This window comes from Sphingobium sp. CR2-8 (assembly GCF_035818615.1).
In the GTDB taxonomy this organism is placed as follows: Bacteria; Pseudomonadota; Alphaproteobacteria; order Sphingomonadales; family Sphingomonadaceae; genus Sphingobium.
In genome coordinates this window covers 3,180,068-3,289,537 of the sequence record NZ_JAYKZY010000002.1, presented here as the reverse complement: position 1 = coordinate 3,289,537, position 109,470 = coordinate 3,180,068, and the positions used below count along the sequence as shown (strand labels likewise).

The 109,470-nt window shown below is 64.1% G+C and carries 114 protein-coding genes, 1 tRNA gene and 9 pseudogenes (2 of these 124 only partly in view); 60 read left to right on the top strand and 64 right to left on the bottom strand.

The features are described from left to right. The 4 genes from pheS to rpmI all read right to left on the bottom strand — a co-directional run. A protein-coding gene (pheS, locus tag U5A82_RS20145) for a phenylalanine--tRNA ligase subunit alpha (protein WP_326292627.1) crosses the window boundary here: on the bottom strand, positions 1-300 show its start. Its footprint begins 795 nt before the window's first position; 300 of the gene's 1,095 nt are visible here — the first part of the coding sequence; its start codon is at positions 298-300; its stop codon lies off the left edge, out of view. Between the two features lie 81 nt (positions 301-381). Beyond that, positions 382-999, bottom strand: coding sequence for a LysE family translocator (locus tag U5A82_RS20140; RefSeq protein ID WP_326292626.1), 618 nt, complete (start codon positions 997-999; stop codon positions 382-384). Positions 1,000-1,161: 162 nt separating this feature from the next. Then, complete coding sequence (gene rplT, locus U5A82_RS20135) at positions 1,162-1,524, bottom strand: 50S ribosomal protein L20 (RefSeq protein WP_326292625.1); 363 nt, start codon at positions 1,522-1,524, stop codon at positions 1,162-1,164. Positions 1,525-1,537: 13 nt separating this feature from the next. After that, the gene (gene rpmI / locus U5A82_RS20130) at positions 1,538-1,741 is read right to left on the bottom strand and encodes a 50S ribosomal protein L35 (RefSeq protein ID WP_007711873.1); all 204 of its coding nucleotides are present in this window, start codon (positions 1,739-1,741) and stop codon (positions 1,538-1,540) included. A gap of 159 nt (positions 1,742-1,900) precedes the next feature. Between rpmI and U5A82_RS20125 the strand changes: the two genes are divergently transcribed. Further along, entirely contained in the window at positions 1,901-4,051 is a 2,151-nt protein-coding gene (locus U5A82_RS20125) for an AsmA family protein (protein WP_326292623.1), read from the top strand. A 42-nt stretch (positions 4,052-4,093) separates the two neighbouring features. Here U5A82_RS20125 and hisN read toward each other — a convergent pair. Then, a pseudogene (gene hisN / locus U5A82_RS20120) lies at positions 4,094-4,914 on the bottom strand (histidinol-phosphatase). A 68-nt stretch (positions 4,915-4,982) separates the two neighbouring features. On the opposite strand from hisN, the gene U5A82_RS20115 reads away from it, so the two are divergent. Both U5A82_RS20115 and U5A82_RS20110 read left to right on the top strand, forming a co-directional pair. Beyond that, positions 4,983-5,402 (top strand): VOC family protein, encoded by a 420-nt coding sequence (locus tag U5A82_RS20115; protein ID WP_326292622.1) that lies wholly within the window; start codon positions 4,983-4,985, stop codon positions 5,400-5,402. 66 nt (positions 5,403-5,468) lie between these two features. Next, a complete protein-coding gene (locus tag U5A82_RS20110) occupies positions 5,469-5,705 on the top strand; it encodes a hypothetical protein (protein ID WP_326292621.1) in 237 nt (78 codons plus the stop codon). A 6-nt stretch (positions 5,706-5,711) separates the two neighbouring features. Here U5A82_RS20110 and U5A82_RS20105 read toward each other — a convergent pair. Then, positions 5,712-6,648 (bottom strand): annotated as a pseudogene (locus U5A82_RS20105) (ribose-phosphate pyrophosphokinase). Between the two features lie 222 nt (positions 6,649-6,870). Between U5A82_RS20105 and U5A82_RS20100 the strand changes: the two are divergent. After that, the gene (locus U5A82_RS20100) at positions 6,871-8,532 is read left to right on the top strand and encodes an NAD+ synthase (RefSeq protein WP_326292620.1); all 1,662 of its coding nucleotides are present in this window, start codon (positions 6,871-6,873) and stop codon (positions 8,530-8,532) included. A gap of 8 nt (positions 8,533-8,540) precedes the next feature. Next, entirely contained in the window at positions 8,541-9,869 is a 1,329-nt protein-coding gene (gene gltX / locus U5A82_RS20095) for a glutamate--tRNA ligase (RefSeq protein WP_326292619.1), read from the top strand. A 40-nt stretch (positions 9,870-9,909) separates the two neighbouring features. On the opposite strand, the gene U5A82_RS20090 is transcribed toward gltX, so the two are convergent. The 4 genes and pseudogenes from U5A82_RS20090 to hemC all read right to left on the bottom strand — a co-directional run bounded on the left by U5A82_RS20090 (position 9,910) and on the right by hemC (position 13,311). Next, a complete protein-coding gene (locus U5A82_RS20090; protein WP_326292618.1) occupies positions 9,910-10,662 on the bottom strand; it encodes an esterase/lipase family protein in 753 nt (250 codons plus the stop codon). Positions 10,663-10,800: 138 nt separating this feature from the next. Then, positions 10,801-11,687 (bottom strand): annotated as a pseudogene (locus tag U5A82_RS20085) (hypothetical protein). A 29-nt stretch (positions 11,688-11,716) separates the two neighbouring features. Next, complete coding sequence (locus tag U5A82_RS20080) at positions 11,717-12,388, bottom strand: uroporphyrinogen-III synthase (protein WP_326292617.1); 672 nt, start codon at positions 12,386-12,388, stop codon at positions 11,717-11,719. Continuing rightward, positions 12,385-13,311, bottom strand: coding sequence for a hydroxymethylbilane synthase (hemC, locus tag U5A82_RS20075; RefSeq protein ID WP_326292616.1), 927 nt, complete (start codon positions 13,309-13,311; stop codon positions 12,385-12,387). The genes U5A82_RS20080 and hemC overlap by 4 nt, the downstream gene beginning before the upstream one ends. Before the next feature lie 44 nt (positions 13,312-13,355). On the opposite strand from hemC, the gene tsaD reads away from it, so the two are divergent. From tsaD to U5A82_RS20060, 3 genes are read left to right on the top strand one after another with little or no spacing between them, the layout of a single operon-like run. Continuing rightward, entirely contained in the window at positions 13,356-14,390 is a 1,035-nt protein-coding gene (tsaD, locus tag U5A82_RS20070) for a tRNA (adenosine(37)-N6)-threonylcarbamoyltransferase complex transferase subunit TsaD (RefSeq protein ID WP_326292615.1), read from the top strand. Continuing rightward, positions 14,387-15,358 (top strand): NAD(P)H-dependent glycerol-3-phosphate dehydrogenase, encoded by a 972-nt coding sequence (locus U5A82_RS20065; RefSeq protein ID WP_326292614.1) that lies wholly within the window; start codon positions 14,387-14,389, stop codon positions 15,356-15,358. The genes tsaD and U5A82_RS20065 overlap by 4 nt, the downstream gene beginning before the upstream one ends. Positions 15,359-15,407: 49 nt before the next feature. Then, entirely contained in the window at positions 15,408-16,928 is a 1,521-nt protein-coding gene (locus tag U5A82_RS20060) for a lipopolysaccharide biosynthesis protein (RefSeq protein WP_326292613.1), read from the top strand. An 82-nt stretch (positions 16,929-17,010) separates the two neighbouring features. On the opposite strand, the gene U5A82_RS20055 is transcribed toward U5A82_RS20060, so the two are convergent. Beyond that, the gene (locus U5A82_RS20055; RefSeq protein WP_326292612.1) at positions 17,011-18,024 is read right to left on the bottom strand and encodes an adenosine kinase; all 1,014 of its coding nucleotides are present in this window, start codon (positions 18,022-18,024) and stop codon (positions 17,011-17,013) included. Positions 18,025-18,137: 113 nt separating this feature from the next. Here U5A82_RS20055 and U5A82_RS20050 point away from each other — a divergent pair, with 113 nt between their 5' ends. After that, on the top strand, positions 18,138-18,803 hold the full coding sequence (locus U5A82_RS20050) for an EI24 domain-containing protein (RefSeq protein ID WP_326292611.1): 666 nt from the start codon (positions 18,138-18,140) through the stop codon (positions 18,801-18,803). Then, entirely contained in the window at positions 18,800-19,171 is a 372-nt protein-coding gene (locus tag U5A82_RS20045; protein ID WP_326292610.1) for a hypothetical protein, read from the top strand. Before U5A82_RS20050 ends, U5A82_RS20045 begins: the two co-directional genes overlap by 4 nt. 494 nt (positions 19,172-19,665) lie before the next feature. On the opposite strand, the gene queG is transcribed toward U5A82_RS20045, so the two are convergent. After that, a complete protein-coding gene (gene queG, locus U5A82_RS20040; protein WP_326292609.1) occupies positions 19,666-20,739 on the bottom strand; it encodes a tRNA epoxyqueuosine(34) reductase QueG in 1,074 nt (357 codons plus the stop codon). A gap of 22 nt (positions 20,740-20,761) precedes the next feature. Here queG and U5A82_RS20035 point away from each other — a divergent pair, with 22 nt between their 5' ends. Genes U5A82_RS20035 through msrB form a run of 3 tightly spaced genes read left to right on the top strand, consistent with a single transcriptional unit; the run spans position 20,762 to position 23,460 of the window. Next, positions 20,762-21,775 carry an ABC transporter ATP-binding protein gene (locus tag U5A82_RS20035; RefSeq protein ID WP_442802222.1) on the top strand — a complete coding sequence of 338 codons (1,014 nt, stop codon included), beginning with the start codon at positions 20,762-20,764 and terminating at the stop codon, positions 21,773-21,775. After that, entirely contained in the window at positions 21,772-22,965 is a 1,194-nt protein-coding gene (locus tag U5A82_RS20030; RefSeq protein WP_326292607.1) for an ABC transporter permease, read from the top strand. Before U5A82_RS20035 ends, U5A82_RS20030 begins: the two co-directional genes overlap by 4 nt. An 18-nt stretch (positions 22,966-22,983) precedes the next feature. Continuing rightward, the gene (gene msrB, locus U5A82_RS20025; protein WP_326292606.1) at positions 22,984-23,460 is read left to right on the top strand and encodes a peptide-methionine (R)-S-oxide reductase MsrB; all 477 of its coding nucleotides are present in this window, start codon (positions 22,984-22,986) and stop codon (positions 23,458-23,460) included. Here msrB and U5A82_RS20020 read toward each other — a convergent pair. From U5A82_RS20020 to htpX, 10 genes and pseudogenes are all read right to left on the bottom strand, one after another. Beyond that, the gene (locus U5A82_RS20020; RefSeq protein WP_326292605.1) at positions 23,447-25,204 is read right to left on the bottom strand and encodes a hypothetical protein; all 1,758 of its coding nucleotides are present in this window, start codon (positions 25,202-25,204) and stop codon (positions 23,447-23,449) included. The genes msrB and U5A82_RS20020 overlap by 14 nt on opposite strands. Beyond that, on the bottom strand, positions 25,182-25,580 hold the full coding sequence (locus U5A82_RS20015; protein ID WP_326292604.1) for a GtrA family protein: 399 nt from the start codon (positions 25,578-25,580) through the stop codon (positions 25,182-25,184). Before U5A82_RS20015 ends, U5A82_RS20020 begins: the two co-directional genes overlap by 23 nt. Before the next feature lie 5 nt (positions 25,581-25,585). Further along, entirely contained in the window at positions 25,586-27,109 is a 1,524-nt protein-coding gene (locus tag U5A82_RS20010) for an NAD(P)/FAD-dependent oxidoreductase (RefSeq protein WP_326292603.1), read from the bottom strand. Between the two features lie 154 nt (positions 27,110-27,263). Continuing rightward, complete coding sequence (locus U5A82_RS20005) at positions 27,264-27,596, bottom strand: UrcA family protein (protein WP_326292602.1); 333 nt, start codon at positions 27,594-27,596, stop codon at positions 27,264-27,266. 177 nt (positions 27,597-27,773) lie between these two features. After that, positions 27,774-29,363 carry a bifunctional phosphoribosylaminoimidazolecarboxamide formyltransferase/IMP cyclohydrolase gene (gene purH, locus U5A82_RS20000; protein ID WP_326292601.1) on the bottom strand — a complete coding sequence of 530 codons (1,590 nt, stop codon included), beginning with the start codon at positions 29,361-29,363 and terminating at the stop codon, positions 27,774-27,776. Positions 29,364-29,825: 462 nt separating this feature from the next. Next, positions 29,826-31,591: pseudogene (locus tag U5A82_RS19995) on the bottom strand (heparinase II/III family protein). Beyond that, complete coding sequence (gene rpe / locus U5A82_RS19990; protein ID WP_326292600.1) at positions 31,588-32,250, bottom strand: ribulose-phosphate 3-epimerase; 663 nt, start codon at positions 32,248-32,250, stop codon at positions 31,588-31,590. The pseudogene U5A82_RS19995 and the gene rpe overlap by 4 nt, the downstream one beginning before the upstream one ends. Positions 32,251-32,339: 89 nt before the next feature. Continuing rightward, positions 32,340-32,831, bottom strand: coding sequence for a diguanylate cyclase (locus U5A82_RS19985; protein WP_326292599.1), 492 nt, complete (start codon positions 32,829-32,831; stop codon positions 32,340-32,342). A gap of 51 nt (positions 32,832-32,882) precedes the next feature. Then, a pseudogene (locus tag U5A82_RS19980) lies at positions 32,883-34,173 on the bottom strand (RsmB/NOP family class I SAM-dependent RNA methyltransferase). A 67-nt stretch (positions 34,174-34,240) separates the two neighbouring features. Beyond that, complete coding sequence (htpX, locus tag U5A82_RS19975) at positions 34,241-35,170, bottom strand: zinc metalloprotease HtpX (RefSeq protein ID WP_326292598.1); 930 nt, start codon at positions 35,168-35,170, stop codon at positions 34,241-34,243. Positions 35,171-35,260: 90 nt separating this feature from the next. Between htpX and U5A82_RS19970 the strand changes: the two genes are divergently transcribed. From U5A82_RS19970 to U5A82_RS19960, 3 genes are all read left to right on the top strand, one after another. Then, the gene (locus U5A82_RS19970) at positions 35,261-35,434 is read left to right on the top strand and encodes a DUF1674 domain-containing protein (protein ID WP_326292597.1); all 174 of its coding nucleotides are present in this window, start codon (positions 35,261-35,263) and stop codon (positions 35,432-35,434) included. A gap of 169 nt (positions 35,435-35,603) precedes the next feature. Next, positions 35,604-36,041, top strand: a complete 438-nt coding sequence (locus U5A82_RS19965; protein ID WP_326292596.1) for a hypothetical protein — start codon at positions 35,604-35,606, stop codon at positions 36,039-36,041. A 30-nt stretch (positions 36,042-36,071) separates the two neighbouring features. After that, positions 36,072-36,998, top strand: coding sequence for a UTP--glucose-1-phosphate uridylyltransferase (locus U5A82_RS19960; protein WP_326292595.1), 927 nt, complete (start codon positions 36,072-36,074; stop codon positions 36,996-36,998). 62 nt (positions 36,999-37,060) lie between these two features. On the opposite strand, the gene U5A82_RS19955 is transcribed toward U5A82_RS19960, so the two are convergent. From U5A82_RS19955 to U5A82_RS19930, 6 genes are all read right to left on the bottom strand, one after another. After that, positions 37,061-37,234 carry a hypothetical protein gene (locus tag U5A82_RS19955; protein ID WP_326292594.1) on the bottom strand — a complete coding sequence of 58 codons (174 nt, stop codon included), beginning with the start codon at positions 37,232-37,234 and terminating at the stop codon, positions 37,061-37,063. Between the two features lie 91 nt (positions 37,235-37,325). Continuing rightward, positions 37,326-37,901 (bottom strand): single-stranded DNA-binding protein, encoded by a 576-nt coding sequence (ssb, locus tag U5A82_RS19950; protein WP_326292593.1) that lies wholly within the window; start codon positions 37,899-37,901, stop codon positions 37,326-37,328. 64 nt (positions 37,902-37,965) lie between these two features. Beyond that, a complete protein-coding gene (feoB, locus tag U5A82_RS19945) occupies positions 37,966-39,819 on the bottom strand; it encodes a ferrous iron transporter B (RefSeq protein WP_326292592.1) in 1,854 nt (617 codons plus the stop codon). After that, complete coding sequence (locus U5A82_RS19940; protein WP_326293009.1) at positions 39,816-40,085, bottom strand: FeoA family protein; 270 nt, start codon at positions 40,083-40,085, stop codon at positions 39,816-39,818. The genes feoB and U5A82_RS19940 overlap by 4 nt, the downstream gene beginning before the upstream one ends. 104 nt (positions 40,086-40,189) lie before the next feature. Beyond that, positions 40,190-40,846 carry a COQ9 family protein gene (locus U5A82_RS19935; RefSeq protein ID WP_326292591.1) on the bottom strand — a complete coding sequence of 219 codons (657 nt, stop codon included), beginning with the start codon at positions 40,844-40,846 and terminating at the stop codon, positions 40,190-40,192. 10 nt (positions 40,847-40,856) lie between these two features. After that, positions 40,857-41,738, bottom strand: coding sequence for a DMT family transporter (locus U5A82_RS19930; RefSeq protein ID WP_326292590.1), 882 nt, complete (start codon positions 41,736-41,738; stop codon positions 40,857-40,859). Between the two features lie 69 nt (positions 41,739-41,807). Between U5A82_RS19930 and U5A82_RS19925 the strand changes: the two genes are divergently transcribed. Further along, positions 41,808-42,899, top strand: coding sequence for an alkene reductase (locus U5A82_RS19925; protein ID WP_326292589.1), 1,092 nt, complete (start codon positions 41,808-41,810; stop codon positions 42,897-42,899). A gap of 122 nt (positions 42,900-43,021) precedes the next feature. Here U5A82_RS19925 and ribH read toward each other — a convergent pair whose 3' ends face one another. The 9 genes from ribH to U5A82_RS19880 all read right to left on the bottom strand — a co-directional run bounded on the left by ribH (position 43,022) and on the right by U5A82_RS19880 (position 53,859). Then, positions 43,022-43,444 (bottom strand): 6,7-dimethyl-8-ribityllumazine synthase, encoded by a 423-nt coding sequence (gene ribH, locus U5A82_RS19920; protein WP_169572860.1) that lies wholly within the window; start codon positions 43,442-43,444, stop codon positions 43,022-43,024. Positions 43,445-43,456: 12 nt separating this feature from the next. Then, positions 43,457-44,740 (bottom strand): 3,4-dihydroxy-2-butanone-4-phosphate synthase, encoded by a 1,284-nt coding sequence (gene ribB / locus U5A82_RS19915; protein WP_326292588.1) that lies wholly within the window; start codon positions 44,738-44,740, stop codon positions 43,457-43,459. Between the two features lie 133 nt (positions 44,741-44,873). Beyond that, positions 44,874-45,482, bottom strand: a complete 609-nt coding sequence (locus tag U5A82_RS19910; RefSeq protein ID WP_326292587.1) for a riboflavin synthase — start codon at positions 45,480-45,482, stop codon at positions 44,874-44,876. A 42-nt stretch (positions 45,483-45,524) separates the two neighbouring features. Further along, a complete protein-coding gene (gene ribD, locus U5A82_RS19905; protein WP_326292586.1) occupies positions 45,525-46,523 on the bottom strand; it encodes a bifunctional diaminohydroxyphosphoribosylaminopyrimidine deaminase/5-amino-6-(5-phosphoribosylamino)uracil reductase RibD in 999 nt (332 codons plus the stop codon). A gap of 5 nt (positions 46,524-46,528) precedes the next feature. Beyond that, positions 46,529-47,053, bottom strand: coding sequence for a hypothetical protein (locus U5A82_RS19900; protein WP_326292585.1), 525 nt, complete (start codon positions 47,051-47,053; stop codon positions 46,529-46,531). A gap of 26 nt (positions 47,054-47,079) precedes the next feature. Beyond that, on the bottom strand, positions 47,080-47,784 hold the full coding sequence (locus tag U5A82_RS19895; protein ID WP_442802192.1) for an energy transducer TonB: 705 nt from the start codon (positions 47,782-47,784) through the stop codon (positions 47,080-47,082). A gap of 270 nt (positions 47,785-48,054) precedes the next feature. Next, a complete protein-coding gene (locus tag U5A82_RS19890; protein ID WP_326292584.1) occupies positions 48,055-49,320 on the bottom strand; it encodes a DUF445 domain-containing protein in 1,266 nt (421 codons plus the stop codon). A 56-nt stretch (positions 49,321-49,376) separates the two neighbouring features. After that, the gene (locus tag U5A82_RS19885; RefSeq protein ID WP_326292583.1) at positions 49,377-52,544 is read right to left on the bottom strand and encodes an efflux RND transporter permease subunit; all 3,168 of its coding nucleotides are present in this window, start codon (positions 52,542-52,544) and stop codon (positions 49,377-49,379) included. Between the two features lie 142 nt (positions 52,545-52,686). Next, positions 52,687-53,859 carry an efflux RND transporter periplasmic adaptor subunit gene (locus U5A82_RS19880; RefSeq protein ID WP_326292582.1) on the bottom strand — a complete coding sequence of 391 codons (1,173 nt, stop codon included), beginning with the start codon at positions 53,857-53,859 and terminating at the stop codon, positions 52,687-52,689. Between the two features lie 240 nt (positions 53,860-54,099). Between U5A82_RS19880 and U5A82_RS19875 the strand changes: the two genes are divergently transcribed. Further along, positions 54,100-54,348: a GlsB/YeaQ/YmgE family stress response membrane protein gene (locus U5A82_RS19875; RefSeq protein ID WP_326293007.1), complete on the top strand. Its 249-nt coding sequence runs from the start codon at positions 54,100-54,102 to the stop codon at positions 54,346-54,348. A gap of 58 nt (positions 54,349-54,406) precedes the next feature. On the opposite strand, the gene U5A82_RS19870 is transcribed toward U5A82_RS19875, so the two are convergent. The 3 genes from U5A82_RS19870 to U5A82_RS19860 form a co-directional block, all read right to left on the bottom strand. Further along, positions 54,407-54,664: a GlsB/YeaQ/YmgE family stress response membrane protein gene (locus U5A82_RS19870; RefSeq protein WP_088182423.1), complete on the bottom strand. Its 258-nt coding sequence runs from the start codon at positions 54,662-54,664 to the stop codon at positions 54,407-54,409. Positions 54,665-54,889: 225 nt separating this feature from the next. Continuing rightward, complete coding sequence (sciP, locus tag U5A82_RS19865) at positions 54,890-55,189, bottom strand: CtrA inhibitor SciP (protein ID WP_326292581.1); 300 nt, start codon at positions 55,187-55,189, stop codon at positions 54,890-54,892. A 107-nt stretch (positions 55,190-55,296) separates the two neighbouring features. Further along, a complete protein-coding gene (locus U5A82_RS19860; RefSeq protein WP_326292580.1) occupies positions 55,297-55,524 on the bottom strand; it encodes a hypothetical protein in 228 nt (75 codons plus the stop codon). 232 nt (positions 55,525-55,756) lie between these two features. Between U5A82_RS19860 and mnmA the strand changes: the two genes are divergently transcribed. The 5 genes from mnmA to thiL all read left to right on the top strand — a co-directional run bounded on the left by mnmA (position 55,757) and on the right by thiL (position 60,517). After that, positions 55,757-56,863, top strand: coding sequence for a tRNA 2-thiouridine(34) synthase MnmA (mnmA, locus tag U5A82_RS19855; RefSeq protein WP_326293006.1), 1,107 nt, complete (start codon positions 55,757-55,759; stop codon positions 56,861-56,863). A 193-nt stretch (positions 56,864-57,056) separates the two neighbouring features. Further along, entirely contained in the window at positions 57,057-57,719 is a 663-nt protein-coding gene (hisG, locus tag U5A82_RS19850) for an ATP phosphoribosyltransferase (protein ID WP_326292579.1), read from the top strand. Beyond that, positions 57,709-58,998, top strand: coding sequence for a histidinol dehydrogenase (gene hisD / locus U5A82_RS19845; protein WP_326292578.1), 1,290 nt, complete (start codon positions 57,709-57,711; stop codon positions 58,996-58,998). Before hisG ends, hisD begins: the two co-directional genes overlap by 11 nt. Positions 58,999-59,071: 73 nt before the next feature. Continuing rightward, entirely contained in the window at positions 59,072-59,518 is a 447-nt protein-coding gene (nusB, locus tag U5A82_RS19840) for a transcription antitermination factor NusB (protein WP_326292577.1), read from the top strand. Positions 59,519-59,602: 84 nt separating this feature from the next. Continuing rightward, positions 59,603-60,517, top strand: coding sequence for a thiamine-phosphate kinase (gene thiL / locus U5A82_RS19835; RefSeq protein WP_326292576.1), 915 nt, complete (start codon positions 59,603-59,605; stop codon positions 60,515-60,517). A 5-nt stretch (positions 60,518-60,522) separates the two neighbouring features. Here thiL and U5A82_RS19830 read toward each other — a convergent pair whose 3' ends face one another. Both U5A82_RS19830 and U5A82_RS19825 read right to left on the bottom strand, forming a co-directional pair. Further along, entirely contained in the window at positions 60,523-61,149 is a 627-nt protein-coding gene (locus U5A82_RS19830; RefSeq protein ID WP_326292575.1) for a DUF1345 domain-containing protein, read from the bottom strand. A gap of 40 nt (positions 61,150-61,189) precedes the next feature. Continuing rightward, a complete protein-coding gene (locus U5A82_RS19825; RefSeq protein WP_326292574.1) occupies positions 61,190-61,765 on the bottom strand; it encodes a peptidase S14 in 576 nt (191 codons plus the stop codon). A gap of 140 nt (positions 61,766-61,905) precedes the next feature. Between U5A82_RS19825 and ruvA the strand changes: the two genes are divergently transcribed. The 5 genes from ruvA (at position 61,906) to U5A82_RS19800 (ending at position 66,391) form a co-directional block, all read left to right on the top strand. Next, positions 61,906-62,514, top strand: coding sequence for a Holliday junction branch migration protein RuvA (ruvA, locus tag U5A82_RS19820; protein WP_326292573.1), 609 nt, complete (start codon positions 61,906-61,908; stop codon positions 62,512-62,514). A gap of 72 nt (positions 62,515-62,586) precedes the next feature. Then, positions 62,587-62,913, top strand: coding sequence for a GIY-YIG nuclease family protein (locus U5A82_RS19815; protein WP_326292572.1), 327 nt, complete (start codon positions 62,587-62,589; stop codon positions 62,911-62,913). A gap of 37 nt (positions 62,914-62,950) precedes the next feature. Further along, positions 62,951-63,973 carry a Holliday junction branch migration DNA helicase RuvB gene (gene ruvB / locus U5A82_RS19810; RefSeq protein ID WP_326292570.1) on the top strand — a complete coding sequence of 341 codons (1,023 nt, stop codon included), beginning with the start codon at positions 62,951-62,953 and terminating at the stop codon, positions 63,971-63,973. A gap of 139 nt (positions 63,974-64,112) precedes the next feature. Beyond that, entirely contained in the window at positions 64,113-65,867 is a 1,755-nt protein-coding gene (locus U5A82_RS19805) for an AMP-dependent synthetase/ligase (protein WP_326293005.1), read from the top strand. Between the two features lie 20 nt (positions 65,868-65,887). Beyond that, complete coding sequence (locus U5A82_RS19800; protein WP_326292568.1) at positions 65,888-66,391, top strand: nuclear transport factor 2 family protein; 504 nt, start codon at positions 65,888-65,890, stop codon at positions 66,389-66,391. A 50-nt stretch (positions 66,392-66,441) separates the two neighbouring features. Here U5A82_RS19800 and uvrB read toward each other — a convergent pair whose 3' ends face one another. Genes uvrB through U5A82_RS19785 form a run of 3 tightly spaced genes read right to left on the bottom strand, consistent with a single transcriptional unit; the run spans position 66,442 to position 69,539 of the window. Continuing rightward, the gene (gene uvrB / locus U5A82_RS19795) at positions 66,442-68,625 is read right to left on the bottom strand and encodes an excinuclease ABC subunit UvrB (RefSeq protein WP_326292567.1); all 2,184 of its coding nucleotides are present in this window, start codon (positions 68,623-68,625) and stop codon (positions 66,442-66,444) included. 40 nt (positions 68,626-68,665) lie between these two features. After that, complete coding sequence (locus tag U5A82_RS19790; protein ID WP_326293004.1) at positions 68,666-69,094, bottom strand: hypothetical protein; 429 nt, start codon at positions 69,092-69,094, stop codon at positions 68,666-68,668. Beyond that, positions 69,081-69,539 (bottom strand): DNA/RNA non-specific endonuclease, encoded by a 459-nt coding sequence (locus tag U5A82_RS19785; protein WP_326292566.1) that lies wholly within the window; start codon positions 69,537-69,539, stop codon positions 69,081-69,083. The genes U5A82_RS19790 and U5A82_RS19785 overlap by 14 nt, the downstream gene beginning before the upstream one ends. A gap of 144 nt (positions 69,540-69,683) precedes the next feature. On the opposite strand from U5A82_RS19785, the gene U5A82_RS19780 reads away from it, so the two are divergent. Further along, positions 69,684-70,247 carry a DUF3617 domain-containing protein gene (locus U5A82_RS19780; protein WP_326292565.1) on the top strand — a complete coding sequence of 188 codons (564 nt, stop codon included), beginning with the start codon at positions 69,684-69,686 and terminating at the stop codon, positions 70,245-70,247. A 128-nt stretch (positions 70,248-70,375) separates the two neighbouring features. Beyond that, the gene (locus tag U5A82_RS19775) at positions 70,376-70,882 is read left to right on the top strand and encodes a DUF3617 domain-containing protein (RefSeq protein ID WP_326292564.1); all 507 of its coding nucleotides are present in this window, start codon (positions 70,376-70,378) and stop codon (positions 70,880-70,882) included. A 73-nt stretch (positions 70,883-70,955) separates the two neighbouring features. Here U5A82_RS19775 and U5A82_RS19770 read toward each other — a convergent pair whose 3' ends face one another. From U5A82_RS19770 to U5A82_RS19750, 5 genes and pseudogenes are all read right to left on the bottom strand, one after another. Then, the gene (locus U5A82_RS19770) at positions 70,956-72,173 is read right to left on the bottom strand and encodes an MBL fold metallo-hydrolase (RefSeq protein ID WP_326292563.1); all 1,218 of its coding nucleotides are present in this window, start codon (positions 72,171-72,173) and stop codon (positions 70,956-70,958) included. A gap of 125 nt (positions 72,174-72,298) precedes the next feature. Next, positions 72,299-73,660: a methyl-accepting chemotaxis protein gene (locus U5A82_RS19765; protein ID WP_326293003.1), complete on the bottom strand. Its 1,362-nt coding sequence runs from the start codon at positions 73,658-73,660 to the stop codon at positions 72,299-72,301. 93 nt (positions 73,661-73,753) lie between these two features. Further along, positions 73,754-74,671, bottom strand: coding sequence for a DMT family transporter (locus tag U5A82_RS19760; protein ID WP_326292562.1), 918 nt, complete (start codon positions 74,669-74,671; stop codon positions 73,754-73,756). An 80-nt stretch (positions 74,672-74,751) separates the two neighbouring features. Beyond that, positions 74,752-76,272 carry a fumarate hydratase gene (locus U5A82_RS19755; protein ID WP_326292561.1) on the bottom strand — a complete coding sequence of 507 codons (1,521 nt, stop codon included), beginning with the start codon at positions 76,270-76,272 and terminating at the stop codon, positions 74,752-74,754. Positions 76,273-76,376: 104 nt separating this feature from the next. Next, positions 76,377-77,020, bottom strand: a pseudogene (locus U5A82_RS19750) (glutathione S-transferase family protein). Positions 77,021-77,509: 489 nt separating this feature from the next. On the opposite strand from U5A82_RS19750, the gene U5A82_RS19745 reads away from it, so the two are divergent. Further along, on the top strand, positions 77,510-79,423 hold the full coding sequence (locus tag U5A82_RS19745) for a ribonucleoside-diphosphate reductase subunit alpha (protein ID WP_326292560.1): 1,914 nt from the start codon (positions 77,510-77,512) through the stop codon (positions 79,421-79,423). Between the two features lie 46 nt (positions 79,424-79,469). Here U5A82_RS19745 and U5A82_RS19740 read toward each other — a convergent pair whose 3' ends face one another. Further along, positions 79,470-79,715: a DUF2171 domain-containing protein gene (locus tag U5A82_RS19740; RefSeq protein WP_326292559.1), complete on the bottom strand. Its 246-nt coding sequence runs from the start codon at positions 79,713-79,715 to the stop codon at positions 79,470-79,472. Positions 79,716-79,817: 102 nt separating this feature from the next. On the opposite strand from U5A82_RS19740, the gene U5A82_RS19735 reads away from it, so the two are divergent. The 6 genes and pseudogenes from U5A82_RS19735 to U5A82_RS19710 all read left to right on the top strand — a co-directional run bounded on the left by U5A82_RS19735 (position 79,818) and on the right by U5A82_RS19710 (position 83,263). Further along, the gene (locus U5A82_RS19735; protein ID WP_326292558.1) at positions 79,818-80,870 is read left to right on the top strand and encodes a ribonucleotide-diphosphate reductase subunit beta; all 1,053 of its coding nucleotides are present in this window, start codon (positions 79,818-79,820) and stop codon (positions 80,868-80,870) included. A 449-nt stretch (positions 80,871-81,319) separates the two neighbouring features. Then, positions 81,320-81,528, top strand: a pseudogene (locus tag U5A82_RS19730) (DUF4160 domain-containing protein). A 52-nt stretch (positions 81,529-81,580) separates the two neighbouring features. Then, positions 81,581-81,844 carry a DUF2442 domain-containing protein gene (locus U5A82_RS19725; protein WP_326292557.1) on the top strand — a complete coding sequence of 88 codons (264 nt, stop codon included), beginning with the start codon at positions 81,581-81,583 and terminating at the stop codon, positions 81,842-81,844. A 71-nt stretch (positions 81,845-81,915) separates the two neighbouring features. Next, on the top strand, positions 81,916-82,152 hold the full coding sequence (locus tag U5A82_RS19720) for a hypothetical protein (protein WP_326292556.1): 237 nt from the start codon (positions 81,916-81,918) through the stop codon (positions 82,150-82,152). 34 nt (positions 82,153-82,186) lie between these two features. Continuing rightward, on the top strand, positions 82,187-82,381 hold the full coding sequence (locus tag U5A82_RS19715) for a hypothetical protein (RefSeq protein ID WP_326292555.1): 195 nt from the start codon (positions 82,187-82,189) through the stop codon (positions 82,379-82,381). 357 nt (positions 82,382-82,738) lie between these two features. Beyond that, positions 82,739-83,263 (top strand): glycine zipper 2TM domain-containing protein, encoded by a 525-nt coding sequence (locus tag U5A82_RS19710; protein ID WP_442802221.1) that lies wholly within the window; start codon positions 82,739-82,741, stop codon positions 83,261-83,263. Positions 83,264-83,367: 104 nt separating this feature from the next. Here U5A82_RS19710 and U5A82_RS19705 read toward each other — a convergent pair whose 3' ends face one another. Continuing rightward, positions 83,368-83,964: a thermonuclease family protein gene (locus U5A82_RS19705; RefSeq protein WP_326292553.1), complete on the bottom strand. Its 597-nt coding sequence runs from the start codon at positions 83,962-83,964 to the stop codon at positions 83,368-83,370. A 194-nt stretch (positions 83,965-84,158) separates the two neighbouring features. Next, complete coding sequence (locus U5A82_RS19700; RefSeq protein ID WP_326292552.1) at positions 84,159-84,461, bottom strand: hypothetical protein; 303 nt, start codon at positions 84,459-84,461, stop codon at positions 84,159-84,161. 149 nt (positions 84,462-84,610) lie between these two features. Between U5A82_RS19700 and U5A82_RS19695 the strand changes: the two genes are divergently transcribed. The 5 genes from U5A82_RS19695 to U5A82_RS19675 all read left to right on the top strand — a co-directional run bounded on the left by U5A82_RS19695 (position 84,611) and on the right by U5A82_RS19675 (position 87,776). Next, a complete protein-coding gene (locus U5A82_RS19695; RefSeq protein WP_326292551.1) occupies positions 84,611-84,991 on the top strand; it encodes a RidA family protein in 381 nt (126 codons plus the stop codon). A 15-nt stretch (positions 84,992-85,006) separates the two neighbouring features. Further along, positions 85,007-85,363 carry an ArsC family reductase gene (locus U5A82_RS19690; RefSeq protein ID WP_326292550.1) on the top strand — a complete coding sequence of 119 codons (357 nt, stop codon included), beginning with the start codon at positions 85,007-85,009 and terminating at the stop codon, positions 85,361-85,363. Beyond that, on the top strand, positions 85,360-86,403 hold the full coding sequence (locus U5A82_RS19685) for a glycerophosphodiester phosphodiesterase (protein WP_326292549.1): 1,044 nt from the start codon (positions 85,360-85,362) through the stop codon (positions 86,401-86,403). Before U5A82_RS19690 ends, U5A82_RS19685 begins: the two co-directional genes overlap by 4 nt. A gap of 125 nt (positions 86,404-86,528) precedes the next feature. After that, entirely contained in the window at positions 86,529-86,954 is a 426-nt protein-coding gene (locus U5A82_RS19680; RefSeq protein ID WP_326292548.1) for an RrF2 family transcriptional regulator, read from the top strand. A gap of 162 nt (positions 86,955-87,116) precedes the next feature. Then, entirely contained in the window at positions 87,117-87,776 is a 660-nt protein-coding gene (locus U5A82_RS19675) for an MBL fold metallo-hydrolase (protein WP_326292547.1), read from the top strand. A 6-nt stretch (positions 87,777-87,782) separates the two neighbouring features. Here the strand turns inward: U5A82_RS19675 and U5A82_RS19670 are convergent, their stop codons facing one another. Beyond that, on the bottom strand, positions 87,783-88,214 hold the full coding sequence (locus U5A82_RS19670; protein WP_326292546.1) for an MAPEG family protein: 432 nt from the start codon (positions 88,212-88,214) through the stop codon (positions 87,783-87,785). Positions 88,215-88,444: 230 nt separating this feature from the next. Here U5A82_RS19670 and rpmF point away from each other — a divergent pair, with 230 nt between their 5' ends. The 5 genes from rpmF (at position 88,445) to U5A82_RS19645 (ending at position 91,572) form a co-directional block, all read left to right on the top strand. Beyond that, positions 88,445-88,624 (top strand): 50S ribosomal protein L32, encoded by a 180-nt coding sequence (rpmF, locus tag U5A82_RS19665; protein WP_056690759.1) that lies wholly within the window; start codon positions 88,445-88,447, stop codon positions 88,622-88,624. Positions 88,625-88,658: 34 nt separating this feature from the next. Continuing rightward, the gene (plsX, locus tag U5A82_RS19660) at positions 88,659-89,717 is read left to right on the top strand and encodes a phosphate acyltransferase PlsX (RefSeq protein ID WP_442802191.1); all 1,059 of its coding nucleotides are present in this window, start codon (positions 88,659-88,661) and stop codon (positions 89,715-89,717) included. Further along, complete coding sequence (locus tag U5A82_RS19655; protein ID WP_326292545.1) at positions 89,714-90,682, top strand: beta-ketoacyl-ACP synthase III; 969 nt, start codon at positions 89,714-89,716, stop codon at positions 90,680-90,682. The genes plsX and U5A82_RS19655 overlap by 4 nt, the downstream gene beginning before the upstream one ends. Positions 90,683-90,823: 141 nt before the next feature. Continuing rightward, on the top strand, positions 90,824-91,120 hold the full coding sequence (ihfA, locus tag U5A82_RS19650) for an integration host factor subunit alpha (RefSeq protein ID WP_326292544.1): 297 nt from the start codon (positions 90,824-90,826) through the stop codon (positions 91,118-91,120). A gap of 83 nt (positions 91,121-91,203) precedes the next feature. Then, entirely contained in the window at positions 91,204-91,572 is a 369-nt protein-coding gene (locus tag U5A82_RS19645) for a MerR family transcriptional regulator (RefSeq protein WP_326292543.1), read from the top strand. 5 nt (positions 91,573-91,577) lie between these two features. On the opposite strand, the gene U5A82_RS19640 is transcribed toward U5A82_RS19645, so the two are convergent. Genes U5A82_RS19640 through U5A82_RS19630 form a run of 3 tightly spaced genes read right to left on the bottom strand, consistent with a single transcriptional unit; the run spans position 91,578 to position 93,194 of the window. After that, positions 91,578-91,976, bottom strand: a complete 399-nt coding sequence (locus U5A82_RS19640; protein WP_326292542.1) for a hypothetical protein — start codon at positions 91,974-91,976, stop codon at positions 91,578-91,580. 55 nt (positions 91,977-92,031) lie between these two features. Next, the gene (gloB, locus tag U5A82_RS19635) at positions 92,032-92,754 is read right to left on the bottom strand and encodes a hydroxyacylglutathione hydrolase (RefSeq protein ID WP_326292541.1); all 723 of its coding nucleotides are present in this window, start codon (positions 92,752-92,754) and stop codon (positions 92,032-92,034) included. 5 nt (positions 92,755-92,759) lie between these two features. After that, entirely contained in the window at positions 92,760-93,194 is a 435-nt protein-coding gene (locus U5A82_RS19630) for a VOC family protein (protein WP_326292540.1), read from the bottom strand. A gap of 103 nt (positions 93,195-93,297) precedes the next feature. On the opposite strand from U5A82_RS19630, the gene U5A82_RS19625 reads away from it, so the two are divergent. Beyond that, positions 93,298-94,005 (top strand): SIMPL domain-containing protein, encoded by a 708-nt coding sequence (locus U5A82_RS19625; protein WP_326292539.1) that lies wholly within the window; start codon positions 93,298-93,300, stop codon positions 94,003-94,005. A gap of 12 nt (positions 94,006-94,017) precedes the next feature. Here the strand turns inward: U5A82_RS19625 and U5A82_RS19620 are convergent, their stop codons facing one another. The 3 genes from U5A82_RS19620 to U5A82_RS19610 form a co-directional block, all read right to left on the bottom strand. After that, positions 94,018-94,263, bottom strand: a complete 246-nt coding sequence (locus U5A82_RS19620; protein WP_326292538.1) for a hypothetical protein — start codon at positions 94,261-94,263, stop codon at positions 94,018-94,020. Positions 94,264-94,351: 88 nt separating this feature from the next. Continuing rightward, positions 94,352-95,221, bottom strand: coding sequence for a tetratricopeptide repeat protein (locus U5A82_RS19615; RefSeq protein WP_326292537.1), 870 nt, complete (start codon positions 95,219-95,221; stop codon positions 94,352-94,354). Beyond that, the gene (locus tag U5A82_RS19610) at positions 95,221-95,988 is read right to left on the bottom strand and encodes an alpha/beta fold hydrolase (RefSeq protein ID WP_326292536.1); all 768 of its coding nucleotides are present in this window, start codon (positions 95,986-95,988) and stop codon (positions 95,221-95,223) included. Before U5A82_RS19610 ends, U5A82_RS19615 begins: the two co-directional genes overlap by 1 nt. 128 nt (positions 95,989-96,116) lie before the next feature. Here U5A82_RS19610 and U5A82_RS19605 point away from each other — a divergent pair. From U5A82_RS19605 to U5A82_RS19580, 7 genes and pseudogenes are all read left to right on the top strand, one after another. Continuing rightward, a tRNA-Leu gene (locus U5A82_RS19605) sits at positions 96,117-96,203 on the top strand. Between the two features lie 161 nt (positions 96,204-96,364). Further along, a pseudogene (locus U5A82_RS19600) lies at positions 96,365-97,566 on the top strand (tyrosine-type recombinase/integrase). Positions 97,567-97,835: 269 nt separating this feature from the next. After that, a complete protein-coding gene (locus tag U5A82_RS19595; protein WP_326292535.1) occupies positions 97,836-98,165 on the top strand; it encodes a hypothetical protein in 330 nt (109 codons plus the stop codon). Beyond that, positions 98,158-98,505 (top strand): helix-turn-helix domain-containing protein, encoded by a 348-nt coding sequence (locus U5A82_RS19590; RefSeq protein WP_326292534.1) that lies wholly within the window; start codon positions 98,158-98,160, stop codon positions 98,503-98,505. The genes U5A82_RS19595 and U5A82_RS19590 overlap by 8 nt, the downstream gene beginning before the upstream one ends. Further along, positions 98,502-99,527, top strand: coding sequence for a protease inhibitor I42 family protein (locus U5A82_RS19585; protein ID WP_326292533.1), 1,026 nt, complete (start codon positions 98,502-98,504; stop codon positions 99,525-99,527). The genes U5A82_RS19590 and U5A82_RS19585 overlap by 4 nt, the downstream gene beginning before the upstream one ends. After that, on the top strand, positions 99,528-100,139 hold the full coding sequence (locus tag U5A82_RS21760; RefSeq protein WP_442802190.1) for a C1 family peptidase: 612 nt from the start codon (positions 99,528-99,530) through the stop codon (positions 100,137-100,139). A gap of 6 nt (positions 100,140-100,145) precedes the next feature. Beyond that, entirely contained in the window at positions 100,146-100,967 is an 822-nt protein-coding gene (locus U5A82_RS19580) for a thymidylate synthase family protein (protein ID WP_326292532.1), read from the top strand. On the opposite strand, the gene U5A82_RS19575 is transcribed toward U5A82_RS19580, so the two are convergent. Together U5A82_RS19575 and U5A82_RS19570 are read right to left on the bottom strand one after the other, a co-directional pair. Next, complete coding sequence (locus U5A82_RS19575) at positions 100,964-101,638, bottom strand: uracil-DNA glycosylase (protein ID WP_326292531.1); 675 nt, start codon at positions 101,636-101,638, stop codon at positions 100,964-100,966. The two genes, U5A82_RS19580 and U5A82_RS19575, sit on opposite strands and share 4 nt — an antisense overlap. After that, the gene (locus U5A82_RS19570) at positions 101,635-102,780 is read right to left on the bottom strand and encodes a hypothetical protein (protein ID WP_326292530.1); all 1,146 of its coding nucleotides are present in this window, start codon (positions 102,778-102,780) and stop codon (positions 101,635-101,637) included. The genes U5A82_RS19575 and U5A82_RS19570 overlap by 4 nt, the downstream gene beginning before the upstream one ends. A gap of 182 nt (positions 102,781-102,962) precedes the next feature. Between U5A82_RS19570 and U5A82_RS19565 the strand changes: the two genes are divergently transcribed. The 5 genes and pseudogenes from U5A82_RS19565 (at position 102,963) to U5A82_RS19545 (ending at position 107,831) form a co-directional block, all read left to right on the top strand. Then, positions 102,963-103,364: a hypothetical protein gene (locus U5A82_RS19565; RefSeq protein WP_326292529.1), complete on the top strand. Its 402-nt coding sequence runs from the start codon at positions 102,963-102,965 to the stop codon at positions 103,362-103,364. Positions 103,365-104,123: 759 nt separating this feature from the next. Continuing rightward, on the top strand, positions 104,124-105,053 hold the full coding sequence (locus tag U5A82_RS19560) for a nucleotidyltransferase and HEPN domain-containing protein (RefSeq protein WP_326292528.1): 930 nt from the start codon (positions 104,124-104,126) through the stop codon (positions 105,051-105,053). Between the two features lie 981 nt (positions 105,054-106,034). Then, a complete protein-coding gene (locus U5A82_RS19555) occupies positions 106,035-106,853 on the top strand; it encodes a hypothetical protein (RefSeq protein WP_326292527.1) in 819 nt (272 codons plus the stop codon). A 630-nt stretch (positions 106,854-107,483) separates the two neighbouring features. Further along, positions 107,484-107,603 (top strand): annotated as a pseudogene (locus tag U5A82_RS19550) (Arm DNA-binding domain-containing protein); the annotation flags it as partial. Positions 107,604-107,624: 21 nt separating this feature from the next. Further along, positions 107,625-107,831, top strand: coding sequence for a phage integrase central domain-containing protein (locus U5A82_RS19545; protein ID WP_326292526.1), 207 nt, complete (start codon positions 107,625-107,627; stop codon positions 107,829-107,831). Positions 107,832-107,904: 73 nt separating this feature from the next. Here U5A82_RS19545 and U5A82_RS19540 read toward each other — a convergent pair whose 3' ends face one another. Both U5A82_RS19540 and U5A82_RS19535 read right to left on the bottom strand, forming a co-directional pair. Beyond that, positions 107,905-108,510: a hypothetical protein gene (locus tag U5A82_RS19540; RefSeq protein WP_326292525.1), complete on the bottom strand. Its 606-nt coding sequence runs from the start codon at positions 108,508-108,510 to the stop codon at positions 107,905-107,907. Next, positions 108,500-109,470, bottom strand: partial view of a glycoside hydrolase family protein gene (locus tag U5A82_RS19535; RefSeq protein WP_326292524.1) — the 3' portion only. Its footprint extends 709 nt past the window's final position; 971 of the gene's 1,680 nt are visible here — the last part of the coding sequence; its start codon lies off the right edge, out of view; its stop codon occupies positions 108,500-108,502. Before U5A82_RS19535 ends, U5A82_RS19540 begins: the two co-directional genes overlap by 11 nt.

Genomic DNA, 109,470 nt, shown 5'->3' with positions numbered 1-109,470 from the left:
AAGATCGGCGGGCAGGGTCATGTCGATGCGCTCGGACGCGAGCCGGGCGTCGAGCGCCGCCTGCTCCAACGCGGCCTTCTTCTCTGCCAAGGCGGCCGTCACGCTTTCGCGCAGATCCTGGATCGGCGGGCCTTTCGCCATCCGCTCTTCCGGCGACATCGGGCCCAGCGTCTTCAACAGGCCGGTGACGACCCCGCTCTTGCCCAGCGCGCCCACGCGCAACGCCTCGACGGCATCCAGCGTGTCGGCGGCGGCGATGTCGGCGATCAGGCCGGCTTTCAATGCGCTAATTTCGGTCATTCTTCTTCCAGAGCATGTTGTGGCGGAAACATGCCCGCGGCCTTAGCGACGCTGGGCGATCAAGGAAAGGGCCGGGAAAGCTTACGCCCGCGCGCCCAGCAGCGCGCCGCCAAAGCCGATGAACAGCAAGCCGGTGCCGCGATTGAACAATCTCTGCCGGTTCGCCGGTTCCAGCCAGCGCGCCAGGCGCAGACCGCCCAGCGCATAGACGGCGTACCAGAAGCTTTCGATCACCACGAAACTGGCGATCAGGATCGTCAGCTGCAACCAGAAGGGGCGGTGCAGGTCGATGAACTGGGGGAAGAGTGCGGCAGCAAAGATGATGAGCTTGGGGTTGGCGAGGCCGGTCAGCAGCCCCGTGCCGTAGAGCGCGCGGGCCGAACGGGCGTTCGTCGCGCGCACCGTGCTGTCCCCTACCGGCGCACGCCACGCCTTGATGCCGAGCCACAGCAGATAGGCGACACCGACATAGCGCAATATGTCGAACAGCCCGGGCGAGGCCTTGAGCAGCGCGCCCAGACCCAGCGCCGACGCGACCAGGCAGAGCAGCACCGCGCTCATCAGGCCCGCCATCGTCGCCAGTGCCTTGCGCGCGCCATGGGCGATGCTCTGCGTCATCACATGCAGCATGTTTGGCCCCGGCGTGGCCGAGATCAGGAAAACCGCCGTAACATACAACCACCAAAGATGCAGCGACATGGGATTGGTCCCTCTGGCATATCCGGTCAGCCTCAAATCCGTTCGGGCTGAGCCTGTCGAAGCCCCCCGCCTTCGCTCTGGTCGAAAGGAGGCATAAAAACAAAAAGGGCGCCGGAAGCATCTGCCCCGGCGCCCCTTGAGACGATCTTGCGATCAGTCCGCTCAGGCTGCGGGCAGCGCAGCCTTCGCCTGGGCGATGATGGCGCTAAACGCCTCGCCTTCGTGCATCGCAATGTCGGCCAGAACCTTACGGTCCAGCTGCACACCGGCGAGCTTGAGGCCGTGCATGAACTGCGAATAGGTCAGGCCTTCGGCGCGGACACCCGCGTTGATGCGCTGGATCCACAGACCACGGAACGAACGCTTCTTAACCTTACGATCGCGATAGGCGTACTGGCCGGCCTTTTCGACGGCCTGGCGAGCGATACGGATGGTGTTCTTGCGACGGCCATAATAGCCCTTCGCCTGAACCAGCAACCGCTTATGCTTCGCCTTGGTGGTTACACCACGTTTTACGCGTGCCATTGTCCTCTACTCCTTACTTCAGGCCGTAGGGTGCCCAGAGGCGGACGTGAGCCACGTCGGCATCGGACAGCACGGAAGTGCCACGGTTCTGGCGAATATATTTTGCGTTATGGCTGATCAGGCGGTGACGCTTGCCAGCGACGCCGTGCTTGACCTTGCCGGTCGCGGTGAACTTGAAGCGCTTCTTCACACCGCTCTTGGTCTTCATCTTGGGCATTTTCGTCTCCTTATCTGCGCGACGATTACAGACAGCCCCGGCAGCCCTAGTTAGCCGGGCGGTCTCACTGAATACTCGCGAACGGCGCGCATAGTCGGACGATGGCTGGAAAGCAAGACGATTCGGACCTAAAGCGCAAGGCGCGGCGTTACGCCTGCCATGGCCGACATCGATCCCAATCCATCCGTTGCGCCATCCGGCGGCGTGCATGCCCATATGCTACGCGCCCATGATCGCTACCGCCGCCTGCCACTGCCGTTGCGGATCATCCTGTGGATCGTCGGCATCCTCTTCGCGCTGTGGCTGATCCTGTTCATCACCAAGGGCCGGTTCCTGAAAAGGCCGTTCGAGCGGATCGTCACCGGCCAGTTGCAACGACCGGTGCACGTTGGCGGGGATTTCCAGCTCTATTTCGCACCGTTCAGCATCAAGTTCCTGGCTCAGGACATGCGCGTTGCCAATCCGGCCTGGGCCAGCCGCCCGGACCTGTTCCGCGCCGACCTGATCGACAGCCGGATCGCGCCGTTCAGCCTGCTCTTCGGCCGCAAATATCGCGTGCCCTGGCTGGAATTGCGCAATGGTGCTGTCGATCTGGAATGGTCGCGCGATCATGCCAGTAACACGTGGACATTCGGCGATCCTGGCAAAAAGGGCGAGCCGCTCAACCTGCCGCTGGTGCGCCGCGCGCTGCTGGCGGGCACGACGCTGCGCTATCGCGATCCCCGGATGCAGCTCGCCACCGATATCGGGTTCGAGACGGTGAAGGCGCAGGACACGCGCTTCGCCAGCGATGTGCGCTTTTCCGGCACGGGGACGATGCGCGGTCGCCCCTTCAAGGTCATGGGCGGGCTGTTGTCGCCCAACCAGACCATCAGCCGGGGCAAGAACGCCCTGTCCATGCGCGCGGTCGCAGGCGCCACGGTGCTGGAGGTTACGGGCACGCTGCCGGGGGCTACCGAATTGGAAGGCAGCGACCTGCGTCTCGTCACTCATGGTCCCAATCTCAGCCTGTTGTTCGATTTCCTGGGCGTCGCTATCCCCGACACGCGGCGCTACCGCTTCACCTCCGCGCTGACCAAGGTCGGAGAGGAGTGGCGCTTCACCCATTTGAAGGGCACATTCGGCGACAGCGACCTGGCGGGCAAGATGACCGTTTCGCTGCCCAAGGGGCGGCTGCTGATCGACGCCGATCTCGCCACGCAAAAGATGGACATCGTCGATGCCGGTCCCTTCTTCGGCTATGATCCTGAACGACTGGCGGCGCAGGGCGCGGCCGGCGCTATCGAGCAAATCGGCGGCGCGCCGCGCGTCCTGCCGGACACGCCGCTCCGGGTGGAGGCGATCCGCAATTTCGACGCCAACGTCCGTTACACGGCGCGCACCATCCGCGCGCCCAATCTGCCCATTTCCAACGGAGCGGTGACGGTCAAACTGGACAACAGCCTGCTCGTCCTGTCGCCGCTCACGTTCGATATGTCCGGCGGGCATGTGGCGTCGGACATAGAGATTGACGCGCGCAAACAGCCGGTGCGCACCACCTACGACATCCGCCTGTCGCCCACCCCCATGGGCAAGCTGCTGGCGCGCTGGGGCGTGGCCGATTCGGGCACCAACGGCACGATCAAGGGGCGAATTCAGATGACCGGCATCGGCGATTCGCTGCATGATTCGCTGGCCGCGGCGAACGGGCGGATCGCTGTGGTGCTGCCGGCCGGCTCCATGTGGGCGCGCAACGTCCAGCTTTCGGAGCTCGACATCGGGACCTTCGCGACCAAGATGTTTTCGGGTAAGCTGAAGCAGCCGGTCGAGATCAACTGCGGCCTGATCGCCTTCACCGTGCGCAACGGCGTGGCGGCGGCCGACCCGATCCTGATCGATACGAAGAAGAATGTCATGATCGGGCGCGGCGGCTTTTCATTCAAGAACGAAAGCCTGGACCTGGCCTTCCGCGCCGACGCCAAGAAGATCAGCCTCTTTTCCGGCCAGTCGCCCATCGGCATTAACGGCTATTTCGCCAAGCCCGGCATCAGCGTGATCAGCCCTGAACTGTTGTCGCGCGGTGGCGCGGCGGTGGCATTGGGCATCGTGGGCACGCCCATCGCGTCGCTCATTGCCTTCATCGATGCAGGCGACGCCAAGGGCGCGGCTTGCGGCCCCGTCCTGGCGGGCGCACAGGCGCAGGCGCAGCGGACCAAGGATGGGCAGCCGCGCGACGATGTCGGGCGCGGCACCACGGCCAAGGACGAAAAGGGGAAGGGCAGCCAGGGCGAGCAGAAGCGGCAGGACAAGAAATTCCTGGGCATCTTCTGATGGCAGCGTGCCGCTAGCGGGCGGCTGCTTTAGCCAGGTTGGTCAGTGATCGTGACCATGGCCGTCATGATGTCCGGCGGCATGCAGCGCCTCCAGCACATCCTCCAGCCGGGCCGGGTCGCCCAGCGCCAGGACATGGCCCTCGCTATCCGCCGTCAACGGCTCGCCGTTCCAGTCGCACATCAGGCCGCCCGCGCCCTCGACCACGGGCACCAGTGCCGCGAAATCATAGCTTTGCAGGCCCGATTCGATGACGATATCCAGGAAGCCCGACGCCAGCAGGCCGTAATTATAGCAGTCCCCGCCATAGACCGGCCCCTGGCGCGGCGCGCCCCGGACACGGCGGCAACCAGCGCCATATAATGCGGCACGTCGTCGTCGGCGAAGAGATGCGGGCTGGTCGTGGCGATGCCCGCGCCCTCCAGCGCCTTGCACGCTCGGGTCCGCACCGGCTTGCCGTTGAAGGTCGTGGGCTGCCCGCTCATCCCCGCCCAGCGTTCCTGCGCGATCGGCTGGTCGATGATGCCGATGGTCGGCCATCCCCCCTGCGTCAGCGCGATTAGCGTGCCGAAGATCGGTCGTCCGGCAATGAAGCTGCGCGTGCCGTCGATCGGATCGAGAATCCACACCCGCTCGGCATTTTCGCGTATCGACCCATATTCCTCCCCGATGATGCCGTCGTCCGGGCGCTCTTTTTCCAGGATCGCGCGGATCGCGGCTTCTGCGGCGCGGTCCGCTTCCGTCACCGGCGACTTGTCCGCCTTGATCTCCAGATCGTAGCGCGCGCGGAAAAAGGGGCGGATGGCGGCGCCGGCGGCGTCGGCAAGGCGGTTGGCGAGGGTCAGGTCGTCGCGGGTGGTCATGCCCTTCGCCTAGCGGCTCGGACGGGGATGCGCTAGACTGAACGGCAGATGCCGAGAAGGAGAGGACGATGCCCGGTTCACCCGTCATCCCATGCCTGCGCTACGCCGACGCCCCCGCCGCGATCTATTTCCTGTGCGACGCCTTCGGCTTTGCGCGCCACGCCGTCTATCCCGACGACACCGATCCCACCATCATCCATCATGCGCAACTGGTGCTGGGTGATGGCATGATCATGGTGGGCAGCATCCGGGACATGGCGGGCGAATCGCTCTACACCTGGGGCACCGCCCGCGATCTCGGCGCGGTCACCGCAAGTGTCTATGTCGTCGTCCACGATCCCGACGCCCATTGCCTCCATGCCCGCAACGAAGGCGCGGTGGTGGTGCAGGAACCCCAGGATAATGACGGCTATCCGGGGCGCGGCTACACTGCGCTCGATCCGGAGGGTAATGTCTGGAGCTTCGGCAGCTACGATCCCTGGCATTAGGCCCTGCGCCGGTTAAGCCTTCGGCAACCCGGCCGTTCTAGGCTCCGACAAGAAAGGGGCATGTACATGGCGATCGTCGGCTGGATATTGAGCTTCGTCGGCCTGTTCGCGGGCCTGGCCTTGCGTCAGGATCTCCCGATCGGTGGATCGGTGACGCTGTCCAACATGCTGCTGGTCTTTGCGCTGCTTGCCTGCCCCATGATCTGGCGCGACAAGCCGCTCGGCGTATCGCGCGGTCAGCGGATCGTCATCGCGCTCGTCATGATATTGACGGTGCCGCTGGTCCTGCTGCCAGCCGCCTGACCGTCCTCAGTCAAACAGGCTGGACACCGAACTTTCATCTGCGATGCGCTTGATCGCTTCGCCCAGCAGCGGGGCGATGGGCAGATGGCGGATATGCTTGGCATCGATCACCGCATCGGTGCCCTGGATCGAAATCGGTGATGACCAGTTCCAGCAGCTCCGACGCTTCGACCCGCGCGACTGCGCCGCCCGACAACACGCCATGGCTGACATAGGCGATCACGTCTTCCGCGCCGGCCGCCTTCAGCGCCGCAGCGGCGTTGCACAGCGTACCGGCCGAATCGACGATATCGTCGATCAGGATGCAGAAACGCCCCTTCACGTCGCCAATGATGTTCATCACTTCCGATTCGCCCGCGCGCTCGCGGCGCTTGTCGACGATGGCGAGCGGCGCGTTGTCGAGTCGCTTCGCCAGCGCGCGGGCGCGCACCACGCCGCCGACGTCGGGCGACACGACCATGATATTCTTGTCGCCGAACCGCGCCTGGATGTCGGCCGACATCACCGGTGCACCGAACAGATTGTCGGTCGGAATATCGAAAAAGCCCTGGATCTGCCCGGCATGCAGATCGACCGACAGGACGCGGTCGGCGCCAGCCGTGGTGATGAGGTTGGCGACCAGCTTGGCGCTGATCGGGGTGCGGGGACCGGGCTTCCGATCCTGCCGGGCATAGCCGAAATAGGGGACGACGGCGGTGATTCGCTTGGCCGACGCGCGTTTCAGCGCATCGATCATGATCAGCAATTCCATCAGATTGTCGTTGGTCGGATAGGCCGTCGACTGGATGACGAACACGTCTTCGCCACGGACATTTTCATGGATTTCCACGAACACTTCCTCATCCGCGAAACGGCGGACGCTGGCGTCGGTCAGGGGAATCTCGATATAGTCGGCGATGGCGGCCGCAAGCGGCTTGTTCGAATTGCCGGTCATGAGTTTCATGGCGAAAACCCCCCAAACTGATTGGCGTGACGAATTGATGACGATGCGCGAAACGCGGCCCCTTTAGCGGTGTCGGTCCGATGTGGAAAGGCGCTTTTGCGCCATCGGGTAAAATGGCCGGAGCATTTTCAGAACGGTCGCCACGCGGTCGTTGGGTTCGAAAATGCGGCATCGAAAAACAGAGCATTTTGGCTGTAGCAAAAAATGCTCTAGGGCGCGGGCATGACCGACAAACTCGTGATCGCGCTTGCCCAGATGACCCAGTCCGTGGGCGACCTTGCCGCCAATGCCGACGCCATGCTGGCCTGGCGCGAGCGGGCGCAGGGCGCGGACCTCATCGTCTATCCCGAACTGCAACTGATCGGTTATCCGCCAGAGGATCTGGTGCTGAAACCCGCCCTTGTCGATCGCGCCAATCAGGAACTGGACCGTCTGGCGCAGGCGACTGCGGACGGCGGCCCGGCGATGCTGGTCGGCACCGTCGTCGCGTCGCAGGGCGTGCTATTCAACGTCGTCGCCTTGCTGGAGGATGGCGCGGTCACAGCCATCCGGCAGAAGCGCGAACTGCCCAATTACGGCACCTTCGATGAAAAGCGGCTGTTCGCGCCCGGCCCGCTGCCTACGCCGATCGATTTCAAGGGCGTGAAGATCGGCGTGCCGATCTGCGAGGATATCTGGTTTCCCTTCGTCACCGCGCATCTGCGCAGCGAAGGCGCGGAGATCCTGATCAGCCCCAATGGCAGTCCCTATGAGATCGACAAGGACGACCGCCGCCTCAATGCCGTCGCGGGCACGCGCGTACGCGAAACCGGCCTGCCGCTCGTCTATCTCAATCGCGTTGGCGGGCAGGACGAAATCGTCTTCGACGGCGCATCCTTCGTGATGAACGGCGATGTGAGCGTCGCGCAGCAACTTCCCGATTGGGAGGAAGCGCTGGTGCTGACGACATGGGAAAAATCGGACGGCCGATGGATATGCCTACCCGGCGAGCCGCACGCACTGGATGAGCATCCGGCCGATATCTACAACGCCATGGTGCTGGGCCTGCGCGACTATGTGAACCGCAACCGCTTCCCCGGCGTAGTGCTGGGCCTGTCGGGCGGCATCGATTCCGCGCTGTCCGCAGCCGTCGCCGTCGACGCGCTTGGCGCCGACCGGGTCTGGTGCGTGATGATGCCCTCGCGCTTCACCAGCCAGGACAGTCTGGACGACGCGGTGGAATGCGCGCGCCTGCTCGGCGTTCGCTACGACACGATCCCGATCGAACCGGCGGTCGACGCCTTCGACACGATGTTGGCTCCCGCGTTCGAGGGGCGCCAGCGCGACCTGGCCGAAGAAAATATCCAGTCGCGTATCCGGGGCCTCACCCTGATGGCCCTATCCAACAAGTTCGGCCACATGTTGCTGACCACCGGCAACAAGAGCGAGATGTCGGTGGGCTATGCCACCATCTATGGCGACATGGCGGGCGGCTACTCGGTGCTCAAGGATGCGTATAAGACCACCGTCTTCGACCTTTGCCGCTGGCGCAACGACCATCTCCCCTCGCTCGGCGAAGGCTTTGGTCCTGCCGGTCCGGTCATGCCGGACCGTGTCATCACCAAGCCCCCCAGCGCCGAACTGCGCGACAACCAGCGCGACGACGACAGCCTGCCCCCCTATGAAGTGCTGGACCCGATCCTCTATGGCCTGGTCGAGGAGGAATTGTCGGTCGAGCAACTGGTCGCGCGCGGTTTCGATCGCGACACCGTGGCCCGGATCGAGCGATTGCTCTACATCGCCGAATATAAGCGCCGCCAGTCGCCGCCGGGCGTAAAGCTCGGCACCCGCAATTTCGGCCGCGACCGCCGTTACCCGATCACCAATGCCTTCCGCACCCTGTAAGGGCCGCCATGACCGTCATCACCCGCTTCGCCCCGTCGCCCACCGGCAATCTTCATGTCGGCAATATCCGTGCCGCGCTCCATAACTGGCTGTGGGCGCGCAAATCGGGCGGCCGCTTCCTGCTGCGTCTGGACGACACCGACCTGGAACGCTCGCGCCCCGAATATGCCGAATTGATCAAGGCCGACCTGCGATGGCTCGGCCTCCATTGGGACGGCGAGGAAAAACAGTCCGACCGCTTTGCGCTCTATGAAGCCAAGTTCGAAGCGCTCAAGGCTTCGGGTCACGTCTATCCCGCCTATGAGACGAGCCAGGAACTGGACCTGCGCCGCAAGGTGTTGCTGGGGCGCGGTCTGCCACCTGTCTATGACCGCGCGGCCCTGTCGCTGACACCGGACCAGATCGCCGCCTATGAAGCCGAAGGCCGCACCCCGCACTGGCGCTTCAAACTGGATCATGATCAGCCCATCACTTGGACCGACCGCATCCGCGGCGACCAGCGCTTCGATCCCAAATTGCTGTCGGACCCCGTGATCCGCCGCGCCGACGGCAGCTGGCTCTACATGCTGCCCTCGGTGATCGACGATGTGGATATGGGCGTCACCCACGTGTTGCGCGGGGAGGATCATGTGTCCAACACCGCGACGCAAATTCAGATGTTTGCGGCATTGGGTGCACCACTCCCCGCCTTCGCGCACGAAGCGCTGCTGACCGGCAGCGAGGGCAAGCTGTCCAAGCGGCTGGGTTCGCTGGGCGTCGCCCATTTCCGCGAGATCGGCCTGGAGCCGATGGCGATCGCGTCCTTGCTCGCACGCTTGGGCAGTTCGCAGTCGATCGAGCCCTTCCTGGACATGGCGCCACTCATCGACAGTTTCGACTTCGCGTATTTCGGCCGTGCCCCCGCGCGCTTCGATGAAGGCGAACTGGCGACGCTCAACCAGAAGATCGTCCACATCCTGCCCTATGCGGACGTGGCCGACCGTCTGCCGCAGGGCATGGATGAAGCCGCCTGGGCAGCCATCCGTCCCAATCTCGAAACGGTGGCAGGTGCGGCCGACTGGTGGCGCATCGTCACCGGGCCGATCGATGCGCCGTTGGTAGCAGAAGAGGATCGCGATTTCCTGACCGCTGGGCACCGCATTCTCACTGACGCGCCCTTCGACGGCGACATCTGGCGCACGTTGACCGGCACTTTGAAGGAGGAGACGGGTCGCAAGGGCAAGACCCTGTTCCTGCCGCTGCGCCGCGCGCTGACCGGGCTGGATCACGGCCCGGACATGGGGCAGCTGCTGCCGCTCATCGGCCGGGATGAGGCGCTGGCGAGGCTGAAACCGTAACGCCTCGCGTCATTTCACGACGATAGCCTGAACCGTCAGATCAGGCGCGAGTGATCGCTTCCAATGCCTTGCCCACCGCCGCGATACCCTCCGGCGATGCGGCAAAGCCCATATGGGTGCAGTCCACTTCGATCGCTCTGTCGCGCTCGCGGGCGCGCCCCTTGGCGCATTCGGGCAGGATCACGCCGTCGCGTTGCGACCAGAGCGCCACGGTCGGCACCGGCGGTTTGTCTTCGCGCGTGCAAGGGAAGGGCGGGCGATCGACCGGAAAGCCCGATACAAGCTGATAAAGCCGCCAGGCATGATTGGCACGTGGATCGCCGGAAAAGGGCGTGCCCATGGTCACCACGCCGCCAACCTTATCGGTCGCAAACTTGGCATATTCCCGCGCATATAGTCCGCCCAGGCTCCATCCGACCAGTATGACCGGTGCGCCATTATCTTTGCGGATAGCGTCAACGCGGGCGTCGATCCGGCTCAGACTGTCGGGTCGTGGCCCGAAATTGCGGCCCATGCCCCAGTCATGCGCGTCATAGCCCGCCAGATTGAGGATATCGCGCAGCCAGCCCATACGCTGTTCCGACGCCATCAGGCCGGGAATCAGCAGAACGGATCGGCCGTCGCCTTGCATCTGACCCGCCAGCATGGTCGCCTGAGCCTTCGTTCGCGCCAGATCGAAGGGAACAGTAAGATTGCCGAGCAGTTGCTGCAGGGGTGGAAGCTGCGCCGCGCGCGGTCCGGTCGCCAGGCGATCCTTCCAAAAACTGCTGACGGCTTGGGCGTAAGGCGGCACGACGATGATATCCCTGAACCCCGTCAGGTGACGCGACGGGAAAAGATGACATTGTCGTGACAAACGATCGGATCGTCCATCGGTTTCGCCTCATGCGATTAACGGTTCGTCGTTTGTGACAGTGGTTAAGGAGTTAGCTCAGGGTGCGAGCGGCGACGTCTGGTTCACCGGCGTCCCTTCGGTGCCGCGCAATTGGCGCGGTTCCAAGATCGCTGCCGTTTCTATAAGATCCAGCGCGCGCCGCGCTTCCAGATAGCGGCGCGCATATTGCATCCAGCGGTCCGCCGCCGCACGGCCTGGCAACCGCTCCACCTCGGCCAGCGCAGCGCTCACTCGGCCACCGTCAATATAGCGCATGGCGCGATCCATCGCCACTTGCGGGCGGGGGAGGGTGTCGATGCCTTGCGAATGGTGACCAGCTCGCGCGCCTCATGCTCCAGCGCATCCCACCAGCCGGATTCGGCCGGCGGCGTGGTCAATTGGCCCGCAATGTCGGTTAGTCCCCCGCGCAGGTCCGCCAGGGTGATCGGCTCACGCGCCGCATTGATGATGGCGGCGACGGCGCGGGGCTGGGCCTGGCCGAAACGCAGCCGCAATTGCCCCTCCACATAGCCGAGCGGCGTACCGCTATCGAGTGCGCGCCGCGCGGCAAAGGCGACCAGCAATCCTTCCGCGCGGGCAGCGTTGCCCGACGCGGCCTGCGCTTCCACCGTGATCCGGTTGAGCCGCTCTTCCAGCTGGATGACGCGGCTGTCCAACATTTGCGCCGCATTGGTGGTCAGCGGCTGGACGGCCGCGCCGGTCCCGCTTCCGGTAATCAGCCCCTGCGCCGGTACACGCACATTTTGCTGCGCAGGCGTCTGCGGATCGCCCCAGCGGCGCTGTATCTGCGGCCAGGCCCAGACGGTGAGGCCTACGCCCAGGGCAAAGGCGAGCAGGGTCAGGATCAACAGCGGCAGGACGGTGCGACGACGCGGCGGCGCTGGCGGTACGATTACGCTGCCAACCCCATCCTCTTCGCGCATACTGGCCCCTTCGTCTGTCACCATGCCCGTCATTCGCACAATCGCGCGGCGAGGGCCAGCATCTCGTCATCGTCCGGTAATGCAGCGGCCTGACCACTGGCCCAGCCGACGCCGCAGGCCGCCAGCGCCGACGGGCTGATCGCGACGATATACAGCGCTGCGCGGTCCGTGGCTTCGATCCGTTCGGCCAGCCTTTCCCCCGCGCGCGGCGAGTGGACCAGCAGCACCGTGCCGGGCGTCGCATCCGCGATCAGCGCCGGGTCCGGCGGCAGCGTCGCCATGCTGTAGACGGCGATCCGCATCACATCGACCGCCCCCGTTTCCATCGGCGCGACGGTCGTGCCCGCCAGATGCAGCACGCGGCGATGCCCGTCCGCCGCGATCCGCGCGGCGATTTCGGAGCCGTCACTGGTGCCCGCGATCACGGTAGAAAAGCCTGCCGCCTCCAACACCCGCGCCGTCGCCTGACCCACGGCATAGGCGGGTAGGGCACGATAGCGCTCCAAGTCCGGTCCGGCCAGGCGCACGCCATTGGCACTGGTCAGCAGCAGCGCGTCGAACCGGTCGGGCGTCGGCGGCGACCAGTCGACGGGCTGCGGCGCGAACAGCGGGTGCCGCCGCACCTCCAGTCCCAGCGCGGCCGCCTTCTCCGCCGTCCTGCCCGCCGCCGGTTCGGGCCGCAGGATGAGGATGCGGGTCACGCGTCGAACAGCGCGCGCAGCGCAGGACTGGCACGCCCCAGCAACCTGCGCCCTACCGCTTCCGCCGCCGCGTCGTCCCCGCGCGTGAGGCGCGCCACCTCGCGCACCGTTTCCTGTCCGTCGGGGCTGATGATCTCGGCGATCAAATGCAGCCCGCCGTCCTCGACCCGCGCCAGCGCGGCGATCGGCGAATGGCAGCTGCCGCCCAGCCCCTTCAGCACCGCGCGCTCGGTCATCACCGCGTCGCTCGTGTCGCGATCGTTGATCGCCGCCAACGCCGCGACCATGGCGGCGTTGGCGCCCAGCGTCTCGATCCCGACCGCGCCTTGCGACGGGGCGGGCAGCATGACGTCGATCGCGATGGGGACGCCGACATCCCCCTGGCCCAACCGGTCCAGCCCTGCCGCAGCCAGCAGCGTCGCATGCACCTCCCCCGCCGCCAGCTTGGCCAGGCGCGTGGCGACATTGCCCCGGAACAGGGTGATCGTCGCGTCGGGCCGCAATCGCTTCACCTGTGCCGCGCGGCGTGGAGAGCTGGTGCCGACGATCGGGTTGGCGGGCAGGGCGGCAAAATCGGTCACGCCCACCAGCCGGTCGCGCACATCGGCGCGGGGCAGCATGGCGGCGATATGGATGGCCTCGGGCCGCAGCGTCTCCACATCCTTCATGCTGTGGACCGCGAAATCGATCTCGCCCTCGACCAGCGCCCGGTCCAGTTCCTTGGTCCACAGCGCCTTGCCGCCGATGTCGGCCAGCGCCCGGTCCTGTATCCTGTCGCCGCTGGTCTGGACGGTAACGATCGTCACGGCGTCGTCGGCCCAGCCATGGGCAGCGCACAGGGCGCGGGCGGTCATGCGGGCCTGGGCGAGGGCGAGAGGAGAACCTCTGGTGCCGAGGCGCAACGGTCGATCGGGCAAAATCATATGCGGCTTGCTCTAATAGCCACGACCTTTAGATGGAAGCGACAATGACGATCATCCTTGGCCTGGAATCAAGCTGCGACGAAACCGCAGCCGCGCTGGTGAGCGCCGACGGCCGGATATTGGCGCACCGCCTCGCCACGCAGGAGGAAGCGCACCGCCCCTATGGCGGCGTCGTGCCCGAAATCGCGGCCCGCGCGCATGTGGAGGCGCTTAGCCCCCTGGTCGAAGCGGCGCTGGCGGACGCGAAGATGACGCTGGCGGACGTGGATGTGATCGCCGCCACCGCCGGGCCGGGCCTGATCGGCGGCGTCATGGTCGGCCTCGTCACCGGCAAGGCGCTGGCCCATGCGGCGGGCAAGCCGTTGATCGCGGTCAACCATCTGGAGGGGCATGCGCTCTCACCGCGCCTCGCCGATCCCACATTGCAATTCCCTTATCTTCTGCTGCTGGTGTCGGGCGGCCATTGCCAGCTGCTTCATGTCAAAGGGCCGGGCGACTATGCCCGCCTCGCCACCACCATCGACGATGCGGCGGGCGAAGCCTTCGACAAAACGGCCAAGCTGCTGGGCCTCGGTTATCCCGGCGGTCCGCAGGTCGAAAAAGCGGCAGCGCAGGGCGATCCCAGGGCCGTCCCGCTGCCGCGCCCGCTCATCCACACCGACGAACCGCATTTTTCCTTCGCTGGCCTGAAAAGCGCGGTGATGCGCGCCGTCCAGTCCGGCCGATATGCGACGCAGGACATCGCCGCTTCCTTCCAGCAGGCGGTGATCGACTGTCTGGTCGACCGTACGCGCAAGGCGTTGGGCCACAGTAACGGCGTTACCGCGCTGGTCGTGGCGGGGGGCGTGGCCGCCAATCAGCCGATCCGCGCCGCGCTCGAACGGCTCGCCGCCGACCATGGCCTGCCCTTCGTCGCGCCGCCGCTGTGGCTTTGCACCGACAATGCAGCGATGATCGCGTGGGCCGGGGCGGAACGCTATGCGGTCGGGCTGATCGACGATCTCACCGTCCCTGCCCGGCCGCGCTGGCCGCTCGACCCGGCGGCGGAAAAGGCGCGCGGCGCAGGAGTGAAGGCATGAGGGCAGGAGTCATCGGCGCGGGCGCCTGGGGCACGGCATTGGCGCAACTGCTGGCCAGCGATGGACAGGATGTGACGCTCTGGGCGCTGGAGCCGGACGTGGTCAACGCCATCAATGCGACCTGTGAAAACCCGCTCTATCTGCCCAATATCATGCTTTCGCCTTCGGTTCGTGCGACCGGGGCGATGGCCGACCTTGCCGACTGCGACCTGCTGCTGGTCGTCAGCCCCGCCCAGCATCTGCGCAGCGTCGTGGCGCAGGCACCCGCCGGTGTGCCGCTTGTTCTCTGCTCCAAGGGGATCGAGGCGGGCACCAGCCTGTTGATGTCGCAGGTCGCGCAACAGGCGCAGCCAACGTCGCCCATTGCCGTCCTGTCCGGCCCGACCTTCGCCCATGAAGTGGCCAAGGGCCTGCCGACCGCCATCACTTTGGCTTGCGAAGACCGGGCCTTGGGTCAGCGTCTGGCCGCCCGCATCGCCCGGCCCGCCTTTCGCCCCTATCTGTCCGACGATGTCATCGGCGCGGAAATCGGTGGTGCGGTCAAGAATGTGCTCGCCATCGCCTGCGGCGTCGCGGAGGGGGCGGGCCTCGGCCTCAACGCCCGCGCCGCGCTGATCAGCCGGGGCTTTGCGGAAATGACCCGCTTCGGCCTGGCGCGGGGGGCGCGGGCGGAAACGCTGGGCGGCCTGTCGGGCCTGGGCGATCTCGTCCTCACCTGCTCCTCCACCAATTCGCGCAACTTCTCGCTGGGCAAGGGCCTGGGCGAAGGGCAGGCCGCCGCCGATCTGCTCGCCAACCGCCGCACCGTGGCGGAAGGGGCCTATACCGCGCCAGTCCTGCGCGATGCCGCCCATGCCGCAGGCGTCGAGATGCCGGTGGTGGAGGCGGTGTGCGCGCTGCTGGCCGACGCGGCGCCGCTCGCCGACGTGATCGATGCGCTCCTCGCCCGGCCGCTGCGGCCCGAATAAGCCATCGCGCCGTCGCCACATTGCGCCTACAGCAGAAATAGAAAAGATCATGACGCAAGGGGTTCAGGGTTCTTTGGCGACGCAAGCGCCCCCATCCAAGGATCAGGATGACATCGCCGCCCTGGCCAAGGGCGGGCGGACCAACATATTCGGCTTTCTGCTGCGGCTCGCCGCGCGCCTGCCCTTCCTGTTCATCGCCGGGCGCGTCTATGGCGCCGAGGCGTTGGGTCGTTTCGCCTATGCCGTGCTGGTGGTGGAGTTCGTCGCGCAGATCGCGACGCTGGGTCTCAAGCGTGGCCTTGCAGGCGCGCTCAGCCAGACCGAACGACCCCATGCCCATGTCGTGGCCGACGCCATATTCGTGACGATGCTGGCGTCGCTGGTCGGCGCAGGCATATTGATCGCCTTTCCGCAGGCGATGTTCCCCAACAGCGGCATCAACGGCCTCGACCGGTTGCTGGCGCTGGTCGTGATCGCGGTGGCGGGGTCCGATGTCGCGCTGGCCGCCTGCGCCTATCGCTTCGACGTGGGGGCGACCGTGCGGGCGCGCTCGATCATCGAACCCTGGGCGATCAGCATCGGTGCTTTCGCCTTCGCCTTCTACTCGACCCGCGACGGCCTCATCCTCTCCTATGCCGTATCGATGATCGCGGCCTTTGTGGCGTCGATCATTCCCATGGTTCGCCATTATGGTCGCCCGCGCGGCTGGACGCCCGACTTCGGGCGGCTCTGGCGGCTGGCGCGGCGCAACCTGCCGCTGGCGGCGGCCGATGGCGTCGAATGGGGATCGCGGCGGCTGGACATGGCGATATTGGGCCTGTTCGTCAGTCCGGCGGTGATCGGCATCTATTATGTCGCGCAACAGGTCGCCTCCTTGCCGCAGAAACTGAAAACCAGCTTCGACCCCATCCTCGGCCCGGTCATCACCCGCAATCTGGCCGACAATAATCTGGCCGCCATCGCCCGGCAGGTCAGCCAGGTCGGTTTCTGGATCATCGCCGCGCAGGCGGGGATCGCGCTGGCGCTCGGCATTCCGGGCGAAGCGGTGATGGGCCTGGTCGGCCCGCATTTCGTCGGCGGCACCGGTGCGCTGGCCTTCCTGCTGCTGGCCGAAGTAGTCGCCGCCACCGCCGTGGTCAGCGAATCGGCGCTGGTCTATATCGCCCGCCATCGCAATCTGATGATCTCCCTCGTCATGATCGGGTTGCAGGCGGGCTTCAGCTTTGCGCTCATTCTGGTCGCGCGCCGATTGGCGATGCCGGTCATGTGGATCGCTGCCGCGCCTGCGCTGGCGCTCTGCCTGGCGCTGACGGTTGGGGCGTTCGTCAAGGCGCGGCTGCTTGCCCGCCTGCTCGATGCGCCGATCAATGCCTGGCGCTGGCCGTTGCTGAGCGCGGCGGGCGTCGCCTGCATCGTCGGCGCGGGCTTCGTCGCCTTGCCGCCCAGCCTGGAATGGGTCGAACTGGTGGTCGGCGTCTGGGCGATATTGGGCGCCTATGGCGTCGTCATCTGGCGCTGGGGCTTCGGTCCCGAAGACCGCACCCTCTTCCGCAAGCAGAAGGCGGGATAGCCGATCCCATCGGCTGTAGGACAGTAAAAAGCCCCGTCGCTGATCGCAGCGACGGGGCTTTTTATATGGTCAGGTTATATGGTCAGGCGAACAGTGCGTCGCGGATCACGCCCAGATCGTCTTCCGGGCGCGCGCCCCAGTGCGATATCACTTCGGCCGCCGCCGCCGCACCCAGCGCCAGCGCGTCTTCCACGCTGCGCCCGTCGAGATGGGCGGCGAGGAAACCGGCGGCGAACAGGTCGCCCGCGCCCGTCGTATCGATGATCTGCGCCACCGGCGCGGCTGGGGCTTCGTGGCGCACGCCATCGACGATGGCGACGGCGCCCTGCTCGCCACGGGTCGACACCAGCACCGGCACCTTGTCGGCGAAGCGGGCCAGCGCGCCTTCGAAATCATCGACTTGCGCCAGTGACTGGATTTCGCCCTCGTTCGAGAAGAGAATGTCGATCTGGCCATTGTCGATCAGATCGATGAAGTCGGCGCGATGCCGGTCGATCACGAAATTGTCCGACAGGGTGAAGGCGACCTTGCGCCCCGCGCCCCGCGCCGCGTCGATCGCCGCCCGCATCGCGGCACGCGGCTGTTCGGGGTCCCACAGATAGCCTTCCAGATACAGGATTTTGGCCGATCGGATCAGGTCGAAATCGACCGCTGCTTTCGGCAGGAACTGCGACGCGCCCAGGAAGGTGTTCATCGTGCGCTGCGCATCCGGCGTCACCAGGATCAGGCAGCGGGCGGTGGGCACCTCGCCATGCATGACGGCCGTGTCGAACCGGATGCCCAGCGCATGAACGTCATGGGCGAAGACCGCGCCCAGCTGGTCGTCATTGACCTGGCCGATGAAGCCGCATGTCTTGCCGAGCGCGGCCAGGCCCGCCAGCGTATTGGCGGCCGACCCGCCGCTGATTTCCTTCGCCTGGGGCATGTCGGCGTACAGGGCCTCCGCCATGGCGGCGTCGATCAGCTGCATGCCGCCTTTGGTCAGCGTATGTTCGGCCAGGAAAGCGTCGTCGCTGCGGGCCAGCACGTCGACGATGGCATTGCCGATCGCGACGACGTCTAGTGTGGCGGGCAGCGTGGGGACAGAAGCGGTCACGCAATTTCCTTAAATCGGGGAATGGAATAAAATTTCGTCGCCTTTATCGGCCCGCGCTGCCGCATGCAACGGCGCTGATTGACCTTGCGCCCCGGCGGGAGGATAGCGGTGCCATGGTCCTGACCGCCGCCTTGCGCGCCTTTCCCTCCATCTTCCACGGTGCGGCGCTGCGCCTGCTGGCCAAGACGCTGATATTGACCCTGCTGCTGTTCGCCGCCTTGGCCGCCGCGCTCTGGGCGGGGTTTCATGCGCTGCGGCTCCATTTCGGCTGGGGCGGTGGCGGTGTGGCCGAAGCGGGCGCGACCGTGCTGCTGGTTGTCGGCGCGGGCTGGCTGTTGTTCCGCGCCACCGCGATGGCGGTGATGGGGCTGTTCGCCGACGACATCGTGGAAGCGGTGGAGCGCGACCGCTATCCGCAGGCCGCGCTCGCCGCCCGCCCGGTCGGCTGGGCGCGCAGCCTCCGCTTCGCCTTCGCCTCGCTCACGCGGACGCTGGGCTGGAACCTGCTCGCGCTGCCCGCCTATATCCTGCTGCTGGTGACGGGGGTGGGCACGATCGGCCTGTTCCTGATCCTCAACGCCTATCTGCTGGGCCGCGACATGGCCGACATGGTGGAACCGCGTCATCCCGCGCTGCCGCCGCTATCCCGCAGCAGCCGGTGGCTCATGGGCCTCGCTTCGGCGCTCATGTTCCTCATTCCGCTGGTCAACCTGCTTGCGCCGGTGTGGAGCGCGGCTATGGCGGTCCATATGTTGCTTGGGCGAAAGACATCATCATGACCTTCCTGCGTTTTCTGGGGAGCGCCTGCCTCGCCCTGCCGCTGGCCGCCTGCGGTGGCGGCGTGGTGCCCAGGACGGGCTATACCCCGCCACCCGCCGGGCCACCCGCCAGCGCCTTCATGAAGCAGGGGCCGTTGCTGGGGTCGGACGCGCGGGCGCTGACCCAGATGTTCGGTCAGCCCCGGCTGGACATCCGCGAAACGACGGTGCGCAAATTGCAGTTCGCCAATGGCCGCTGCATCCTCGACGCCTATCTCTACGCCCAGGCGCGCGGCAAGGAGCCGGTGGTGACGCATGTCGATGCGCGTAGCCCCACGGGCAGCGATGTCGATCCGGCCGCCTGTGCGAGCGCGTTGCAGGCGAAGTAAAGCGACCGACAGGGTCACGGTCGCGAAGTTCACACCGTTGCAGGGTTGCGTTTCCCGCGGTTTTTTGGCGGCATGGCGACAGGTACGCGCCGCCGAAGCGTGCGCGATGCACCACCGACGCGCCGCTAGGGTCACGGCGACGCGACAGCCAAGCGACATGTGGGTCACGATCGGGTCACGGCTGCGCAACGGTGCGGAAAGGCGAGCGTACGGGTTCATCCGACAGGATAGATCAGACGAAATCCTATTTTGGAAGCAAATAGGATGGGGTGGAGATGCCGGGGATTCGAGGTGTGGGGCGAGGTCTTCTTTCAGCCCGATATCTGGCTGATGATGGCTGGCTATCACGCCTTATCCGTCATGCTGAACGTGTTTCAGCATCCATCCCGCCGCCGGGTGCCTTGATCGAAGAGGATAGATGGACCCTGAAACAAGTTCAGGGTGACGATGGAAAATAGGGTCCATGTCGATCGACTGGACACATTCCTGTGCCTTCAGCCCGAAATCTTCCCGATCGCCCAGGTCGCCGCTTCCGCCACGACCGGATCGTCGTCCCCGACCAGCGCCTGCAAACGGCCCAGCAATCGCGCATCGCCGCTATTGCCTGCCGCGATCGCCGCGTTGCGCACCATGCGGTTGCGCCCGATCCGCTTGATCGGCGAGCCGGAGAAGATCTCGCGAAACGCGGCATCGTCCAGCGCCAGCAGATCGCCGATTTCCGGCGCGGCCAGTTCCGCCCGGCCGACGAAGGCGCGGTTCGCCGCCGCCGCGTCGGCGAACTTGTTCCACGGGCATACCGCCAGGCAATCGTCGCAGCCATAGACGCGATTGCCGATCCCGGCGCGCAGATCCTCCGGAATCGGCCCCTTATGCTCGATGGTGAGGTAGGAGATGCAGCGCCGCGCATCGACCACATAGGGGGAGGGGAAGGCGTCGGTCGGGCAGGCGGTCATGCAGGCGGTGCAGCGGCCGCAATGGTCGGTTTCGCCAGCGTCCGGCTCCAGCGCCATCTCGGTATAGATGGCCCCCAGAAACAGCCAGCTGCCATGTTCCCGGCTCACCAGATTGCTGTGCTTGCCCTGCCAGCCCAGCCCCGCGCCCTGCGCCAGCGGCTTTTCCATGACCGGTGCGGTATCCACGAAGACTTTGAGGCTGCCCGCCTGCCCTTCCAGAGCCTGCTGTTCCACGAGCCAGCGGGCTAGGGCCTTGAGCGCTTTCTTGACGACGTCGTGATAATCCTTGCCCTGCGCATAGACCGAAAAGCGCGCCCGGTCGCTCACCTCCGCCAGCGCCAGCGGATCGCGCCCCGGCGCGTAGCTCATCCCCAGCATGATGACGCTGCGCACGTCGGGCCACAGGCCCTTGGGCGATCCGCGTTGTTCGGCGCGGTCCTCCATCCACAGCATGTCGCCATGATGGCCCGCGTCCAGCCATTGGCGCAGCCGCTCGCCCGTCTTGGGCGCGACGTCGGCAGGCGCGATGCGGCAGGCGGCAAAGCCCAGCCGTATCGCTTCCGCCTTCAGGCGCTGTTCCAGGCTTTGGGCCAAGGTTTCGGTTTCCACGGGCATGGGTCCAGACTATCAGGACGGGATGATCGGCGACACCCCGGCTCCACCCCCTGTTTCAGCGCCCGTTCCAGCGCCACTTCCAGCGCCCTTCCCGGCGGCGTCCCATGCCATCGAAGGGCAGGGGCTTGTCAAGACGTTCGGCAGTTTCCGCGCGGTCGACGGCATCGACATCGCCGTGCCCGCGGGCACCATCTATGGCGTGCTCGGCCCCAATGGCGCGGGCAAGACCACGCTGCTGCGCACGCTACTGGGCATCATCGACCCGGACGAGGGGCGGCGGACGCTGCTGGGCGAGGCGCAACCGCTGCGCATGGCGCGGCAGGTGGGCTATCTGCCCGAGGAACGCGGCCTCTATCCCTCGATGAAGGCGTTTGAGGCCATCGCCTTCATGGGGGCGCTGCGCGGCCTGCCGCTCAGGCAAGGGCGGGAGCGCGCGCGGGCCTTGCTGGAGGGGCATGGCATGGGCGCGGCGGCCGACAAGCCGATCCGCCAATTGTCCAAGGGCATGGCCCAGACCGTCCAGCTGTTCGGCACCATCATCCACGAACCCCGGCTGATCGTGCTGGACGAACCCTTTTCCGGCCTGGACGCGATCAACCAGGAAAAGCTGGAGGCGCTGATCAGGCAGCAGGCGCGTCAGGGCGTGACCATCGTCTTTTCCACCCATGTCATCGCCCATGCCGAACGTTTGTGCGAACGCATCGCCATCGTCGCGGGCGGTCGCATCCGGTTCGAGGGGACGCCTGCTCAGGCGCGCGACCGGCTGCGCCCGCAGGTGCGGTTGCGCACCCGGATCAGCGACGGCGCGTGGCGGCGCGCCTTGCCCGCCGATACGGTCGCCAATGACGGCACATGGCATTTCGATCTGCCCGACGAAGGCATAGAGCCGCTGCTGCGCGCGCTGCTGGACGGGCAGGCGGGGATCGAGAGCCTGTCGATCGAACGGCCCGGCCTGCACGACGCCTTCGTGGCGATCGCGGGCGCGGCCGCCGCGCAGCAGATGCAGGGGCAGCCTGCGCCGGAGGAGGCGGCATGATGGAATTGTGGCGCGCCGCGCTGGTCATCGCCCGGCGGGATTTCACCGCCGTCGTGCTGTCGCGCACCTTCATCCTCTTCCTGCTGGGGCCGTTGCTGCCGATCCTGATCGGCATGGCGTTCGGGGGGCTGGGCGACAAGATTTCCAGCACCGACCTGCGCCCGGTCGTCGGCGTGGCGATGTCCGCGCGCGATGCCGCCGCGCTGGAGCGGGCGCATGACCGACTGACCCGGCGCATGGGCGACCAGGCGCTGCCGAGGCTGCGCCGGGTGGCGTCTACCCCCAGCCCGCGTGTGCAGCTGGCGCACCCCGATTCCGCCGTCGTGGCGATCTTGTCGGGCTCGATCGCCCGTCCGGTGCTGACCGGCAAGGCGGAGGATCTGGACAAGTTGCAGGGGGATATCAGCCTGCTCTCCACCGCCGCCATGGCCGAACGCACGTTGCAGTTCGTGACCGTCGAACGGCAGGAAGTGGCGACCAGCCTGGGCGCGCAGGCGCAGGCGCGGTTGCTGATCGGGCGTGTGGCGCAGGTGGTGATGTTCTTCCTCACCATATTGCTGGCGGGCATGATCCTGTCCAATCTGGTCGAGGAAAAGACCAACAAGATCATCGAAATCCTGGCCGCCGCAGTGCCGATCGACGCGATTTTCCTGGGCAAGCTGATGGCGATGCTGGCGATGAGCTTTGTCGGCATCACCTTCTGGGGCGGCACGGCCTTCGCGATCTTCCTGGCGCTGCACGACGGCAGCAGCAGCGCCTTGCCCGCGCCCGCGGTGGGCTGGCCGTTCTTTCTGATGCTGGCGGTGCTCTATTTCGGCATGGCCTATACGCTGCTCGGCTCGCTGTTCCTGGGGATCGGCGCGCAGGCGGCGACGGTGCGCGAAGTGCAGACATTGAATATGCCGATCACCATGGGGCAGATGCTGATCTTCTTCTTCGCCAGCTATGCCGTCGATCATATGGGATCGCCCGCCGAACTGGGCGCCTGCATCTTTCCGTTCAGCTCCCCCTTCGCGATGATCGCGCGGGCGGCGCAGGACGGGGCGATCTGGCCGCATCTGGTCGCATTGCTGTGGCAGGGGGCGTTCGTGGCGCTCATCATCCGCGTGGGCGTGTTGCTGTTCCGGCGGCATGTCATGCAGTCGGGCGGCAGTTGGTGGAAAAACCTGTTCAGGCCTGCGACAGGCTGATGAGGCTAAAGGGAAGCGATGGATAGACGGCATTTCCTGGGTGGCGTCACGACCGGCGCGGTGGCTCTGGCCCTCTGGCAGTTTCTGCCCGAACCCGCGCAGGCGGCCTATCCCTTTACGCTCAGCGACGCGGAATGGAAAAAGCGGCTCAGCCCCTGGGCCTATAAGGTGCTGCGCCAGCAGGCGACTGAATTTGCCGGCAGCAGCCCGCTCAACAATGAACATCGCGCGGGCGTGTTCGCCTGCGCCGGGTGCGCGCAGCCCTTGTTCAGTTTCAAGACCAAGTTCGACAGCGGAACCGGCTGGCCCAGCTTCTGGGCGCCCCTGCCCAAGGCCGTGGGCACCAGCCGCGACCTGGGGCTGGGCGAAGTGCGGACCGAAGTCCATTGCGCCCGCTGCGGCGGTCATCTGGGGCATGTGTTCGACGATGGGCCAAGGCCGACCGGCAAACGCTACTGCATGAACGGCGTGGCGATGAAGTTCATTCCCGCCTGATCCGCCAAATGCGCAGCGGCCCCTTGCCCGGCAGCGGTTCCAGCCAGTCCGGGACCGTTCCCTTCGCCAGCAGCGCGGCCAGCCCGACGCGATTTTCGCGGCCATAGAGGCGATATTCGGTCAGCCCGTCGCAGGTGACGACATAGGCGGCGCCGGTGCGCGCTATGACGGCGCGGGCCGTGTCCGGCGCGTCGACGAAGCCCGCGATCACCGCCGTGATGCCCGCGGCGTTGCGATGATGCGCCGTGCCGATCACTGCATGGCGGGTCTGCACCAATATGTCCGGCCCCATGTCCAGCGGGGCGAACAGCGTGGCGGGCGGTAGCGCCCGCAATGGTGCCAGCACGTGGGCGGCGCGGCAGTTGGCGCTGGCGGCTTTGGCCGGTTCCGTTCGCGCCGTCCCCGCCACCCAGACCGCGGACAGCCCGGCCGGGGTCAGCAGCACCAGCGCGACCGATCCGAAGATCCGCACCGGCGCGGCGCGCGAGGCCTGAACCCGAACGAACAGCCGCGCCAGCAGCCAGGCGATGCCCGGCAGCGCAAAGACATGGGCGACCGACAGCGCGCGCATCACCAGCATCGCCAACAGCGTCGATCCGGCCAGCAGCAGCGCAAGCACCAGCCAGCGCGTCCGCGCTTCGCCCTGATGGGCGCGCGCCGCCATCAGGCTGGTGCAGAGGCCTAGGAGCGGCGGCAACAGGATCACGCCCCGCAGTTCCAGGCTCTGTTCCCAGATCGGCCGTCCTTCCATCACCTGGAGATACCAGAGCTTATAGGCCAGCGGCCCCAGCGCGGTGAAGGGATCGCCCGACAGGCATGGCCCGCCGGTGACAAGGAAGGTCGTCAACGCCGCCCCGCCGCCGATAGCGGCGATCAGGAAACGGCGTCCGCCCGTCGCGGTGCCGATAAATCGGGCCGCGCCGCCCGTCGCTAGGGCCAGCGCGACCAGCGGCCAGAGATAGACGAAGGACAGGGCGTCGCACTGGCGCGCCAGCAAGGCGTCGGGACCATGCAGCAGGGCGAGCAGCACCAGCGCGGCGCCGCCCAGCACAGTCGCAAAGGCGATGAACCGTCCCGCCTGATCCCGCGCCATCCAGTGGCGCAGCGCGAAGGTGGCGGCGAACAGTGCGGCATAGGGCAGCGCCTCGCTCGAAATCTGGAGCCAGATGGCGAGCGCCAGCCCCGCAACGATCCCGCCCCGCACCGCCCGCGCATCGAGCGCGCCGCACAGCGCCAGCGCTGCCATAGCGATCTGCCAACCATGATGGTCGATCCGCAACGGCGTGAACTGCACCAATATGCTGGGGTTGGTCAGCAGCAGGGCGACGCTGAGTAGGGCGATGCCGCTGCCCGCCACGCGCCGTGCCGCGACGAGCAGCGCGGCGGTGAGGCCGCCCAGCAGCAGCAGCGGGACGGTGACGCAGGCGATGATATCCGCCCCCGCCGCGCCGATCATCGGCCGCAGCAGCAGGATGAGCGCGGCGATCGGCATGTCCACGATCCGCGACCAATGCATCGGGCCGCCGACCGGCGGATTCACCCGATGCTGGCTGACGTCCCAAAAGGCCTGCCCGCCGATCCAGTCGCGGACCTGCGCCAGCCGCATCGCATCGTCGGGATCGCGAAAGGCCAGCGCGGAAAAATCACCCCGGAACAGCCACAGCATCGCCAGGCTGCACACCAGCCACAGCAGCGCCGCCCACATGGCTGCGCGTGGCACGTCAGGCGCGCGCAAAGATGCCATATTTGCGGATCGCATAGACGGATAGGAAGCTGACCGGCACCGACAACAGCTTCGCGATCGCCGGGGCCATGCCAACGGCGCTGAGCAGCGTGACCAGCGCCAATGTGATGCCCATGCCGACCGCCGCGCTGACCACGAAGCCCAGGCGCTGGGCATGGGTCGGCCCATTTTGCAGGTCGAAGACGAAGCGGGTGCTGATGACCCAATGGACAACAAGGCCTATGGCATAGCCGCCCAGCGTCGCGATCGCCGGGGACGCGCCGCCATGGTCGAGCGTCAGGAATAGGCTGAGATCGCTCGCCAGCGCGCAGATGCTCGCCAGCAGATAACGGGCGAACATCAGCCGCGCCAACAGCGCGCCGATGGTCTTCGCCATGGCGGTCAGGCGGCCTTCAACCGGGAGGGCACGGCGCGGACGCTGGCAAGGGCCGCCTGCGCGTCGGCGTCCTGGCCTTCCTCGCCTGCCTCATGATATTCGGCATCCTCGTTGACGCTCCACACGTCGTGGATGCGCGCGCCCGCGACGATGTTGCGCACGGTCAGCATCGCCGTCATCATCGCATGGTCCTGATTATTGTAACGGTGCATGCCGTTGCGGCCGACCATGTGCAGCGTGGGATAGCGCGCTTCCAACTCGCTGCGCATCGCCAGCACATTGGCGGCATAGTCGTCGTCATAGACCGGATAAGCCTTTTCCTGCCGCACCACCGCGCCGCCCACGACGTCTTCGGGGTTGCACAGGCCCAACTGCGCCATCTCGCGCGTGGCGAGCGCGATCAGGTCGGCGTCGGACGCGGACCAGAGGCCGTCCCCCTCGAAACAGAAATATTCCAGCCCCACGCAGGCGAGCGAAGGATCTGGCACCATTTCGGGCGACCAGCTGCGGAAATTCTGGATGCGGCCGACCTGTACCTTGCTGTCGTGGATATAGATCCAGTTGTCGGGGAAGATATCCTCGCCCTTCACCATCAGCGCCACGGTCATGAAGTCGCGATATTTGAGGTCCATCGCCTGGGGCAGCGTGTCGGGCAGGGGATGGATGCGCCCCGCCAGTTCGCGCATCGGCGCAGATGAAATCACATGGGTGGCGGTGATGGCGACGTCGCCTTGCGGGCCGGTGGCGATCAGGCGCCATGCGCCGTTCGCCTTGTCCTCCTCCAGCCGCTTGAAGCTGTGCGCCATCAGCACATTGTTGCCGCCAGCGACCACCTTGTCGCGCGCGGCCTCCCACATCATGCCGGGGCCAAGGCGCGGATAGCGGAAGGTTTCCAGCAGCGTCTTGGTCGCCATGCCGTCATTGGGCTTTTTGTTGAGGCCGAGCGAGCGTTTGAGGCCATCGACCACCGCGCTCCACAGCGACAGGCCCTTGATCCGCTGCGCCGCCCAGTCCGCCGACATTTCGTTGCAGGGCATGCCCCAGACTTTTTCGGTGTAGGTCTTGAAGAAGATGGAGAAGAGTTTGTGGCCGAAGGCGTTGACGGTCCAGTCCTGGAAGGAGCGGACGTTGCGGTTCGGCAGCAGCCTGGCCTTGGCGAAGCTTGCCATGCACAGCGTCGAGCGCCAGATGCCGAGGTTCCACAGGGCCTCGAACGCGCGCAGGGGATAGCTGTAATATTTGCCCTCATAATAGATGCGGCTCATCCGCGGGCGCTGGATGAAGTCGTCTGGCAGTATCTCGTTCCACAGGTCCACGACCTGCTGCGACTTGGAAAAGAAGCGATGCCCGCCAATGTCGAATCGAAAACCGTCCAGTTCCACCGTGCGGCTGATGCCGCCGACATAGACCGGGTCTTTTTCGATCACCGTGACGTTCAGCCCCTGCTTGGTCAGCAGATAGGCGGCCGTCAGACCCGCCGGGCCAGCGCCGATGATGGCGACATCCACATGTCGGTCGGTACGCGGCATGGCAGGCTATTCCCCCGGAAGATCGTTCGTGCCTGCCGGAGTGCAGGAAATCCTCTAAGGAGTGGTTAACGGGCGGTAAGCATGACGAAGGGCCGCGCCACGGCTGTGGAGCGACCCTTCGATACGCATCTTTGTGCGGGACGGCCGGATGCCGTCAGCTCATCCGCTGCGCCAGTGTGTTGAGGTCGCTGCGTGCGCCCTCGATCGCGCTGCCGAAGCAATTGCGGTAATCGTCGGTCACGGGCAGGACCGATCCGTTGACGAAGCCGCACACCTGCTTGGCGGCGCGGGTCACGCGCGAATCGGCGCGGCGCATGCCGTTGGTGCTGGCAAGGTTGAGATCGGCCACCGACACCGCAATGGCGCGGGTTTCGGTGCCGGCATGGCCGTCGACGATCACGTTCATGTCGTTGCTACCGGCGCTCGCGACGCCCGGCAGCGCAAGGGTCATGGCGGCGGCCATCGCCACCCACGTTTTCTTGGTCATCCTGTATCTCCTGTCGAACATTGTTCTGATTGTCTGCCCCGCGTCTGACGTGGAAACAGGGTCCCGCTCTAAATAAGCGCACAGGCTGTTGTTGAAAAGAGGCCAGTTGACAAAAATTGGCTGAAAAGCGTTATTTTGCGGGTGCGAAGGGATCAGCTTCGCACCCGCATCACGTCATCAGTGCCGGAAGTGGCGCATGCCGGTAAAGACCATCGCCAGGCCCGCTTCGTCGGCGGCGGCGATCACGTCTTCGTCGCGGATCGATCCGCCCGGCTGGATCACCGCCGTGGCGCCCGCTTCCACCGCCGCCAGCAGCCCGTCGGCGAAGGGGAAGAAAGCATCGGAAGCGACGGCCGAGCCGATCGTGCGGGGGGTGGCCCAGCCCGCCTTTTCAGCCGCGTCCTTCGCCTTCCACGCGGCGATGCGCGCCGATTCCAGACGGTTCATCTGGCCTGCGCCGACGCCCGCGGTGCTGCCATCCTTGGCATAGACGATCGCGTTCGACTTCACATGCTTGGCCACGGTCCAGGCGAACAGGCAGTCCTTGAGTTCCTGCTCGGTCGGCGCGCGCTTGGTCACGACCTTCAACGCGTCTTGCGTCACCTGGCCATTGTCGCGGCTCTGGACCAGCAGGCCGCCCGCTATGCTCTTGATCTGCAAGCCGGGACGCGCCGGATCGGGCAGGTCGCCGGTCAGCAGCAGGCGCAGATTCTTCTTCTTCGCAAAAATCGCCCTGGCGTCGTCGTCTGCGTCGGGCGCGGCGACGACTTCGGTGAAGATGCCGCTGATCGCTTCGGCGGTGGGGCCGTCGAGCGGGCGGTTGACCGCGATGATGCCGCCGAAGGCCGACACGCTGTCGCAGGCGAGCGCGGCTTCATAGGCTTCGATCAGCGTTGCGCCGGTCGCCACGCCACAGGGGTTGGCGTGTTTGACGATGACGACGGTCGGCGGGCCGTCGCGAAATTCGCTGACCAGTTCCAGCGCGGCGTCGGCGTCGTTGTAATTATTGTAGGAGAGTTCCTTGCCCTGGATCTGGCTGGCCTGTGCGATGCCGTTGGCCGACGGGCTGGTGGGCAGATAGAGCGCAGCCGACTGGTGCGGGTTTTCGCCGTAGCGCAGCGTAGTGGAGAGCGTGCTTGCCACCGCGAGCGTTTCGGGGAAAGCGACGCCCTGATCGGCGAAGGCGAACCAGCTGGCGATCATCGAATCATAGGCGGCGGTGGCGGCATAGGCCTTGGCCGCCAGCATCCGGCGGAAGTCGTAGCTGGTCGCGCCGTTCTTTTCCGCCATCTCGGCGATCAGCCGGGCATAGTCGGCGGGGTCGGTCACGATCGCGACGCTCTCATGATTTTTCGCGGCGGAGCGGACCATGGACGGGCCGCCGATATCGATATTCTCGATGATCTCCGCGCGCTCCGCGCCCTTGGCGACGGTCGCGGCGAAGGGGTAGAGGTTGACGACCACCAGGTCGATCGCGCCGATCGCATGCTCGTCCATCGACGCGACATGCTCCGGATTGCCCCGCACGGCGAGCAGGCCGCCATGGACCTTGGGGTGCAGCGTCTTGACGCGGCCGTCCATCATTTCGGGAAAGCCGGTGAGGTCGGAAATATCCTTCACCTCAAGCCCGGCTTCGCGCAGCGCCTTCGCCGTGCCGCCGGTCGACACCAGTTCGACGCCATGCTGGCCCAGTGCCTGCCCCAGTTCGACGAGGCCCGCCTTGTCGGACACGGACAGAAGGGCGCGTTTGATGGGATAGTCGGTCATGAGGCGGGCGCTTTCTACAGGCGAAGGGCAGGACGGCTTTGCGCCAGCCCCATAGACGGGATGGCGCAAAAATACAGCCCCGTGCGCGCAGGCGGCACGACATCCCATGGCAGGGCGAAGTTCACACCGTTGTCGGGCAGAAGGGGGCGGTGGCGTCCGCAAAGCGCCTGCGACGCGCCGCCTGAGAGACGGTGCCGCAGAAAAGGCGGTATGGCTTGGAATGAAGCGCGGTTTCATGTCGCAGGGTAGAGCAGATGCAGCGCGAATAGGACAGGCGGTGGGGTGGCTGTCGATCGGACAGCGCCTCTTCTACTCCCCTCCCTTCTAGGGAGGGGCTGGGGGTGGGTGCGCCGCGCAAGCGGCGCTCTACTCTATGTTGGGCTGGAGTTCGCTGCGCTCACTACCCACCCCAACCCCTCCCTAAAAGGGAGGGGCTTAGGACCGCCATCACCCTTTTACCCGTCACCCGACGCGCTTGAAGATCCAGCCGATGCTCGACCCGCCGGGCAGCGCTTCGCCCGTCACCACCAGTTGCTTGGTCGGATGCGGGCGGCCGTCGGCGTCGACCCACAGGCTATCCTCGACGCTCAATACGCCCGCGCCGGTACGGAACTGCCAGAGTGCGCCCAGATCGATGCGCAGCAGCGCGCCCATATTGTCGGCGGTCAGCGTCGGCTCGACGCCGGGCGCCAGATGGAAGCGCAGCTGCACCGGCTGTTTGGCAGGCTTGCGGCGGCGTTCGGCCGGAGTCAGCATATCCTCGCCCCGGATTTCCTTGCCGTCGCCATTCATCATCAGCAGGCGGCGGTGGACATAGCCCATGCGCCGGACATAGCCGTCGTGGGAGAGGTCGAGGCGACTGCCATTGTCCAGCTCCTGCCGGTTCAGCTCGACTTCGGTCACGCCCTTGCCCAGCGTCCCGTCGGGCAGCAAGGCGGTCGAATTATTGTCGCTCAGCACCAATGTGCTGTGCGCGGCCGTGGTGCGCAGCCCCTGCGCCAGGTCGCGGGGTATCCATGCGCCCTCCAGCGCCGCGCCGCCGCAATTGACGACCAGGCGCAGCGGCCCGTCGCTGATCTCGATCGCGCCAGTGGAGGCGCACCCCGCTTCGGCGAGGCGTGCGACCGGTGGCGGGGCGGCGTCGATCTGCACCACGGTCGATCCGGCCGCGATCCGCTGATAGCCCCAGTCGCGCGCCTGCCGCAGCGGCCGGGCGCGCACCCGGCTGGCCGCGATCACCGCCGCGACGGTTTCCGGCGCGATCGCGCCTGCGCCCTGCCAGCTGCCAAGGCCGCCATCGCCATGCGTAAGCCCCAGCAGCGCCGGGACCGCGCGGGCAAGCCCTTCGGTCAGGCAGGCGGGGGAGGTTCGCGCCGCACGTCATAGACCGCGCGCAGCATGGACAGCAGCATCACCGCCTCCGTCTGCGCCAGCGGGGATCGCGACACGATGCCGCCATCGGGGTGGAAACCGCTGTCGATCGCCCGCTTGAGGCCCGCTTCGCCGAACAGCTTGCGCGGCCCCCCGCCCGGGATCAGCAGCGCGGCGGCGACGATCCCGCACCAGGCGACGAGCCGGGGCAGGCCCATCGGCGCCTTGTCGGCGCTGCGGTCCAGATGGCGCGCGGTCCGCGCGATGCAGTTGAGCACCAGCGAGCGATAGACCAGGTCGCTGGACGAGAGGATCAGCGGCGCATGGGCGGTCCAGAACAGCAGCCGCCAGCCCGCATTGTCCGCGCGCCACGCGGGTTCGCTGGGCGTTTCGGCATGGACGCTCAGCCATTTGCGCATCACGGTTTCGGCGATCGGCGCACCCTGTTCGCGCGACGCGGCGCTGGACAGGTCGCGCAACCAGCGAAAGCCGTGCAGATAGTCCGAGAAGGCGGGGCCGACCGATGGCCGGGCGAAATCGAGCGTGTCGATCGCCACCTTCTGCCCGCGCAACAGGAAATAGCCCGCGCGGATCGCCGCGCCGGCACGGGCGTCGCCCGCGATCTCGTCGTCGGGCACCGCCAGCAGCTTCAGGGGATATTTGCCGCGCAGCTTGCGCCCGTGGATCGGCGTCTTCCAGCTGAGCAGATAAAATTGGTTGGCAATCTTCTGCGCCAGCGACAGCCCCTTGTCATCCGCGACGCGGATGAGCCGCTTGCCCTGCTCTATGCCATCGTCGCCAGTCTCCGGGGCGGCGTCGGGCGTGGAGCGGGTCGGGATGCGCCGGGGGCCGTTCACCCGCCCCGCAGCTTCCGGATATTGTCGGCATAGGCTGGCTGGCCGCCGCGGAACGTGGCGGTGCCCGCCACCAGCACGTCGGCGCCCGCGTCGATCGCCTTGGGCGCGGTGGTGAAATCGATGCCGCCATCGACCTGGAGGTGGATGTCCCGGCCAGTCTTGTCGATCATCTTGCGGATCGATTCGATCTTGCGCAGCTGGTTCTCGATGAAGCTCTGCCCGCCGAAACCGGGGTTGACGCTCATCACCAGGATCAGGTCGACGTCGTCGATCAGATAGTCGAGCATCTTGGCCGGGGTGCCGGGATTCAGCACCACGCCCGCCTTCACGCCCAGCGACTTGATATGCTGGACGGTGCGGTGGATGTGCGGCCCGGCTTCGGGATGGACGGTGATGATGTCGGACCCGGCCGCCACGAAGGCTTCGAGATATTGATCGACCGGAGAGATCATCAGATGGACGTCGAAAATCTTGGTCGTATGTGGGCGCAGCGCCTTCACCACGGCCGGGCCGATGGTGATGTTGGGCACGAAATGGCCGTCCATGACATCGATATGCACCCAGTCGCAGCCTGCGGCGTCGATGGCGCGCACCTCTTCGCCCAGGCGGGCGAAGTCGGCGGAGAGGATGGAGGGCGAGATGAGAATGGAACGGGTCATTAACCGTTCGCCTTAATCGCGGCCGGGGGCGAGGGCAACGGAGATTTGCAGGCGAGTCGCGATCTTTGTCGATGACCCGCGCGACCGGGTCAGAGCATCACGAAAATCGTGGGGTCCAGCCGCCGGGAAGCGGGCGCGCCGCGCGGCAGCAACTGTTTGACGCCATGCAGGCCCACGACCGCGCCGTCATCGTCCAGCACCGGCGCGGCGATCAGCCGCATCGCGCACTGGCCCGCGCCGTCGATCTGGTTGATGTCGACGTCCAGGGTGAAGCCGCGCCGGTGCTGAATGGCATAGGCGCGCAGCCGCTCCATCGCGTCGCGCGACTCCGGCGCATAGAGCGAGACGGAGAGCGGCCGGGATATGTCGCTGTCCCGCTCCAGCCCGAATATGTCATAGACCCCTGCGGTCCAGCTGATGCTGTTATCGGTCAGGTCGCAATGCCACAGGCCCAGCCCCCGCTCGGCCAGCGCGGCGTCGTTGCGCGCGATGCTGGAATCGAGCAGGACCGGGGCGAGATGTTCGCGCAGATCGTAGAGCGGCCAGCTATGGTGCAGGGGAAGAGGCTCGATCGGACGCATAGGCCACCTTTCACGCGGGGAGAGCCTCTCTAAGTCCTTTATGGTTAAGGCTTAGTTCGCCCTTTTTGCAAGCCGCGCGATGAAGAAACCGTCGGCGCCGCCCTGCGCGGCCAGCGTGTCAGGCAGGGTGCGCAGCCAGCCCTGCTGCGTGGGGGCGATCCCGTCCGGCAGTTCGGCCGGTTCGGCGGGGATCAGCGCGAAGTCGGGCCGTGCGGCCAGGAAGCGGTCGACCTGATCCTCGCCCTCGGCGCGTTCCAGCGAACAGGTGGCGTAGATGATGCGGCCACCCGGCTTCAGCCAGTCGGCGGCGCGGGCCAGCAGTTCGCCCTGCAATTCGGCGAGTTCGGCGATCTGGCGCGGGCCGATGCGGTGCAGCACGTCGGGATGGCGGCGGTAGATGCCGGTCGCGGTGCAGGGCGCGTCGAGCAGGATCGCGTCGACCGGCGCGTCCGGCTGCCACTGGCGCAGGTCCGCCGCCAGCACATCGGCAGTCAGGGCGGTGCGCGCCAGATTTTCGCGCATGCGCTCCAGACGCTTCTTTGACTGGTCGATCGCGGTGACGCGCCAGCCCGCCGCCGCCAGTTGCATCGCCTTGCCGCCCGGCGCGGCGCACAGGTCCAGCACGTGGCGGCCCTCGCCCGGTCCCAACAGCCGCGCGGCGCAGGATGCGGCGACATCCTGCACCCACCAGGCCCCTTCGGCAAAGCCGGGCAGGGTCGGGATGGCCACGCTGTCGGGCAGTCGCACATGGCCCGGCGCGAAGGACGTGCCGTTTAGTTCAGCTGTCCACTTCGCTGTCTCATTAGGGTCGCGCAGGCTGATGTCGACCGGCGGCCGGATGGCATAGGCATGGGCGGCGGCCTGCGGCATCGCTTCGCCCCATTGCGCGCTCCAGCGTTCGGCGACTTGGGCAGGCAGGGTCGGGGGACGGGCAGCGTGGGTTCGCCGCGCGTCACCGTGCCGAATACGCCATGGACCAGCTTGCGCGGCCCGCCGTCGACCAGCGGCAACGCCGTGGCGATGGCGGCATGGGCCGGGGTGTCGAGCACCAGCGTCTGTATGAGCGCGATGCGCAGCACCATCCGCGCCTTCGCGTCGGGCGGCAGGATCTGTTGGGTCGCGCCGTCGATCAGCGCGTCGAGATCGGGCAGGTGGCGCAGCGTTTCGGCGGCGATGGCGTGGACCAGCGCGCGATCGGCGGGGGCAGGCCCTGCGCCGCGCCATGCAGCGCCAGTTCCAGCGGATCGCCCCGGCGCAGCACCGCATCGAGCAGTTTGAGCGCCGCGCGGCGGGCGGGAAGGCCGGGGACATCTTCGGGGCGGATTGCGGGTTTGCGGGCCATCGCCCGTCCCTAGGAGAAATTGGCCAAAAAGAAACCTCCGTTCGTGCGAGACGGCCGGGGGAGCGGTTCAGCCGCGCCCATGCGGGTCCAGCGCGCTGCGGCGGCGCTTTGGCGCGCTGACGGGCGAAAGCGCCGATGCGCGGGGCGCGGCCGTCATCATGGGCGCGCCCATGTCCGCCGCCATATCCTGCAAGGCGGCGATGCGCTTTTCGGTCGCGGGATGGGTGGAGAAGAGTTCGCTGACATGGGTCGGCACGATATAGAGCTGCGCGGTGGCCGGATTACGCTGCGCCACCGGATTGGGGATGCGCTCAGCCTGCCCCGCAATCTTTGCAAGGGCGGAGGCCAGCGCATGGGGATTGCCGCTGATTTCCGCCCCGGCGCGATCGGCGCCATATTCGCGGGTGCGGCTGATCGCCATCTGCACGATCATCGCGGCGAAGGGCGCGACGATCACCGCCATCAGGCTGGCGATCATATTGCCATGCCCCTCCCGATCGCCACCGCGAAAGAAGAGGCCGAAATTGGCCAGCATCGCAATCGCGCCCGCGATCGTGGCGACCATCGTCATGATGAGCGTATCGCGATGCTTCACATGGCCCAGTTCATGCGCCATCACGCCTGCCACCTCCTCGCGGCTCAGCATTGCCAGCAGGCCGCTGGTGGCGGCGACGGCGGCGTTTTCCGGATTGCGGCCGGTGGCGAAGGCGTTGGGCGCGTCCTGGTCGATGATATAGACGCGCGGCATCGGCAAGTGCGCGCGCTGCGCCAGGTCGCGGACCAGATTGTAGAAGTCGGGCGCGCTGTGCGCATCGACCTCCCGCGCGTCATGCATGCGAAGCACGATCTTGTCGGCGTTCCAGAAGGTGAAGAGGTTCATGCCCGCCGCCGCCAGCAGCGCGATGACGGCCCCGCCGCTGCCGCCCAGCGTATAGCCCAGCGCCATGAACAGCGCCGTCAGCGCCGCCAGCAGCATCGCTGTCTTCATCCCGTTCACTTGCACTTGCCTCCTTCGCGGCCCAGATAGCGGGTAATTCATGGAATATGGGGTGGATCGACCCCGTTCGCAAATCGAAAGGCCGCTTTCATGGGAACGTTCAACGGCAAACGCCCGGCGCATGTGAAGCCGCCCGCGCACCTGTCCAAAAGCCCGCCGGTGCCGCAGGGCGACGCGCCCGACGCGCCCTCGCGCCATCAGGAAGAGCTCAGCCCGGTGCGCTATGGCGACTGGGAACGAAAGGGAATCGCGATAGATTTCTGACCCTTCGCCCGCACGGCTCGCCGTCGATTATGCACGTCCCCCGATGATCCGTGCCCCTTGCGGGAGGAGCGATGACGGCATGTCTGGCCTTTTTTCCCGTTAACCGTGCAGGCTCGGCACGCTTAGGGAGTATCGGGGCGTGGGTGTGTATCTGGTTTCTGACATGAATATGAAGACGGTTTCGGACTATACGCCGGAAGATGCAGCGTTGCTGTGTGCGGTGGGCAGGCTGGTGTGCGCCTGGACCATGCTCGAACAAAGCCTGGAAACGAAGATATCGCAATTGCGCGAAGCCATGGGCGACGTGCGGACGGTGGGCGCGCGGACGCGGCCCAGCATGAACAAGCTGATGACCGAATTGCGCACGATGGTGGCGATGCGCGACCGGCGCAACGCCAGCGCCCTTACCGAAATTGCGGACATAGAACGGGCCATGCAGCGGATCGACCGTTTCCGCGGGCTGATCATCCAGGGCTTCCACCAGCCCGAACCGGGCGGCTTCACCTGTCGCGACGGGCGGAACAATTTGCAGCATATTGCGCTGGAGCATCTCGAGAGCGAGATCGCAGCCCTGGAAGTCGTGGCCAATCGCCTGCTCGCGGTCTGATCGCCGCGCGCGGCCCTTGACCTTTCTCGCATGTGCAGCGATCCAGTGGCCGGTCGCGCAAGCGAAAAGGGGATCCAGACTTTGACTAAGCCGATTCGTAAAGCCATTTTCCCTGTCGCGGGCCTCGGCACGCGCTTCCTGCCCGCGACGAAGGCGGTGCCCAAGGAATTGCTGCCCGTCGTCGACCGTCCGCTGATCCAATATGCCGTTGACGAAGCGCGCGAGGCGGGGATCGAGCAGATGATCTTCGTCACCGGGCGCGGCAAGGGCGCGATCGAGGATTATTTCGACATCGCCTATGAGGCGGAAGCCACCCAGCGCGAACGGGGGAAGGATCTGTCCGCGCTAGACGGCACGCGTCTTTCGCCCGGCCATGCCGTGTTCCTGCGCCAGCAGGAGCCGCTGGGCCTGGGCCATGCCATCTGGGTCGCCCGCGACATCATCGGCGACGAACCCTTCGCCATCCTGCTGCCCGACGAGTTCATGAAGGGGCAGAGTGGCAATGGCTGCATGAAGCAGATGGTCGACGCCTATGAAAAGGTGGGCGGCAATCTGGTCTGCGCACTGGAAATTCCGGCCGATCAGACGCCCAACTATGGCGTGATCGATCCGGGCGCGCGCGATGGCGCGCTGACGGAAGTGAAGGGGCTGGTCGAAAAGCCCGCGCCGGGCACGGCGCCGTCCAACCTGATCGTGCCGGGCCGCTATATTCTCCAGCCCGAAGTGATGAAGATCCTGGAAACGCAGGAAAAGGGCGCAGGCGGCGAGATCCAGTTGACCGACGCCATGGCGCAGATGATCGGGCAGCAGGCCTTCCATGGCGTCACGTTCGAGGGACGTCGCTTCGATTGCGGGTCCAAGGCCGGCTATATCGAGGCCAATCTGGCGCTGGCGCTGGAGCGCGAGGGGCTGGGCGACCATATCCGCGCTTTCGCGACGGAAGAACTAGCCCGCTGAAAGCAGGCAGTGCCCCGGCGAAGGCTGGGGTACGTGCCCAATTTCTTATGCAGCGACTGCTGTCAGAAGGCGGGTAGCAACCGCCCGATCAGCAGCGCGAGTCCCGACAGGGCGATGGCGCCGCCGATCGCCAGTTCGACGGGGTGAACGATCTGCCGAACCGGCACGGCGATGGCGTTTTCAAGCTTTGTCATGCGGATCGATATGGGCGCGCCGGTGCCCTTTGTCTCACGCATCGTCCCGTTCAGACGGACCGATCGGATCGATCAATAAAAGAGGCGGCCTCCATGGGAAGCCGCCTCTTGTGATTCATGCTGACAGGGCCGTTCAGAACGGTACTTCATCGTCCAGGTCGTTGTCGAAATTGGGGCTGCCCGCGCGGCTCGAACCGCCACCGGCGCCGCCCTGCGAACGACCGCCGCCAAAGCCGCCGCCGCTTGATCCGCCGCCTTGGCCGCCGCCGAAATCGTCATAGTCGCCGCCGCCAAAGCCGGACGATCCGCCCTGCCAGTCGCTGACGCCCTGCTGCGAACGGCCACCGCCGCCGCCCGGTGCGCCGTCCAGCATGGTCAGCACCGACCCCAGGCCCTGCAACACGACTTCGGTCGAATAGCGGTCGTTACCCGACTGGTCCTGCCATTTGCGGGTGCGCAGCTGGCCTTCGATATAGACCTTGCTGCCCTTGCGCAGGAAGCGTTCAGCCACGCCGACCAGCCCTTCGGAAAAGATCGCGACCGTATGCCATTCGGTGCGCTCTTTCTTTTCTCCGGTCATCCGGTCCTTCCAGCTTTCGGACGTCGCGATGCGCAGGTTGCATACCTTGCCGCCATTCTGGAAGCTCTTGACCTCCGGATCGGCGCCCAGATTGCCGACCAGAATGACCTTGTTGACAGACCCTGCCATGATTCCTCCGAAAGCTTATAAAGCGGCTCTTATAGACCCGCCACTTTCGCCGTCTAGGCGGAAGCTACCCCAAACCCATCGCGGTTGCGGTCCAGTAGGTGATGCCCGCCGCGACATAGGCCAGCGCGAACAGATAGCCGACCATGAATAGCGGCCATTTCCATCCGTTCGTCTCCCGCCGGGTCACGGCGATGGTGGAAATGCACTGCGGCGCGAACACGAACCAGGCGAGGAAGGCGAGCGCCGTCGCCAGACTCCACCGCCCGGCCAGCCTTTCGCCCAGCGTCCGGCTCAGCGCATCCTCGTCATCCCCCGCGTCGATCGCATAGACGGTGGCGATGGCAGACACGGCGACCTCGCGCGCGGCCATGGTCGGCAACAGCGCCAGCGAAATGTCGCGGTTGAACCCGATCGGCTCGACCAGCACGTTGATCCCGCCCGCGATCCGCCCGGCGATGCTGTACTCGCTTTGCTTCACGCCAGCGGGCGCATGGGGGAAACTGGCCAGCACCCACAATATGACATTGGTTAGCAGGATGATCGTGCCTGCGCGCTTCAGGAATATGACCCCGCGCTGCCACAGGCCGATCGCGATATCCTGCGGCCGGGGCCACTGATATTTGGGCATTTCCATCAGGAATCCGCTGCTCGTGCCCTTGGCCACCGTCAGCCGCAGCGCCCAGGCGGCCAGCATCGCGCCAACGATCCCGGCGACATAGAGCATGAACAGCACCAGCCCCTGCAAGCCGATCCCGCCGGCCACCTCGCGCGGGGGAATGAACGCAGCGATGATCAGGCCATAGACCGGCAGCCGCGCCGAACAGGTCATCAGCGGCGCAATCAATATGGTGGTCAGCCGGTCCTTGGGGTCGCTGATCGTACGCGTCGCCATGATGCCCGGCACCGCGCAGGCAAAGGAGGACAGCAGCGGAATGAACGCCCGCCCGGACAGGCCGACCCGCGCCATGATGCCGTCCATCATAAAGCCCGCCCGCGCCATATAGCCGGTTGCCTCCAGCATCAGGACGAAGAAGAACAGGATCAGGATCTGCGGCAGGAACACGATCACCGCGCCCACCCCGCCGACGACGCCCTGCAACAGGAAATCGTGCAGGATGCCCGGCGGCAGCAGCGCTGTCACTGCTTCGCCCAGCGCCGTCACCCATCCTTCCAGCATGTCGGCAGGCACAGCGGCCCAGGCGAACACCGCCTGGAACATGACGAACAACAAGCCCAGCAGCAGGATCAGCCCGAAAAAGGGATGCAGCGCCACCCGGTCCACCGCCGCCGTCAACCGGCGCGACGGCGTTTCCCGGACGATCGTGGCGCGCGCGATCCGCCCGGCATTGCGGCGCACCGCGTCGAAATCCTGCGGCTCGCCAGCACGCAACGGCACTGGCCCGGCGCCCAGAACGCCTTCCAGTTCGGTTTTCAGATGATCCAGCCCGCGCTTGCGCACCGCCACCGTCGGCACCACCGGCACGCCCAGTTCGCGCGCCAATATCGCTGCGTCCAGTTCCAGCCCGTCGCGCGTCGCCAGATCGACCATGTTGAGCGCCACGATGGTGGGCAGTCCCAGCGCGATCAGTTCCAGCGCGAACCGCAGATGATTATCCAGGTTCGCCGCATCGACCACGATCACCAGTGCGTCGGGCAGCTTTTCGCCATCCTGTTTGCCCAGCACGACATCGCGCGTCACTTGTTCATCGGGGCTGTTGGGGTTCAGGCTGTAGGTGCCGGGCAGGTCGACCAGTTCGATCGGGCGACCATCCGACAGGGCCAGCCGCCCCGCCTTGCGCTCCACGGTGACGCCGGGATAATTGCCCAGTTTCTGCCGCGCGCCGGTCAGCGCGTTGAACAGCGCGCTCTTCCCGGCATTGGGATTGCCGACCAGCGCGACCAGCGGCAGGGCGCTCATGCCGCCGCCTCCCGCCCGGATGGCTCCGGCCCGGTGCGGACGGTGACGGCGGCGGCATGGCTGCGCCGCATGGCGATGGTCATGCGGCCGATCCGGCAGGCGATCGGTCCCTTGAAGACGATGCCGCCGTGATGCAGCGCCTCGACGCTGGCCCCTTCGCACAGGCCGAATTCGCGCAGGCGCTGGCCCTCCGACGGGGTGATGGCCGCCCAGTCGATCAGGTCGACATAGGCGGGCTGGCGTAGCGGCAATTCGGTCAGGAGCAAGGAAAGGGGACTCACAGGCTGGTTTTGCGAGTGACTATCAATACCGGCTGGTTAACGCCACAAAAAACGCATTTCCGCGGGATCGCGGCGCCTACGCGTCAGCGTCAGATCGCGGGATAGCGCAGTCGTCCAATGAAGCGGGACAGGCTCAGCCGTTCACCGTCGCCCTTGAACCTCGCCTTCGCCTTTTCGAACTGCATCAGATTGTCGATCCGCCGGGCCAGGAAGGCGCGGCTATCGGTATGATTGTCGCTGTCGTCATCGACGAACACCAGCATCGTCGCCGCATAGATGGCGGTCAGCGTCATGCGCTTGCTATAATGGTTGAGGTCGGTCGCGCTGTCGCCCGCCGCGCGCCACATCGTATCGGCTGCGCGCCAGCCCAACCGGGCCGCGCGGGCCGCGTTGGTCGGCAGCGCCAGAATCGCGATGGCGCGGCGGAGCGCTTCCCGGTCGGGGGCGAGCAGCGTCAGCCGCGCCTCGATCAGGACGACGATCTTCCGTCGGATCGACAGCGCCGCCAGTGCCTCGACCGGCAATGCCTCGACCATGCGCGCGTCGATGCTGGCGAACCAGGCGTCGATCATGTCGACCGGTCCATCGGCAAAGGCGAGCGCGGCGATATCCGGATCGATGCCCTGTTCCGCCGCCGCCATCGCCACGGCCTGCGGCCGCCAGCCGTCGAACGCGGCGTGGCGCGGCAAGAGCGGCGCCAGCAGCGCGCGGATTTCGTCCAGGGTCAGGTCGGATGTCTCGGTCATGGCTCACTATCTAGGCCCGCGACGGCAGGCGCACAAGCACCAGCGCGGCCGCGACCGCCACCGTGCCGATCATATCGACGGGGCCAAGCCATTCGCCGAACAACAGCCAGCCCAGCACCGCCGCGACGGCGGGTTGCAGCAGCAGGCTGACCCCCAGCACCAGCGGTGAAAACCAGCCGATCGCATAGGTCAGCAACCCCTGTCCCACCAACTGGCTGGACAGGGCCAGGACGATCAGCGGCGTCCAGTCGCCCGGCATTACCCGTTCGTCCAGCGCGAGCGCGCATAGCAGCAGGGCAGGCGCGCTCACCACGCTCGACACCGCCAGCACCGACCAGCTGTCCAGCCGCCCGCGCGCCTTCTGCACGATCAGCAGATAGGCGGTGTAGAGGACGCCCGCGAGCAGGCAGAGCAGGTCCCCCTTCAGATTGCCGATCGACAGTTCGTAACTGCCCCCCATCATCACCAGCGCGCCCGCGCCTGCCAGCAGCAGCGCCGCCGCCTGCATGCCCTTGGGCTTCTGGCGCAGCACCAGCATGCCCCAGGCGGGCAGGAACAGCGCGCTCATATTGCCGAAGATCGTCGCATTGGCGACCTTGGTATAGAGGATGCCCAGATGCCAGGCCGCCAGGTCGGCGGCGAACACCAGCCCCGACAGGATCAGCGCCGTCCCTTCGCGGCGCGTCGGCGGCCTGCGTTTGAGGCCGGGCCACGCCAGCAGCAGCAGGAACGGCACGGCCAGCATCAACCGCCAGAAGGCCGCCGCCACCGGCCCGACATCGGACAGGCGCACCAGCACCGGTCCCAGCGGCAGGATCAGGTTCGCCAGCAGCAGCGCGGGAAAGGCCATGCGCGGGATAGGAATTGGCGCTGCGGGGGTTGAACTGGACATGGCGGCTCCCTAGCTCGCTTTGCGCATCAAGTCCCGTTGCAATATGCAACTTTTAATGACGGAGTTTCCATGCCCAGCCTGTTCGATCCCGTCCAGATCGGCGCCATCGATGCGCCCAACCGCATCCTGATGGCCCCGCTGACCCGTGGCCGCGCCACCCGCGATGTGCCCACCCCGATCATGGTGGACTATTATCGCCAGCGCGCTTCGGCCGGCCTCATCATCAGCGAAGCGACCGGCATTTCGCGGCAGGGGCTGGGCTGGCCCCATGCGCCGGGCATCTGGTCCGACGAACAGGTTGCCGCATGGCAGCCGGTGACGCAAGCGGTGCATGACGCGGGCGGGCGGATCATCGTCCAGCTCTGGCATATGGGCCGCCAGGTGCATAGCAGCGTGACCGGCGAGCAGCCCGTATCATCGAGCGCGACCGCCACGGCCGGCGACGCGCATACCTATGAGGGCAAGAAGCCGTTCGAGACGGCGCGCCCTCTGACGGTCGAGGAAATTACCGGCCTGATCGACACCTATGTCCGCGCCGCGCACAACGCCATCGCCGCCGGTTTCGACGGGATCCAGATCCATGCCGCTAACGGCTATCTGATCGACCAGTTCCTGCGCGACAACGCCAATTTCCGCACCGACATCTATGGCGGCAGCGTCGAAAACCGGGTGCGGTTACTCAAGGACGTGACGCAGGCGGTGGTCGACGCGATCGGCGCGGATCGCGTATCGGTGCGCCTGTCCCCCAATGGCGACAGCCAGGGCGTGGACGACAGCGATCCTGCCAGCCTCTTCGCCCATGCCGCCGCCGTGCTGGACGCCATCGGCATCGCCTCGCTCGAACTGCGGGAGCCGGGACCGGACGGTACGTTCGGCGCGACGGACGTGCCGCGCCAGTCGCCGCGCATCCGCCAGCATTTCAAGGGGCCGCTGATCCTGAACAGCGATTATGATGCGGCGCGGGCGCAGGCGGACCTGGACAGCGGGCTGGCCGATGCGATCAGCTTCGGTCGACCCTTCATGGCCAATCCCGATCTGGTGGAGCGCCTGCGCGAAGGGGCGTCGCTCAACGCCTTGCAGGCCATGCCGACCTGGTACGCGCCGGGCGAGAAGGGCTATACCGACTATCCCACGCTCGCGCAGGAAAAGGCAGACGCCTGACATAGCTGTTCCCCGGCGCAGGCCGGGGTCCAGTCCCATGCTTTAACCTGTTCCCCGGCTTACGGCCTTTCTGATCGCCTGCCTTGGCAGGCAGTCGAAGGGCCGGGGAACAGCCGCGGATTCTACATCCCGAACCGTTCGCGCAGCGCCAGCATCGCGATCGCCGCTTTCGCCGCTTCGCCGCCCTTGTCCTTTTCGGTCGGCTTGGCGCGGGTCAGCGCCTGCGCTTCATTTTCGACCGTCAGGATGCCATTGCCGATGGCGATGGCGTCCATGCTGAGCGCCATCAGGCCGCGGGCGCTTTCGTTCGACACCACTTCGAAATGATAGGTTTCGCCGCGGATCACCACGCCGATCGCGACGAAGCCGTCATAACGGCCGCTTTCCGCCGCCAGCGCGATCGCGCCGGGGATTTCCAGCGCGCCCGGCACCGTCACCACCTCATATTTGTGGCCCGCTTCATCCAGCGCGGCTTTCGCGCCTTCGATCAGCAGGTCGTTCAGATGGTCGTAGAAGCGGGCTTCCACGATGAGGAATTTTGCCATGATGCTTTGTCCTTACAGCTCGATCGGGCGCTGCCCAACCACGGCCAGGTCGTAGCCGTCAAGCGCGATCAGGCTGTGATGGCTGTTGGTCAGCAGGACCATGTCATGCACGCCCATGTCCGCCAGGATCTGCGCGCCCGCGCCATAGTTGCGCAATTCATCCATGCCCGCAGGCGCCAGGCCGGCATGGCTCTGCACGCAACGGCTGACGAAATCGCCATCCTCATTGCCGGTCAGGATCACGATCAGGCCCGATCCTTCGTTGCCGATGATCTCCATCGACTTGGCCAGCAGCCCGGACCGCGTACCCACCGCGCCATAGACATCGTCCAGCAGCGAGAGTTGATGCATGCGCACCAGAGTCGGCTGGTCGGGGACGACATGGCCTTTTTGCAGCACCAGCTGTTCCGCCTGGGTCGCGCGATTATAGAAGCTGATCGCCTTCCAGTCGCCGCCCCACTGGCTCTTGAAGGTGGTTTCGGCGCGGCGCTCGATCATATGGTCGTAGCGGCGGCGATAGGCGATCAGGTCGCGGATCGTGCCGATCTTCATCTTGTGCTTTTGCGCAAAGACGATCAGGTCGTCCAGGCGCGCCATCGTGCCGTCGTCCTTCATCACTTCGCAGATGACGCCCGACGGATTGAGGCCGGCCAGGCGCGCAACGTCCACCGCCGCTTCGGTATGGCCGGTGCGGACCAGCACGCCGCCGTCGCGCGCGATCAGCGGGAAGACATGGCCCGGCGTCACGATGTCGGCGCGGGTCTTCGACGCGTCGATCGCGACCGATACGGTGCGCGCGCGGTCGGCGGCGCTGATGCCGGTGTCGACGCCCTCGCGCGCCTCGATCGATACGGTGAAGGCGGTTTCGTGACGGGTGCCGTTGTTGCGGCTCATCAGGTCCAGGCCCAGCTGGTCGACCCGGTCCTTGGTCAGCGCCAGGCAGATCAGGCCACGGCCATGGGTCGCCATGAAATTGATCGCGTCGGGCGTCGCCATCTGCGCCGGGATGACCAGATCGCCTTCATTCTCGCGATCCTCGTCATCGACCAGGATGAACATGCGGCCGTTGCGCGCTTCGTTGATGATTTCCTCGGGGCTGGCGAGCGCGGTGCCGCCCTCCCGCTTCAGCAGATAGGATTCCAGCTTGCCCAGCGTGTCGGCGGTCGGGTTCCAGTCGCTTTCGCCCAGCTTCCGCAGCGAATTGGCGTGCAGGCCAGCGGCGCGCGCGAGGCCGGAGCGGGACATGCCGCCACCGGTGACGAGGTTGCGGACGGTATCGAGAAGCGCGGACGACATGAAAACGACTCCTTCCCAGGATCGGGCAGGCGTCAAATATCACATTACAGTGTGATTATTTCAAGTGAGAAATCACAATATGATCATCCTGCGGGCATGGCCGTCGGGTCGGGAAGACCTGGTTCCCGCCCGATCAACGGTTGCGCAGACTCTGCATCCGGTCGAGATAACGGGCCAGCACGTCGATCTCCAGGTTGAACGTCCGCCCCTCAGGCAGCGCGTCCAGCGTCGTCGCGGCGGCCGTGTGCGGGATGATGTTCAGCCCGAAATGGACGCTGCCATCGGCCTGATCCTCCACGCTGTTCACGGTCAGCGAAATACCGTCGAGCGTGATCGATCCCTTGGCAGCCAGCGCGGCGGCGAGGTCGGCAGGCGCGCTGATGACCAGCCGGATCGAATCGCCCTCATGCGTCGCCGACACCAGATGGCCGATGCCGTCGACATGGCCGGTCACGATATGCCCGCCCAGTTCGTCGCCGACCTTGAGCGCGCGTTCCAGGTTCAGCCGTCCGCCTTCGTTCCACAGGCCCGGCGCGGTGCGCGTCACCGTCTCCGCCGACAGGTCGACCGCGAACCAGTCCGCGCCCTTTTCCACCACCGTCAGACAGGCGCCCGAACAGGCGATCGACGCGCCGATGGCGACGCTGTCCATGGCATAACCGCATCCGATGACGAGCCGCAGGTCGCCGCGCTGTTCGTGGCTGCGGATGGTCCCGATGTCGGTGATGATGCCAGTGAACATGCGTTGGTCCTAGTTACCGAACGGAAGAATGGGAATGCGGACTTAGGCGCTCCGCGCCGCCTCGTAAACCTCCAGCCGGTCGACGCCCAGTCGGCGCGTATCGGTCATCCGCCAGCGGCCATGCGCGGCGGCCAGATCGGGCAGGCCGATGTCGCCGATCCCGGCCAGCCCGGACCCGATGACGATCGGCGCGCGATAGAGCAGCAACCGGTCGACCAGGTCCGCGCGCAGGAAGGCCGCCGCCGTCTCCGCGCCGCCCTCGACCAGCAGATGGTCGACGCGGTCCAGCGCGGCGATCTCCTGCGGCGCGCCGATCCGTTCCCAACCGGCGGGGGCATCGCCCCGGCTCAGCAGCACCCGGCGCGGCGATCGATCCGCCAGTCCCGCCAGCCGCACGTCCAGACGGGGCGCATCGGCGCGCAACGTGCCGCCGCCCACCAGTATCGCGTCATGCCGCGCCCGTTCCATATGCGCATGCGCGCGCGCGTCCGGCCCGGTGATCCACCGGCTCGATCCGTCCGCCAGCGCGATTCGTCCGTCGAGCGACAGGCCCAGCTTCAACGTCACATGCGGGCGGCCCAGCGTCTGGCGCAGCACGAAACCCGCCATGGCCCGGGCGGCCTCCTCCGCCATCAGGCCCATGTCGACCGTCACGCCCCGGTCGCGCAGCCAGGCGGCGCCCTGTCCATCGGTGCGGGGATCGGGATCGCGCAGCGCGATCACCATGCGCGCGATGCCCGCGCGCGCCATCAGGTCGGCGCAGCGCGGCCCGCGTGGCGACAGGTGAAAACAGGGTTCCAATGTCACATAGGCCGTCGCCCCCGCCGCCCGGTCCATCGCCTGGTCCAGCGCCTGCGCTTCGGCATGGGGGCGGCCGCCGCGCTGGGTCCAGCCGCGCCCGACGATCCGTCCGTCCCGCACGATCAGGCAGCCGACATTGGGATTGGGGGTCGAAAGGCCCCGGCCGCGCCCCGACAGGGCGATGGCGGCGGCCATATAGCGTCGATCCTGCGCCGACGACTCCTGCACGGGCGCCGTCATGCGGTTCAGGGTCGTGCGGTGGTCGTCGGCTGCGCCGCAGGCTTGGCGGCGGCGGTCGGTGCCACGGCCTCCGCCTTGGCCAGCCGGTCGTCCAGCAGCGCGTCGATCTGCTTGACGGCTTCCTTGCGCTTGGCGGTGTTGCGCGCTTCCTCGGCCCGCCATTCGATGCCGAAGGCGTCGGCATAGCCCTGCATCTTCTTCTGCTGCTTCTGCAACGCCGCCTCGCGCTTCGCGAAATCGATCTTCTGTTGCAGGATGATCGCCGCGTCGGACCGGTCGGCGTCCCAGCTCTGGAAATAGATAATCTTGTTGCGCGTCGGCATGGTGTTGGTGTTCGCGTCGACGATGAACGTCCAGACGATCACATAGGTCAGCGCAGCGGACACACCCAGCAACGGCCATTTATGCTGCCGCTGCTGTTTGAAATAGCCCCAGAAATCGCCAAGCGCATTTTTGGGGGAAACGGGACGGGGAAAGATCGCCATGTCGCTCTTATAGGGCAGGGCGGGCGGCAATGCAAAATGGTCCATGACGCCTTTCCCCGAAATATCCGTCCCTATCCTTCGGTCAGGGTGAAGCGCACCGTCAGCACCTTGGTCGAGCCGATCGCGACGCCATCGCGCGTGGCAGGCCGGAACCGCCATTGGCGCAGCGCGTGGCGCTGGGTCGCCAGCCAGAAACTCTCGTCAGTGGCCGATATCCGCTCGATATCGGTGACGCGGCCTTCGGGGCTGATGGTGACGCGCACCGTGACCGTGCCTTCCGCCCCCTGGCGGATCATCGCGCCGGGATAATCGGGCTGGAACGCCGACAGCGCGCGCGGATCGATCGCCGCTTGGGTGACTACCGGCTCGCGCGGTGGATCGGCCGGGGGCAGGGTGATCGTGGGACCGGGATCGATGCCGGTGCCCGAATTGGACGTGCCGGTCAGCACCGTATCACCCTGCGGCAGTGGAATGGTCGGGTCGGTAGCGGTGGGCCGCTGCGGCTGGGGCTGGGTTGGAACCTTGGTATCGACCTGCGCCTCCGGCACCTGTTCGGGCGGGGGCGGGTCGTCCGGGACCGCATAGGTCGTGATCGGCGGTGTGGGGGTGACATAGTCGATCACTTGCTTGGGGATCAGCAGGAACGCACCGATCAGCAACGCATGCACCGCAACGGTGCCGCCCCACCCGATCGGCGATTTGCGCCCCGCGCCATAACGTGATTGTCCGGCTGTTTCCTGCGTCTGTCCCTTTGTCTGCACGGTCATGAGTCGCATCGCTTGGCTCCTCGTCTGTCGCATCCTCTCGCCGGTTCGCGTCCTCCTATCTATCGTGGACGCGTGACCGCGATGAAATGATACAACATCATTTGATGATATGTTGCAACATTATTTTTGTATGACGACATAGGGAGGTGGATCGGGGATGCCAGAGCGATCGGCGATCCTGCTTTCAGGCGCCGCGACGCACTGCTTCTTTGTCATTCTACTGTCTACTTCGCTGTCTCAATACCGCTCCTGGCGCAGCTCCGCCGTGGCAATATGGCGTCAGAACAGCCGGTCGATCGTATGGATCGCCAGGCCCACCAGCCCGCCGACCAGCGTGCCGTTGACGCGAATATATTGCAGGTCGCGCCCGACCGCATTTTCCAGGCGGCTGGTAACGGTGCCCGCGTCCCAGCCGCGTACCGTGTCGCTGACGAGGCGCACGATAGCGTCGCCGTAAGTCGCCGTCGCGCCGACCGCCGCGCGGCGGACGAAGCGGTTGATGACCAGCCGCAACCGTGCTTCCTGTTGCAACGTGCCGCCCAGCTGGCGCAGCGCCTCGCCCAGGCGGCCCGCCATCGCCTTGCCCGGATCGCGCACCGCGCGCAGCAGCCCGGCGCGCGCCTGTTCCCACATCCCCTCGATCCAGCGCTGCATCGCCGGATTGTCGAGGATCTCGTCGCGGATCTTCGCCACCTTGGTCTGCATCTCGATATCGAATTGCAGGTCGAAGGCGAGCTTCGCCATGCCCTCTTCGGCTTTCAGGCGCAGGCTGTGGCCGGGGTCGGCCGCCATGTCCGCCAGCATCTTGCGCAGGCCAGACAGGATGGCGTTGGCCAGATTTTCGTCCAGCCCGGTCCAGCGCAGCACCTTGCCCGCGCGTTCCTGCACCATCTGGCGGATCAGATGCTCGTTCGCCTCCAGCGCGCGGTCCGCCCATTGGATGATGCCGTCCATCACCGGTGCATGGCGGCCGTCGCGCATCGCCGCTTCGATTGCCTGCCCCGCTAATGGCCCGACATGGATCGCGCGCAGCCGCTGGCCGATCGCGCCCTTCACCATCCCGCCCAGCCGTTCCTGGTCCAGCGCCTCCAATATGTCGGCGACCAGCCGCGATGCGCCCTCGCGCAATCGCCCATCGCCTTCGGACGGACTGGCCAGGAAGCGTCCTGCCGCCGCCGCGACGTCCATGCCGCGCATCCGTCGCGCGATCACGGCCGGCGTCAGGAAATTGTCGCGCAGGAACAGGGCGAGCGTATCGCCGATCCGGTCCTTGTTGCGCGGGATGATCGCGGTGTGCGGGATGGGCAGGCCCATCGGGTGGCGGAACAGGGCGGTGACCGCGAACCAGTCGGCCAGGCCGCCTACCATCGCGGCCTCGGCAAAGGCCTGGACGAAGCCGATGGCGGGATGGAGATGCGCGGTGGCGCGCGCCGTGACGAAGATCACCGCCATCGCCACCAGCATCCCCGTCGCCACCAGCCGCATGGTGCGCGCGGGATGGGGCGCGAATTCGCCTCTGGGCCGGGGGATGCGAAGCAGCGTCATGGCCGTCCAACGGTTACGCGGCCGTTTCGTTCAGGCAAAGCCCTCTTTTAACCGCGTCATTCGGCGGGGTGGGGGTGGGCGGGGCGATCCTTGTCGTCGCCTGGCCTGTAGGTCATCAATCCCCGGCCAAGGCGCGGCCCGACCCAGCTTTCCAGGCCGATCGCCAGGCTGAATATCGCCGGCACGATCACCAACGTCAGCACGGTCGACAGCATCAGCCCGCCGATCACCGTGATGCCCATCGGCGCACGCCAGGCCGCGTCGCCCGACAGCGACAGGGCGGTCGGCACCATGCCCGCCACCATCGCCACGGTGGTCATGACGATCGGCTGGGCGCGCTTGTGACCCGCGTCGATGATCGCCTCTCTCTTGGGCACGCCCTTCTCCATCTCCTCCAGCGCAAAGTCGATGACGAGGATCGAGTTTTTGGCGACGATGCCCAGCAGCATCAGCAGGCCGATGAACACCGGCATCGACAGCGGTTGCCCCGCGATATGCAGCGCCAGCGCGCCGCCTAGCGGGGCCAGCAGCAACGACCCCAGATTGACGAAGGGCGGCATGATCCGCTTGTAGAGCAGCACCAGCACCGCCAGCACCAGCATGATGCCGGACAGGACGGCGACGACGAAGTTCTGCAACATCTCCGCCTGGAACTTGCTGTCGCCTGCGGTCAGTTTCTGCACGCCCTGGATACGGCCTTCGTTGATCGCCTTCATCGTGGGCAGCGCGTTGATCTTCGCCATGGCCTGGCTCGTCACAAGCCCTGGCGCCAGGTCCGCGCCCACGACGACGCGGCGGATCTGGTTAAAGCGGCGGATCTGCGTCGGCCCCGCGCCGAAGTGGATGTCGGCCACGACCTTGAGCGGCACCGAACCACCCGTGACGGTCGGCACCGGCATATTCTCGATCGTCGACAGGCTCTTGCGACTTTCCTCCGCGATCGACACGCGAATGGGAATCTGCCGGTCGGACAGCGAATAGCGCGCGCTGTTCTGGTCGATGTCGCCGATCGTGGCGATGCGCATCGCCTGGCTCAGCGCGGCGGTGGTCACGCCCAGGCTGGCGGCCAGGTCCATGCGCGGCTTGATGATGATTTCGGGCCGTTGCAGGTCGCCCGCCACGCGCGGCGCGCGTATCTCGGCCACACCGGCCAGTTCCTTCACCAGCTGGTTGGCGGTCGCGTCCAGCTTGGCGGGGTCGTCGCTGCCGAACATCATGATGATATCGCGGCCGAACCCGCCACCCGATTGCGATTGGAAATTGACCCGCGCGTCGGCGACGGTCTGGAACTGGGGCGCGACCTTGCGTTCCCATTCGACCGAGGACATCGGCCGGTCCTTCTTCAGCGTCAGGAAGATGTCGGCGGTCGTCGGCTCGATATCGGCGAAGGCGGCTTCGACCGTGTCGGTGTCGGCGGCCAGCATATCCGCGACCTTGCGCGTGATCGCGGTCGTCTGCGCCAGCGTGCTGCCTGGCACCGTTTCGATCTTCACCTGGCTGAAATCGGTGTTGGTGGTCGGCTGGAACGTCATCGGCAGGGTGGCGAAGGCGGCGATCGTGGCGACGAACGCCAGCATCCCGACGCCCAGGGTCCAGACGCGATGATCGGTGAAGAAGCCCGCCAGCCGGTTGCGGAAACCCCCGCGTTCGCGGCGCGTCTTCGCCTTCTCGTTGTTCAGGGACCAGCGCAGCACGCTCATATAGCGGTCCATCAGCCAGCCTTCGCCATGGCTCGCCTCGCCATGGGCTTTGAGGAAATAGGCGGCGATCATCGGCGTGATGAGGCGGGCGACGGCCAGGCTCATCAGCACCGACACGACCACGGTCATGCCGAACTGGATGAAGAACTGCCCGGCCAGGCCCGGCATCAGCGCGACGGGCAGGAACACCGCGACGATCGCCATGGTCGTGGCGAGCACCGCCAGGCCGATTTCGTCGGCCGCGTCGATCGACGCCTGATAGGCGGATTTGCCCATCCGCATATGCCGCACGATATTCTCGATCTCCACGATCGCGTCGTCGACCAGCACGCCCGCGACCAAGCTGAGCGCCAGCAGCGAAATGCCGTTCAGCGTAAAGCCCATCATGTCCATGAACCAGAAGGACGGGATCGCCGACAAGGGGATGGCGAGCGCCGAAATCATCGTCGCGCGCCAGTCGCGCAGGAACAGGAATACGATGACGACCGCCAGCACCGCGCCTTCGATCATCGCGGCCATCGCCGAATGATATTGGCCCTTGGTGTAATCGACGCTGGTATAGAGTTGCTTGAACTGGACCTTGGGATTTTCCTTCTTCAGCGTGTCCAGAACCTTCATGGCTTCGTCATAGACGGTGACGTCCGACGATCCCTTGGCCTTTTCCATGCTGAAACTGGTGACCTGCCGCCCGTTCATCAGGGCCAGGCTGCGCTGTTCGGCATACATGTCGCGCACGTCGGCAATGTCCGCCAGCTTGACCGTGCGCCCGCCCGAAATGGCGATCTGGGTCTCGCCCAGGTCGCGCGCGTTGCGGGCATTGCCCAGCACGCGGATCGATTGCTCGGCCCCGGCGATTTCGGTCCGGCCACCCGCCGCGTTCAGGTTCACCTGCACCAGTTGCTGGTTCACCTGCGCGGCGGTGATGCCGAACGCCTGCAACTTGACCGGGTCCAGGATGACGCGGATTTCTCGGCTGACGCCGCCGCCGCGATTGACCGCCGCCATGCCGCTGATCGACAGCAATCGCTTGGCGACGGTATTATCCACATACCAGGACAGTTCCTCCAGCGTCATGTCGGTCGCTTCGGCACTGAAATAGGCGATCGGGCCGCCGTCGACGTCGATGCGGGTGACCTGCGGTTCCAAAATGCCGTCGGGCAGGTCGCTGCGGATCTGGTCCACGGCGTTTTTGACGTCGTTCACCGCCCGGTCGACCGGCGTGCCGATGACGAACTGGACGTTGGTGCGCGACTGGCCCTCCATCACGATGGAGGTGAGTTCGTCGACGCCACTGACGCCACGGATCGCCGCTTCGATCCGCTGCGTCACCTGCGTTTCCAGCTCGCTGGGCGCGGCGCCCGGCTGCGACACCGTGACGCTGACGAAGGGGAAGCTGACGTCGGGATTGTTGTTGACGTCCATCCGCATGAAGCTGACGACGCCCGCCAGCATCAGCGCGGCGAACAGGACGAGCGGCGTTACCGGGTTGCGGATGGCCCATGCGGAAATATTGCGAAAATTCATGACGGGCTTCCCTCACCGGATGCGCTAGCGCGTCCGTTCAACCTGTACCGGACGCCTGGCATGCGTCCCATTCAACCCAATCGGCGCACATCGCCGCGCGCATCATGCCGTGCAGGGCGGGCGGAGCAGGTCCGCCGTCGCCCTATTTGGCTTTCAGCAATTCCGGCTTCACCTTCTGCCCCGGGGTCAGGAAGGCGGCGGCGGACGTGACGATGCTTTCGGTCCCATTGATCCCGCTGGTCACCGCCACCCCGGCGTCGGATACCTGGCCGAGGGTGACGTCGTGGCGCTCCACCTGATTCTTGCCGTTGATCACATAGACATAGCTGCCTTTGGGATCGCTCTGTACCGCCGATTCCGGCACCAGCGGCGCGCTGCCCGATCCGCTGGTGATGACGGCGGCGGCAAAGCCGCCCGGCCGGATCGCGGGGTTATAGGGGATGGCGATGCGCGCGATACCCTGGCGTGTCTGCGGATCGATCACCGGCGATACCTGCCATACGCGCCCTGCAAACCGGTCGCTATGGCCGATCGGCGTCACCATGGCGCTGTTGCCGGGGCGCAGCACCGCCAGATCGCCTTCGGCCACCTGCGCCTGCAACTCCATCTCGCCATCCTTGGCCAGGCGGAACAGGACGCCGCCGCCCGCCTGAACGATCTGGCCCGGTTCGACCGTGCGGGTCAGCACCAAGCCGGATGCCGGGGCGCGAATGTCGAGCCGCCCGGTGCGGGCGCGCTGTTCGGCGAGCTGCGCCGCGGCCACGCTGACGCGCGCTTGCGCGGCGTCGCGGGTCGCGGTGCGCTGATCGATGTCGGCGGCGCTGATGAAGCCCCGGCCGACCAATGCCTTGGCGCGATCGAGTTGCGCCTGCGCCAGTTTGGCGTCGGCGCGCGCCACGTCCACCTGCGCTGCGAGCGATCGCCCCTGTTCGGTCTGCACCGACCGTTCGATGACGGCCAGCGTCTGTCCGGCGCGTACCCAGTCGCCCGGCTGTACCAGGACGCGCGTCACCATGCCGCCTTCGCCCACGACACCGACCGGCATGTCGATCCGCGCGGCAAGCGACCCGGTTGCGCTGATGGTGCGCGCCACGACCGACTGGCCGGGGCGAATCACGGTGACGACCGGCACTTGCGCGACCGGCGTGGCAGGTCCTGCCGCCTTTTCGCCGCGCATCGATGTCCAGGCGGCCGCGACCACCAGCAGCACTACCGCGCCGCCGCCGATCATCAGCATACGCTTGCGCCGACGGCGCGCGTCATAATCGTCGACGACGACCATCGAGTCGCCCGTCAGCTGGGTTTCGTAATTCATGCCGCTTCCATCTCTCCGGCGCTCCGCCATCTGGCGACTGTGTTATCTGAATATAGCACCGCCCTCAAGTCCCAATATCACGGTTCAAAGGGGGACGGCAAAGCCATTATGCGCGATGGATGGTGGGATGGGCGCGGCGCAGCGTTCAAATTCTGCTTTTCGGATGGGGCGGCCTTGCCAAAATTGCTGGATTGTGTCGCAATGGCGATCCGGCGCGCAACGGCCGGGGAGGATCGCGCCATGGATTTACTGGGATGGATCGTGGTCGGCCTGCTGGTGGGCGCGATCGCACGGTTCTTCATGCCCGGGCATGATCCTGGCGGCTGCATCGTCACCCTGTTGCTGGGCATCGCCGGCGCATTACTGGCCGGATTTGTCGGGCGGCTCGCAGGCTTGTACCGGCCGGACGAGCGCGCCGGATTTGTCGCCGCCATCGTGGGCGCGATGGCCGTGCTCGCGCTTTATCGCTGGTTCGCGGCGCGGCGATAGGACAAAAAAAGGGCCGCGCCGTGGCGCGACCCTTTTTGATCGATGCAGGTCTTTGCGTTTATCGCACCGACCCACGACGGACCAGATTGACGATCGCTAGCAGGATGATGGCGCCAACCAGCGACACCAGGAAGCTGTAAAGCGTCAGACCGGCATTGTTGATCGAGCCGCCGCTGAAAATCAGGCCGCCGATGAACGCGCCGACGATGCCGACCACGATGTTGAGCAGGATGCCCTGCTGCGCGTCGGTGCGCATGACCATGCTGGCGAGCCAGCCAATGACGCCGCCGACGATAAGCCACAAGATAATGCCCATAATACTCTCCTTGACCACGCCCCCAGCGGGTTGGGTGCTGCATTCAACGGAGGAAAAGGCATCGCGTTCCATGGCCGAAAAATGATTCCGGACTGGAAACTATCTTGGCTTTGCGCTGTTTGTGCGCGTCCGTCGATGGTTTCCAACCTTTTCAAATGCAAAGGGCCGACGGATAGGCATCCGTCGGCCCTTCATCCCATCGATAGCGATCGCTTGGGCGGCCGCTTAATATTTCTGCTGCCGCTCGTAGAGCGACTTATAATATTGGATGCGTGTGACGCGCAGGCCATGCATGCCCGATCGGTCGACCGCGCGCTGCCAGCCGGCAAACTCCTCCAGCGTCAGATTATAGCGGGCGCAGGCTTCGTCCACGGTCAGCAGGCCGCCATTGACCGCCGCAACCACTTCCGCCTTGCGCCGCACGACCCAGCGGGTGGTATCCGCGGGCGGCAGACTGTCCAGCGTAAGGGATTCTCCAAGTGGCCCTACGACCTGGGCCGGCCTGATTTTCTGGTTCTCGATCATTCTTACCCTCAAAGTGCGGCACTGGCGTTACCGAATTCAACAGTGGAACCCCTTATCTGCGTCAGCCCTGAAGAACGGCTGAAGCTGAACGGTAAACACTGCCTTCATCATTCCTGCCCCCTGGCTAAACGGCTCGCGATCAGCGGATGAAAGCTTCCCGCGAGACGCACGGCTTCGATCTTGCCGCCGGAACGTGGCGCGAAAACTCCCGCCAGTTCCTGGACCCAGTCGTCGCTTCCGCCCTGCCCCCGCAGGACGCCCGCCACCGCCTGCGCGGTGGGACTGGCCGCCTGCGCCGCCGCCGTGGCGGCACGCAGAAATGGCCAGGCCGGCACGCGCGGCCGGCTGAAGGGTCTTGGGGTGCCCGGCTTCAGCCCGCCACCCCGAAGGAAACTCAGATCCATGACCCTCTGTGTAAGGGCGAATGGATAAGGGTCGGTAAACTCGGGTCGGCTTTCGTGACTCGTCCGACCCCCCTTTCGCGTCGATCCGTCCCGATTTCGGTCAAAAGGGCGCTACCTTTCGTTAACTTTTGCGCCACCGCCCCGGCTGCACTATATGCGCGCCATGCAGCCTCAGTTTCAGCTTCCGCAGCCGCTTGACGCGCGGCGCATCGTCGTCGCCATGTCCGGCGGCGTGGATTCCAGCGTGGTCGCGGCGCTCGCGGCCAAAACCGGCGCCGAGGTCATCGGCGTCACGCTCCAGCTTTACGATCATGGCGCAGCGGTGGGCCGCACCGGCAGCTGCTGCGCGGGCCAGGATATTCGCGATGCACGCGCGGTCGCCGACCGCATCGGCATCGCCCATTATGTCTTCGATTATGAAACCGCCTTTCGCGAATCGGTGATCGCCGACTTCGCCGATGAATATATGGCCGGGCGCACCCCCATCCCGTGCGTGAAGTGCAATATGGGCGTGAAGTTCACCGACCTGTTCCAGATCGCGCGCGACCTCGGCGCCGATTGCCTCGCCACCGGCCATTATGTGCAGCGGGTCGAGGGGCCGAATGGCGCGGAACTGCACCGCGCCGCCGATCCGGCGCGCGACCAGAGCTATTTCCTCTTTGCTACCACACAGGCGCAACTCGACTATCTGCGTTTCCCTTTAGGTGGCCTGCCCAAGCCGCAGGTGCGCGAGATCGCGGCGGAACTCGGCCTCTCGGTCGCGCTCAAGCCCGACAGCCAGGACATCTGCTTCGTTCCCGATGGCGATTATGCGAAGATCGTGCGCAAGCTGCGTCCCGACGCGGACGAGGGCGGCGACATCGTCCATATCGATGGCCGCGTGCTGGGTCGGCACAAGGGGATGATCCATTTCACCGTGGGCCAGCGCAAGGGGCTGGATATCGGCGGCCAGCCCGATCCGCTCTATGTCGTGCGTCTGGACGCGGCGGGCAAGCGCGTGATCGTGGGACCGAAAGCGGCGCTCGCGGTGTCGGGGGCGGTGCTGAGCGACATCAACTGGCTGGGCGGCGACTTTACCGGGCCGTTGACGGCCAAGGTGCGGTCGATGGCCAAGCCGGTGCCCGCCCGACTGGAAGGCGACCGTCTGCTGTTCGACGCGCCGGAATATGGCGTCGCGCCGGGGCAGGCGGCGGTGTTGTATGCAGGCGAGCGCATCCTGGGCGGCGGCTGGATCGCCAGCACGCAAGCGGCGATGGCGGAAGCGGCTTGATCCCTAATATTCCCCTCCCTCTCAGGGAGGGGGCAGGGGTGGGTGGCGAGCGAAGCGGGCCTTGCAATATCTCGATAGGGCGCAGCGCCGCCTTCGGCAGCGCACCCACCCCCAGCCCTTCCCTGAGAGGGAGGGGAGCAAGTAGTGCCACAACCTTGCCCTTTCGCGCCTCGCCAAGTAAGGCCCGCGCGTCATGACTCGCCCGCTCACCTTCGCCATCCCCAAGGGCCGCATCCTCGATGAAGCGCTGCCCCTGCTCGCCAAAGCCGGTATCGAACCGGAGGCGGAATTTCACGACAAGAAGAGCCGCGCGCTGCGCTTCGCCACCAACCGGCCCGATGTCTCGATCATCCGGGTGCGCGCCTTCGACGTCGCGACCTTCGTCGCCCATGGCGCGGCGCAGATCGGCATCGTCGGCTCCGACGTGGTCGAGGAGTTCAGCTATTCCGAACTTTATGCGCCCGTGGACCTCGACATCGGCCATTGCCGCCTGTCGGTCGCCGAGCCGGTCGACGCCGCCGACGAGGATCAGGCCGCGATGAGCCATGTCCGCGTCGCCACCAAATATCCGCACATCACCCGCCGCTATTATGAAGCGAAGGGGTTGCAGGCCGAATGCGTGAAGCTCAATGGCGCGATGGAACTGGCGCCTTCGCTCGGCCTGTCGCGCCGCATCGTCGATCTCGTGTCCTCTGGCGCGACGCTCAAGGCCAACGGGCTTGTCGAAACCGACATCATCATGCCGATTTCCGCCCGCCTGATCGTCAACCGCGCCGCCTACAAGATGCGCTCGGCCGACCTGTCGCCACTGGTGGAGGCGTTCCGCGCCGCCGTGGGGGTGAAGAATGCCGCTTAGGCTCGACAGCCGCGACGCCGATTTCGCGTCCGCCTTCACCGCCCTGGTCGATGCGCGCCGCGAAGCGGATGAGGATGTGTCGCGCGATGTCACCGCGATCCTGAAAGCGGTGCGCGCAGGCGGCGATGTGGCGCTCGCCGACTACACCCAGCGCTTCGACCGGCATGACTTGGACGTCAGCGGCTGGGCGGTAACGCCTGCGGAAACCCGCGCGGCGCTCAACGGCATTTCCACCACATTGCGCGACGCGCTCGAACTCGCCGCCGCGCGCATCACCACCTATCATGAAAAGCAGAAGCCGGTGGACAGCGACGGCGTGGATGCGGCCGGTGTCCGCCTGGGCGCACGCTGGAGCGCGGTGGACGCAGCGGGTCTCTATGTGCCCGGTGGGCGCGCCGCCTATCCCAGCTCGCTGCTGATGAACGTGATCCCGGCCAAGGTCGCGGGTGTCCGCCGCATCGCCATGGTGACGCCGACGCCGGGCGGCGAGATCAATCCGCTCGTCCTAGCCGCCGCGCAGATTGCGGGGATCGAAGAAATCTGGCGGGTAGGCGGCGCGCAGGCCGTCGCCGCGCTCGCCTATGGCACCGACCGCATCAGGCCGGTGGACGTCGTCACCGGCCCCGGCAATGCCTGGGTCGCCGAAGCCAAGCGCCAGCTCTACGGCGTGGTCGGCATCGACATGGTCGCCGGACCGTCCGAGATCGTCGTCGTCGCGGACGGGCAGAATGATCCCGAATGGACCGCCGCCGACCTGCTCAGCCAGTCGGAACATGACCCGACCAGCCAGTCGATCCTCTTCACGGACGACGCAGCCTTTGCCGACGCGGTGGCCGCCGCCGTGGAACGCCAGATCCCGACGCTGTCGACCAGCGCCGTGGCGCGCACCAGCTGGGACGCCAATGGCGCGATCATCCTGGTCCGCGACCTGGATGAAGCCATGCCGCTGGTGAACGCGCTTGCGCCCGAACATCTGGAACTGGCCGTGAACGATCCCGAACCGCTCTTCGCGCAGGTCCGCCACGCCGGGTCGGTGTTCCTCGGCCGCATGACGCCGGAAGCCGTCGGTGATTATGTCGCCGGGCCGAATCACGTGCTGCCCACCGGCCGTCGCGCGCGCTTCTCGTCGGGCCTTTCGGTACTCGACTTCATGAAGCGCACCAGCTTCCTCAGCCTCGACGCCGCCGCGATCGGCGCGATCGGCCCCGCCGCCGTCGCACTGGCGCGGGCGGAAGGGTTGCCAGCGCATGCCGCCTCGGTGGCGCTGCGCTTGCCATAAACATCCCGTTCAGTTCGAGCTTGTCGAGAACCGGTTCTCGACAAGCTCGAACTGAACGGAGTAGGGACATATAATGAACGACCGCTCCAAATCCCGCTCCGCCGCGCGCCTTGCCGCGGTCCAGGCGCTCTACCAGCTCGAAATGGAGGGTACGCCCGTCCATGTCCTGCTCCATGAATTTCACCAGCATCGCCTGGGCGCGACGATCGAGGACGTGACCTACGCACCGGCGGAGGAACCCTTTTTCGACGATGTCGTGACCGGCGTGGATCGTCGTCGCGACGAGATTGACGGCCTGATCGCCGCCCGCCTGTCGAGCGGCTGGACCCTCGATCGCCTCGACAAGCCGATGCGCCAGATATTGCGCGCGGGGACGTACGAACTGCTCGCCCGCGCCGATGTCGGCACCGGCACGGTCATCAGCGAATATGTCGATGTCGCCCACGCTTTCTACGACAAGCGCGAGGCCGGTTTCGTCAACGGCCTGCTCGACGGCGTGTCGAAGGACGTGCGTAAGTAGAATCCACGCGGGGCGGAACGACGGCGTCGCGCCCCGATCGATGATGGGCTTCGACTTCGCCCGGTCTGGACGGTAGGATGGCGCATGTCCGCCGAATCCCGCTTCATCACCCTGCTGCGCCTGCTGGCGAATGATCCCGCCGCGCAGGGCCTGAGCGACGACGTGGCGATCCTGCCCGTCGGCGACAACCGCCTCATCCTCACCAGCGACACGATGGTCGAGGGCGTCCATTATCTGGCCACCGATCCGCCGCAGGATGTGGGCTGGAAACTGGCGGCGGTGAACCTGTCCGATCTTGCCGCCAAGGGGGCGAAGCCGATCGGCTGCCTGCTCAACTATGCGCTGTCGGGCGACGATGGCTGGGACGAAGCCTTTGTCGCTGGGCTGGGCGACGCGCTCGACCGCCATGCCATGCCGCTGCTGGGCGGTGACACGGTGAAGATGCCGACAGGATCGGCCCGCAGCTACAGCCTCACCGCCATCGGCGAAGCGACCGGCGCAGTTCCCACGCGCACCGGCGCGCGGCCGGGCGATCGCCTGTACCTCACCGGCCCAGTGGGGGACGCGGGTATCGGCCTGGGCCTCGCCCGTGTCGATCCGTCTGCATCAGGTCCACTGGTGGACGCCTATCGTCGCCCGCGTCCGCGCCTGGCCGAAGGCGGACTGATCGCGCCGCTCGCCAGCGCGATGATGGACGTGTCCGATGGCCTGCTGATCGACGCTGCCCGTATGGCGCAGGCCAGCGGGGTGGCCATCACCATCGACCATGTCCCGCTATCCCCCGCGTTGGAAAAGGTGCGCGGCGCCAGCACGGCGGTGCAGATCGCGGCGGCGCGGGCGGGCGACGATTATGAACTGCTCTTCACCCTGCCGCGCGGTGTCGCGCCCCCGGTGCGCGCCATTCCGGTCGGCCATGTCGGGCAAGGAAGCGGCTTGACGCTGATGATCGACGGCGCGGCCATCCCCTTGCCTGACAGCCTGGGCTGGGAGCATGGCTGACCCCTTCAGCCGCCGCCCAGCACATTGATGGTGAAGGCCAGGATGCCGAGGTTGAACAGGAATGCGGCCAGGCATTGGAACAGCACGGTCCGGCGCATCGCCGTGGCCGTCACCGACACGTCCGACGTCTGGAACGTCATGCCCAGCGTGAAGGCGAAATAGAGAAAATCCCAATAGCCCGGCTCGTCGCTGTCCGGGAAATCCAGCCCGCCCCGGTCCTTCCCCGCCTGATCCGACAGATAAAAAATATGCGCATAATGCAGCGCATAGACGAGGTTGGAAAAGAGCCAGGCGATCAGCAACGTCGCGAGCAACAGGGCGATCGTCGGCCCGTCTGGTCCGCCATGCTGGCTGGTCGCCACGCCCACCGCGATCAGGATCACCAGGCTGACGATCCCGGTCAGCAGCAGCATCAGTCCGCGATTGGCGTCATTCTTCTGCGCGTTGCGCCGCATCGTGGCGGGCGCGGCGTCGATCAGCGGCGCGACCGACGCCATGAAGGCCAGAGCGGCCAAGTCGAACCCCGCCATCACCGCTTCATGCCATGGCAGCAGCAACGCCAACGGCGCGATGGTCCCCAGCAAAGCCAGGAACATGCCATAGCGCCAGGGGAAGAGGGGCGAAGTGCGCATCACCGGCATCAAAGGCGCAAAATCGCCGCTGTTCAAGTCCTTACAGCACTGCGGCGATCAATCCGCGCGCCTGCGCCTCATTGGCTTCCAGATACCAGTTTTCCGGCGCTTTAAGCAGCAGTTCGTCCATCGTCACGTCCGATCCCAGGATCAGATTCTGGAACCCCTCATTCTGGATCACGATCGACGATTCAATTTCGTTCAAGGTCGCCTTCAACGTGGCGATACAGGTTGATAGCGGCCCGGCCAGATGGATATTCTTGGTAATGATGCGCTCATGGATCATCAACCGCGTGCCGCGCGTCAGATAGCGATTCTCGGTCGCGAAGAAACTCATGAAGGTCGCGCCCGCCGAATAGACCGCCGTGCGCCCCATGAAAACCAGCCGACGATCGGGATAAAGCTCCGAATGGAACCGGATATCTTCGCCCATCAGGCGGGCGATTTCAGGGTCGCCGCCCAATGTCGCCAGTTCCACGACGACCAGCCCCTGCTGGGGCGCGGTGGACAGGCAGTTTTTGAAATGCAGATACATGCCATGATCGACCACGCCCGACAGCATGATCGCGGGAAATTCGAAATCCTTTGGCGAAAGCATCGGCGCGGTCATCAACATTCAGTCTCGTCCTTGCAGGGGGAAGTGGCTGCATTACGCTTGGGCCGGGAAAAGGTGCCGCGCTTTTGACTGGCGCGCCGCGTATGAGCCTGTAAAGAACAGACCATGACCAAAGGCGCCAACGCCGAAAGACGGGGCAGATGATCGCGAAACTCAAAGGGCTGCTGGACAGCACCGGCATCGACCATGCCATCATCGATGTGGGCGGCGTGGGCTATCTGGTCGGTGCGTCGTCGCGCACGCTCGCCGCGTTGGGGCCAGTCGGCGAAGCGGTGACGATCCATACCGAAATGCTGGTGGCGGCCGATTCGATCCGGCTGGTCGGCTTCGCCCGCGCCGACGAACGCGACTGGTATCGGCTGCTGACCCATGTGCAGGGCGTCGGATCGCGCGTCGCACTGGCGATCCTGTCCGCGCTGGAGCCGCATGACCTGCATCGCGCCGTCGCCATGGGGGACAAGGCGATGATCGCGCGGGCGAACGGGGTGGGGCCGAAACTGGCCCAGCGCATCGTCAACGAACTGAAGGACAAGATCGGCGCAGCCCCCGTGGGCAGCCCGATCGGCGTGGGCGGCGTGGTGGCGATGCCAGTCGGCAGCTTCGCCGCCGATGCCCTGTCCGCGCTCCAGAATCTCGGCTTCAAACCGCATGAGGCCAGCGTCGCCGTCGCTGCGGCCGAAGAGGATTTGGGCGAAGGCGCCAGCCTCGACGCGCTGGTGCGGCTCGCGCTGCGGAAGGCGTCGAAGTGAGTAACGCGCATTTCTGTCATGCTGAACTTGTTTCAGCATCCATCAGGCCGCTCGCACGGAAGGGATGTGCGGATGAAGGAACCCTGCGTCTACATCCTCGCAAGCCAGCCCTATGGCACGCTCTACATCGGTGTGACGTCCAACCTGCTGGGCCGACTGATCCAGCATCGCACGGATACGATACCCGGCTTTACGCGCAGATACAGCGTCCATCGCCTTGTCCGCTACGAACCCTGCGATACGATGGAGCAAGCGATCCCGCGCGAAAAGCAACTCAAACGCTGGCATCGCCAATGGAAGATCAATCTGATCGAGTCGGAAAACCCGCAATGGGTAGATCTGGCCGTCAACCTTGGCCTTCCTCCGCTCGATCCGCGCGCGCGGCACGATGGATGCTGAAACACGTTCAGCATGACGTGAGGGACGGGGGTCGGCCATGACTGACGACGATCGCCTCATCACCCCCGCGCGCCGTCCAGAGGATGTCGACGCCGCGCTGCGTCCCAAATCGCTCGACGAATTTATCGGCCAGCAGGCGGCGCGCGAAAATCTGCGCATCTTCATCCAGGCGGCCCGGTCGCGAGGCGACGCGCTCGACCATGTGCTGTTCTTCGGCCCGCCAGGCCTTGGCAAGACCACATTGGCGCAGATCGTGGCGAAGGAAATGGGCGTGGGTTTCCGCGCCACCTCCGGCCCGGTCATCGCCAAGTCGGGCGACCTGGCCGCTTTGCTCACCAATCTGGACGAAGGCGACGTGCTGTTCGTGGATGAAATCCACCGGCTCAACCCGGCGGTCGAAGAGGTGCTCTATCCCGCGATGGAGGATCGCGCGCTCGACCTGATGATCGGGGAGGGGCCATCCGCCCGCTCGGTTCGCATCGACCTTCCGCGCTTCACCCTGGTCGGGGCGACCACGCGGCAGGGGCTGCTCACCACGCCGCTGCGCGACCGCTTCGGCATTCCGGTGCGGTTGCAATTCTATACCGTGGACGAACTGGAACTGGTGGTGCGCCGCGCCGCGCGGCTGCTCGACCTTGCCATCACGTCGGACGGCGCGATCGAGATTGCCCGCCGTTCGCGCGGCACGCCCCGCATCGCCGGGCGGCTGCTGCGCCGGGTGCGCGACTTCGCCAATGTCGCAGGAGCGCCCACGGTCGACCGGAAAGTCGCCGACGCCGCGCTGATGCGGCTGGAGGTCGATCATCTCGGCCTCGACCTCATGGATCGCCGTTATCTGATGATGATCGCCGACATCTATCGTGGCGGCCCGGTGGGTGTCGAAACGCTGGCGGCTGGCCTGTCGGAAGCGCGCGATACGATCGAGGAAGTGGTCGAACCCTATCTGATCCAGTTAGGCCTCATCGCCCGTACCGCGCGCGGGCGCTGCCTCAACGGGCCGGGCTGGAAGCATCTGGGCCTCAATCCGCCCGCAGGCGGTCAGGACGGGCTTTTCGACTGACGAGACGCGTCAAACCGCTTGGCCGTTACGGCAGCGCGACGCTATAGCCATGCATCATGATCAGGCACGCGCCAGACGCGCCGGAAACCGCAGGAGTCGAGCCTTGAGGGCCATCGATACATTTCCCAACCTCGTCACCATGTTCTTCGCCCGCGCACAGGAAAAGGGCGATGCGCCTTTCCTCTGGCGCAAGGCCGACGGCCAATGGCATCCCCTCAGCTGGGCGGAGGTCGCGCGGCAGGTCGCGGCGCTTGCCGTCGCGCTCAGGGCGCAGGGTCTGAAACCCGGCGACCCGGTGATGCTGGTCAGCGAAAACCGCCCGGAATTTTGCATCGCGGACCTCGCCATCATGGCGGCGGGGTGCATCACGGTGCCCACCTACACCACCAACACCACCCGCGATCATCAGCATATCCTGACCGATAGCGGCGCGCGCGCCGTCATCGTCTCGACAGCGAAGCTCGCTCAGGCGCTGATGCCCGCCGTGGTCCGATCGCAGGCCAGCTTCGTCATCGGGATGGAGCCGTTGCGCGGGGCGCAGGGGACATCGACCTGCCATTTGTGGAGCGAACTGCTCGCCGCACATGCGACCGATCCGGCCGCCGACGTGCAGGGCGTTGCGGCCCGCCAGACCGCGACGCGCAAGGATCAGGCCTGCATCATCTACACCAGCGGCACCGGCGGCGCGCCTCGCGGCGTGATGCAGCATCATGGCGCGATCCTCGCCAATGTGGAGGGCGCGGCCAAGGTCGTGGCGGAGGATTTCGGCTGGGGCGACGAGGTCTTCCTGTCCTTCCTGCCGCTCTCCCACGCCTATGAACATAGCGGCGGCCAGTTCCTCCCCATATTGCTGGGTGGGCAGATCTATTATGCGGAAGGGCTGGAAAAGCTCGCGTCCAACATAGAGGAAGCGCGCCCGACCATCATGGTCGTCGTGCCCCGCCTGTTCGAAGTGCTGCGCACCCGCATCATCAAGTCGATCGAGAAACAGGGCAAGTTCCCGACCTATCTGCTGGGTCAGGCGCTGCGCATCGCGGCCAAGGAGCAGGCGGGCAAAGGATCGATCCTCGACCGGCCGATGAAGCTGCTCCTGTCCCGCACGCTCATCCCCAAGATTCGCGCGCGCTTCGGTGGCCGGATGAAGGCGCTGGTATCGGGCGGCGCGCCGCTCAACCCCGATGTCGGCCTGTTCTTCCATGCGATGGGCCTGACCCTGCTCCAGGGCTATGGCCAGACGGAGGCCGGTCCGGTGGTCAGCTGCAACCGCCCCGCCGCAGGCATCGCCATGGACACGGTCGGCCCGCCGCTCGATGGGGTGGAGGTACGGATCGCGGAGGATGGCGAAATCCTGGTGCGCGGCGAACTGGTCATGCACGGCTATTGGCGCAATCCGGCGGAAACCGAAAAGGCGCTGAAAGACGGCTGGCTCCACACCGGCGACATCGGCGAGATCGACGCGAAGGGCCGCATCCGCATCACCGACCGGAAGAAGGATCTGATCGTCAACGACAAGGGCGACAATGTCTCCCCGCAAAAGGTCGAGGGGATGCTGACGCTGCAAAGCGAGATCGGCCAGGCGATGGTCCATGGCGACCGCCGCCCCTATCTGGTCGGCCTCATCGTCCCCGACGCCGAATGGACGCGCGATTGGGCAACGGCGCAGGGTGTCGCGGTCGAGGGCATTGCGGCCCATCCCGCCTATATGGCCGCGCTGCGCGCAGCGGTGGACCGGGTCAATGACGATCTGTCGGTGCTGGAACGCTTGCGCCGCTTCATCCTGGCCGACGAAGCCTTCACCATCGAAAATGAGGAAATGACGCCTTCGATGAAAATACGCCGCCACGTCATCCGCAAACGCTATGCGGATCGGCTGGATGCGCTGTATAGGGGATGAGTTGCCAAGGGGGAATCTGTATGATCGTTGCGCGTTACTGTCTGGCCTTGGTCCTGGCGTGTGTGTCGAGTTTGCCGGTAGCGGCGCAACCGCTCAATGCGCCGGTTACCGCCAGCCCCGACCCGGAATCCCTGTTCACCAGCCCCGATTCCAAGCTCAACCGCAACAAGCAGGTCGCCCTCAAGATCGTCAAGGAACTGCTGGAGGCCCATCATTGGGAACGGGCGCCGCTCTATCTGACGGAACGATATATCCAGCATAATCCCTATGCGGGGTCGGGACGCGACGCGGTGATGCATTTCTTCATCGACGTCATGAAGACAAAGCCCACCCCGATACCCGCCAGAATGAAGACCAAGGTGGTGGCCGTCCAGGCGGAGGGTGACTATGTGACGGTCAGCTTCGTGCGGGACATCAAGGATCCCGCCGATCCTGCCAAAAGCTATACGACCACCTGGTTCGATATGTGGCGGTTCGTGGATGGCAAGGCGGATGAGCATTGGGATCCGGCTATCCTGCGATAAGGGGTAAAGGCTGGCCGCCCGTCTTTCCTTCTGGCCGTGGGACGCAGGATTTACCGCCCGAACTTCTTCTGCACCTTCCCATAGCGCAGTTTCCGCGTCCCCGGCTTCCCCTCGGTCGCCCGCCCGCGCGGCGCGGCGACCTGCTCATGCGCGGGTAGCCCCAACTCTTCGGCTTCCAGCTTCCTGATCTCGTCGCGAATGCGGCCGGCTTCCTCGAACTCCAGGTCGGCGGCTGCGGCGCGCATCTTCTTTTCCAGATCCTCGATATAAGCGCGCAGATTGTGGCCGACGAGGTGCGGGCGGTCGTCCAGCCCGGTATCGACCGTGACCTGATCCTTGCTCGACACATGGGCAATGATGTCGCCGATATTGCGCTTGATCGTGGTCGGCGTGATGCCGTGCTCCAGATTATAGGCCTCCTGCTTCTCGCGCCGTCGCCCGGTTTCGTTGAGCGCCCGCTCCATCGACCCGGTGATGCGATCGGCATAGAGGATGACCCGCCCGTCCACGTTACGCGCGGCGCGGCCGATCGTCTGGATGAGCGAGGTTTCGGAGCGTAGGAACCCTTCCTTGTCCGCATCCAATATCGCCACCAGCCCGCATTCGGGAATATCCAGCCCTTCGCGCAACAGGTTGATGCCGATCAGCACGTCATAGACGCCCAGCCGCAGATCGCGGATCAGTTCGATACGCTCCAGCGTCTCGACGTCCGAGTGCATGTAGCGGACCTTGATCCCCGCCTCATGCATGAATTCGGTCAGGTCTTCGGCCATCCGCTTGGTCAGCGTGGTGACGAGCGTGCGATAGCCCTGCGCCGCCACCTTGCGACACTCGTTGATCAGATCGTCCACCTGATCCTCGACCGGCTTGATCTCGACCGGCGGGTCGATCAGGCCGGTGGGGCGGATCACCTGTTCGCTGAACACGCCGCCGGTCTGCTCCATCTCCCACGGACCGGGGGTGGCCGAGACGCTGACCGTCTGCGGCCGCATCGCGTCCCATTCGTTGAAGCGCAACGGGCGGTTGTCGATGCAACTGGGCAGGCGAAATCCATATTCGGCCAGCGTAATCTTGCGCCGATGATCGCCGCGCGCCATCGCGCCGATCTGCGGCACGGTCTGGTGGCTTTCGTCCACGAACAGCAGGGCGTTTTCGGGCAGATATTCGAACAGGGTCGGCGGCGGTTCGCCCGGCAGGCGGCCGGTCAGGAAGCGGCTGTAATTCTCGATTCCCGCGCAGCTTCCCGTAGCCGCGATCATCTCCAGATCGAAATTGGTGCGCTGCTCCAGCCGCTGCGCCTCCAGCAGCTTGCCCTCCGCCTCCAGTTCCTTCAACCGCTCGGTCATCTCGAAACGGATCGCCTCCATCGCCTGCTTGAGCGTCGGGCCGGGCGTCACATGGTGGCTGTTGGGAAAGACCTTCACATAGTCGAGGGACGCGACCTTCTTGCCGGTCAGCGGGTCGAACTCGACGATATCCTCGATCTCGTTGCCAAAGAAGCTGATGCGCCAGGCCGTGTCCTCATAGTGCGACGGAAAAATCTCCAGATTGTCGCCCTTCACGCGGAAATTGCCGCGCGCGAAGCCCGCATCGTTGCGCTTATATTGGAGTGCGACCAGCTTGCGGATGATCTCGCGCTGGTCCTCGATCCCGCCTTTCTTCATCGAGAAGGTCATCGCCGAATAGGTTTCGACCGACCCGATGCCGTACAGGCAGGACACCGACGCCACGATGATGACGTCGTCCCGCTCCAGCAATGCGCGGGTGGCCGAATGGCGCATCCGGTCGATGCTCTCGTTTACCGAGCTTTCCTTCTCGATATAGGTGTCGGACCGCGCGACATAGGCTTCGGGTTGGTAATAGTCGTAATAGCTGACGAAATATTCGACCGCATTATCCGGGAAGAAGCTCTTGAACTCGCCATAGAGCTGCGCCGCCAATATCTTGTTGGGCGCCAGGATCAGCGCGGGCCGTTGCAGCGCCTCGATCACCTTGGCCATGGTGAAGGTCTTGCCCGAACCGGTAACGCCCAGCAGCACCTGATCCCGCTCCCCGGCCAGCGCCTGTTCGACCAGTTCGGGGATGGCCGTGCGCTGGTCGCCCGACGGTTCATATTCGCTGACCAGCGTGAACGGCCGCCCGCCCTCGCTCTTTTCGGGGCGGGCCGGGCGATGGGGCACGAAGCCTGCGCCGGTTTCCGGTTCATCGAGCGTGGTGCGGATCTGAATCGACATGGGGTGAATATGGGGTCTTTGTACGCAGGCGCAATCGGGATCAGGGCTTCAGTTCGAACGCGGTCTTGGGCATCGGCGGATAGACCACCGGCTTGTCGCCGAAACGCGCACGCAGGGCGGCCTGGCGGCGTTCGTCGTCGATGACTTCTACATCGACCTCGTCCGGATAACGGTAGTTGATCTCGAACTTTCCGTCCTTGATCTCATATTCCAAGATCGACCAGCGCTTGATGCCGCCTTCGTCCGACTCGGCATACCAAGCTTCCCAAAGAAGGTCGGAAAGAAGCCTGCTGCCGTCGAGATTCCGGATCTGATGGCCTTCATCCTTGAAGACATTGGGGCTGATCCATCTGTCACCGACTTCGACATAGAGGAAAATGCCATCGGGATCGCCGCCGACGATATCGACCAATTCCACGCCGATCTCGTTGTAAAGCGGCCCAAGAATGTCGAACTTATCTTTTGCCATCTGCGGCGCCTTTCGCTTCGTTCGGGAATTCTTTGAAGAACTTTCTATCGTCGACATACCATGTGACGATAAGATGGTAGGGCCGTTTGGACGTTCCTTCATAAAGCGGTTCGATGTCCACGAACACCTTATGCCCGGCGCGTAATTCCTTGGCCCAGGAATCTTCCATGACGCGATAGCTGCCCCGGTTGAAGTTGGAATTCTGGGCGAAATGGTTGAAGCTGTCGCTGGGACCATTGAAGCGAGCAGCGATGAAATGACCCCCATCGTCGCCGCCAAGCCGGTTGGGCTTGCCTGCCTGCGCCTGATTGTACCGCGATCGCTTGGGCGCGACAGCCAGCGATAATTGGCCATATGTCCGCCGATTGCGCGCAATGATGTCGATATGGAAATCATAGCCATTCTTGCTCTCCCTCTGCCAGTTCGTGTCGAGGATCTGGCTCACCAGCTTCGGCGGGTTGTTTGACGGAGACGCGTAGCATATCGCCGGGAACAAAAAAAGAACATATAGCTCTTCGCATCCCGTCATTGAACCCGCGCGCGGCGCTGCTATGATCGGCGCAACAGCACGGAAACAGGGAGGAAGATCATGCGCCGGACAGTCTTGACGCTTGCGGTTCTGGCGATCGGCCTGGCCGCCTGTACCGACAAGCCGGGCGACAAGACCGTGGACATCGCCGCCACCGACGCGATGAGCAAGGCGGAGGTGAAGGCGCAGGTCGACAAGGTGCAGTTGAAGCCCGGCCAATGGGAAGGGCGCTTCACGGTCAAGGATATCGACCTGTCCGGCATGCCCGGCGCGCCAGCAAACATGAAGGACCAGATGACGCGCGCGATGAGCCAGTCCTCGCTCAAATATTGCGTCACGCCGCAGCAGGCCGCCAATCCGAGCGGCGAGATGTTCGCCGGGCAGGAAAACAAGAATTGCACCTATGGCGGGTTCAAGGCGAAGGGCGGCACGGTGAAGGGGCAGGTATCGTGCAAGTCGCAAGGCGGCACGATGAACGCGACCCTGTCCGGCACCTATGCGCCCGAAACCTACGCGATGGATATGGATATGAAGATGGTGGGCGGCCCCAGTGGCACGACCATGGCGATGACCGCCCGGTCTGAGGGCAAGTGGATCGGGGAGGCCTGCGTAGCGGGCAAGTGATTGCCCCTGCCACTGTTGACGCGGGCGTTCCGCCGACAATCCTGACCCCGGCGCCGTTTCCGCTTGCGCTTTGGCGGTGGTGGGTAGAGCCTTGGCTTCAGTTCCGACCAGAGAACGGGGATGAGGATATGCGAATGAAACTGCTGACGGCGTTGCCGATCGGTCTGGCCCTTGGCCTGAGCGCCTGCGGCACGGAGCCAGCGCCCGCGCCACAGGCGGAAGAAGGGCCGGTGCTGATGCAGGCGGGGCAATGGGCGATCACGCGCAAGACCACCGGCTTCAACACGCCCACCGTCACCCCGGCCGAATATCAGGCGGCGCTCAAGCAGATCGGAGAGGACAAGCTGTGCATCACGCCTAACGCGCAGGGCGTTCCCGCCGCCGACGCATTGGCGGGGAAGGAAGGCACGGCCTGCAGCTACAAGGATAAGATGATCCGCAAGGGCCGGTTGATCGCCACCTTGTCCTGCACCGCGGGGGCGGGCACGTCCGAAATCGTGGTGGAGGGCAATTATACCGCCGACACGCTCACCTTGGGCACCACCATGACGAAGACGGAAGGGGGCAAAGCCGTGTTGCGCACCACCCACGACGTCACCGGCAAGCGCATCGGGGACTGCCCACCCGCGTCCTGACGGCGCGCGGCTATGCGCCCTCCCGTGGAAAGCCTGTGGACAGGCTGTGGATAAGTAATGGAGCGCTTGTGGACTATTCCAAAGCCCGGATCGCACGTTCGTCGCACCGCCTGGTGCCGATCGGCACCGGACGGACCGTCGGCACGGTCAGCGACTGGCCGATCCGCAGCGGCGCGAAACGCTTGCCCTCTATCCCTTCGCAGCGCAGGGCCAGCGCCAGCATCTTGGGCGGCGTGTCCCACTGTTCGTAGGACAGGCGGAACGTGCCCCAGTGGATGGGGATGGCTGTCGACGCGCCCAGACGCTTGAAGACTTCCACCGCCTGGGCCGGGCCGATATGCGCGTCCGACTGCATCTGCCCCTTCCAGAAACGAAACGCGCCGATCGGGATCAGCGCCAGCCGGATCGGACCGAAACGTCGCGCTTCATAGGGCCATCCCATGTCGCCTGCGCCGGTGTCGCCCGCAAAGAAGATATTGCCCGCCCGCGTCTCGATCAGGAAACTCGACCAGAGCGCCCGGTTGCGATCCGTGCCCCAGCGGCTGCCCCAATGATGGTTGCGCGTCACATGGACGCGATAGTCGGGACAATGTTCATAATTGCCGCACTGGATCACCGCTTGCGGCGCCAGCCCGTTCAGCGCCGCGCCGCTGACTGACTGGCCCCAGTCCAGCGCCGTCGTTTCTATCCCGTTCGCTTTCAGAATCGCGTCGTTGCCCAGGCTGGTGACGATCTTCGGCCGGTCGCGCGCCCACAGCTTCTTCAGCGTGGGGATGTCCATATGATCGTAATGATTGTGGCTGAGCACGATCAGGTCGATCCTGGGCAGGTCTTCGAAACGCACGCCCGGCTGCGCGATCCGCTTCGGGCCGAACGGGGGCAGGGGGCTGGCATAGTCGGACCAGATCGGGTCGGTCAGGATGTTGATGCCCGCCGCCTGCACCAGCACGGTCGCATGGCCGACCCAGGTCGCCACCATCCCGCGCGGCGCGGCGAAGGGGGCGGGACGCGCGGGCTTGACTGCTATCGCCTCCGGCCATGGCGGCCGGTCGTCATGGCCCAGCAGCCAGCGGGCGATGAACCCCTGTCGGCTCGTACCCGGCGGGGCGGGGGATTCGATCGCGCCGTCCGGATTGAAGAAATGCGCGCCGTCATAATGGCGGCTGACCGGTCCCTGATAATAAAGGCGGTCCAGAAAGGGCGGCACGATCGTGATCGCCAGGCACAGGGCGATGACGGCGAACAGCAGCGCGATCCCCGCGCCCCGGACGATGCTGACAAGGCGACCCATGGCTGCTCCCGCGTTGATGCCGTGTAGCGCCATAGCCCAAGGCGAAGACGGGGCAAGAGGCGGATGGCGATTATGGGGGGCTGGGGGACTGACTGCTCTGGTTTAACGAACCTGACATAACCGCGTCACCCCTGATCCTGATACGCCATCTGCAAGATGCCCCAATGACGCCCCTTCACATGGATCGATGCGATCACCTGTTTCAGCAGGATCACCTCGCCCTGCGCGGTCAGGCGGCGATAGGCCTTGATGCAGAAAGGCTGGGTGATCCTCGCCTGTTCGCGCGTGTCGGGAAAGTCGAAGAGCATGCCCTGGCGCGCATATTCCAGGTTCCAGGCTTCGTCGCCCGGCCTTTGCTGTTGCGCGCGTTCGGGCATGGCGACTGCGCCGAAGGCGTGCCGATCGGTGAAGGTCATGCCGAACAGGCCGGGAAAGCCGCGCGCCTTTTCCTGTGCGGCGCGGGCGGCGGGCAGCATCGCGGCCTGCACGGGATGGGTGAAGAGCGGCGGGTTCGTCCCCGCGACCGGTATGTGATGATCGCTGAAGATCGCCGCCTCGGTCACGGCGCCCGTATCGATCGCGCGTTCGATCGCACGGGCGACCTCCCGCGCGCTGTCCAGGCTGAAGCGGATATAGGGCGAATCGGGAATATCGATGCCGCTTTCGGCCAGATATTGCAGCAGCATGTTGGTGTCGTCGCTCGCGGTGGACACGCGCCCGGACAGCCGCTGCAAGCCGTCGGCATTGTCGGTCGAGGTGCTGGCCAGCGCCGCCAGCCCGCCGCGAATTTCGCTCGCCGATCCCACCATCGACGTGATCCGTCCCGCCATCGCCTCGCTGTTGCTCGACAGGCCCTGCATCAGCGTGCCGAGCCGCTCGACCAGCGTCTCGATATTCTTGGTGTCGTTAAGCGCGGTGCGCGCGGTCTGCGCGCCGTGGGTGATGCTGGTCAGCATGCCGCCCGCCTCGCCGGTCAGCGCGGCGATCGACCGTTCGATGGTGTTGGTCGCGGTGGCGGTTTCCTGCGCCAGCTTCTTCACCTCGGCCGCGACCACGGCAAAGCCGCGTCCCGCATCGCCCGCCCGCGCGGCTTCGATCGTGGCGTTGAGGGCCAGGAGATTGGTCTGGCTGGCGATGCCGCTGATGACGCTGGTGACATGGGCGACCGTCTTGAGCGCTTCGCCGAAGCCGTCGAGCCGCGCATGGATGCGGCTCACCTGCTCGATCAGATCGACGAAATTATGGTTGGCGGTCGACAATTGCCGCCCCGAATCGTCGATGATGGCGCGGGCGGCGACGGCCTGCTCGCGCGCAGCCTGCCCCGCCATGGATATGCTGTCGCCATCGCGCGACAATTGCGCCGCCGCGCCGCTGATCGCCTCGATCGTGCGCGCCTGGTGCGTTACCCGGTCGGCCAGTTCGCTGATATCGGCCTGCAAGTCGAGCGTGCGGATGCCCAGGTCGCCAGACAATTTGGCGACCTTCATCACCGCGCCGGCGACGGTTTCGGATTGCGCTTCTTTTCCCACAGGACCGGGCTATCAGCGCATGGTAAAGGAAAGCTTAGCGATCCGCTGCGGTCAAAGCGCACCCATCAGCGCCAGCGCCACGCCGCTCATCACCAGCAGCAGCCCGACCACCTCGCTCGCCCGCATCCGTTCTTTCAGGTAGAAATGGCCAAACGCCATGGTGAAGGCGACCTCGACCTGCCCCACGATCCGCACCAGCGCGACCGGCGCGGTGGCGAAACCGGTGAACCAGCAGGCGCTGCCCAGGGCGGACAGCAGCCCCACCTGCCCCGACACCCGCCAACTCGCCAGCACCCGCCGCATCTCGCCCGGCTCGCGCGCGATCAGCCACGCGCCCTGCATCAGCGTCTGGATCGATACCGTGACGACCAGCACCAGCAGCGCGGCCAGGATGCGGTCGTCCCCGCCCACCGCCTGCGTCGCGCGGCGGATGCCGATCGCGGTCAGCGCAAAGAAAAATCCCGACGCGATTCCCGTCAGTGCGGCGGGCTGGCCCAGCGCGCGCAGCATGTCGCCCGGTCCCATCCGCTTGCCGCCGGTCGACAACAGCATCACGCCCATCACCCCGCAACCGATCCCCGCCCAGGCGAGCGGGCTGAGCCGTTCGCCCAGCAGCAGGAAGGAGAGGATGGCCCCCTGCACCGCTTCGGTCTTGGAATAAGCGGTGCCGACCACGAAGTTGCGATGCTGGAACGCCATGATCAACAGGTTGGTCGCGATGATCTGCGCCAGCCCGCCACCCAGGCAAAAGAGTAGGAAGGGCGGGGCGATCGTCGGCAGCGGTACGGGGAAGATCAGCGCGTAACCGCCCAGCAGCAACAGGGCGAAGGGGATGCCGTAGAGATAGCGGACCAGCCCTGCGGCATTGATCGACAGGCTATGGCTGACGCGCCGTTGCACCGCCGTGCGCCACGCCTGCGTGGCCCCAGCGATCAGCGTCGCGGGCAACCAGATCGGGGATGTGATCATGCCCGCCCTATACAGGGGGAACGCGGCCCGTCATCCCCTTTCCCAGTCCTCCCCATCCGAAGATGGGGAGGATGGAGATGTCATGCGCCTTCGAGCAGCTTCTCCCGCTTGATCTTCTCCTGCCACACCAGCGGGGCCAGGCGATGGACATTCTGCCCTTCGCTGTCGACCGCCACCGTCACCGGCATATCCTGCACATCGAATTCGTATATCGCTTCCATGCCCAGATCTTCGAAGCCCACGACCTTCGCGCCCTTGATTGCGCGCGCGACCAGATAGGCCGCGCCGCCGACCGCCATCAGATAGGCGCTCTTATGCTTGGCGATAGCTTCGGTGGCCGCCACGCCGCGCTCGGCCTTGCCGACGCAGCCCAGCAGCCCCTGCTCCAGCATCATGTCCATGAAGCTGTCCATGCGGGTCGCGGTGGTGGGACCGGCCGGGCCGACCACTTCGTCGCCGACCGGATCGACCGGGCCGACATAATAGATGACGCGGCCCTTGAAATCGACCGGCAGTTGCTCGCCCCGGCTAAGCATATCCTTGATCCGCTTGTGCGCGGCGTCGCGCCCGGTCAGCATCTTGCCGTTCAGCAGCAGCCGGTCGCCATGCTTCCAGCTTTGCACGATTTCAGGCGTCAGCGTGTTGAGGTCGACGCTGATCGCTTCCTTGCTCGGCTTCCAGTCGACCTGCGGCCATTCGGAAATCTTGGGCGCTTCCAGGAAAGCGGGGCCGGACCCGTCCAGCGTGAAATGCGCGTGGCGCGTCGCGGCGCAATTGGGGATCATCGCGACCGGCTTGCCCGCCGCATGGCAGGGATAGTCGTAGATCTTGACGTCCAGGATGGTGGACAGGCCACCCAGGCCCTGTGCGCCGATGCCCAGCGCATTGACCTTGTCGAAAATCTCGATCCGCATCTCCTCGATCTTGTTCTGTGGCCCGCGCAGCTTCAGCTCGCCCATGTCGATGGGCTCCATCAGGCTTTCCTTGGCCAGCGCCACCGCCTTTTCCGCGGTGCCGCCGATGCCGATGCCCAGCATGCCCGGCGGGCACCAGCCAGCGCCCATCTGCGGGATCATCTCCAGCACCCAGTCGACGATCGAATCGCTGGGGTTCATCATCTTGAACTTGGTCTTGTTTTCCGACCCGCCGCCCTTGGCCGCCACGTCGATGACGACCTTGTTGCCCGGCACCATTTCCACGTTCAGCACGCAGGGCGTATTGTCCTTGGTATTCTGCCGCGCAAAGGCCGGGTCGCGCAGGATCGAGGCGCGCAGGCGATTTTCGGGGTTCAGATAGGCCTTGCGCACGCCGTCATCGACGATGTCCTGCATCGACCGGCTATTATCATCCAATCGACAGTCCATGCCCCATTTGATGAAGACATTGACGATACCGGTGTCCTGGCAGATCGGGCGATGCCCCTCCGCGCACATGCGGCTGTTGGTCAGGATCTGGGCGATGGCGTCCTTGGCCGCCGGATTGGCTTCGGCCTCATAGGCTTTGCCCAGCGCGCGGATATAATCCATCGGATGATAATAGCTGATGAACTGGAGCGCGTCGGCGACGCTCTCGATGAGGTCTGCGGTCTTGATGAGCGTCATCTACCCTGGTCCCTATATCGTGCGGCCCGCCTCTGCACGACGGGTCTTGGCAGGGGCAGCGGCTAGTCGGGAATCGACCCCAAGTCCAGCCGGGAAGGGCGGTGTCACCGTTGCGCGAAGGGGAAAAGATGCCACCAGGGCTGTTTCTCCTCCAGCACGCGGGCAAAGCTCGGCCGCGCCTCCAACCGCGTGAGATAGGCCGCCAATGAAGGAAAGTCCGCACGCATCGGCGCGACCTGGTCCGCGTAGAAGAGGGCGGGGGCCGCCGCACAGTCCGCCAGGGTGAAGCTTTCCCCGCCGCCCAGCGCCGCCCGGCCATCCGCGCCTCGATCATCGCATAAGCCTTGCCCAGCAGGGCGCGCGCCGCCGCGACGCCATCGGGATCGCGCCGGCCTTCGGGGCGCAGTCGATCGGCGACGATCGCCTGCATCGGGGTCATGACATAATGGTCGAACAATCGGTCCATCAGCCGCACCTCCAGCGCCGCGTCGGGATCGGCGGGGAAGGGGTGGAAAGTGCCGGGTTCATGCTGCGCAAGATATTCGATGATGATGCTCGCTTCGCCGATGACCGCATCACGCGCCGGATCGCGCAGCAGCGGGAATTTCCCGATCGGCCATAGCGCCTGCCATTCGTCCGCCGTCGCCCCATCCTCCAGCGTCCGCGCGGTAAACGGCGCGCCATTTTCGTAAAAGGCGATCAGCACCTTCCAGCAGTAGGACGACAAGGGGTGATAATAGAGAATCATGTCATTCTCCCGGCAGCCACAAGCACTGCTATACCACCGGAATCGGGCGCCCACGCATTTGCGTGACAAGCCTCAATTTATTTTTTCTTTGCGTGCAGCCCCTTGCCTTTTGCGGGGGCTAGGGAAGTCCGTGCGTCGCATGCCATCGATGCGTCCAAGCGAGTCTCATTGGCGACGGACGGAGTCTCTCGTTTGTCATTTACCTACTTGCGCGTCCCCACGCTTATGGCACTATCCATGGTATCGGGTTAACGGGGGTTACCCAACAGGTTGTGATTGCGCGCCGGGTCTATTGTACGGTGACAGGGCGGTTTCGCCCGTGCGATCGCGTCGGTTGGGCCTTTTTCCGTCCCCGGATCGGTACGATCATGCTAAGGATGCGCGGCTGACGCGACCCGACTTGACCGAATCGAACGGAACAGGAACATTCGGGGAATCGCGATGGATTTTCGAGATAGTGGACAAGGTGCTGGCGACGTGGCGACTGTAATGGACGATCTGTTGGATGATGCGAAGGTGGAGCAGGCCCGGCCTGCCGCCGATACAGCGCCCGCGCCTGCTGAAACCAAGGCGGAGGCTGCACCCATGACCTCTTCGACCGTATTGGAGCGGCGTTTCACCGTCGTGACGGATTCGTCGCGCGATGCGTTGCTGACCGAATTCGGCAAGGACACGCTGAACGACCGCTATCTGCTGCCCGGCGAATCCTATCAGGATCTCTTCGCCCGCGTTGCGGCGGCCTATGCCGACGACGCCGCCCATGCGCAGCGCGTCTACGACTATATCTCGCGCCTCTGGTTCATGCCCGCCACTCCCGTTCTGTCGAACGGCGGCACCGGTCGCGGCCTGCCGATCAGCTGCTATCTGAACTCGGTGGACGACAGCCTGGAAGGCATCGTCAACACCTGGAACGAGAATGTCTGGCTCGCCTCGCGCGGTGGCGGCATCGGAACCTATTGGGGCAGCGTGCGCGGCATCGGTGAGCCGGTCGGCCTCAACGGCAAGACCAGCGGGATCATCCCCTTCGTTCGCGTCATGGACAGCCTCACCCTCGCGATCAGCCAGGGTAGTCTGCGTCGCGGATCGGCCGCCTGTTATCTCGACGTCTCGCACCCGGAAATCGAGGAATTCCTGGAGATCCGCAAGACGTCCGGCGACTTCAACCGCAAGGCGCTGAACCTGCACCATGGCGTGCTGCTGACCGACGAGTTCATGGAAGCGGTGCGCGACGGCGCGGACTTCCACCTGCGCAGCCCGAAGGATCAGTCGATCCGCGGCACGGTTAACGCCCGCGCTCTGTTCCAGAAGCTGGTCGAAGTCCGCTTGGCCACCGGCGAACCCTATATCGTGTTCAACGACACGGTGAACCGCATGATGCCCAAACATCATCGCGACCTGGGCCTCAAGGTTTCGACCTCCAACCTCTGCTCGGAAATCACGCTGCCCACCGGTCGCGACCATCTGGGCAACGACCGGACCGCCGTGTGCTGCCTCTCCTCCATGAACCTGGAAACCTGGGACGAGTGGAAGGACGAGCCGATGTTCGCGGAGGACATCATGCGCTTCCTCGACAATGTGTTGCAGGACTATATCGACCGCGCCCCGCCCGAAATGGCGCGCGCCAAATATAGCGCGATGCGCGAACGCTCGGTGGGTCTGGGCGTCATGGGTTTCCACAGCTTCCTGCAGGCGCGCAACATTCCATTCGAAGGCGCGATGGCCAAGTCCTGGAACCTGCGCATCTTCAAGCATATCAATGCCAAGGTGAACGAAGCGTCGATGATGCTGGCGCAGGAACGCGGCCCGTGCCCGGACGCCGCCGATCAGGGCGTAATGGAGCGGTTCAGTTGCAAGATGGCGATTGCGCCGACCGCGTCGATCAGCATCATCTGTGGCGGCACCTCGGCCTGTATCGAGCCGATCCCGGCGAACATCTACACGCACAAGACGCTGTCGGGCAGCTTCTCGATCAAGAATCCCTATCTCGAAAAGCTGCTGGTCGCCAAGGCGAAGGACAGCAGCGCGGTGTGGAACTCGATCCTGGAAAAGGGCGGATCGGTCCAGCATCTCGACTTCCTGAGCCAGGAAGAAAAGGACACGTTCAAGACCAGCTTCGAAATCGACCAGCGCTGGCTGCTCGAACTCGCGGCCGACCGTACGCCCTATATCGATCAGGCGCAGTCGCTGAACCTGTTCATCCCGGCCGACGTGGAAAAATGGGATCTGCTCATGCTCCACTTCCGCGCCTGGGAACTGGGCATCAAGTCACTTTACTATCTGCGTTCGAAGAGCGTCCAGCGCGCGGGCTTCGCCGGCGGGGTGGAGGCCGACAATACGATCGACGCGCCTAAGTTCGAAATCGGCGAGACCACCGACTATGATGAGTGTCTTGCCTGCCAGTAACGGCATGAAGCCGGGCGCGACGGCCTATGCCGCCGCGCCCGCGCGCTCACTCTTCCTCTTCAAACGTCACTGCGACGTCGGCATTGGCGGAAAGCCGCACGGTGCCGTCATCCTCGACCGCCGCGATCAGGCCCTGGCTGATATAATGATGATGCCCCTTATGGCTGCCTTCTCCGCTGTCCTTCTTGGTCAGCTTGATCCGGTCACCGTCCATATGGTCGACGGTGCCGACATGAACGCCATCGGCGCCGATTACTTCGGCATGTTCTTGGATGCTGGTCAGGTCGACCATGATATTTCTCCTGTGCGGGGGGTAGCGACGTCTCAACGTCCCGTCCCCGTCCAAGTTGCAACCGCCCTTCACTCGTAACGATTTCGCCCGGAGTTCCGTCCCATGCCTCTTCTCCAAGCCTCCAAGGTCTACAAGCCCTTCGAATATCCCTGGGCCTATGAATATTGGAAGCGCCAGCAGCAACTGCACTGGCTGCCCGAGGAAGTGCCTTTGGGCGAGGATTGCCGCGACTGGGCACAGAAGCTGTCCGACCATGAGCGCAACCTGCTGACGCAGATCTTCCGCTTCTTCACCCAGGCCGACGTGGAAGTGCAGGATTGCTACCACGAGAAGTACGGCCGCGTGTTCAAGCCGACCGAGGTCAAGATGATGCTGACCGCGTTTTCCAACATGGAAACCGTCCACATCGCCGCCTACTCGCATCTGCTCGACACGATCGGCATGCCCGAAAGCGAATATAGCGCCTTCATGCAGTATAAGGAGATGAAGGACAAACACGACTATCTGCAGCAGTTCGGCGTCGACACGGACGAGGATATCGCCCGCACGCTGGCCATGTTCGGCGGCTTTACCGAAGGCTTGCAGCTCTTCGCGTCCTTCGCGATGCTGATGAACTTCCCGCGCTTCAACAAGATGAAGGGCATGGGCCAGATCGTCACCTGGTCGATCCGCGACGAAACGCTGCATTGCGAGGGGATCATCAAGCTGTTCCACGCCTTCTGCGCGGAACGCAACTGCCTGACCCCGGCGGTCAAGGACGACATCATGGACATGTGCCAGAAGACGGTTCGGATCGAGGACGCCTTCGTCGACCTCGTCTTCGAAATGGGACCAGTGCCCGGCATGACGCCCAAGGACATCAAGAAATATGTCCGCTACATCGCCGACTGGCGCCTGGGCCAGCTGGGCCTCAAACCCATCTACATGATCGACGAGCATCCGCTCCCCTGGCTCGCCCCGATGCTGAACGGCGTGGAGCACGCCAACTTCTTCGAAACCCGCGCGACGGAATATTCGAAGGGCGCGACGCGCGGCCAGTGGAACGACGTCTGGGACGCCTTCGACCGCCGCCAGAAGATCAAGGGCAGCGACGCGGCCAACACCGACGAAAGCGACCCGGACATGTTCAAGGCGGCGGGGATCGCTGCGGAGTGAATTTTTGAAAAAATCACTGTAGGAGGCTGGTATGACGTAGAGATTTCACTTAAATATTTTTAATATTGCTCCACTAAAGACACGCCTCGATCAATTCTTTAGTTGCCTCATGGATGGCGGAATAGAGACCAATTAGGCCACCAGACTCTTTGATACTACAACGCTTGACGAGAACTATGATTGGCAGTGGAGTTCTACTGCAAGGATTCTGGAATGCTGTATTCCAGCGTATATCAGGATCGGAGCGGATTTTGGGTATGGGAAGTAGCGGATGGAGACGAGATTTATCTCCGATCCGATAGGGCATTTTTGCTTGAGCATGACGCTCAATGTGATCTGAGAAGGTCGACCTATCTTATCCGAGCCCAACTCAACATCAACTAGCCTCCGTCCGGGGGACAGGCGGGAAGCCACCTGTCCAACCGGACTGAGGGCAACGGAGACGATATATGCCGATCATCTCCCTCTTTTTCGGTATCGTCATACGGATGTATCATGAGGATCATCCGCCCCCGCATTTCCACGCCAGCTATCAAGGTTTCGAAGCTTTGTCGCCATTTCGACAGGCGAAATCATAGCTGGCAACCTGCCCAAGAAGGCCGTGCGGATCGTTCGGCAATGGGCGCTGGACCATCGGGGCGAACTCATGGCAAACTAGCAACGCAGTGAAGCGTTGCTGCCGATGGAGATGATCCCCGGAGCCGACCTCGATGATTAAGATCACTCATATCCAGCCTGCTGGTCCTGCGCAGCTTGATTTGACATTCAGCGACGGTAGCACGGCGCTTTGGTCCGCCGCCGACATCATCGCGCGCGATACGGAACTGACCGCACCGTTGGCAGATCCAATCTTTTTTGCCCGCGCTTTCATTGAGGCTGGCGCGCTTGCATGGCCCAATGGGCTTGAATTTTCAGCTTCCGCGTTGCACCGACGTCTGACCGAGGCTGGCGCATTGCAAAAGGCCGCCGCCTGAGCCGCCTTCCATTGCATCCATAACGGACCCATCTCCCGCCAAAATGGCGAAAGCTGCCTTATGCTCGGCCCATGACCGAGCCTGTCCCCCTCCGCCATGCCTATATCTGCAATGTCTGCGGCAGCGACCATGTTACGCGCGACGCTTGGGTGGCGTGGGACATAGTGGCGCAGGACTGGGTGATCGAGGAAAGCTTCGATCATGCCTGGTGCCACCGCTGCATGGCCGCGGCCCGGCTCGACCAGGTCGTCCTGACCAGTCCGATCACCTTCGCAGCGCCCGAAAGCCGTTGCGCCGGGGCAGGGTGATCCTTCCTTAACCCCACGCGGCTATCCTGCGCTCATGTTTTTCGGCGTCCGCCTCCGATCGCTCTTCACCAGCCGCTGGTTCGCCTTGCTCTGGGCCATTCTGGTGATCATGACCGCGATTCAGTTCGTTGGTCCGGGCGACGACAGCCCACGCGCGCAAGGCGACAATGCGACCGCCGCCGACGGCCTCACCAACGATCAGCGCCAGGCCATCGCCAATGCGTTCTGAACGCGCTTATGGCGGCGCATGCGGGCTGCCTGTCCTACAACGGCGCGCGCGTCTATCGTCGCCATGGGCTTTTGACGTGCTACCGTTTATCACGCCATCGCGTAACAATATTCCAAGGATAGGATATTAAAAGCCGAAATCAGCGAGAAATATGCGAAGTTAAGGGAGCAATTGCCTACGCGAAAGAAAGGAGGCGCGCCCTCTTCACTCTGTCCCTCGCCTGAACACATGGTTTTGTTCCGTTCATGCAACATCTTGCGGAACCACGGGTTCTATCGCCACGCTCATAAGAGGGAAGGAACCCTGCCCGTGCTATTCTCGTTCAAACAGACCATCGCCGCCCTATCGCTTGGCGCGATGGCGCTCACTGGCCTGGCCGCGACGCCAGCTTTTGCCCAGCCCGGTCAAAACAACCGCGAATGGCGCGAAGACCGCCGCGACGATCGTCAGGACCGCCGGGAAGACCGCCAGGACCGCCGGGAAGATCGCCGCGATGCACGTCAGGACCGCCGCGACGATCGCCGCGACTGGCGGAAGGACCAGCGCGGCGACATCCGCTCGGGTCGCGCCGTCAACAATTATGACTGGAACCGCCCCGATCCGCGCTACGGCCGCTCCTATCAGCCCAACCGCTACTATCGCTCCGGTTACGACCCGATCCGCGTCGATCGTCGCACCCGTATCTATCGCGGCAATGACAACCGCTACTATTGCCGCCGTTCGGATGGCACCACCGGCCTGATCGTCGGCGCGGCGCTGGGTGGCCTGCTGGGCAATCAGATCGCGCAGGGCCAGTCCAACCTGCTGGGCACGTTGATCGGCGGCGGCGCGGGCGCGCTGCTGGGCCGTGAGATCGACCGCGGCGGGGTCAGCTGCCGCTAACCTGTGGCATTTTCGAAGCAGATGGCGTCATCGACTGGCCTCGAAAATGCGGAAAGCAAAGAATAGCTAGAGCATGATCCGATCCTGGATGATCGGATCATGCTCTAGCACCAGGGGTGGCGCGCGCCATCCCAGCGTCGGGCCAGTCCTTCGGCGACAAGCTGCTCGCCGATCGACTGGCCGCCGCGCGTCACCACCCGCAAGGCCCGGCCATAACGATCGCTATCCCGATCGCCCGTCTCCAGCGTAAAGGGCCCACGGTTCATCAGCGCCTGCAACCGCCGCGTCGCCCGCGCGCCCAGTTCGCCCTCCGCCACGCAGCGCGGGCCATGGGTTTCGGGCGTGTCGATATCGGCGATCCGTATCTTTTCGCCCCGGAACCAGAATGTGTCGCCATCGACCACGCAATCGGTCCCGCCGCCGCTATGGCAATAGCCGAAATCGGCGGACAGCACATCGGCGGCGATGCCGGGCATCGGCATGCTGATGGTCGGCGCGTCGAACCGCGCCATCCAAACCGGGCCATACCAGCCGAGCAACAAGCCCAGGCACAGCATGTAGACCAGTGCTGCTCCGCTGATCCTGCCACGCCGCGCGGCAGGGTGAAGCCCACCGGTGCCCGCGCGCCGCGCCTCCGCGCCCCATGCCTGTTGCGCCTTGTCCTCATGCGACCGCTGCCGCCCTGTCCCATATTTTGCCATCGCACGGGCTTAGCGGCGGAAAGGCGAACGCGACGTTAAAGCCGATCCGCCTTCTCACCGATCCGGCGCAACCCGTCCCGCGGCCCCGGCCATGCGAAGGGGATCATCCGGAACGGAGGCGAAACAGGCAAAAGGCCGCCGCGCCATGCCGCGCGACGGCCTTCCATCAGCCCATGCCAATAGGGTGAAGCAGCTTAATCTTCATCCTCGTCATCGGTCTTGCCATAATTATCGTCCTCATCGTCCATGGACGGTTCGCCGGCATAGGCGTCCATATCGATCCGGCCCGATCGGTTCATCGCTTCCATCTTTTCCACCAAATCCTCGGTATCGTCCGGGATGATCTGCGCCGGGTTGGGCTTTCCTCCGCGCTCGCTATCTTCGCTAAGGTCGGTCGATCGGGCGGCCGCGTCGTCCGCGACATCCTGCGCCTGGGTGCCGGCTTCGGCCTGTTCGCTATTCTCTTCCAGTTCCCGATCGGGGGTAGGGCGGTCCATCGCGTCTCTCCTGGGGCTTGATGCCTCACCCCTTCCTAACGGCCCGGCCCGCGCGCCGTTCCGGTGCGCCAGGCTGGAAAATACTGGACAGCCCGCGACCAAGGGCGCAAAGGCCCGCCTGATCCTTTCGCACTGCAGCAGGAATCCTCATGCCCCGCCAGCTCATTTCTTCCGGCTCGCCCTTCGAGGCGCAGGTCGGCTATTCGCGCGCCGTCGTCCAGGGCGACTGGTGCTTCGTCGCCGGCACCACCGGCACCGATCCCGAAACGAAGATCATGCCGGAATCGGTGGTGGAGCAGGGCCGCAATGCGCTCAAGGTCATCGGCAAGGCACTGGATGACGCGGGCTTTTCCTTCGCCGACGTGGTGCGGGTCACCTATTATATCACCGACGTGGCCTATTGGGATGTGATGGGCGATATCACCGGTCCCGTCTTCGGCGACATCCGCCCGGCGGCCAGCTGCGTCGTCGCGGGCCTCGTCAAGCCGGACATGAAGATCGAAATCGAAGTCACTGCCTTCAAAGGGTAACAGGAACACAGCATCATGATTACCATGTACGGCATCAAAAATTGCGACACGATCAAGAAAGCCCGCAACTGGCTGGACAATGAACGCGTCACCTACAGCTTCCACGACTATAAGGTCGCGGGCGTCGACAAGGCGAAGCTGGAGGAATGGGTGATGGAGCATGGCTGGGAAACCATCCTCAACCGCTCCGGCACGACGTTCAAGGCGCTCGATGCCGGGGACAAGGCGCATATCGACGCGGACAAGGCGATCCTGCTGATGATCACCAATCCGTCGATGATCAAGCGCCCGATCCTCGACACCGGCAAGCAGACGATCGTCGGCTTCAAGGCGACGACCTATGAAAATGCGCTGCAAGGCGTGACGGCGTGATCGGACGGGGGCTGCTGCGCTTTGGGCTATTGCTGCTGATGAGCCTCATCCCCCTTTCCACCGCGACCGCCGCGGAGCCGATCCTCATCGCTCATCGCGGCGCCAGCGGCGAACGCCCCGAACATACACTCGCCAGTTACGAACGCGCGATCGATCAGGGCGCGGACTATATCGAACCCGACCTGGTGCTGACCAAGGACGGCGTTCTCGTCGCCCGGCATGAAAATGAGATTGGCGGCACCACCGACGTCGCCGATCATCCCGAATTTGCCGATCGCAAGACAAGCAAGACGATCGACGGCGTCGCCATGACCGGCTGGTTCACCGAAGATTTCACCCTCGCCGAGTTGCGCACCTTGCGCGCGCGCGAACGGCTGCCTGATGTGCGCCCGGCCAATAAGCGCTTCAACGATCTCTACCTCATCCCCACCTTCGAGGAGATATTGAAGCTGGTCCGCGCGAAGGAGGCCGAAACCGGCCACCGCATCGGCCTCTATCCCGAAACCAAGCATCCCAGCTATTTCGCGGGCCTCGGCCTGCCGCACCAAGCGCCGTTGCTCGATCTGCTCAGCCGCTACGGCTATCAGACCGAAGCCGACCCGGTCTTCATCCAATCGTTCGAAGTCGGCAATTGGAAGGCTTTGCGCGCCGCGACCCGCCTGCGCCTCATCCAGCTGGTGGATGCGGAAGGCGGCCCGGCCGACTTCCCCGGCACCAGCTATGCCGACATGCTGACGGTGCAGGGCCTGACCGAGATCGCCACCTATGCCGATGGCATCGGTCCGTCCGCCGCGCTGGTCATCGCGCCCGAAGGCGCGACCGCGCTGGTCGGCCGCGCCCATGACGCGGGCCTGCAGGTTCATGTCTGGACGCTGCGGATGGAAAATATCTTCCTCCCCGCCCAGTATCAGCGCGCCGACGATCCGCAGGGGCACGGCGACTTCGCCTCCTGGGTCCGCGCCATCGCCGCGACCGGGGTGGATGGAATCTTTAGCGACTTCCCCGGACAAGCGAAGGCCGCGCTGGAGCCTGCGCGCTAGCCGACCGTGTTCCCGCCTGCGCGCGAACATAGTAATCTTGATTCTGCGGATTCCAGCCCGAAAACTTCTTTCTCTCTCGCGTCGCTTGACTTGCCAAAGTCTGCACGCGAGCGAATAACAACCCGATGTTATCCCAGAAGACCCGTTACGCCATCCGCGCGCTTCAGCATCTTGCCGATCGTTACCGCCAGGGTCCGGTGCCCTTGAACGAAATCGCCACGCGGCAGAATATTCCTTCGAAATTCCTGACGGTCATCCTGTCCGAATTGTCGCGCGAAGGGCTGGTGGCCACCCAGCGGGGCAGGGACGGGGGCTATTGGCTGGCCTTGGCGCCGGTCGATATCAGCTATGGCGACATCGTCCGTCTGACGCGCGGATCGCTGGCGCTGACGCCCTGCGCCAGCCGCTTCGCCCATGAAAGCTGCACCAACTGCCTGCCCGAATCGGAATGTCGCCTGCATCGCGTCATGCTGCGCGTGCGCGACGAGACCGCCAAGGTTCTGGACAGCATCAGCCTGGCGGAGCCGTTCGCGGTGACGGATGACGCCTGACGAGTGGATTGATGGGAAGATAATCAGCCGTTCCCCGGCGAAGGCCGGGGTCCAGTCCAGAGAGGCGAACTGGCCTGGACCTTCGTCGGCGAACAGCATTTGGTCTGTATCGCTCATAGAGACAGCCTTGCGTCCGCCCGTCCGCTTCGCCACATCAGGCGCATGACCACGCCGCCGCTCAAAGCCACCCTGATCCCCGTCACGCCGTTGCAGCAGAATTGCACCCTCTTCTGGTGTACGGAAACGATGCGCGGCGCCTTCGTCGATCCGGGCGGCGACCTGCCTGTCCTTAAGAAGGCGGTGGCCCAGCATGGCGTGACGATCGAAAAGATCCTCGTCACCCACGGCCATATCGACCATTGCGGGCAGGCGGGCGTGCTGGCCCGCGACCTTAATGTCCCGATCGAGGGGCCGCATGAGGACGACCGCTTCTGGATCGACCGGCTGCCGCAGGATGGCGAGCGTTGGGGCCTGCCGGGCGAAAGCTTCGAGCCGGATCGCTGGCTAAGCGATGGCGATCAGGTGACGGTCGGCAATCTGACCCTCGACGTCATCCATTGCCCGGGCCACACGCCCGGCCATGTGGTTTTCCATCACGCCCCCAGCAAGCTCGCCATCGTTGGCGACGTGCTGTTTCAGGGTGCGATCGGCCGCACCGACTTTCCGCGCGGCAATCATCAGGATCTGATCGACGCCATCACCGGCAAGCTGTGGCCGCTGGGTGGCGACACGGCTTTCGTGCCCGGCCATGGCCAGATGAGCAATTTCGCGCACGAACGGCGCACCAATCCCTTCGTCGCCGATTCGGTGCTGGCGGGCTAAGCTCGCCTATTGCCGCAACGCCATCGCTGGCGGCACCGGCATCGCCCGCGTCGCGCCATAGGCGATCGTCAGCGCCGTGCCTGCCATCACCAGCATCACGCCCCACGTCAGCAGCGCGCCGCCCGCGCGCCATGGTGTCGGCTTGTCCGCATCCATGCCGACCGCATGCGCGACGCGCGCCACCACATAGACCAGCGCGCTGATCCACAGCCACAGCGACGCGCCGACCGCCATTTCCACCAGTGCGAAGAGAATCAGGACGATCGGCGTATATTCGATGAAGTTCGCATGCGCCCGCATCCGCTTCGCCAGCAGGCTGTTACCCGCATCGCCATGGATCACCTTGTCGGTGATGCGGATGCGCGAACAGCGAATTGCCAGTCCCATGTTGAGCAGCGCGCAAGCCGCGGCAAAGGTCAGCGTGATGGGCAGCAGCATGGAATATCCTCTTTCCCTGATAGCTTGCACCCTAGGCCCGCGGCGCGAAGGGGCAAGGCCAAAGGCAAGCCCAGGGAGAAGGAAAGCCTTGCGCCCCGAACAAAAACCGCTATAGGCGCAGGGCTTCGCGATCACCCGGGCCGCATGGGTCTGCGGCGCCGTTGGCGTCAGCTTTTCCATGGGAACTGGCCGGTCGTACAACTTGAATATTTACGGAACAAGGTGCCGACATGGCTGTCCCCAAGCGCAAAACTTCTCCCTCCAAGCGCGGCATGCGCCGCAGCCACGATTCGCTGCGCGTCGAAGCATTCAATGAATGCTCCAACTGCGGTGAACTGAAGCGTCCCCACAATCTGTGCGACGCCTGCGGGCATTATAACGGCCGCGAAATCGTAGCCGTCGGGGCGTAAGCCCATCCCCATCTCCGCAAAGGGGTGATCTTAAGTGTCCAGTCAGCCGCGAATCGCAATCGACGCGATGGGCGGGGACGAAGGCGTGCGCGTGATGATGGCGGGCGTGGCATTGGCCCGCCGCCGTCATGACGGGTTGCGCTTCACCCTGTTCGGCGACGAGGTGCAGATCAAGGCTGCGCTTGACGACCACCCGAATCTGCGCGCCGCGTCCGAAATCGTCCATGCCGATACGGTCGTGGCGGGGTCGGACAAGCCCAGCGTAGCGATTCGCAAGAAAAGCAGCTCGATGAGCATGGCGATCGCCGCCGTGAAATCGGGCCAGGCGGGTGCGGCCGTGTCCGCCGGCAATACCGGCGCGCTGATGGCGATGGCGAAACTCGCCTTGCGCACCATGCCGGGCGTCGATCGTCCAGCGCTCGCTGCGATGCTGCCGACGCTGGGCAATAACGACGTCATCATGCTGGACCTGGGTGCCAACACCGAATGCGACGCCCGCAACCTCGTCCAGTTCGCGGTGATGGGCGCGGCCTATTCGCGCATCGCCTTCGATCTGGACCGGCCCCGCGTGCGGCTGCTCAACATCGGCACCGAAGACCTTAAGGGCACGGACGAGATTCGTGACGCCGCCGCCGTGCTGCGCAGCGCGACCAGCCTGCCGCTGCAGTTCGACGGATTTACCGAAGGCGACAAGATCGCCCGTGGCGACGCCGACGTCATCGTGTGCGACGGCTTTTCCGGCAATGTCGCGCTCAAGACGGCGGAGGGCACGGCCCGTTTCGTCACCGACGTGCTGCGCAAGGCGTTCACCAGTTCGATCCGTTCGAAGATCGGCTTTCTGATCTCGAAGCCTGCGATGCATCTGCTCAAGCATCATCTCGACCCCAACAACCATAATGGCGCGGTCTTCCTGGGCCTGAACGGCGTGGTCGTGAAAAGCCATGGCAGCGCGGACGAAAAGGGCGTGGCCAACGCTGTGCATGTCGCCGCCCGGCTGCTGGAAGAAGACATCACCCGCCGGATCGCCGCGGACATGGCCGGCATCCAGTCGCTGTCGGACGCCGCGTCGAAACTGGAGCAGCCCGTCAAGTGATCCGCCGTTCGATATTGCTGGGTACAGGCTCGGCCCTGCCCGTCCGCGCGGTCAGCAATGCCGAACTGGCGCAGACCGTCGACACCAGCGACGAATGGATCGTCGAACGCACCGGCATCCGCAACCGCTACATCGCCGGTGACGGCGAAACCACCGCCAGCCTCGCGGCCGACGCCGCGCGCCAGGCGATCGCGGCGGCGGGCATCGCCGCGCAGGATATCGACCTCATCATCCTCGCCACCGCGACGCCGGACCAGACCTTTCCCGCTGCGGCGACGAAGGTGCAGGCGGCGCTCGGCATCGACGATTGCGTGGCGTTCGACGTCGCCGCCGTCTGCTCGGGCTTCCTCTATGCGGTGACGGTCGCGGACAGCATGATCCGGTCGGGCGCGGCAAATCGCGCTCTGGTGATCGGATCGGAAACCTTCAGCCGCATCCTCGACTGGGAGGATCGCGCCACCTGCGTGCTGTTCGGCGACGGCGCCGGCGCGGTCGTGCTGGGCGCGGAGGAAAGCGAAGATGGCCGCCGCGGCATCCTTGCCACGAAACTCCATGCCGATGGCCGCCACAACCAGCTTCTCTATGTCGACGGTGGCCCTTCCACCACGCAGACCGTAGGGAAGCTGCGCATGCGTGGGCAGGAAGTCTTTCGCCATGCTGTGGTGAACCTGGCCTCGGTCCTGCGCGAAGTCATGGAACAGGCGGGCCTCGCCCCCACCGACATAGACTGGCTGGTGCCGCATCAGGCGAATGCCCGCATCCTGGACGCGACCGCGCGCAAGCTCAAATTGTCGCCCGACCGGGTAGTGGTGACGGTCGATCGCCATGCCAACACATCGGCCGCCTCCGTGCCCCTGGCGCTCGACGTGGCGGTCCGCGACGGGCGGATCAAGCCGGGCGACCTGATCGTGCTGGAAGCAATGGGCGGCGGCTTCACCTGGGGCGCCTGCGTCCTGCGGGTCTAAGCTGCCTGGAACAGCCAGCGGGCCGCATAACAAGACGGTTATGACATCCAGCAACCGCTTGCCAAAACAGCGCGAATCGATCACATTTCCAAATGATCATCCGCAAGGATGATTGCAGGGGCCAAGAAGTGGGGATGGTCGATGAGCGGCAATGCAACCTTGACGCGGGCGGACTTGGCTGAAAGCGTGAACCGCCATGTCGGCCTGTCGCGTGCGGAGGCCGCCGCGCTCGTTGAATCGATCCTCGAACATATGTCGACGGCGCTCGAACGCGGCGAAAATGTGAAGATTTCCAGCTTCGGCACCTTCGTCCTGCGCGACAAGACGCAGCGCATGGGGCGCAACCCCAAGACCGGCGTCGAAGTGCCGATCGAACCGCGCCGGGTGCTGACCTTTCGCGCCAGCCAGACGATGCGCGACCGCGTCGCCGCGGTCTGAAACCCCCGCCGGACGCTTTTCCAATATTACCATTGCGTTACCAAGGTTGACCTTGGTGCGGTAATGAGTGCAACATCCCCGCCATGGAAAAGGCAGAGGGTGCATTTCTGACCATCAGCGAGCTGGCGGTCGAGCTGGGTCTTCCCCAACATATCTTGCGCTATTGGGAAACGCGCTTTCCGCAATTGCGCCCGCTTCAGCGATCGGGCAACCGCCGCTACTACAGGCCTGCCGACGTGGCGCTGGCCCGCCGCATCGATCATCTGCTCAATGTGGAAGGGTTCACGGTCAAGGGCGCGCAAAAGGCGCTGGCGGATGGTGAAGCGCCGACACCGGTCGTTGCGCCCGCCATCCCGGCAACGCCGCCACGCTCTGCGCCTTCAGATCGCGATGACATCCTCACCCGTCTCCTGGCGATCCGCACCGACCTGGCGCGCGCGATCGGCGACTGATCGCCTTATTTCGGCGCGCGATAGGGGATGAAGTCGCCCAGCGCGCAGGCGCCCGATTGCATGCCGGTCTGCAAATTGGCGGAAGTCGCGAAATCGCCCCGGCACATCTGGGATCCATAGCTGCGCACGATCAGCGTGTCGCCATAGGTCAGGCCGTTGCAGCTGCCGATCAGCTCATTCTTATATACCAGCTTCTTGCTGACCCGGTAGAGCAGAACATTGTTGCTGATGACGGTCAGGTTGGTCTGCGGTTCGCGGTTGATGCAGCTGCGCTTTTCCTCCGCGACCTTCCCGTCCAGCGCCTTGTCCAGCGCAGCCGTCTGCTTGTCCGTCAGCGGCTTGGGCACATAGCTGCCCGCGCAGGCCGCCAGCAGCATCGGCGTCATCGCTATCCATGCACGCATCGCGACTCTCCTGTCCTTACATAGCGTCAAGGACGCCACCATAGCGCAAAAACCGTCAGGCCGCGTCCTTTGCCGCGCGCCGTTCGGCCAGTTGCGCCACGTCGCGCGCGCGCATGAAGATGTTGGTCGCACGCTCCAGGCCGATGCTGGTGGGCACTGTCGCGTCTCCCCGCGCCCGCGCGGCTTCCACCGCCGCCACCCGCTGCGCCAGGGCGTCATTGTCCGGCTCGACGACCAGCGCGAAACGCCCGTTGGAGAGCGTATATTCATGCGCGCAATAGACGATCGTCTCGTCCGGCAGCGCCGCAAAGCGCGCCATATTGGCGAACATCTGCGCCGCCGTCCCCTCGAACAAGCGGCCGCAGCCCATGGCGAACAGCGTGTCGCCCACGAAGATGAGGCGATCGTCCGCCAGATGATAGGCGATATGCCCCGCCGTATGGGCTGGCACCGCCATCACCGTGGCGACATGCTCGCCGATCCGCACGCTGTCGCCTTCGCCCACCGTCCGGTCGAGCGTATCGATCTTCTCGGCCTCCGCCGCCGGGCCGGTGATGACACAGCCTGTGGCCGCCTTGATCGCCGCATTGCCGCCGACATGGTCGCCATGCCAATGGGTGTTCCAGATCTGGCCGATGGTCCAGCCGCGGTCGGCCGCCGCCGCCAGCACGGGCTCCGCCACTGCCGGATCGACCACCACCGTCTCGCCGCTGGTGGAGTCATGGATCAGCCAGACATAATTGTCGGTCAGGACGGGGATGCGGACGACCTCCAGCATGGCGCTTACCAGACCCCAATATTGGGCATCGACGCCCAGGGTTCGGCCGGTTCCAGCCGCCCGTCCTGCAGCAGCTCGATCGAAATATTGTCGGGCGTCCGCACGAACGCCATGTGCCCGTCGCGCGGCGGCCGGTTGATCGTCACGCCTGCATCCATCATCCGCTGACAGGTGTCGTAGATATTCTCTACCCTGTAGGCGATATGCCCGAAATTGCGCCCGCCGTCATAGGTTTCGGCCGGGCTGCCATCCTGTGGCGGCCAGTTATAGGTCAGTTCGACCTGCGCATCCTCATCGCCCGGCGCGGCCAGGTAGACGAGCGTGAAGCGCCCCTGTTCGCTCACGATCCTGTTGACCTCTTTCAAACCCAGCAGGTCGAAAAAGGCCATGCTCTTGTCCACGTCGGTCACGCGGATCATGCTATGCAGGAATTTGGGCAAGATATTCTCCGTTCGTCGCCATAAAGCAACGGTTCATCTCGATAGCAATAGGGTCATACCAAGATAAGGGCGCGCATCATTGGACGGAAGAGGAAAGCGAATAATGGCGTTGGAAATGCGGGACAGGGTTTTGCTGGGCGGCGCGGCGCTGCTGGCGTTCGGGACGATCACGGGCGGCTATCTGCTGGGTGATGGATTGAAGCGGGCCAAGGCGGCGGACCGGTCCGTCACCGTGCGCGGCCTGGCTGAAAAGGATGTGACGGCGGACCTCGCCACTTGGTCGATCAGCTATTCGGCGACCGGCTTCGACCTGCCCACCGTCCGTGCCGACATCGACGGCAACACGAAAGAATTGCAGGCCTATTTCTCGGGTCTGGGTTTCAAGCCGAGCGACCTGACCCCGACCGGGGCGGGCGTGAACCAATATCTGAACAACGGCGTCAACACGATCACCATCACGCAGCGGATGTTGCTGCGCACCACCGACATCGCCCGCGCGCAAAAGGCGGTCGCGCAGCAATTCGACCTCGTCCGCCGCGGCGTCACGCTGCAGGAAGGGTCGGGCATGAAATACAGCTTCACCAAGCTGAATGATGTGAAGCCCGATATGGTCGCCGCCGCCACCCGCGACGCCCGTGCCGCCGCCGAACAGTTCGCCAAGGATTCGGGCGCCGGGGTAGGGGGCATCAAGAGCGCCACCCAGGGCTATTTCTCGATCGACGCCCGCGATGGCGAGGGCGGCGACGGATCGAGCGACACGCCTTACAAGAAGGTGCGCGTCGTCACGACCGTCGACTTCTACCTCAAATAATCGGGGTCCGGCTCAGCAACGACCACGACGGCGATCGCGCCGCGAACAGCGGTCGTTATCGTCGCCGATGACCGCGCCCACCGCACCGCCGATCGCCGCACCCTCTGCGGTGCCAAGGCCAGTCGCACTACCCACGACCGCGCCGCCCGCGCCGCCGATCAGGCCGCCGCGCGTCGCGCCGCGCGAACAGGCGGTGGTCGCCGTCGCAGCTACCACCAACAGGCCGATGCCGATGCTTTTCTTCCAATAACTGTCCATGTCGCTGTCTCCTTTGTCCTCAACCCGCTACGGTCGGGCGAACGGGCCGAAGACAAAAGCGGTTCCGTTACAAAGCCTTGCTGGCCTCTTACTGGGCAGCCTTCGCAACGGGCAGCCGCGACAGATTGTCCGCCGCCGCCTTGCCAGACGGCGCATCCGGGGCCAGTTTCACCGCCCGCGCCCAGGCCGCGCGTGCAATATCCTCATGATCGGTCAGGACCGCGATATTGCCCTCCTCCAGCGCCACCGCCGCGTCATCGGGCGACAGTTGCACCGCCCGCGCGATATGCGCCTGCGCCAGGCTCATCTCGCCCGACCGCCGCGCCAGCGTGGCCGACAACAGCCACGCCAGCGGGTCTTTGGGCGCCTGCACCAGCGCGACGTCCAGCGAATCGCGCGCCGCGTCCGCGTCGTTCAGCGCCACCAATGCGCGCGCCCGGTCCAGGTGGACCTCGCCTTTCTCAAGCCCGTCGGGCAGGCCGCGCGCCAAAGCGGCATCGAAATCGCCCCGCGCCTTGGGCAGGTCGCCGTTCGCCATCGCGGCATTGCCCGCCTGCGCCCATAGTCGCGCGGCCTCAACCATCTCTCCGCTGCGTTCGGCTTCCTCGGCCGCCTGTTCGAAGGCGACGATGGCGGGCGTCCAGCGTTCGGCCCGCGCATAGGCAAAGCCCATGCAATGGCGCGCATAGAAGCTGCCCCCCTCGATCCGCCATTTCTGGGCGAAGGCGACCCCGGCGTCCGGGGATTCGATCGCCTGATCCAGGCAGGCCTGGAACGGTGCGGCGAATTTGGCGGGGACCGGCACCTTGCCATCTTCCCGTGCCGGAGCGGCCGGTTTCGGCGTAGCCGCTGCGGCAGCCGCCGCGCGCTCCTCCTGCTTTTCCTTGCGGCTGCGGTTCATCACCGCCTCGATTTCCGGATCATAGGCCTGGAGCAGGAGCGGCAGGAAGAAAAACATTAGAGGCTATCCGCGGTTAGGGCCAACAGGCTGGCGACGCTGTGGATCAGCAGGGCGATGTCGCCGTCGCGGGACAGGCGATGGTCGCCGTCCTTAATCAGCAGCGTCTGCACATCGGATGAACGTAGCTGCCCCGCCACCTTGACCGCCACATACCATGGTACGTCCTGGTCCTTCTGCCCATGCAGCAGCCGCACCGGGCAGTCGATGCCGATCTCGTCCTCCAGCAACCGCAAAGCCTGCCCTGACTGCCAGAAAGCCAGCGTCGTCACATGGGGCTGGTCGCCATAGGGCGTGGGTTCCTCGATCCGGCCTTCGGTCGCCAGCAGCGCCTTGTCCGCATCGGTAAAGCCCCATTCGGTAAAATCGGGTGCGGCGGCGACGCCGACCAGCGCGACAACCCGCTCTGGACGCGCCAGCGCAACCAGCAGCGCCAGCCAGCCCCCCATCGACGAACCGACCAGCACCACCGGGCCTTCCACCAGTCGATCGAGCAGCAGCAGCACGTCGTCGCGCCAGCTCGCTAGCGTCCCCTCCGCGAAACGCCCCTCGCTGGCCCCGCAACCGGCATAGTCCAGGCGCAGCATGGCCCGCCCCTGCATGGCCGCCCATTGGTCCAGCGCGACCGCTTTGCCGCCCTCCATGTCGGACATGTAGCCCGGCAGGAACATGATCGTCGGCCCCATGCCTTCGCGCTGGCGATAGGCCAGGCGCAGGCCGTCAGGCCGGGCGAACAGCGCAGGCGGGTCGGCGGGGGTATCGTTCACGTCGGCATCCTTCTGATTTTCCAGTCGCGATCCGCCTTAAACCGGCTTTTTGCATTGGCGAGCAAAATATTGAAGACAATGCGTTGACAGCTTTGGGGGACCCGGTTAGAGGCGCCCTCCTACCCCGTGCCCAGATGGCGGAATTGGTAGACGCACCAGCTTCAGGTGCTGGCGATCGCAAGGTCGTGGAGGTTCGAGTCCTCTTCTGGGCACCATTTGTTCTTCCGTAGAAATCCGGATAGATCGAAAAAACCGCTGGAAACAGCGGTTTTTTTGTGTCTGGCGTCCGCTGGTTTCCGCCCGTGGATTTGTGAATTCGGGGTACATGAAGGTATCTTTGTGGGTATCGGCCAGCATGGCCAAAGGAGATACCCTCATGGCTCTTTCATCCCTCGCGCTGTCCAAAGCAAAGCCCCGCGAAAAGCCCTACAAGCTGGCGGACGGGCATGGACTCTACCTTCTGATCACGCCTCAGGGCGGTCGCTATTGGCGCATGAATTATCGCTTCGACGGCAAGGCCAAGACGATGGCGATGGGAGTGTTCCCGTTGATTACCCTTGCTGAAGCACGAGAGAAAGAGAAGCAGCCCGCAAGCTGCTGGCGTCTGGATTAGACCCGACAGCGACGCGCAAGGAGACTGAGGCACGTGAGGCATTCGAGGCAACGACCGGCTTTCGGATTGTCGCGGAAGAGTGGCTGGCGAAGCGGGAGCGCGAAGGGCTCGCCGAAATCACCCTAGGTAAGGTGAAATGGCTGCTCGAGTTCGCATACCCTTCGTTGGGTGATCGTAAGATCAGCGAGATCACAAGCATGGAACTGTTGGCCGTCCTGCGTCAGGTCGAAGGGCGCGGCCGACACGAAACTGCCCGACGGCTGAGAAGCGTCTGCGGTCGGGTCTTTCGCTACGCGATTGCCACCGGGCGGGCAGAACATGACCTGTCTGCCAATCTACGCGACGCCCTGACTACACCCAAGGTGAAGCATCTGGCTGCCATAACCAACAGTCAACAGGTCGGGCCGCTGATGCGTGCGATCGCAGCTTTTGACGGACATGCAGTTACAAGAGCGGCCCTGCGGCTCGCTCCTCATGTTTTTGTTCGGCCGGGTGAACTGCGCCACGCCGAATGGACAGAGATCGATTTTGACAAAGCTCTCTGGTCGATCCCCGCCGAAAAAATGAAGATGCGGCGTCCACATCGCGTGCCACTATCCCGGCAGTCTCTGGAAATCTTGACCTCGATCCATGGTGTCACTGGCACGGGCAAATTTGTTTTCCCCGGCTTCCAATCCATTAAGCGACCCATGTCCGAGAATGCGCTGAACGGCGCGCTGCGTCGATTGGGCTATTCCGGCGACGAGATGACAAGTCACGGCTTTCGCGCCATGGCTAGCACCTTGCTCAATGAGATGGGCAAATGGCATCCGGATGCCATTGAACGACAGCTGGCGCACGCGGAGGCTGACGCAGTAAGGCGCGCTTATGCTCGCGGAGAATATTGGGACGAGCGCGTCGCGATGATGCAGGTGTGGTCCGATTATCTGGACGGCTTGGCTACGAAGTCCCCAAAAGTATGCTAACGAGATATGGCATGGCCATCCGCAGCGCCTTGAACTTTGCGATCGAGCGGCCTCTCTAAATCGATGAACGATTCGACTGCTCCGGGACGCCTCGGAGGCGAGAAGCAAATGGTCTTCACCAGCAGTCAAACCTACAATGCAGATGCGAAGCTTTGATGAGGATCGCCCTTGGTGACCTTATCATCTCAACCCAGATTTTAAGTAGAACATAATGTGAACCTTTGTTGCTTTTGGATTCATGATCTGGCATTCTCAGCGAAGGAGGCATCATGGCGAATGACTTGAAGGAAACCCTGCCGACCGTGTTTCCCGTCTCGGCGGTGGAAGCCGTGCTCGAAAGGTGGTGGGATGACGAAACGGCAGATGCCGCCCTTCCTGGTGACAAACCTGCATCCTCAGACATCATGAAACCTGCGGTGGAGATTGATTCCCATCGAGCGGTTCGCGCCCTTGTGACGCTGGAAGAGGTTGTCAAATTTCAAATTCCGGAAAGCGCGATCAAAGAGGGTGGCTATGACAGCTTCGAGGAAATGAAGGAGCACCTCATTCCTCGAATTGCGGCTCTTTTTGAAAAAGAAAAGAAGAAAGAAAATGCCTAATATCGCGACCGAGCGGCATATAGCAGCACGCGTCACGGAAGCTCGCGAGTATCTTGAACTCTCAGCCGACGAGCTCGCAGAAATGATCGGAGTTGCGCCTGATGAAATTGAAGCGATTGAGGCTGGTACCACTCAAGTGAGCGCCACCCAGCTTTCTGAAATCGCGAAGGCACTTGGCCGGGGCATTGAGTTCTTTACGACCGGTGTGTCCGCCCAGAAAGCTAGCGAGCGAACGGAGTTTCTCGCACGCGCTGCTGAGACCCTGTCGGATCAGGACATGGGTGAATTGCAGCGTTTTGCTACCTACCTACGGTCCCGTTCGGAAAGCGCTACCACTTGAATGAAGCCATAAGGCGCGCGCGCCTGAAAGGGGCTGCAGCCGCGACAAAGGTTCAACGATTTCTCGATGTTCGTGAGCGGATCATGACCACTCACGAGCGCGTCGATATATTCGATGCGCTTGCCTGGCTCGATGTGAGAGTGGTCTTCAAGCCGCTGGATGGCCTTTTAGGGGCGTACATCCGTGGCGATCAGCCCGGCGTCATGATCAGCACCAAGCGTCCTCTCTCTGTTCAACGCTTCACGGCTGCCCACGAATTAGGCCATGCCTTCATGGCTCACGAACCTAGTCTCGACAGCCCTAACGTACTGCGCCGCGCGGCTCACAGCCTGAAAGCCCCAAAGATCGACGGTTTCGCCTCGTATTTACAAGAGATCGAAGCGGACGAATTTGCCGGAACCTTCTTGTTACCAATGTGGCTCATTGGCCATCACGCGAATAAACAGGGCTGGACGCGCTCTCGCCTTGCAGAAGAGGATACGATCTACCAATTGTCGCTCCGTTGCGGTTCGAGTTATCAAGCCACTGTGTGGGCATTAGAGCGCAATCGGGTCATCAACGCAGAACAGAGAGCCCGACTACTCGAAATTAAGCCCAAGAAGATCAAGGAACGCTTGGGCCATGTATCCGCCGCCGCAGAGACGCGATACGATGCTTGGGTCTTGAGCCAAGGGGACAATCGAGCCGACATTGCCGTCAACGTCGGCGACACCATTACTGTAAGCCTCGAACAACAAGCCGGTGCGGGATATTTGTGGCTGCCGAAGGCTCCTCCACCTGCAAGCCTTACAGAACTCGACGCCGTCACATCCCTTGATCCCGACTTGATAGGCGCACCATCGGCAAAGCGCATTTTCTATCGCGCTGACACCAAAGGCGTCGGGTCACTACCGTTTGAGCATAAACGCCCATGGGAAGCCGCTCCTCTGTGCGAGGTTGCATTCAACTTCTCCGTTATGCCACCCGAAAGCGGCCTTTCACGAGCTAATCGCGCTCGGATTGTGAAAGCCGCTACAAAATAAATGCCGGATAGCGCTGTCTTTATCGAAATCGACCTGGGGCTGGCACGAGACCAAGGGCCACATCCGACGTGTCTTTCGTTTGCGGTTAGCGATATCCACCGGGTAGTTCGCGACCCAAAGGAATTACTCTCTCCCGAGTCCTTGCATCGGCAGGCGAGCCTACGAGCCTGCCGCCCAGTCGCCTACGCTCTGACGATCGACGCAGCGATCGATAGTCTCGCTCTGGATGGTCAGGCAAGCGAGCTTGATTGGCCATATAGAAGCGAAAACCCCCTGAACGCGTCATGTGAGTTTCACCAAGCCCATGTGATGGACAAACCATTTGACGGTTCGACGGTCGAAAGGTCGCTCAAATGCGGCAGGGCGATTGGCTTAGTAATCAACATAGACGCGCCATTTTTTGCGTGTACGGGGTTGGCCCCTCTTGATCTTTTGAACAATGCCAAAATAGAGGGTCGGCACGCAGTTGTTATCTGCGGTCTCCGCCCCTCAGGCGGAAGTTATGAGTATTCCATCAAAAATTCTTGGGGCGAAGGTTGGGGCACGCGAGGCTATGCTTGGCTTACAGCGAAATACATCTTAGCTAGATCTCCAAGATTAATATGGATTTAGCTTTCGATGCCGAACTATCTCGTGATTGATGACAGCCCGTCGGCCGTGGCAGCGTGGCTGAAGGCCACTAAGGCTCTCTCGATTTCGTCTAGGCCTGTATACAATCTAATTTATTCGATAACCGACCCGACGATGAAGACAGCATCCGAGAGGACCATCATTAAAGCGTTCGATAAATTTGCTCTGGATAATAAGTTCCGGACAACTGATACGGTCGCTAACACTATATTCCCGCTCGACACATACCATTCTCAGATTAAAAATGGCTCTGATGAATTCTACGAATACTATCTTCAGGTCGTTTTACCTAAAGTACGCAAAGTCTGGGGTACATATTTCGAGCGGATGACTATTCGCTATAATGATGACAAGTCTCCCATGATGAGAGGCAATCGCCAGCTAAACCCTCTCGATGTCCTGATTGGAAAGCTCAAAGGCCGGATTGAAAATCCACCCAAGACAACGACGCATTACGAAGTTTCTTTAGACGATATCTCATTGGAGATCGCGACTTACAATCCACTCACTGATGGAAAATACAATCTGGGCGGCCCCTGCTTGAGCCATGTCTCTTTTAAGATCGACAGAGACAATGTTTTGAGGCTTTCGGCCTTCTACCGCTCACATTGGTACATAGAACGGGCGCTCGGAAATCTGATCGGCTTGTCCCGACTCCTATGCTTCGTAGCACAATGCACCGGAGCCAAGGTTGGCCCGTTGACAATCATCGCTGCAGAAGCCGTGCTCGACCTGGGGGCGAAGAACCGCAAGGCGGGCGACACTCGGACCCTACTGGCTGAGTGCTGGAAATCTGGTGGAATTGCCTAAAGCAGTTTTGGCTCAGCCTTCTGCGGCAAGGTCGGTGAGAGGCCATGGAGTCGCTCCATAGTCTCTATGAATTCCCGCTGCCCACCATAGCTTGGATGCCGGGCCGTCTGATGCTTAAAACCAAGATCGGAGAGCGCTTTTGAGGCGTCGTTTCCGATCGCAATAAGCTGCGGGTTGTCAAAGCGATCGATAAGAGCTTCAATGGCCCAGCCGGTGAGCCTGCGTTCGCGCGTGGTGTGCGCGCGATTGGTGAACGGCGCTTCTGGTTCATGAGGATGAAACGGAAACGCATTCCACAGCATCGGCGGTCGTCGCAGGCGATTTATTAGCGACCAGATTACAGCCGCCGTCCGTTCCGCAACAGGCGTTCCATGTGTCGCACGGGCGATTTTGGGACCCGCCTTTAGAGCGCCTGCCGCGCTAAACATCGCCACTTCATCGGTCAGGGCTAGCCCTGTCCGGCGGCCTCCTCGATATCCAAGATCGCGACCAAACCAAATGCTATCGACACTCGTCGATTTTCTGAGATCCAGTATCGCTTCGAGATTGGAGCGCCGAATCGAGGCCGCGTCAACGAGATCGTGAACTTCGCAATGGTCGCAATACGGATTGAAAACATTGGAGATTTGAACGCTCGCAAGGCGTTCGACGAAGGTTTGCTCCCAACTCATCGCACATCCAATGGTTCAAAAAAGATGTCGCGCTTACTCATGTCGAGAGTGACTCGTCCACTTCGAAAATGTGTCAATTCGCGAAAAACATCATACCCACGCAAAATCGCGCGTTCCCAAGCCCAGAACGGCTGATCTTCGACCTCATACCCTTTTACAAATTCTTTGATCGTCGAAAGAATACGATAGTCAACACCCGCCGAATCTCGAAAAAGATGCGGCTTTGCATGATTAAATATGAAAGTTGAAATGCCTTCTTCAATGAGAATCGCACGTGCCCCATCTTGGTTTTCGTCCAAGTCAGGATAGGATTTTCTTTTCACTTTGAGAAGAGCTCGAAGAACAGGTGACCATCCTAATACAGCTGCATAGGCGAGATGAAAGACATCGTGAAAACGATAATCATCTCCTTCTCCAATATTGTCAGTCAATGGATCGCCGATCTTGATCGTGAAAGCAGACTGCACGACAACGACCTTCCGCCCAACGGTCTTTTCTCGAAATTCTACGGGCAGGAATGCAGGCAAACGCTCATCGACGCTTATAGCCTTTCCTTCACCGGTTAGCCTCTCATCATAGAGCTTGAGTGGCTTTCTACTGATCGGAAAGCGCGAAAGGCTTTTCTCAATATTATGCTCAATTGGCTCCGAAAACGCCAGCTGCACAGACTTGAAAGCGATCAATGCAGCCCGCAGCGCTGACACTGCCAGATCGTAAAGTTCATCGTCCGAACCGCCGGTCCCAACGTGTGCAGCAAGTGCGCCTGCTTTTTCACCCGCAGACAGCCACGGGTCGAAGGCATCGGTCGGCAACCTGTCGACAAGGCCCTGAAGACTCGCGAAACTGCTACCTTCGCTGACTTCCGCATCCAAGACAGCGGATAAAAGTCGGCTAAACTCCCAACCCATCGTAAGTGATAGCGCGGCAAAATACCAAAGAAGGTCCCCTGCTTCCTCGACCAGTGTTGTCCGAAACGAAATGTACTTCGGCCCCTCGCGAACGCCCTTCTTGATCTCACTCATCAAAGAGCCGAGTTCACCGAAAATTCCGAGCACTGCAATACGCAACCTGTCCGACTCTGGTCGGCGATCGGTCCGCTCGACTTGCCGGGTGAACTCTAAAATAGTCGGTTGTTGGTTCATCAAGATGGATTACTATCGCACCCGATTCAAGCTGTGAATCCCCTATCGATATAGCATCATACAAATTGCGAATTTACGACCCTAAAATCCCGACACGCGCTATGAAATGTTCAGGGTTATAGATGGCATGAAGCGGAAAGAGTTGCGCACATTTTTACGCAGACTATGGCTCCTTTCTGAAGGTGACCGTCGGCAATCTAGGTAGCTTTGCCGAGCCGGCAGCGGAGACAATCGCCGCTAAAGCAGACATCGCGCGTCGCAGCCAGAATGTCAGTTATCCTGCTGATGATTTTACCAGCCGCACCAAGGTGCCAACTTCAGTCGCCATCGCTAAAGTCAAACGGCAATCTCGATTAAAATCAAAATCGCCTTTCGTTTTGTTTTTGCCTGATTCCAGCGATGAGAGCGGTAAGGCTTTCGACCACGACCAGCGTGCTGGTCCCCAGCTTGACGGTCTCGACCCGCCCCTCCTGGATCAGCTCGTACATCTTGGATCGACCAATCCCGATCATCCGGCAGGCATCGGGGATGCGCACAGTGATCGGCGTAACCTCAGGCTCTATTCGACGCGTGGTCTGGTCTGATGCCTGAAGGGTGTTCTCGCTCAATCGCATCGCTGACAATTCCACATCCAAATGAAAGGTGGTGACGAAGCGACGGGGCGTAGGGGGAGCTAATCGCTCCGCCACCGCTGCCGATTATCGATGACGGGCCTTCGCTTCGCCACATGACGTTTCATCGCCAGAATGGCCTTTTCTACGCCGGAGCGCCGATGCAGTCGGATCATACCCGTTGGTCTGCGAATTAAGGATGGCGATGGACCCCACCGCATGAGGAAAAACGCAGCCTCACAGGGTATTGCCCAGCCATGCGCGAACCATGCCGGATTGCCTGCATGAGCACAGCCGGATCGATAGTTTTGAGCAGTTAGGCGGCCTATTGCAGGAAGCCAGAATGATGCGGACAGTGAGAAAGCCATGCGGATGCGCCCGGCTCCAGCTGGACAAGAGAAATAAGGGCAATTTAATATTTGTTCCGCATACGAAACAAATATCTTTGGCCTCGTTGGGACAAGTGCGGACACAACTCGGCCTATCGGGAACCGCCAGATTCGGCCTATCGGGAACCGAAAACTCGGCCTATCGGGAACCTAAATTTGTATTAAGATCATGATATTGCATGGAAAAAATGCCCTTTAACAATGCTAATAGAAGAATCCTACGGATTCTATCTAACCGCGACCGATCGGCGCGTGGCGCAGCGCGCGGCGGCGCGGGGGTCACAACCTCCATCAGCGGCGTAACCGGGTGCATCGGCGTGACGGAATTGCTAGGTGGAAGCTGATGAGAAACGATCTCGATCACCTCCCGGCGCAGAAGCAGCGCGAACTTGAACGTCTGATGCAGATCGTGTTCGAGGAATTCGATGATGCCCTCTCGCTCGCACGTCACGAGTGGAAGAAGAAGGGGCGCATCCACAAGGTCATTCTCTATGGCTCCTATGCACGCGGCGGCTGGATCGATGAGCCGCACACGGCGAAGGGCTATCAGTCCGACTACGACCTGCTTATCATCGTCAATGACAAGCGCCTGACGGACCGGGTGGCTTATTGGTCGAAGCTGGACGCTAGGCTCTATGCCGAGCAGACGATCAGCAAAGCCATTCGCACGCCTGTCAACTTCATCGTGCATACTTTGCAGGAAGTGAACGACGCGCTGGCGCATGGGCGCTACTTTTTCATGGACATCGCGAAGGATGGCATCGCGCTATACGAAAGAGATGATGTCGAACTCCATCAGCCCAAGCCCAAGACTCCCGAGCAGGCGCTCAAGATGGCGCAGGAGTATTTCAGCGAGTGGATGCCAAGCGCATCAGGCATGTTGGAGACTGCCAAGTTCAGTGCCGATCAGGGTAGGCTCAAAGACGCGGCCTTTTTGATGCATCAAGCGACGGAACGCCTGTATCATTGTGTGTTGCTGGTATGCACTTTCTACACGCCGCATGTGCACAACCTTGGCTTCTTGAGAGGGCAGGCTGAACTGATCGACCGTCGCCTTGTCTACGTTTGGCCGCAGGACACACGGCAGGATCGCGCGCTGTTCGACAAGCTGAAGGAAGCCTATGTGAAGGCGCGCTATTCCAAGCACTACCGCATCACGAAAGAGCAGTTGGACTGGCTTGGCGTGCAGGTCGAGGAACTCGGCCGCGTCGTTTTGGCTGTCTGTTCGGAACGGATCGGCGTGCTGGTGGCCGACATCAAAAAGGCAGGTTGATCGTCCTTAGATAAGCATCGAACGAGCTGGCGCTCTCACAGTGCCAGCCCGTTCTGGCGAGCAGATGGCCCAACGTCTGATCGCTGTTGGACGCGTTATATTCGCAAGCTCGCCATGTCCATCATGGTGCTGGGACAATGGGAGGGCCGCCCTCCCTTGGGCTGTTGGATGGCCCCTTCCGGTCGGCCCTCCCACCGCGCTGAGATCGGTGATTTTACACAGGGGACGAGAAGATTTTTGGATGGCGAGATAAAAGGCCCGCCGTCAGGTGCGGTCTATGTGGTTGGTTTGGTTCGCGAATTCATGCTGTCAATGATGGTGCCCTGCCGTCGCATAGGCAAAATTGTCAAATGATTTCAACAGTTCAAGCGCTGGCAGGCCCGTCTAACGGGCGCCTCAGGAGAAGGTTCGCCCGGATAAGGCTAGCTGCGTCCGAAGGGCTGCGCCGCATGTGAGGGAGCCGACTTAAGCCCAGCTTACAGCCCGGCGCGGTAAGCTTGGAGGGTTAGCGATGCCCTTACCCAATCTGCCGTCTCGCCAATTCTACCGATCGATGATTGCGTGCGTCGCGATACCATTCGATCTAGCTCCGCACCCCAAGCAAAGGAGCACCGAAAGCCCGTGCGTTACGTCTATTACAGCGGCGTCGATATCCTACCCGACCAACTCTGGGACTTTGCCTGGTCAGCCCCCATGCGCGATCTCGCAGCAAAGGTCGGCATGTCCGATGTGGGCTTGCGCAAAGCCCTGCGATCCTACGGCGTGATCCTGCCACGACAGGGACATTGGAACCGCGTTCATGCAGGGCGAAAAGTGGAAACCCGACCCAAGGTGCCGGGACGCCGCCCCGGCGAAACCGGCCGCATCCGCCTCGACAGTCGGCTTGGCCATCTGTTCGAACCGGCCGCACCGAAATCCTCCGATGGACCTTTTGTTTCGATCCATGTGCCGGAGGACCTGGAGGAACTCCGGGAACAAGAATTGCGTGCGATCGGCCGCGCCCGCGCGCCCAAGAATCTCGATGCGCCCAATCGCGGCTTGAACGACCTCCTGCTGCGCGAACAGCGGCGGCGGGAGAAAAGTGAAGGCTGGGCTTATTGGTGGGAGGCACCGAAATTCGACACGCCGCTGTCACGACGCCGTTTGCGCATCTTGAGCGGAGTTTTCGACGCGCTCGACAAGCGAGGCCATTCGGGTTCTGCGCGTGATGACAATGACGAAGTTCACGGTGCCATGCGGATTGGCGACATGAGCTTGTCGCTGCGCTTCGAGATCGTGGGAAGGCATCGCTCCGTCCGTCAAGCGGGACGAAACCTGCCTGCACCCGATCTGCCCGCCAACACCGTGTTACGCATTTCTATCGTCAGCGACACCCGGCAGCCCGCAATCGCAAGTTGGGCAGACGATGCCGATGGTTTGATCGAATCGAAGATCGCCTCGATCGCAGCCAGCGCTATCGTCGCTGGCGAAGCGCGGTTCAGGCGGAGCCTCAAGGAAGACGAAGAGGAACAGCAACGCCGACGCGAGGCCGAAGAACACCGACGCAGGGAAAGACTGGCCGCGCTCAACGCGCAGCGCCTCGTCGATTTGAGGGTCAGCGGCGAATTGCTACGGCAAGCCCAGGATATCCGGTTGCTGGTGAGCGAAGTCAGGCGGGCCATGGACGAGGGGACATCGCTCCGCCCGAAACAGACGCTCGAAGCATGGGAAAGATGGGCCTTGGCCGAAGCTGACAGGATCGACCCGGTAAAGTCGGGTCAGATCGAGAAGCATCTGGAAGAGCCGCGTTTGGCAGAGTGATCGTGACCGGATCATCTGCCTCGGTATAAAGTGGCTGATTGAAAACCTGATGCACCCAGTTCGCTTGTCACCATGTGAGGCGACCAAACTATGATGCAATCTGCTCCGCACAAATACAGGAAAAATGACGCGACCGGCTGCAAACACAGGCGGATTGTGGTAGCTTCCAACAGATAGAAAAATATTGTCAAAAGGCCGATTTTGGGCAGCGAACCGCCCCGTTATTTCCATATGCGGGTATAAGTGAGGGTATCGAAGGGCATCGATTTTCGAGACTAAGATTTTATAACAATTACATAAAATCTGAATTCGAGTCCTCTTCTGGCACCAGAGACCTTTCCGGCGACGTCCGGGAAGGTCCAGCAAGCAGCTGGTTTTACAGCATTTCTTGACCGAAAATCGCCAGACACTGTCCGGCGAAATCCGGCTAAGGGCAACAGCAGCGACCACAAGATGTTGCTCTTTTTGTTGCCCTCGGATCGACCCGGCCTTGCTGGGAAAACGACCATGCTGACCTACATCCAGATCAATGCCGCCAAGCCGAGAGCGAAGGCCTGGAACCTTATCAATTCACAGAACCTCTATCTTGTCATCCAGCCCAACGGTTCGAAGCTATGACGCTTCAACTACCGTTTTCTGGACAAGCAGAAGAAGCTTCATCTCGGGGGGTGGCCAACCATAAGCCTCGCGGAGGCGCGTGTCCGGCGCGACGAAGCCAAGAAGAAGATTGCCGAGGGGATCGATCCGGCGCTGGAGAAAAAGTGCGCGAGGATGGCCGCCAAATATGCTGCGGCCAACACTTTCGAGGCGGTGGCGAAGGAATGGCTCGTCAAATGCGAGCGCAACGGCCTCGCGCCCGTGACTATCGACAAGATTCGCTGGTTGCTTGCCAAGGCCTATCCATTGATCGGCACCATCCCGATCGCGCAGATCACGCCGCATGAGGCGCTCGCCGCAACCGTCATCTTCCGGCTCTGATCAGTGAGTCCTGACCCTAAGAGGAAGGAGGTCCGCACCAAAGATTTGACGAGCATTGGAATGCCTTGATGCTTCAATGCAGCGCCAACTTGCCTTTTCTTTCCAGCAGGAGCATCGCCCCATCATACCAGGACATGGCGATGCGCCCGCCCGGCGCCGGGAACAGGATCGCGCCACCTGCCGCTTCCGGTCCCCATTGGCCGCTGTCGCACTCGACGGCGTGGGGTTGGGGGGCGTGGATCCCTAACGCGGCAAGCTGGTTGGCGAATTGCCTGTCATAATCCTGCGCGGCTGCGCCTGTCTGTCGCGCGGTGACCGGATCATCGCAGCGGTCGGACAGATTGGCGGCCGATGCGCTCTGACCCGGCGACCAGGCAAGATGATCGCTGGCGATCTCCAACATCTGGCCCATATAGGCCGGATCGTCCTTTGCCAACGCCTGCACGCCATTCTCTCCAACCGCGACGCCCGCCACCGTCCATCGCCCTGCCAGCGCAGCGAAATCGATCCCGGACGCGACCAAATCAACAGTTGCGCTGTCACGTCGTGCGGTCGGTGCTGTAGTCGCGACGTTGCTCGACTTCTGGACCGCGTCAGCCTGCGAATTGGCGGGGGAAGGGCTGCCGCATGCCGCAAGCGACACCAGGATCGGGGATAGCAGAAAGGCTCTAGCGCGCATCGGCCAGAACATAGCTGAACGCCTGTTGCCCGCCAAGCGCGGCGACGAAGTCGTTGAACTGCGCCTTGGGAATGGTCTGGCACCCGGCCGACCATGTATTGGTCGCGCCACCCTGATGGATCAGCATGGATCGGCCTGCGCCGCTGCTATCGATGCGGCTGGCATCGGCGGCGGTGAAGCGGCCATCCTGATTGGTGTCGCGCTCCGCCACCTGCGTCCTGGTCGCGCGGAAGAATGTGTTGCCCAGAAACTGGCCGCTTTCCTGTTCGTAGCGGATCGTGCCCGCCTGCAAGCGACCCAGGTCCATCTTGCCGTCGCCGTTCATGTCGGTGTGCGATCCGCGCGCCGCCTTTGGCCCGTCCCAGCCATATTGGCCGGACGGTTCGGTATTGCCGTCAAAGACCTGCGCCTGATAGCGCCCGGCCTCATCCTTCCACAGGACGGCGATGCTGTCGTCATAGACGCCCTTGCCGCCATTGGCCCGGGTATCGGTATCGGTGCGCAGCGCGACGACGACCTTCTTGCCAGCGGCCAGGTCGGCCCTGGCCTGCGCGTCGCCCTGCGTGGCGACGGTCGCGGCCAGCGCATCTGGGCTGGTGCCGCCCGTGACCTGCGGCGGCGTGACATCCTGCGTCGGGGTGGCGGGCGTCGCCAGCGTAGCGCCGGGGGTATTGAACAGTTCGACCTCATCGGCGCGGCGGTTGACCAGCCCTTGCGACACCTGCCCGTCCGACTTGTTCCACCATGTCATCGCCTCGGCCGCGCCCTTGGCGTCGCCCGCATTCAGGCGCGCCAGCGCGGTGCTGCCCGCGAACCCGTCCTTCCCCGTGCCGATGTTATAGGCCAGGCTCACCATCGCATCGAACTGGTTCTGCGTGACCGGCACCTTGATCGCGTCGCGCACCTTGGCCGCATAAGGTTCGACCGTCTGGCGCAGCAACGCCTTTTCCTGCGCGCCGT

What these genes read in the sequence shown, in the direction of transcription:
- U5A82_RS20140 (WP_326292626.1), bottom strand. Translation starts at nt 999, where the DNA reads ATGTCGCTGCATCTTTGGTGGTTGTATGTTACGGCGGTTTTCCTGATC.
- rplT (WP_326292625.1), bottom strand. Translation starts at nt 1,524, where the DNA reads ATGGCACGCGTAAAACGTGGTGTAACCACCAAGGCGAAGCATAAGCGG.
- rpmI (WP_007711873.1), bottom strand. Translation starts at nt 1,741, where the DNA reads ATGCCCAAGATGAAGACCAAGAGCGGTGTGAAGAAGCGCTTCAAGTTC.
- U5A82_RS20125 (WP_326292623.1), top strand. Translation starts at nt 1,901, where the DNA reads ATGGCCGACATCGATCCCAATCCATCCGTTGCGCCATCCGGCGGCGTG.
- U5A82_RS20115 (WP_326292622.1), top strand. Translation starts at nt 4,983, where the DNA reads ATGCCCGGTTCACCCGTCATCCCATGCCTGCGCTACGCCGACGCCCCC.
- U5A82_RS20110 (WP_326292621.1), top strand. Translation starts at nt 5,469, where the DNA reads ATGGCGATCGTCGGCTGGATATTGAGCTTCGTCGGCCTGTTCGCGGGC.
- U5A82_RS20100 (WP_326292620.1), top strand. Translation starts at nt 6,871, where the DNA reads ATGACCGACAAACTCGTGATCGCGCTTGCCCAGATGACCCAGTCCGTG.
- gltX (WP_326292619.1), top strand. Translation starts at nt 8,541, where the DNA reads ATGACCGTCATCACCCGCTTCGCCCCGTCGCCCACCGGCAATCTTCAT.
- hemC (WP_326292616.1), bottom strand. Translation starts at nt 13,311, where the DNA reads ATGATTTTGCCCGATCGACCGTTGCGCCTCGGCACCAGAGGTTCTCCT.
- tsaD (WP_326292615.1), top strand. Translation starts at nt 13,356, where the DNA reads ATGACGATCATCCTTGGCCTGGAATCAAGCTGCGACGAAACCGCAGCC.
- U5A82_RS20065 (WP_326292614.1), top strand. Translation starts at nt 14,387, where the DNA reads ATGAGGGCAGGAGTCATCGGCGCGGGCGCCTGGGGCACGGCATTGGCG.
- U5A82_RS20060 (WP_326292613.1), top strand. Translation starts at nt 15,408, where the DNA reads ATGACGCAAGGGGTTCAGGGTTCTTTGGCGACGCAAGCGCCCCCATCC.
- U5A82_RS20050 (WP_326292611.1), top strand. Translation starts at nt 18,138, where the DNA reads ATGGTCCTGACCGCCGCCTTGCGCGCCTTTCCCTCCATCTTCCACGGT.
- U5A82_RS20045 (WP_326292610.1), top strand. Translation starts at nt 18,800, where the DNA reads ATGACCTTCCTGCGTTTTCTGGGGAGCGCCTGCCTCGCCCTGCCGCTG.
- queG (WP_326292609.1), bottom strand. Translation starts at nt 20,739, where the DNA reads ATGCCCGTGGAAACCGAAACCTTGGCCCAAAGCCTGGAACAGCGCCTG.
- U5A82_RS20035 (WP_442802222.1), top strand. Translation starts at nt 20,762, where the DNA reads ATGATCGGCGACACCCCGGCTCCACCCCCTGTTTCAGCGCCCGTTCCA.
- U5A82_RS20030 (WP_326292607.1), top strand. Translation starts at nt 21,772, where the DNA reads ATGATGGAATTGTGGCGCGCCGCGCTGGTCATCGCCCGGCGGGATTTC.
- msrB (WP_326292606.1), top strand. Translation starts at nt 22,984, where the DNA reads ATGGATAGACGGCATTTCCTGGGTGGCGTCACGACCGGCGCGGTGGCT.
- U5A82_RS20020 (WP_326292605.1), bottom strand. Translation starts at nt 25,204, where the DNA reads ATGGCATCTTTGCGCGCGCCTGACGTGCCACGCGCAGCCATGTGGGCG.
- U5A82_RS20015 (WP_326292604.1), bottom strand. Translation starts at nt 25,580, where the DNA reads ATGGCGAAGACCATCGGCGCGCTGTTGGCGCGGCTGATGTTCGCCCGT.
- U5A82_RS20010 (WP_326292603.1), bottom strand. Translation starts at nt 27,109, where the DNA reads ATGCCGCGTACCGACCGACATGTGGATGTCGCCATCATCGGCGCTGGC.
- U5A82_RS20005 (WP_326292602.1), bottom strand. Translation starts at nt 27,596, where the DNA reads ATGACCAAGAAAACGTGGGTGGCGATGGCCGCCGCCATGACCCTTGCG.
- purH (WP_326292601.1), bottom strand. Translation starts at nt 29,363, where the DNA reads ATGACCGACTATCCCATCAAACGCGCCCTTCTGTCCGTGTCCGACAAG.
- rpe (WP_326292600.1), bottom strand. Translation starts at nt 32,250, where the DNA reads ATGACCCGTTCCATTCTCATCTCGCCCTCCATCCTCTCCGCCGACTTC.
- U5A82_RS19985 (WP_326292599.1), bottom strand. Translation starts at nt 32,831, where the DNA reads ATGCGTCCGATCGAGCCTCTTCCCCTGCACCATAGCTGGCCGCTCTAC.
- U5A82_RS19970 (WP_326292597.1), top strand. Translation starts at nt 35,261, where the DNA reads ATGGGAACGTTCAACGGCAAACGCCCGGCGCATGTGAAGCCGCCCGCG.
- U5A82_RS19965 (WP_326292596.1), top strand. Translation starts at nt 35,604, where the DNA reads ATGAAGACGGTTTCGGACTATACGCCGGAAGATGCAGCGTTGCTGTGT.
- U5A82_RS19960 (WP_326292595.1), top strand. Translation starts at nt 36,072, where the DNA reads ATGTGCAGCGATCCAGTGGCCGGTCGCGCAAGCGAAAAGGGGATCCAG.
- U5A82_RS19955 (WP_326292594.1), bottom strand. Translation starts at nt 37,234, where the DNA reads ATGCGTGAGACAAAGGGCACCGGCGCGCCCATATCGATCCGCATGACA.
- ssb (WP_326292593.1), bottom strand. Translation starts at nt 37,901, where the DNA reads ATGGCAGGGTCTGTCAACAAGGTCATTCTGGTCGGCAATCTGGGCGCC.
- feoB (WP_326292592.1), bottom strand. Translation starts at nt 39,819, where the DNA reads ATGAGCGCCCTGCCGCTGGTCGCGCTGGTCGGCAATCCCAATGCCGGG.
- U5A82_RS19935 (WP_326292591.1), bottom strand. Translation starts at nt 40,846, where the DNA reads ATGACCGAGACATCCGACCTGACCCTGGACGAAATCCGCGCGCTGCTG.
- U5A82_RS19930 (WP_326292590.1), bottom strand. Translation starts at nt 41,738, where the DNA reads ATGTCCAGTTCAACCCCCGCAGCGCCAATTCCTATCCCGCGCATGGCC.
- U5A82_RS19925 (WP_326292589.1), top strand. Translation starts at nt 41,808, where the DNA reads ATGCCCAGCCTGTTCGATCCCGTCCAGATCGGCGCCATCGATGCGCCC.
- ribH (WP_169572860.1), bottom strand. Translation starts at nt 43,444, where the DNA reads ATGGCAAAATTCCTCATCGTGGAAGCCCGCTTCTACGACCATCTGAAC.
- ribB (WP_326292588.1), bottom strand. Translation starts at nt 44,740, where the DNA reads ATGTCGTCCGCGCTTCTCGATACCGTCCGCAACCTCGTCACCGGTGGC.
- U5A82_RS19910 (WP_326292587.1), bottom strand. Translation starts at nt 45,482, where the DNA reads ATGTTCACTGGCATCATCACCGACATCGGGACCATCCGCAGCCACGAA.
- ribD (WP_326292586.1), bottom strand. Translation starts at nt 46,523, where the DNA reads ATGACGGCGCCCGTGCAGGAGTCGTCGGCGCAGGATCGACGCTATATG.
- U5A82_RS19900 (WP_326292585.1), bottom strand. Translation starts at nt 47,053, where the DNA reads ATGGACCATTTTGCATTGCCGCCCGCCCTGCCCTATAAGAGCGACATG.
- U5A82_RS19895 (WP_442802192.1), bottom strand. Translation starts at nt 47,784, where the DNA reads ATGCGACTCATGACCGTGCAGACAAAGGGACAGACGCAGGAAACAGCC.
- U5A82_RS19890 (WP_326292584.1), bottom strand. Translation starts at nt 49,320, where the DNA reads ATGACGCTGCTTCGCATCCCCCGGCCCAGAGGCGAATTCGCGCCCCAT.
- U5A82_RS19885 (WP_326292583.1), bottom strand. Translation starts at nt 52,544, where the DNA reads ATGAATTTTCGCAATATTTCCGCATGGGCCATCCGCAACCCGGTAACG.
- U5A82_RS19880 (WP_326292582.1), bottom strand. Translation starts at nt 53,859, where the DNA reads ATGAATTACGAAACCCAGCTGACGGGCGACTCGATGGTCGTCGTCGAC.
- U5A82_RS19875 (WP_326293007.1), top strand. Translation starts at nt 54,100, where the DNA reads ATGGATTTACTGGGATGGATCGTGGTCGGCCTGCTGGTGGGCGCGATC.
- U5A82_RS19870 (WP_088182423.1), bottom strand. Translation starts at nt 54,664, where the DNA reads ATGGGCATTATCTTGTGGCTTATCGTCGGCGGCGTCATTGGCTGGCTC.
- sciP (WP_326292581.1), bottom strand. Translation starts at nt 55,189, where the DNA reads ATGATCGAGAACCAGAAAATCAGGCCGGCCCAGGTCGTAGGGCCACTT.
- mnmA (WP_326293006.1), top strand. Translation starts at nt 55,757, where the DNA reads ATGCAGCCTCAGTTTCAGCTTCCGCAGCCGCTTGACGCGCGGCGCATC.
- hisG (WP_326292579.1), top strand. Translation starts at nt 57,057, where the DNA reads ATGACTCGCCCGCTCACCTTCGCCATCCCCAAGGGCCGCATCCTCGAT.
- hisD (WP_326292578.1), top strand. Translation starts at nt 57,709, where the DNA reads ATGCCGCTTAGGCTCGACAGCCGCGACGCCGATTTCGCGTCCGCCTTC.
- nusB (WP_326292577.1), top strand. Translation starts at nt 59,072, where the DNA reads ATGAACGACCGCTCCAAATCCCGCTCCGCCGCGCGCCTTGCCGCGGTC.
- thiL (WP_326292576.1), top strand. Translation starts at nt 59,603, where the DNA reads ATGTCCGCCGAATCCCGCTTCATCACCCTGCTGCGCCTGCTGGCGAAT.
- U5A82_RS19830 (WP_326292575.1), bottom strand. Translation starts at nt 61,149, where the DNA reads ATGCGCACTTCGCCCCTCTTCCCCTGGCGCTATGGCATGTTCCTGGCT.
- U5A82_RS19825 (WP_326292574.1), bottom strand. Translation starts at nt 61,765, where the DNA reads ATGTTGATGACCGCGCCGATGCTTTCGCCAAAGGATTTCGAATTTCCC.
- ruvA (WP_326292573.1), top strand. Translation starts at nt 61,906, where the DNA reads ATGATCGCGAAACTCAAAGGGCTGCTGGACAGCACCGGCATCGACCAT.
- U5A82_RS19815 (WP_326292572.1), top strand. Translation starts at nt 62,587, where the DNA reads ATGAAGGAACCCTGCGTCTACATCCTCGCAAGCCAGCCCTATGGCACG.
- ruvB (WP_326292570.1), top strand. Translation starts at nt 62,951, where the DNA reads ATGACTGACGACGATCGCCTCATCACCCCCGCGCGCCGTCCAGAGGAT.
- U5A82_RS19805 (WP_326293005.1), top strand. Translation starts at nt 64,113, where the DNA reads ATGTTCTTCGCCCGCGCACAGGAAAAGGGCGATGCGCCTTTCCTCTGG.
- U5A82_RS19800 (WP_326292568.1), top strand. Translation starts at nt 65,888, where the DNA reads ATGATCGTTGCGCGTTACTGTCTGGCCTTGGTCCTGGCGTGTGTGTCG.
- uvrB (WP_326292567.1), bottom strand. Translation starts at nt 68,625, where the DNA reads ATGTCGATTCAGATCCGCACCACGCTCGATGAACCGGAAACCGGCGCA.
- U5A82_RS19790 (WP_326293004.1), bottom strand. Translation starts at nt 69,094, where the DNA reads ATGGCAAAAGATAAGTTCGACATTCTTGGGCCGCTTTACAACGAGATC.
- U5A82_RS19780 (WP_326292565.1), top strand. Translation starts at nt 69,684, where the DNA reads ATGCGCCGGACAGTCTTGACGCTTGCGGTTCTGGCGATCGGCCTGGCC.
- U5A82_RS19775 (WP_326292564.1), top strand. Translation starts at nt 70,376, where the DNA reads ATGCGAATGAAACTGCTGACGGCGTTGCCGATCGGTCTGGCCCTTGGC.
- U5A82_RS19770 (WP_326292563.1), bottom strand. Translation starts at nt 72,173, where the DNA reads ATGGGTCGCCTTGTCAGCATCGTCCGGGGCGCGGGGATCGCGCTGCTG.
- U5A82_RS19765 (WP_326293003.1), bottom strand. Translation starts at nt 73,660, where the DNA reads ATGAAGGTCGCCAAATTGTCTGGCGACCTGGGCATCCGCACGCTCGAC.
- U5A82_RS19760 (WP_326292562.1), bottom strand. Translation starts at nt 74,671, where the DNA reads ATGATCACATCCCCGATCTGGTTGCCCGCGACGCTGATCGCTGGGGCC.
- U5A82_RS19755 (WP_326292561.1), bottom strand. Translation starts at nt 76,272, where the DNA reads ATGACGCTCATCAAGACCGCAGACCTCATCGAGAGCGTCGCCGACGCG.
- U5A82_RS19745 (WP_326292560.1), top strand. Translation starts at nt 77,510, where the DNA reads ATGGACGATCTGTTGGATGATGCGAAGGTGGAGCAGGCCCGGCCTGCC.
- U5A82_RS19740 (WP_326292559.1), bottom strand. Translation starts at nt 79,715, where the DNA reads ATGGTCGACCTGACCAGCATCCAAGAACATGCCGAAGTAATCGGCGCC.
- U5A82_RS19735 (WP_326292558.1), top strand. Translation starts at nt 79,818, where the DNA reads ATGCCTCTTCTCCAAGCCTCCAAGGTCTACAAGCCCTTCGAATATCCC.
- U5A82_RS19725 (WP_326292557.1), top strand. Translation starts at nt 81,581, where the DNA reads ATGATTAAGATCACTCATATCCAGCCTGCTGGTCCTGCGCAGCTTGAT.
- U5A82_RS19720 (WP_326292556.1), top strand. Translation starts at nt 81,916, where the DNA reads ATGACCGAGCCTGTCCCCCTCCGCCATGCCTATATCTGCAATGTCTGC.
- U5A82_RS19715 (WP_326292555.1), top strand. Translation starts at nt 82,187, where the DNA reads ATGTTTTTCGGCGTCCGCCTCCGATCGCTCTTCACCAGCCGCTGGTTC.
- U5A82_RS19710 (WP_442802221.1), top strand. Translation starts at nt 82,739, where the DNA reads ATGGCGCTCACTGGCCTGGCCGCGACGCCAGCTTTTGCCCAGCCCGGT.
- U5A82_RS19705 (WP_326292553.1), bottom strand. Translation starts at nt 83,964, where the DNA reads ATGGCAAAATATGGGACAGGGCGGCAGCGGTCGCATGAGGACAAGGCG.
- U5A82_RS19700 (WP_326292552.1), bottom strand. Translation starts at nt 84,461, where the DNA reads ATGGACCGCCCTACCCCCGATCGGGAACTGGAAGAGAATAGCGAACAG.
- U5A82_RS19695 (WP_326292551.1), top strand. Translation starts at nt 84,611, where the DNA reads ATGCCCCGCCAGCTCATTTCTTCCGGCTCGCCCTTCGAGGCGCAGGTC.
- U5A82_RS19690 (WP_326292550.1), top strand. Translation starts at nt 85,007, where the DNA reads ATGATTACCATGTACGGCATCAAAAATTGCGACACGATCAAGAAAGCC.
- U5A82_RS19680 (WP_326292548.1), top strand. Translation starts at nt 86,529, where the DNA reads ATGTTATCCCAGAAGACCCGTTACGCCATCCGCGCGCTTCAGCATCTT.
- U5A82_RS19675 (WP_326292547.1), top strand. Translation starts at nt 87,117, where the DNA reads ATGACCACGCCGCCGCTCAAAGCCACCCTGATCCCCGTCACGCCGTTG.
- U5A82_RS19670 (WP_326292546.1), bottom strand. Translation starts at nt 88,214, where the DNA reads ATGCTGCTGCCCATCACGCTGACCTTTGCCGCGGCTTGCGCGCTGCTC.
- rpmF (WP_056690759.1), top strand. Translation starts at nt 88,445, where the DNA reads ATGGCTGTCCCCAAGCGCAAAACTTCTCCCTCCAAGCGCGGCATGCGC.
- ihfA (WP_326292544.1), top strand. Translation starts at nt 90,824, where the DNA reads ATGAGCGGCAATGCAACCTTGACGCGGGCGGACTTGGCTGAAAGCGTG.
- U5A82_RS19645 (WP_326292543.1), top strand. Translation starts at nt 91,204, where the DNA reads ATGGAAAAGGCAGAGGGTGCATTTCTGACCATCAGCGAGCTGGCGGTC.
- U5A82_RS19640 (WP_326292542.1), bottom strand. Translation starts at nt 91,976, where the DNA reads ATGCGTGCATGGATAGCGATGACGCCGATGCTGCTGGCGGCCTGCGCG.
- gloB (WP_326292541.1), bottom strand. Translation starts at nt 92,754, where the DNA reads ATGCTGGAGGTCGTCCGCATCCCCGTCCTGACCGACAATTATGTCTGG.
- U5A82_RS19625 (WP_326292539.1), top strand. Translation starts at nt 93,298, where the DNA reads ATGGCGTTGGAAATGCGGGACAGGGTTTTGCTGGGCGGCGCGGCGCTG.
- U5A82_RS19620 (WP_326292538.1), bottom strand. Translation starts at nt 94,263, where the DNA reads ATGGACAGTTATTGGAAGAAAAGCATCGGCATCGGCCTGTTGGTGGTA.
- U5A82_RS19615 (WP_326292537.1), bottom strand. Translation starts at nt 95,221, where the DNA reads ATGTTTTTCTTCCTGCCGCTCCTGCTCCAGGCCTATGATCCGGAAATC.
- U5A82_RS19595 (WP_326292535.1), top strand. Translation starts at nt 97,836, where the DNA reads ATGGCGAATGACTTGAAGGAAACCCTGCCGACCGTGTTTCCCGTCTCG.
- U5A82_RS19590 (WP_326292534.1), top strand. Translation starts at nt 98,158, where the DNA reads ATGCCTAATATCGCGACCGAGCGGCATATAGCAGCACGCGTCACGGAA.
- U5A82_RS21760 (WP_442802190.1), top strand. Translation starts at nt 99,528, where the DNA reads ATGCCGGATAGCGCTGTCTTTATCGAAATCGACCTGGGGCTGGCACGA.
- U5A82_RS19580 (WP_326292532.1), top strand. Translation starts at nt 100,146, where the DNA reads ATGCCGAACTATCTCGTGATTGATGACAGCCCGTCGGCCGTGGCAGCG.
- U5A82_RS19575 (WP_326292531.1), bottom strand. Translation starts at nt 101,638, where the DNA reads ATGAGTTGGGAGCAAACCTTCGTCGAACGCCTTGCGAGCGTTCAAATC.
- U5A82_RS19570 (WP_326292530.1), bottom strand. Translation starts at nt 102,780, where the DNA reads ATGAACCAACAACCGACTATTTTAGAGTTCACCCGGCAAGTCGAGCGG.
- U5A82_RS19560 (WP_326292528.1), top strand. Translation starts at nt 104,124, where the DNA reads ATGAGAAACGATCTCGATCACCTCCCGGCGCAGAAGCAGCGCGAACTT.
- U5A82_RS19545 (WP_326292526.1), top strand. Translation starts at nt 107,625, where the DNA reads ATGGCCGCCAAATATGCTGCGGCCAACACTTTCGAGGCGGTGGCGAAG.
- U5A82_RS19540 (WP_326292525.1), bottom strand. Translation starts at nt 108,510, where the DNA reads ATGCGCGCTAGAGCCTTTCTGCTATCCCCGATCCTGGTGTCGCTTGCG.